This is a genomic window from Paenibacillus sp. TC-CSREp1, from assembly GCF_050171015.1.
GTDB classification, from domain to species: domain Bacteria; phylum Bacillota; class Bacilli; order Paenibacillales; family Paenibacillaceae; genus Paenibacillus; species Paenibacillus silvae.
This window is the reverse complement of record NZ_JBNOKM010000004.1, coordinates 173015-288357: the sequence shown is the minus strand read 5'-3', so window position 1 is coordinate 288357 and position 115343 is coordinate 173015. Positions and strand designations below refer to the sequence as shown.

Annotated in this window: 102 protein-coding genes and 1 pseudogene (1 of these 103 cut by a window edge); 83 read left to right on the top strand and 20 right to left on the bottom strand. The window is 47.2% G+C overall.

What is annotated here, in order from left to right; genetic code table 11:
• Positions 1-85: 85 nt before the first annotated feature.
• The 8 genes from ACQSGY_RS07870 to ACQSGY_RS07835 all read left to right on the top strand — a co-directional run bounded on the left by ACQSGY_RS07870 (position 86) and on the right by ACQSGY_RS07835 (position 11631).
• On the top strand, positions 86-1459 hold the full coding sequence (locus ACQSGY_RS07870; RefSeq protein WP_427051432.1) for an amidohydrolase family protein: 1374 nt from the start codon (positions 86-88) through the stop codon (positions 1457-1459).
• A 326-nt stretch (positions 1460-1785) separates the two neighbouring features.
• A complete protein-coding gene (licT, locus tag ACQSGY_RS07865) occupies positions 1786-2625 on the top strand; it encodes a BglG family transcription antiterminator LicT (RefSeq protein ID WP_145401911.1) in 840 nt (279 codons plus the stop codon).
• A gap of 146 nt (positions 2626-2771) precedes the next feature.
• Complete coding sequence (locus ACQSGY_RS07860; RefSeq protein WP_427051430.1) at positions 2772-4637, top strand: beta-glucoside-specific PTS transporter subunit IIABC; 1866 nt, start codon at positions 2772-2774, stop codon at positions 4635-4637.
• Between the two features lie 24 nt (positions 4638-4661).
• Entirely contained in the window at positions 4662-6116 is a 1455-nt protein-coding gene (locus ACQSGY_RS07855) for a glycoside hydrolase family 1 protein (protein WP_427051429.1), read from the top strand.
• Positions 6117-6637: 521 nt separating this feature from the next.
• On the top strand, positions 6638-8047 hold the full coding sequence (locus ACQSGY_RS07850; protein WP_427051427.1) for an amino acid permease: 1410 nt from the start codon (positions 6638-6640) through the stop codon (positions 8045-8047).
• Positions 8048-8246: 199 nt separating this feature from the next.
• Complete coding sequence (locus ACQSGY_RS07845; RefSeq protein ID WP_427051425.1) at positions 8247-9338, top strand: hypothetical protein; 1092 nt, start codon at positions 8247-8249, stop codon at positions 9336-9338.
• A gap of 34 nt (positions 9339-9372) precedes the next feature.
• Positions 9373-10299 (top strand): tyrosine-type recombinase/integrase, encoded by a 927-nt coding sequence (locus ACQSGY_RS07840; protein WP_248064813.1) that lies wholly within the window; start codon positions 9373-9375, stop codon positions 10297-10299.
• Between the two features lie 195 nt (positions 10300-10494).
• Positions 10495-11631, top strand: a complete 1137-nt coding sequence (locus ACQSGY_RS07835; RefSeq protein ID WP_427051512.1) for a chromate transporter — start codon at positions 10495-10497, stop codon at positions 11629-11631.
• A 239-nt stretch (positions 11632-11870) separates the two neighbouring features.
• On the opposite strand, the gene ACQSGY_RS07830 is transcribed toward ACQSGY_RS07835, so the two are convergent.
• Positions 11871-12800: an L-lactate dehydrogenase gene (locus ACQSGY_RS07830; protein ID WP_111273308.1), complete on the bottom strand. Its 930-nt coding sequence runs from the start codon at positions 12798-12800 to the stop codon at positions 11871-11873.
• Between the two features lie 342 nt (positions 12801-13142).
• Between ACQSGY_RS07830 and ACQSGY_RS07825 the strand changes: the two genes are divergently transcribed.
• From ACQSGY_RS07825 to ACQSGY_RS07695, 27 genes are all read left to right on the top strand, one after another.
• Positions 13143-14423, top strand: a complete 1281-nt coding sequence (locus ACQSGY_RS07825; protein WP_427051422.1) for a WD40/YVTN/BNR-like repeat-containing protein — start codon at positions 13143-13145, stop codon at positions 14421-14423.
• Between the two features lie 193 nt (positions 14424-14616).
• Entirely contained in the window at positions 14617-14826 is a 210-nt protein-coding gene (locus tag ACQSGY_RS07820) for a hypothetical protein (protein ID WP_216514441.1), read from the top strand.
• 652 nt (positions 14827-15478) lie between these two features.
• Positions 15479-16072, top strand: coding sequence for a histidine phosphatase family protein (locus tag ACQSGY_RS07815; protein WP_248064816.1), 594 nt, complete (start codon positions 15479-15481; stop codon positions 16070-16072).
• A gap of 33 nt (positions 16073-16105) precedes the next feature.
• Positions 16106-16882 (top strand): phosphotransferase family protein, encoded by a 777-nt coding sequence (locus ACQSGY_RS07810; protein WP_427051419.1) that lies wholly within the window; start codon positions 16106-16108, stop codon positions 16880-16882.
• Between the two features lie 43 nt (positions 16883-16925).
• Positions 16926-17705, top strand: a complete 780-nt coding sequence (locus tag ACQSGY_RS07805; protein WP_427051418.1) for an HAD-IIB family hydrolase — start codon at positions 16926-16928, stop codon at positions 17703-17705.
• Between the two features lie 27 nt (positions 17706-17732).
• Positions 17733-18212 carry a GNAT family N-acetyltransferase gene (locus ACQSGY_RS07800; protein WP_427051416.1) on the top strand — a complete coding sequence of 160 codons (480 nt, stop codon included), beginning with the start codon at positions 17733-17735 and terminating at the stop codon, positions 18210-18212.
• A 136-nt stretch (positions 18213-18348) separates the two neighbouring features.
• Complete coding sequence (locus ACQSGY_RS07795; RefSeq protein ID WP_427051414.1) at positions 18349-19449, top strand: CHAP domain-containing protein; 1101 nt, start codon at positions 18349-18351, stop codon at positions 19447-19449.
• A gap of 64 nt (positions 19450-19513) precedes the next feature.
• Complete coding sequence (locus tag ACQSGY_RS07790) at positions 19514-20071, top strand: GNAT family N-acetyltransferase (RefSeq protein ID WP_427051412.1); 558 nt, start codon at positions 19514-19516, stop codon at positions 20069-20071.
• 18 nt (positions 20072-20089) lie between these two features.
• Positions 20090-20752: a hypothetical protein gene (locus ACQSGY_RS07785; protein WP_427051410.1), complete on the top strand. Its 663-nt coding sequence runs from the start codon at positions 20090-20092 to the stop codon at positions 20750-20752.
• 12 nt (positions 20753-20764) lie between these two features.
• Complete coding sequence (locus tag ACQSGY_RS07780) at positions 20765-21250, top strand: AAA family ATPase (protein ID WP_427051408.1); 486 nt, start codon at positions 20765-20767, stop codon at positions 21248-21250.
• A 95-nt stretch (positions 21251-21345) separates the two neighbouring features.
• Positions 21346-21900 carry a GNAT family N-acetyltransferase gene (locus ACQSGY_RS07775; RefSeq protein WP_427051407.1) on the top strand — a complete coding sequence of 185 codons (555 nt, stop codon included), beginning with the start codon at positions 21346-21348 and terminating at the stop codon, positions 21898-21900.
• Positions 21897-22508, top strand: coding sequence for a C39 family peptidase (locus tag ACQSGY_RS07770; RefSeq protein ID WP_427051405.1), 612 nt, complete (start codon positions 21897-21899; stop codon positions 22506-22508). The genes ACQSGY_RS07775 and ACQSGY_RS07770 overlap by 4 nt, the downstream gene beginning before the upstream one ends.
• 143 nt (positions 22509-22651) lie before the next feature.
• Positions 22652-23050: a DUF2500 domain-containing protein gene (locus ACQSGY_RS07765; RefSeq protein WP_427051404.1), complete on the top strand. Its 399-nt coding sequence runs from the start codon at positions 22652-22654 to the stop codon at positions 23048-23050.
• 124 nt (positions 23051-23174) lie between these two features.
• Entirely contained in the window at positions 23175-23924 is a 750-nt protein-coding gene (locus ACQSGY_RS07760; protein WP_427051511.1) for an SDR family NAD(P)-dependent oxidoreductase, read from the top strand.
• A gap of 206 nt (positions 23925-24130) precedes the next feature.
• Positions 24131-25831: a hypothetical protein gene (locus tag ACQSGY_RS07755; RefSeq protein WP_427051402.1), complete on the top strand. Its 1701-nt coding sequence runs from the start codon at positions 24131-24133 to the stop codon at positions 25829-25831.
• A gap of 179 nt (positions 25832-26010) precedes the next feature.
• A complete protein-coding gene (locus ACQSGY_RS07750; protein ID WP_184185234.1) occupies positions 26011-26433 on the top strand; it encodes a cell wall hydrolase in 423 nt (140 codons plus the stop codon).
• A 36-nt stretch (positions 26434-26469) separates the two neighbouring features.
• Complete coding sequence (gerQ, locus tag ACQSGY_RS07745; protein WP_216514426.1) at positions 26470-26985, top strand: spore coat protein GerQ; 516 nt, start codon at positions 26470-26472, stop codon at positions 26983-26985.
• Positions 26986-27265: 280 nt separating this feature from the next.
• Positions 27266-28792 (top strand): sigma-70 family RNA polymerase sigma factor, encoded by a 1527-nt coding sequence (locus ACQSGY_RS07740; RefSeq protein WP_427051400.1) that lies wholly within the window; start codon positions 27266-27268, stop codon positions 28790-28792.
• Positions 28793-29120: 328 nt separating this feature from the next.
• Positions 29121-30437 carry a hemolysin family protein gene (locus tag ACQSGY_RS07735; protein WP_289372220.1) on the top strand — a complete coding sequence of 439 codons (1317 nt, stop codon included), beginning with the start codon at positions 29121-29123 and terminating at the stop codon, positions 30435-30437.
• A 163-nt stretch (positions 30438-30600) separates the two neighbouring features.
• On the top strand, positions 30601-31509 hold the full coding sequence (locus ACQSGY_RS07730) for an ArsR/SmtB family transcription factor (RefSeq protein WP_427051399.1): 909 nt from the start codon (positions 30601-30603) through the stop codon (positions 31507-31509).
• 316 nt (positions 31510-31825) lie between these two features.
• A complete protein-coding gene (locus tag ACQSGY_RS07725) occupies positions 31826-33550 on the top strand; it encodes an ABC transporter substrate-binding protein (protein WP_427051397.1) in 1725 nt (574 codons plus the stop codon).
• Between the two features lie 66 nt (positions 33551-33616).
• Positions 33617-34573 (top strand): ABC transporter permease, encoded by a 957-nt coding sequence (locus ACQSGY_RS07720; RefSeq protein WP_427051395.1) that lies wholly within the window; start codon positions 33617-33619, stop codon positions 34571-34573.
• Positions 34574-34585: 12 nt separating this feature from the next.
• A complete protein-coding gene (opp4C, locus tag ACQSGY_RS07715; protein WP_427051393.1) occupies positions 34586-35527 on the top strand; it encodes an oligopeptide ABC transporter permease in 942 nt (313 codons plus the stop codon).
• Between the two features lie 9 nt (positions 35528-35536).
• The gene (locus ACQSGY_RS07710; protein ID WP_427051391.1) at positions 35537-36520 is read left to right on the top strand and encodes an ABC transporter ATP-binding protein; all 984 of its coding nucleotides are present in this window, start codon (positions 35537-35539) and stop codon (positions 36518-36520) included.
• Positions 36513-37478 (top strand): ABC transporter ATP-binding protein, encoded by a 966-nt coding sequence (locus tag ACQSGY_RS07705; RefSeq protein ID WP_427051389.1) that lies wholly within the window; start codon positions 36513-36515, stop codon positions 37476-37478. Before ACQSGY_RS07710 ends, ACQSGY_RS07705 begins: the two co-directional genes overlap by 8 nt.
• A gap of 691 nt (positions 37479-38169) precedes the next feature.
• Positions 38170-39633 (top strand): Msr family ABC-F type ribosomal protection protein, encoded by a 1464-nt coding sequence (locus ACQSGY_RS07700; protein WP_427051387.1) that lies wholly within the window; start codon positions 38170-38172, stop codon positions 39631-39633.
• 191 nt (positions 39634-39824) lie between these two features.
• On the top strand, positions 39825-40355 hold the full coding sequence (locus tag ACQSGY_RS07695; protein WP_427051385.1) for a hypothetical protein: 531 nt from the start codon (positions 39825-39827) through the stop codon (positions 40353-40355).
• Between the two features lies 1 nt (position 40356).
• Here ACQSGY_RS07695 and ACQSGY_RS07690 read toward each other — a convergent pair whose 3' ends face one another.
• The 4 genes from ACQSGY_RS07690 to ACQSGY_RS07675 all read right to left on the bottom strand — a co-directional run bounded on the left by ACQSGY_RS07690 (position 40357) and on the right by ACQSGY_RS07675 (position 44676).
• A complete protein-coding gene (locus ACQSGY_RS07690; RefSeq protein WP_427051384.1) occupies positions 40357-41298 on the bottom strand; it encodes a DUF4367 domain-containing protein in 942 nt (313 codons plus the stop codon).
• Complete coding sequence (locus ACQSGY_RS07685; protein ID WP_427051383.1) at positions 41273-41863, bottom strand: RNA polymerase sigma factor; 591 nt, start codon at positions 41861-41863, stop codon at positions 41273-41275. The genes ACQSGY_RS07690 and ACQSGY_RS07685 overlap by 26 nt, the downstream gene beginning before the upstream one ends.
• Before the next feature lie 261 nt (positions 41864-42124).
• Positions 42125-43357, bottom strand: coding sequence for an aminopeptidase (locus tag ACQSGY_RS07680; RefSeq protein ID WP_427051382.1), 1233 nt, complete (start codon positions 43355-43357; stop codon positions 42125-42127).
• Between the two features lie 86 nt (positions 43358-43443).
• Complete coding sequence (locus ACQSGY_RS07675) at positions 43444-44676, bottom strand: aminopeptidase (protein WP_427051381.1); 1233 nt, start codon at positions 44674-44676, stop codon at positions 43444-43446.
• A gap of 270 nt (positions 44677-44946) precedes the next feature.
• Between ACQSGY_RS07675 and ACQSGY_RS07670 the strand changes: the two genes are divergently transcribed.
• The 24 genes from ACQSGY_RS07670 to ACQSGY_RS07555 all read left to right on the top strand — a co-directional run bounded on the left by ACQSGY_RS07670 (position 44947) and on the right by ACQSGY_RS07555 (position 76255).
• A complete protein-coding gene (locus ACQSGY_RS07670) occupies positions 44947-45213 on the top strand; it encodes a hypothetical protein (protein WP_184185273.1) in 267 nt (88 codons plus the stop codon).
• Between the two features lie 177 nt (positions 45214-45390).
• Positions 45391-46200, top strand: a complete 810-nt coding sequence (locus ACQSGY_RS07665; RefSeq protein WP_427051380.1) for an MBL fold metallo-hydrolase — start codon at positions 45391-45393, stop codon at positions 46198-46200.
• Between the two features lie 227 nt (positions 46201-46427).
• Positions 46428-47438 carry an aldose 1-epimerase gene (locus ACQSGY_RS07660; RefSeq protein ID WP_427051379.1) on the top strand — a complete coding sequence of 337 codons (1011 nt, stop codon included), beginning with the start codon at positions 46428-46430 and terminating at the stop codon, positions 47436-47438.
• Between the two features lie 177 nt (positions 47439-47615).
• Positions 47616-49004: a class II fumarate hydratase gene (fumC, locus tag ACQSGY_RS07655; protein WP_111273343.1), complete on the top strand. Its 1389-nt coding sequence runs from the start codon at positions 47616-47618 to the stop codon at positions 49002-49004.
• A 177-nt stretch (positions 49005-49181) separates the two neighbouring features.
• Positions 49182-51977, top strand: a complete 2796-nt coding sequence (locus ACQSGY_RS07650) for a CHASE3 domain-containing protein (RefSeq protein WP_427051378.1) — start codon at positions 49182-49184, stop codon at positions 51975-51977.
• A 291-nt stretch (positions 51978-52268) separates the two neighbouring features.
• Positions 52269-53882 carry a PucR family transcriptional regulator gene (locus tag ACQSGY_RS07645; RefSeq protein ID WP_427051377.1) on the top strand — a complete coding sequence of 538 codons (1614 nt, stop codon included), beginning with the start codon at positions 52269-52271 and terminating at the stop codon, positions 53880-53882.
• A 318-nt stretch (positions 53883-54200) separates the two neighbouring features.
• Positions 54201-54806, top strand: coding sequence for a 2-oxo-4-hydroxy-4-carboxy-5-ureidoimidazoline decarboxylase (uraD, locus tag ACQSGY_RS07640; protein WP_111273346.1), 606 nt, complete (start codon positions 54201-54203; stop codon positions 54804-54806).
• Entirely contained in the window at positions 54806-55183 is a 378-nt protein-coding gene (gene uraH, locus ACQSGY_RS07635) for a hydroxyisourate hydrolase (RefSeq protein WP_427051376.1), read from the top strand. The genes uraD and uraH overlap by 1 nt, the downstream gene beginning before the upstream one ends.
• 88 nt (positions 55184-55271) lie before the next feature.
• Positions 55272-56588: a Zn-dependent hydrolase gene (locus ACQSGY_RS07630; protein ID WP_427051374.1), complete on the top strand. Its 1317-nt coding sequence runs from the start codon at positions 55272-55274 to the stop codon at positions 56586-56588.
• A 6-nt stretch (positions 56589-56594) separates the two neighbouring features.
• Positions 56595-57842, top strand: a complete 1248-nt coding sequence (locus tag ACQSGY_RS07625; protein WP_427051373.1) for a pyridoxal-phosphate-dependent aminotransferase family protein — start codon at positions 56595-56597, stop codon at positions 57840-57842.
• Complete coding sequence (ggt, locus tag ACQSGY_RS07620) at positions 57836-59431, top strand: gamma-glutamyltransferase (RefSeq protein WP_427051372.1); 1596 nt, start codon at positions 57836-57838, stop codon at positions 59429-59431. The genes ACQSGY_RS07625 and ggt overlap by 7 nt, the downstream gene beginning before the upstream one ends.
• A 103-nt stretch (positions 59432-59534) precedes the next feature.
• On the top strand, positions 59535-60860 hold the full coding sequence (locus ACQSGY_RS07615) for a 5'-deoxyadenosine deaminase (protein ID WP_111273360.1): 1326 nt from the start codon (positions 59535-59537) through the stop codon (positions 60858-60860).
• Between the two features lie 93 nt (positions 60861-60953).
• On the top strand, positions 60954-62072 hold the full coding sequence (locus ACQSGY_RS07610; protein WP_427051371.1) for an XdhC family protein: 1119 nt from the start codon (positions 60954-60956) through the stop codon (positions 62070-62072).
• Entirely contained in the window at positions 62038-62688 is a 651-nt protein-coding gene (locus ACQSGY_RS07605) for a nucleotidyltransferase family protein (protein ID WP_427051370.1), read from the top strand. The genes ACQSGY_RS07610 and ACQSGY_RS07605 overlap by 35 nt, the downstream gene beginning before the upstream one ends.
• A 68-nt stretch (positions 62689-62756) precedes the next feature.
• A complete protein-coding gene (locus tag ACQSGY_RS07600; protein WP_427051369.1) occupies positions 62757-63692 on the top strand; it encodes an FAD binding domain-containing protein in 936 nt (311 codons plus the stop codon).
• A 55-nt stretch (positions 63693-63747) separates the two neighbouring features.
• Complete coding sequence (pucD, locus tag ACQSGY_RS07595) at positions 63748-66063, top strand: xanthine dehydrogenase subunit D (protein ID WP_427051368.1); 2316 nt, start codon at positions 63748-63750, stop codon at positions 66061-66063.
• Complete coding sequence (locus tag ACQSGY_RS07590) at positions 66060-66602, top strand: (2Fe-2S)-binding protein (protein WP_427051367.1); 543 nt, start codon at positions 66060-66062, stop codon at positions 66600-66602. Before pucD ends, ACQSGY_RS07590 begins: the two co-directional genes overlap by 4 nt.
• Before the next feature lie 358 nt (positions 66603-66960).
• Positions 66961-67353: a hypothetical protein gene (locus ACQSGY_RS07585; RefSeq protein WP_427051366.1), complete on the top strand. Its 393-nt coding sequence runs from the start codon at positions 66961-66963 to the stop codon at positions 67351-67353.
• Positions 67354-67616: 263 nt separating this feature from the next.
• Positions 67617-69908 (top strand): glycosyl hydrolase, encoded by a 2292-nt coding sequence (locus tag ACQSGY_RS07580; RefSeq protein WP_427051509.1) that lies wholly within the window; start codon positions 67617-67619, stop codon positions 69906-69908.
• Between the two features lie 707 nt (positions 69909-70615).
• A complete protein-coding gene (gene glpX, locus ACQSGY_RS07575; RefSeq protein ID WP_216514393.1) occupies positions 70616-71698 on the top strand; it encodes a class II fructose-bisphosphatase in 1083 nt (360 codons plus the stop codon).
• A 228-nt stretch (positions 71699-71926) separates the two neighbouring features.
• Positions 71927-72946 (top strand): LacI family DNA-binding transcriptional regulator, encoded by a 1020-nt coding sequence (locus ACQSGY_RS07570; RefSeq protein ID WP_145401989.1) that lies wholly within the window; start codon positions 71927-71929, stop codon positions 72944-72946.
• Between the two features lie 44 nt (positions 72947-72990).
• Complete coding sequence (locus tag ACQSGY_RS07565; protein ID WP_289372267.1) at positions 72991-74163, top strand: Gfo/Idh/MocA family protein; 1173 nt, start codon at positions 72991-72993, stop codon at positions 74161-74163.
• Between the two features lie 95 nt (positions 74164-74258).
• Positions 74259-74984, top strand: coding sequence for a ThuA domain-containing protein (locus ACQSGY_RS07560; protein ID WP_145403655.1), 726 nt, complete (start codon positions 74259-74261; stop codon positions 74982-74984).
• 164 nt (positions 74985-75148) lie between these two features.
• Positions 75149-76255: a Gfo/Idh/MocA family protein gene (locus ACQSGY_RS07555; protein WP_111271688.1), complete on the top strand. Its 1107-nt coding sequence runs from the start codon at positions 75149-75151 to the stop codon at positions 76253-76255.
• 180 nt (positions 76256-76435) lie between these two features.
• Here ACQSGY_RS07555 and ACQSGY_RS07550 read toward each other — a convergent pair whose 3' ends face one another.
• The gene (locus tag ACQSGY_RS07550) at positions 76436-77254 is read right to left on the bottom strand and encodes a radical SAM protein (RefSeq protein WP_427051365.1); all 819 of its coding nucleotides are present in this window, start codon (positions 77252-77254) and stop codon (positions 76436-76438) included.
• Entirely contained in the window at positions 77251-77838 is a 588-nt protein-coding gene (locus ACQSGY_RS07545; protein ID WP_427051363.1) for a bifunctional transcriptional activator/DNA repair enzyme AdaA, read from the bottom strand. The genes ACQSGY_RS07550 and ACQSGY_RS07545 overlap by 4 nt, the downstream gene beginning before the upstream one ends.
• A 333-nt stretch (positions 77839-78171) precedes the next feature.
• Between ACQSGY_RS07545 and ACQSGY_RS07540 the strand changes: the two genes are divergently transcribed.
• Genes ACQSGY_RS07540 through ACQSGY_RS07530 form a run of 3 tightly spaced genes read left to right on the top strand, consistent with a single transcriptional unit; the run spans position 78172 to position 80834 of the window.
• Positions 78172-79152: a Gfo/Idh/MocA family protein gene (locus tag ACQSGY_RS07540; RefSeq protein WP_216514388.1), complete on the top strand. Its 981-nt coding sequence runs from the start codon at positions 78172-78174 to the stop codon at positions 79150-79152.
• Positions 79153-79177: 25 nt separating this feature from the next.
• Positions 79178-79918, top strand: coding sequence for an SAM-dependent methyltransferase (locus tag ACQSGY_RS07535; protein ID WP_427051362.1), 741 nt, complete (start codon positions 79178-79180; stop codon positions 79916-79918).
• 22 nt (positions 79919-79940) lie between these two features.
• Complete coding sequence (locus tag ACQSGY_RS07530; protein WP_427051361.1) at positions 79941-80834, top strand: NAD-dependent epimerase/dehydratase family protein; 894 nt, start codon at positions 79941-79943, stop codon at positions 80832-80834.
• 95 nt (positions 80835-80929) lie between these two features.
• On the opposite strand, the gene ACQSGY_RS07525 is transcribed toward ACQSGY_RS07530, so the two are convergent.
• Positions 80930-81943 (bottom strand): LacI family DNA-binding transcriptional regulator, encoded by a 1014-nt coding sequence (locus tag ACQSGY_RS07525; RefSeq protein ID WP_427051359.1) that lies wholly within the window; start codon positions 81941-81943, stop codon positions 80930-80932.
• A gap of 395 nt (positions 81944-82338) precedes the next feature.
• On the opposite strand from ACQSGY_RS07525, the gene ACQSGY_RS07520 reads away from it, so the two are divergent.
• The 4 genes from ACQSGY_RS07520 (at position 82339) to ACQSGY_RS07505 (ending at position 86926) form a co-directional block, all read left to right on the top strand.
• Positions 82339-84129: an L-fucose isomerase gene (locus ACQSGY_RS07520; RefSeq protein ID WP_427051507.1), complete on the top strand. Its 1791-nt coding sequence runs from the start codon at positions 82339-82341 to the stop codon at positions 84127-84129.
• 24 nt (positions 84130-84153) lie between these two features.
• Positions 84154-85659: a rhamnulokinase gene (locus tag ACQSGY_RS07515; protein ID WP_427051358.1), complete on the top strand. Its 1506-nt coding sequence runs from the start codon at positions 84154-84156 to the stop codon at positions 85657-85659.
• 60 nt (positions 85660-85719) lie between these two features.
• Positions 85720-86382: a class II aldolase/adducin family protein gene (locus ACQSGY_RS07510; RefSeq protein ID WP_427051357.1), complete on the top strand. Its 663-nt coding sequence runs from the start codon at positions 85720-85722 to the stop codon at positions 86380-86382.
• Between the two features lie 187 nt (positions 86383-86569).
• Entirely contained in the window at positions 86570-86926 is a 357-nt protein-coding gene (locus ACQSGY_RS07505) for a hypothetical protein (RefSeq protein ID WP_145402000.1), read from the top strand.
• Between the two features lie 82 nt (positions 86927-87008).
• On the opposite strand, the gene ACQSGY_RS07500 is transcribed toward ACQSGY_RS07505, so the two are convergent.
• The gene (locus ACQSGY_RS07500; protein ID WP_427051356.1) at positions 87009-87635 is read right to left on the bottom strand and encodes an FMN-dependent NADH-azoreductase; all 627 of its coding nucleotides are present in this window, start codon (positions 87633-87635) and stop codon (positions 87009-87011) included.
• Between the two features lie 274 nt (positions 87636-87909).
• On the opposite strand from ACQSGY_RS07500, the gene ACQSGY_RS07495 reads away from it, so the two are divergent.
• Complete coding sequence (locus ACQSGY_RS07495) at positions 87910-88848, top strand: sugar-binding transcriptional regulator (RefSeq protein ID WP_427051506.1); 939 nt, start codon at positions 87910-87912, stop codon at positions 88846-88848.
• A gap of 104 nt (positions 88849-88952) precedes the next feature.
• On the opposite strand, the gene ACQSGY_RS07490 is transcribed toward ACQSGY_RS07495, so the two are convergent.
• Positions 88953-89111 carry a hypothetical protein gene (locus ACQSGY_RS07490; RefSeq protein ID WP_427051355.1) on the bottom strand — a complete coding sequence of 53 codons (159 nt, stop codon included), beginning with the start codon at positions 89109-89111 and terminating at the stop codon, positions 88953-88955.
• A gap of 9 nt (positions 89112-89120) precedes the next feature.
• On the bottom strand, positions 89121-90206 hold the full coding sequence (locus tag ACQSGY_RS07485; protein WP_427051505.1) for a GerAB/ArcD/ProY family transporter: 1086 nt from the start codon (positions 90204-90206) through the stop codon (positions 89121-89123).
• 118 nt (positions 90207-90324) lie between these two features.
• Here ACQSGY_RS07485 and ACQSGY_RS07480 point away from each other — a divergent pair, with 118 nt between their 5' ends.
• The 7 genes from ACQSGY_RS07480 (at position 90325) to ACQSGY_RS07450 (ending at position 99027) form a co-directional block, all read left to right on the top strand.
• Positions 90325-91803 (top strand): spore germination protein, encoded by a 1479-nt coding sequence (locus ACQSGY_RS07480; protein WP_427051354.1) that lies wholly within the window; start codon positions 90325-90327, stop codon positions 91801-91803.
• Entirely contained in the window at positions 91784-93064 is a 1281-nt protein-coding gene (locus ACQSGY_RS07475) for a Ger(x)C family spore germination protein (RefSeq protein WP_427051353.1), read from the top strand. The genes ACQSGY_RS07480 and ACQSGY_RS07475 overlap by 20 nt, the downstream gene beginning before the upstream one ends.
• Positions 93065-93226: 162 nt before the next feature.
• The gene (gene deoC, locus ACQSGY_RS07470; protein WP_427051504.1) at positions 93227-93874 is read left to right on the top strand and encodes a deoxyribose-phosphate aldolase; all 648 of its coding nucleotides are present in this window, start codon (positions 93227-93229) and stop codon (positions 93872-93874) included.
• A 258-nt stretch (positions 93875-94132) separates the two neighbouring features.
• Positions 94133-95323, top strand: a complete 1191-nt coding sequence (locus ACQSGY_RS07465; protein WP_145402002.1) for a NupC/NupG family nucleoside CNT transporter — start codon at positions 94133-94135, stop codon at positions 95321-95323.
• Between the two features lie 29 nt (positions 95324-95352).
• Positions 95353-96531, top strand: coding sequence for a phosphopentomutase (gene deoB / locus ACQSGY_RS07460; protein WP_188591839.1), 1179 nt, complete (start codon positions 95353-95355; stop codon positions 96529-96531).
• Between the two features lie 172 nt (positions 96532-96703).
• Positions 96704-97411, top strand: coding sequence for a purine-nucleoside phosphorylase (deoD, locus tag ACQSGY_RS07455; RefSeq protein WP_426332829.1), 708 nt, complete (start codon positions 96704-96706; stop codon positions 97409-97411).
• 314 nt (positions 97412-97725) lie between these two features.
• Positions 97726-99027 (top strand): pyrimidine-nucleoside phosphorylase, encoded by a 1302-nt coding sequence (locus ACQSGY_RS07450; RefSeq protein WP_145402005.1) that lies wholly within the window; start codon positions 97726-97728, stop codon positions 99025-99027.
• Positions 99028-99298: 271 nt separating this feature from the next.
• Here ACQSGY_RS07450 and ACQSGY_RS07445 read toward each other — a convergent pair whose 3' ends face one another.
• Positions 99299-99844, bottom strand: coding sequence for an RNA polymerase sigma factor (locus ACQSGY_RS07445; protein ID WP_427051352.1), 546 nt, complete (start codon positions 99842-99844; stop codon positions 99299-99301).
• A 647-nt stretch (positions 99845-100491) separates the two neighbouring features.
• On the opposite strand from ACQSGY_RS07445, the gene ACQSGY_RS07440 reads away from it, so the two are divergent.
• Both ACQSGY_RS07440 and ACQSGY_RS07435 read left to right on the top strand, forming a co-directional pair.
• Positions 100492-101046: a matrixin family metalloprotease gene (locus ACQSGY_RS07440; RefSeq protein ID WP_427051351.1), complete on the top strand. Its 555-nt coding sequence runs from the start codon at positions 100492-100494 to the stop codon at positions 101044-101046.
• Between the two features lie 37 nt (positions 101047-101083).
• Positions 101084-101644 carry a hypothetical protein gene (locus ACQSGY_RS07435; protein ID WP_427051350.1) on the top strand — a complete coding sequence of 187 codons (561 nt, stop codon included), beginning with the start codon at positions 101084-101086 and terminating at the stop codon, positions 101642-101644.
• Between the two features lie 283 nt (positions 101645-101927).
• Here ACQSGY_RS07435 and ACQSGY_RS07430 read toward each other — a convergent pair.
• The 4 genes and pseudogenes from ACQSGY_RS07430 to ACQSGY_RS07415 form a co-directional block, all read right to left on the bottom strand.
• Positions 101928-102320: pseudogene (locus ACQSGY_RS07430) on the bottom strand (transposase); the annotation flags it as partial.
• A 629-nt stretch (positions 102321-102949) separates the two neighbouring features.
• On the bottom strand, positions 102950-103204 hold the full coding sequence (locus ACQSGY_RS07425; protein ID WP_427051349.1) for a transposase: 255 nt from the start codon (positions 103202-103204) through the stop codon (positions 102950-102952).
• A 329-nt stretch (positions 103205-103533) separates the two neighbouring features.
• Complete coding sequence (locus ACQSGY_RS07420) at positions 103534-104511, bottom strand: TIGR03943 family putative permease subunit (protein WP_427051348.1); 978 nt, start codon at positions 104509-104511, stop codon at positions 103534-103536.
• Positions 104512-104733: 222 nt separating this feature from the next.
• Complete coding sequence (locus ACQSGY_RS07415) at positions 104734-105804, bottom strand: permease (protein WP_427051347.1); 1071 nt, start codon at positions 105802-105804, stop codon at positions 104734-104736.
• Between the two features lie 274 nt (positions 105805-106078).
• Between ACQSGY_RS07415 and ACQSGY_RS07410 the strand changes: the two genes are divergently transcribed.
• From ACQSGY_RS07410 to ACQSGY_RS07380, 7 genes are all read left to right on the top strand, one after another.
• The gene (locus ACQSGY_RS07410; protein ID WP_427051346.1) at positions 106079-107299 is read left to right on the top strand and encodes a GTP-binding protein; all 1221 of its coding nucleotides are present in this window, start codon (positions 106079-106081) and stop codon (positions 107297-107299) included.
• Positions 107300-107985: 686 nt separating this feature from the next.
• Positions 107986-108135 carry a 50S ribosomal protein L33 gene (gene rpmG / locus ACQSGY_RS07405; RefSeq protein ID WP_036613813.1) on the top strand — a complete coding sequence of 50 codons (150 nt, stop codon included), beginning with the start codon at positions 107986-107988 and terminating at the stop codon, positions 108133-108135.
• A gap of 91 nt (positions 108136-108226) precedes the next feature.
• The gene (locus ACQSGY_RS07400; protein ID WP_427051345.1) at positions 108227-108934 is read left to right on the top strand and encodes a metal ABC transporter ATP-binding protein; all 708 of its coding nucleotides are present in this window, start codon (positions 108227-108229) and stop codon (positions 108932-108934) included.
• Complete coding sequence (locus tag ACQSGY_RS07395) at positions 108880-109758, top strand: metal ABC transporter permease (RefSeq protein WP_427051344.1); 879 nt, start codon at positions 108880-108882, stop codon at positions 109756-109758. The genes ACQSGY_RS07400 and ACQSGY_RS07395 overlap by 55 nt, the downstream gene beginning before the upstream one ends.
• A 22-nt stretch (positions 109759-109780) precedes the next feature.
• Positions 109781-110869, top strand: a complete 1089-nt coding sequence (locus tag ACQSGY_RS07390) for a metal ABC transporter solute-binding protein, Zn/Mn family (protein WP_427051343.1) — start codon at positions 109781-109783, stop codon at positions 110867-110869.
• Positions 110870-110999: 130 nt separating this feature from the next.
• A complete protein-coding gene (locus tag ACQSGY_RS07385; protein WP_427051342.1) occupies positions 111000-111527 on the top strand; it encodes a hypothetical protein in 528 nt (175 codons plus the stop codon).
• A gap of 43 nt (positions 111528-111570) precedes the next feature.
• Positions 111571-112272 carry a M50 family metallopeptidase gene (locus ACQSGY_RS07380; protein WP_427051341.1) on the top strand — a complete coding sequence of 234 codons (702 nt, stop codon included), beginning with the start codon at positions 111571-111573 and terminating at the stop codon, positions 112270-112272.
• Between the two features lie 108 nt (positions 112273-112380).
• Here ACQSGY_RS07380 and ACQSGY_RS07375 read toward each other — a convergent pair whose 3' ends face one another.
• From ACQSGY_RS07375 to uxuA, 4 genes are all read right to left on the bottom strand, one after another.
• Positions 112381-112752, bottom strand: a complete 372-nt coding sequence (locus ACQSGY_RS07375) for a DUF4363 family protein (protein WP_188591848.1) — start codon at positions 112750-112752, stop codon at positions 112381-112383.
• Positions 112749-113510: a DUF421 domain-containing protein gene (locus ACQSGY_RS07370; protein WP_427051340.1), complete on the bottom strand. Its 762-nt coding sequence runs from the start codon at positions 113508-113510 to the stop codon at positions 112749-112751. The genes ACQSGY_RS07375 and ACQSGY_RS07370 overlap by 4 nt, the downstream gene beginning before the upstream one ends.
• A 149-nt stretch (positions 113511-113659) precedes the next feature.
• Positions 113660-114541, bottom strand: a complete 882-nt coding sequence (locus tag ACQSGY_RS07365) for an SDR family oxidoreductase (protein ID WP_427051339.1) — start codon at positions 114539-114541, stop codon at positions 113660-113662.
• Positions 114538-115343 carry the 3' portion of a mannonate dehydratase gene (gene uxuA, locus ACQSGY_RS07360; protein ID WP_145402013.1) on the bottom strand. It continues 262 nt past the right edge of the window, so 806 of the gene's 1068 nt are visible here — the last part of the coding sequence; its start codon lies beyond the right edge, outside the window — the gene reads right to left on this strand; the stop codon is at positions 114538-114540. The genes ACQSGY_RS07365 and uxuA overlap by 4 nt, the downstream gene beginning before the upstream one ends.

The following is a 115343-nucleotide window of genomic DNA, read 5'->3' as shown; positions in this document are numbered from 1 at the left end:
AGAAATGAAGCAATGCGATTCAGATCAGTTCACAAACCACTATGTCAGATCATTTTACAAACCAGTATGATGGGAGAGATGTCACATGGGGACAGGTTATCTTTTGAAAAACGGTTGTGTATTATCGATGGATGCTCGTATTGGCCAGTATAACAGGGCGGATGTACTTATTCAGGATTCTGTCATTGCAGCAATTCAGCCTGATATGGAGTTGCCAGGGCCCGAGGTTGAGGTGATCGATGCTTCAGACATGATTATTATGCCTGGGCTGGTGGATACACATCGGCATATGTGGGAATCGCTCGTCAAAACAACGGGTACTAACTGGTCGCTGCCGGTGTATTTGCAAAATTTGTATTATGGAGCTATGGGAAGCAAGCTTCGGCCGCAGGACAGCTACGTTGCCAACCTGCTCGGTTCGTTGGAAGCGCTTAACGCCGGAGTCACTACAGTACTGGATTGGAGCATGCCCTATTCGCCTGAGCATACAGATGAATTGATTCGGGGACTGCAGGATTCAGGCATTCGTGCCGTTTTTGCTCATGGTGTACCGGGAGAGACAGAATATTGGAATCGGGAGAGCAAGCTTTCGTATCCAGAGAATGTCAGAGCGGTGAAGGAACGTTATTTTTCTTCAAAAGATCAACTGCTCACATATGGTCTCGCCATTCGCGGCCCGGAATTCAGTCACTGGGATACCACGGTGCAGGATATTCGGCTTGCGGAAGAGCTGGATGCAATTTGTTCCATGCATGTCGGGTTTGGCAGCTGGGGCTCAGCAGATCGTTCGATCAGCCGAATGTATGAGGCAGGACTACTTAGTCCACGAATCAATGTGGTTCATGGCAATACAATGGGCATGGATGAATTTAAAATGCTTGCAGACAGTGGGGCCTCCTTGTCGGTTACCCCTGAAGTCGAGATGATGATGGGGCATGGTTATCCGGCTACAGGATATTTTCTCGAACATGGCGGTACACCAACCCTTGGGGTCGATGTGGTGACTTCGACAGGTGGAGATATGTTCTCGCAGATGAAGTTTGCGCTGCAAGCAGAACGTTCCAGAACGAATGAGTCACTGCTGGCGCAGGGAGAAATGCCCGGGGAATTAAGTCTGCAAGCAAGTCAGGTGCTGCGCTTTGCAACTTCGGCGGGTGCGCAGGCGTTAGGGCTGGAGCAGAAAACAGGTTCACTAACACCGGGAAAAGAAGCGGATTTGATTATGATTCGCACGACAGACCTGAACCTGTTCCCTGTGCATGATCCGATTGGTGCTGTTGTGCAATTCGCGAATCCGTCCAATGTGGATACGGTCTTTGTTGCCGGAAAACCGGTGAAGCGGGGTGGCAAGCTGCTGCATGTGGATCTGGACTCCATTCGTAGCAAAGCGATGCAGAGTAAGGAATATTTGTTGACGCAGTATCGAATGTCCGATGCGGAACGGGTTGTTTTTTCATAAAAGAACTGACATAAAATTAAGCAAAAGGGCCGTTAATTTACAAAGCGGCTCTTTCTCATCTTATCTTTCTTCTCTGATCAATTATTCGTACATGGTTTTCACCGTTTAATTGGGGTTGGATCAAGCTATGTTGACAAATATAACGCTTTCCACTAAGATAGCCATATAAGTTAATAATGAATATAATCAGGATTGTTACTGATCAGCAGGCAAGACCGATTGATAATGCAAACATGCAGAAAGAACTATGCTACATGTGTGCATAATTAATGGTCTTTTTTTTGTTGCTAAATTCTGTTAACGTTTCATTTTAAAAGGAGATTCCGATGAAGATCACACGAATTATTAACAATAACGTCGTCTGTGCGGTTAATGATAGGCGCCAGGAGATGATGCTTTTAGGCAGTGGCATTGGCTTTCAGAAGAAAAAGGGAGACGATGTGGACACCGTTAAAATTGAAAAGGAATTTTTTCTGAAGTCCAAAAACGTATCAGGCAAATTATATGCCCTGCTGGCGCAAATCCCAATGGAATATATTCGTGTGTCGGACAGCATTATTCAATACGCCAAGCAGTCCTTAAACAAGGAACTCAATGAAAATATATACCTGACGCTAACCGATCATATTAATTTTGCCGTGGCACGTTATAAGCAGGGCATGAACTTCAATAATGCTTTGTTGTCTGAAATTAAAGCGTTTTACTCCAATGAATTCCGTGTAGCTATGAAAGCTCGGGATATGATTAACGAGGAATTTAATATCACATTGCCCGAAGATGAGGCCGGATTCATTGCACTTCATATTGTTAATGCAGAGCTGGGATCTGAAATGGAAGAAACCATGAAGATTACGCAGTTTATTCATAAAGTCTTGAATATTATTCGATATCAGTTTAATATTCATTTTAATGAAAGCTCGCTTCATTATTCCAGACTTGTTACTCATTTGAAATTTTTCGCCTATCGCTTGTTTAATAATACGGTTGTGAAAAGTGGAGATAGTGATTTTCTTCATATCATTAAAGAGAAGTATTCGCAAGAATATCAATGCAGTCTCCGCATTGCACAGCTGATTCGAGTAGACTATGGAAAAGAGTTAACCGAAGATGAGTTGGTATATTTAACAGTTCATATCAAAAGGGTTATTGATGAAGAGAAGGATTGATTCATCAGCCCACTATAATGACTATACTAGGATTGTTACTGGTGAGGCAGGCAAGACCTAGAGTTCCATCGTGTATAGAGCTTATCTATATTCGATAGAATTCTAGGTCTTTTTTTATACCAAAAATATTTAAGGGGGAGCAGTACATGAAACATGAAAGCACAGCCGCCGAGATTTTAAAACTGGTCGGTGGAGAAAAAAACGTAGACAGTGTAACGCATTGTGCTACGAGACTGCGATTTAATCTGAAGGACGAGAAAGTCGCGAATGATGAAGCGTTAAAAAATGTACAAGGTGTTGTGGGTGTTGCCAGCAGCGGTGGGCAGTATCAGGTTATTATCGGTAACGAGGTAAATAATGTATATAAAGCGTTGACACAGCTGGGGAACTTCGCAAAAGATAATGATGCTCCGTCTGTGAAAAAAGGGAAACTAACTACGCTTCTGGACACCATCTCCGGAATCTTTACACCCATTCTGCCAGCCATGATTGGTTGTGCGATGATCAAAGCCGTTCTTCTAATTTTAAAAACGTTTGATCTCGTTGATCTGGACGGACAATTCAATACGATTATGACCTTTATCGGTGATGCGGCGTATTACTTCTTGCCGATGCTGCTTGCCTGGAGTGCGGCCGTTAAGCTGAAAGCTAATGTGGGCTTTGCATTAACCATTTCTGGTGTTCTGTTGCATCCCACCTTTGCAGCTTTGATGACTGCTGGTAAGCCCGTTTCGTTTTTAGGGCTGCCTGTCACTCCGGCGACGTACACTTCGTCGGTTATCCCGATTATTTTAGCGGTATGGATCTTGTCGTATGTGGAACGCTTTGCCGAGAAATATTCTCCATCGGTTATTAAATCCATTCTTAAACCATTAATCGTGATTCTTGTGATGGCTCCACTTACGCTGATTGTACTCGGACCGATCGGTGCAATTGCGGGTAACTACCTTGCGTCAGCTGTTTCATTTGTCAATACACATGCAGGATGGTTAGTGTCCGGTATTATCGGCGGCGCATTCCCATTCCTGATTATGACGGGTATGCATTATAGTTTGGGACCTGTTGTGCTCACGGCCTATGCACAGACAAAGACGGATAGCATTGTTGGTCCAGGTATGCTTGTACACAATATATCTCAAGGTGCAGCTGCTCTGGCAGTCGCTTTACGAACTAAAAATAAAGCTTTTAAACAGGTCGCCTATTCTACCAGTGTAACTGCACTGCTCGGAATTACCGAGCCCGCTTTGTTTGGTGTCAATTTACGTTTGAAAAAACCACTGATTGCTGTTGTCATTGGTGGGATTGTAGCGGGTATATATGTCGGATTGTTCGGTGTAGCTCGATCGGCTTTAGGTATTGCAGGTATAGCTACGCTGCCAGCATTTATCACGGATCATCCATGGAACCTGGTTCATGCGGCAATTGGTTGTGTGATTGCATTTGTAGTTACATTCATCATGACTCTGATCCTGGGATTTGAAGATGTACCTGAGGATGGAAAGAATCAAAATACACAAGAAAAGTCTTCTTCAACGAATCGTGTGACGGTTGCCGACGTTTCGGAACACGTTCTTACTGCACCGTTAACAGGGAAAGTTTTAGAGTTATCCACGATAAAAGATGAAGCTTTTGCATCGGGGGCGATGGGAAAAGGAGTTGCCATTAAACCCGAGGTTGGAAAACTCGTTGCTCCTGCTGATGGAATTGTATCTGCTGTATTTCCTACCTCTCACGCAATTGGAATCAGCACGAATCATGGTGCGGAGCTTCTCGTTCATATTGGCATGAATACGGTGAAGCTGAAAGGAGAGCATTTCAAGGTTCATGTCCAGGAAGGAAATACCGTGAAAGCTGGAGATTTACTCATTGAATTCGATACGGATGCGATCGCGTCGAAGGGCTTTGATCTGACTACACCGATTATTGTAACGAATTCGGATGATTTTCTAGATGTAATCAGTATGGACAAAGCTTCGATTACGATTGGTGAAAGACTGATCAAGATTATTTAAAGATTAATTAAGGAGGAATGGTTCATGAATAATATTAAGGGTTTCCCGGATTCATTTATGTGGGGTGGTGCAACAGCGGCGAATCAATATGAGGGTGCCTGGAACCTTGATGGTAAAAAGGCAAGTACAGCTGATATGATGACAGGCGGAACCCATACGGTTCCCCGTCGCATTACCATAACGACTGAAGAGGGAGTTCATTATCCTTCTCATGAAGCGGTAGATGGTTACCATCATTACAAGGAAGATATCCGTTTGTTTGCAGAGATGGGTTTCCGAAGCTTTCGGATGTCTATCGCATGGTCCAGAATTTTCCCTAACGGAGACGATGCAACCCCGAATGAAGCGGGGCTTCAATTCTACGACAATGTATTTAATGAGTTGAAAAAGTATAATATTGAACCGATTGTTACCATCTCCCATTATGAAGCACCATTTGCTTTAACGGAGAAATTCAACGCCTGGGCTTCCAGAGAGATGATCGATTGTTACGTTCGGTATTGCGAAGCTATTTTCAATCGTTATAAAGATGTAGTGAAGTATTGGATTACATTTAACGAGATCAATAGCCTGATTGTTCCAGCAGGTGCCTATCTGGCAGGAGCACTTCTGGTTGATAAAAAAGGCGGCGTCTTTAACAATACAGCAGTAGACAGCACCCAGTTAAGATTTCAAGCGCTGCACCATCAATTCGTGGCGAGTGCCAAAGCTGTCAAGCTTGCACATGAGATCAATCCGGACTTCAAGCTTGGCTGTATGATCAATTATAGTCATGGCTACGGAAGCACGTGCAGACCGGAAGATATGTTACAAGCGCTAAGAATGGATCAAATCAACAATATGATGAGCAGTGACGTACAAGTTAGAGGAGAATATCCTGACTTTGCCAAAAGGTATTTTGAAGAGAAAAATATTCACATTCAAATGGCCGATGACGATGAGGAGATTTTAAAACAAGGTTGTGTTGATTTCTATAGCTTCAGCTACTACAAATCTCATGTGGTGGGTACCCGACCAGAGGGCGATGAGACCCAAGGCAACGTTTTTGGCGGATTCAAAAATCCGTATTTGAAGGCAACGGACTGGGGCTGGCAGATTGATCCGGTTGGACTCCGGTATATTTTGAACCACGTATACGATCGGTATCGCATCCCGATGATGGTTGTAGAGAATGGTCTTGGAGCGGTAGATGTCGTTGAAGAGGATGGTACCATTAACGATACGTACCGAATTGAGTTTTTGCGCGCTCATATCGAACAAATGAGAGAAGCTGTCCGTGACGGCGTTAACTTAATCGGTTATACGGCTTGGGGCTGTATTGATATTGTAAGTGCATCTACTGGCGAGATGGCAAAGCGCTACGGATTCATTTATGTAGATAAGGATAACGAGGGTAAAGGCACACTGAAGAGAAGTAAAAAGAACAGCTTCTATTGGTATAAAAAGGTGATTGAGTCCAATGGAGAAGATCTGAGCTAGGAATAAATAATAACCGATGGAATGAAGCCGCTAATTTTAGCGGCTTTTTTTATATTCAAGCAACTGTAAATCAACCATTGCAGATAGTAAGCTGGATGGACGTGTGGTCGTCAGACGAATTTTGGCGCGAAGTGACAGCGGAAAAAGACGAAAAAGTCCTCCATTTCCGTAAGTGCAGATAACAACAGGTAAAGAAACGTTCATCCATTCGAAAGTCCCTTAAAAAACTGCGCATAATATAAATTATACGCAGTTTTCTTTTAAATCCATTTTCATAATATAGGATAGGCAACATATCATGATATTTTTCGTGAAAATAGGCCAAATTAAACCATGTTTCAAAATAAATTTAATCATTCAACGCGATAACGTGTAGAATTCGATAGGTTTTTATAGATGACCGATAAGATAGAACAAATGAGTTTTTCGTAGAACAGATGAGATGAAACCATACCATGCTCCATCGTTATTATGCGATAACACATCACACATTCCAGATTCATCATGAAAGGAACATGCTTATGGGCACAAATGAAAAATTCAGCTTATTATTCCGTAAAAAACCGATTGCCAGTGAAGGCAACGAGGGCGGTGCATTGAGGAGGGCCCTTGGACCTCTGGATTTGACAACGCTTGGAGTTGGAGCCATCATTGGCACAGGAATCTTTGTGCTGACAGGTGTGGCGGCAGCCAAGTACACCGGACCCGGGCTGGTGTTATCCTTCCTGCTGGCTGGTATCATCTGTGCGTTTGCCGCCTTGTGTTATTCTGAATTTGCTTCTACAATTCCGGCATCGGGTAGTGCATATACGTACAGCTATACTGCATTTGGTGAAGTGATTGCGTGGATTTTGGGGTGGGACCTGATTCTGGAGTATGGTTTTGCCAGTGCGGCGGTAGCAAGTGGCTGGTCGGGATATTTTCAAACGTTATTGTCCGGGTTCGGACTGGAGCTGCCTCATGCTTTAACTAGTGCATTTAATCCGGAGAAGGGCACATATTTTGACATTACTGCGGCTGTAATTACTCTGATTATTACGTTTCTGCTCACTCGCGGCGTAAAGGAAGCCGCACGTGCAAACGGGATTATGGTAGGCATTAAAATTATTGTGGTGCTGATCTTCATTGGTGTCGGTGTGTTTTACGTGCAGCCAGCGAACTGGCATCCTTTCCTGCCATTTGGCTTTTCGGGGGTGACGGCTGGTGCCGCTACCGTATTTTTTGCTTATATTGGCTTTGACGCAGTTTCCACAGCAGCGGAAGAGGTGAAACGCCCACAACGGGATCTGCCGATCGGTATTATTGCCTCGCTTGCTGTGTGCACGATCCTGTATATCGTGGTGTCTCTTATCCTCACGGGTATTGTGCCGTTTAGCATGTTAAATGTAAGTGATCCGGTAGCCTTTGCTTTTGAATTTGTGAACTTGAATGGTTTGTCCTGGATCGTATCTCTTGGTGCAATTACAGGCATTACGACTGTATTGCTCGTCATGATGTATGGTCAGACACGTTTGCTCTACTCGATGTCTCGTGATGGTCTGTTATCTCCCGTATTCTCTAAAGTTAGCGGCAAAAGCCAGACTCCGGCGGTCGGAAGCTGGCTGGCAGGTATTATCGTAGCCTTGTTTTCCGGGTTTATCTCTCTCGGACATTTGGCTGAGCTCACGAATATCGGAACGTTATTTGCTTTTGCTGTCGTGAGTCTGGGCATTATCGTGCTGCGGAGAAATAACCCGGATCTCAAACGCGGCTTCCGGGTTCCGTTCGTACCGTTCATTCCCATTCTGAGCGCGATCGGTTGTGTATATTTGATGACCCGCCTTGCAGCATTAACCTGGATTACGTTTTTTGGCTGGCTGATTATCGGATTAATGATTTATTTTGCCTATGGACGTCACCATAGTCATCTGAATCCGCTTAGAAGAAAGTAATTTCTCGATAGTCCATTATAGCTACTACTGTAGTAGGTACTACTGTAAAATGTAATCTGCCCAATCCCTGTTTACTTTCGTTGGACGAAGGTGAGCGGGGATTTTGTGTTCTGGATTGGGATTGGGGTTGCGGCTGAGCCAAATATGAAATATATTTGGTGGGTATGATCTGCCACCAGAAGAGGAGAGGGGTTACTTTATGAATATACCATTACATAACGATATAGATGAGCACTCATCCCATTTTGCATTTGCACTCTCGGATTCATCCGTTCTCACCGAGGCGAAGCTAATCATATCACATGGGGATCAAGCAGATGAAGTGTCACTGGATATCGATCCGCAGGCACATCTCGAAGATGGACGCAAGGTATCTGTCATTGCACAGCTATTTCAAAATCCGCTGCAGCGTGAGGAGGCAAGCGTTCTCTATGGACCTGAGCTGTCCTATGTACAATATTCAGTCTCTCTAACAGGCAATAGCAGCATAAGCATGGCGTCTATTCAGGGTGTAAACTACCCGATTACACTTGATCTGGGACCTTATAAAGCAGGGGATTATGAAGTTCGCATTGCGCTGCACCGAAAAACACCTCGAATCGCTGAAGGTCCGTTAGAACCCGAGCAGCTGGCGATGGTGAAATACGCACAAGTGAATACGGTACATATCATGCTCTTTCCAGCAGAAGTTTCACAATTTGCTTCTTCATCTCCCGTGATATGGACACGAAATCATCATGTGTTTGATTCCTATGGCAGAAGAGGTTTTATTCTTGCTGATCTGGAACGACTCCCTGGACGAGTAGAAGAGATCTTCGGGCCAGGCAATCATAATTTATTGGAACATTTTACAGAAGGACGGCTCGATTCATTGCTGGAAGAAGGACTTATGGCTATTGTATGGGGGATTACGCCATGGTGTTATTCGCTATACTCTCCACCAAACGAGCAGGCAGCTCAAGCGCTTGCGTGGGACAAGTTAGGAGAAGAGCCTGCAAGACAAGGGATATATTACATCGATCCCGAAGTACAGCGTTTAAGTATTATTCCAGCGAATGAACTGGCATTCTGGGCAGACTGTATTCGCAAAGAGTGGCCTGTCGTGGAGGTTTCGGGAGAAGGAGAGACACTTCATCTGGATCTGTATGTGCAGATTGCCGAATCGGTGAATGGGCTGCATGAAAATCCGATTCCAACCTTTATACTCACTCGCAGTGAAGGCAAACCGGACATGATCATGCTTATGGCGAATGTCGTGATTGTGGAAGAGATTGATTTTCCAATGGCTTAAAGGTGCAGGAAATATCGATGGAGGTGACAAGCAGATGATGAACGACGAGATTCAGGAGCAGTACGCTGACGAACTGGAGGCATTTCATATCTGGATGAAGGATGCCGGTTATACTGGCCATACGGTTAAATCATATACAGGTGATGTGGTGGAATTCCTCATTTCCATTCAAGGCAAATCGCTGGAGCAAGTGAAAAAGCTGCATGTGCTTTCGTATCTGTCCCGTGCACGGGAGCGTGGCGTGAGTGATGCTACCCGGAATCGTAAACATGCGGCAGTCAACTGCTTTTACAAGTCCCTCATCGAATTGGAAGTATTGACGAATAATCCGGCAGCGGGCATCAAAAAGTCCAAAACCGAGAAAAATCGGGCTCCCGTTTTCCTGGATGAAGGCGGATTGACTCGTTTTCTGGCTTCTGTAGAGGGCAAGTACCGTACACGTAATTTGGCAGTTTTTTTGCTAATGGGTTATATGGGGCTGCGGGTTGGCGAGGTGCATGCGCTGAACTGCAAAGACTACAATCCGGAGCGGCGTACGCTCGATGTATTTGGTAAGGGACGAAAATGGCGTTCCATCCCTGTGCCCGAAACTGTGGCAGACGTGTTAACCCAGGCTCTTCAGGAACGGCTGAAGCCGTGGCGCGGCGAGAAGGAGGAGGCTCTGTTTATTTCGCAGAAAGGAAAACGTCTGTCCATTCGCAGTATTCAGCTGATCTCCACAGAAACCTTTGAACGCTTCCAGCAGGAAGCGCCGGCTCACGAGCGACAGGGCTACTCCAGCCATAAGCTACGTCACTCGTTTGCGACGATGATGCTTCGGCGCGGGGCTGATTTGCGAACGGTACAGGAGCTGCTGGGACATGCTTCGATCCAGACAACAACGGTCTACACCCATGTCACCAGCCGGGAAAAAGAAGAGGCGATGGCTCTGCTTGAAGTACAGCTTCCGGCAGTGAAATGAAAAGAGAGCACATAAAGTCAGCGACACAACAGCAGCATATCTATCTGCCAGGAGAGATGAACGAGCATGAATGAAAGAAAGCAGGCTGCAACTGTTCAAGATCGCGATGAACTTTCAACTCAATCTGAACTTCAACCTCAAGCTCAACCTCGACATGTTCAACCAAACGGACTGCTGGCTGTGTGGGAAGTGCTGATGGTTGCAACAAAATTAGGACTGACTTCATTCGGAGGCCCTACAGCACACTTGGGTTATTTTCACAACGAATATGTACGCAAACGAAAATGGATAGACGAGCACAGCTACGCTGATCTGGTTGGACTGTGTCAATTTCTTCCCGGGCCGGCGAGCAGCCAGGTGGGCATTGGTATTGGTGTCATGCGTGCCAGGCTCCTGGGTGGATTAGCGGCCTGGATTGGCTTCACTCTTCCATCGGTGCTTGTTTTAATCGCATTTGCCTTACTGTTAAAAGGGGTTGATGTGAGCCACGCTGGCTGGATCAGCGGACTGAAAATGGTAGCTGTAGTGATTGTAGCTCACGCTATTCTGGGCATGGCCCAGAAGCTTACGCCAGATAAAGAGCGAATTACACTGGCCGTGCTTATCGCTGCCGCGGCGTTAGTGTGGACGGTGCCCTACAGCCAGGTCATGCTGATTGCGCTTGCAGGTGTAGCTGGATGGAGCATGTACCGAAAATCACCTGTTATTCCCGCTGCAACGATGAAAATTCCTATACGCCGCAGCTTTGCCGTAGGCTGCTTGGCCATGTTTGCAGGCTTGCTCGTTGTGTTACCCGTCCTTCGCCAGACCTTTAACGTAGAGTGGATCGCTCTGTTTGATTCCATGTATCGTGCAGGCTCGATGGTATTTGGCGGGGGACATGTCGTGCTTCCACTGCTGGAGCAGGAACTCGTGCCTCACGGCTTCGTGAGCAAAGATGACTTCCTTGCGGGTTATGGTGCAACGCAAGCGGTACCGGGTCCGTTATTTACCTTTTCTGCCTACCTCGGTGCTATTTCAATGGGTGGAGGAGGGGCGATCATCGCCACAATTGCGATATTTTTACCCGCATTTTTGCTGATTATCGGTGCATTGCCCTTCTGGAGTGCGCTGCGCAGTAACTCTCACATGCAGGGTGCGCTTGCTGGGGTTAATGCAGGTGTCGTAGGTATTCTGCTTGCTGCACTCTATCAGCCTTTATGGACAACCGCTGTGCTGTCATCCGTGGACTTTGCGCTGGCATGCATTTTATTTGTGCTGCTTACCTTCTGGAAATGCCCGCCTTGGGCCATTGTTTTACTGGGAATCGTTGGAGGCATGATCGTGCATTGAAAGAATAGTGAACTTTTTGAAATAAAGCAATAGAGTTTCCGTCATTATTATTATGTAAACCATTATCACAACGCTACAAAGATCAATTTTCAAGTGCAATTGATAAAAGTAATATTAAACGTCAGCCTTTTGTTAAATCATGCGATACCATTGCTGGATATTCAAAAAAGATCATGCAAAACTCTACTGCGGAGTGTTTACATGATCTTTTTTTTCAATTCGTAAGGATGAACGCAAACTTATTCCAGTCCGGCAATTTGTTCCTTCAATTTGTTTGCAGAAGCCTGGAAGGCTGTTTTCTCTGTCTCATTTAATGGAAGCGGTAAAATTTCACGTACACCATGACGATCTACGACACAAGGCACACCCAGATACACATCGGAAACACCGTTGTAATCTTCAAGCAGTGTGGATACGTTCAGAACGGAGCCTTCATTGCCCAGAATTGCAGCTACAATCCGGTCGAGAGCCAGAGCGATAGCATAGGAAGTGGCTCCTTTTGCATTAATAATCTCGTAAGCTGCGTTTTTGGTGCTGTTAAAAATCTCTTGCTGGGTTTCTTCGTCAAGTTCCAGGTCTGTTCCCGCAACATTGGCGAGACTCCAGACAGGAACTTCGGAATCGCCGTGTTCACCGATAATATGAGCATGAATGCTGCGTGGATCAATGCCTTTATTTTTTCCAATAAGATAACGGAACCGTGCGCTGTCCAGCAGTGTACCAGAGCCGATCACACGGGAAGCCGGCCAGCCGCTTTGTTTCCAGGACGTATAGGATAAGATATCGACAGGGTTGGTCGCAATCAGCAAAATTCCGTGAGAGTTGACCTCCGTGATCCGGTCGATGATATCTTTGAAAATGCTTGCATTTTTTTTCAGCAGGTCAATTCGGGTTTCACCTGGTTTCTGAGAAGCACCCGCGGTAATGATGATGATGTCGGCATCTTTGCAGTCTGAATAGTCGCCAGCCCATACCTTAACCCCTCCGGTAAACGGCAGGCCGTGGTTCATATCCAGCATTTCGCCGGTAGCTTTATCATGATTCACATCCACGAATACGAGCTCGGACGAGCGTTGTCTGAGCATCAGCGTGTATCCCGTTGTTGTTCCTACTGCACCCATACCGATAATAACGACACGGCTAGGTTTCAATGCTGCATTGGTTGTCATGTTCTTATCCTCTCCTTTTAGGGTATACTACCATCCATATTAAGGGATTCAGTCGGATAAAGCGAGTTTTGTCTATAACTTTTTTCACATGATTTGGCAGTTGGTAAAAATAAATTCAAAGATCCAGTGAAAATAACCGTGTTAAATGAAGATAAGCTAATTACTTCGAGTAGAAGACAAAAATCAGCAAGGTCATACACGAATCGGCAGGTGCTAAGTTGGTGTGAGCCTTTATGTCGAGGTTTGTGGTAGAATAGGAGCAGTGGATTCTGATGAATCGTAAATACAACGCCATCAGAGAGGCATGCGCGCCCGTCTGGTGGATAGAGAGGTGGAACCCACTTGCATTGGCAATGGAAAAAAATAGCGCAGACAGCTTTGCTGTCTATAGGAATGATCATTGTGCTGGCTGGCTGCACCAAAACGGAACAGCCGCCTGCAGCGGAACCCCCAGATCAGCTGGAAGACGGTGGCAACATCGGTCAGACCCTTACCGTTGTACCCCCCACCAACAATAATGCTGAAGCGGCGGAGATGGCCAAATATCAAATTCAGACTCGCCTGACCGACTTTCAGTTAATTAATGATAACGGCGGCTTGGCCTGGGGTGTCACGCGTAATGCGCTCAGGCTGTATTACACTCAGGATCAGGGAAAAACATGGACAAACATATCGCCGTCTGAGAATGTGCAATTTCCGGCGAATCCGAAGTATGGTGAAAGTATTTATTTTGTAGATCGTATGCATGGCTGGATTGTTCGAGAGGGGATGGGGGGCACAGATACGATTGTGCTTCGAACGAATAACGGTGGCGTAACCTGGAGTCTTTCTTCCTTGTCCAAGACGGATAAAGTAACGGCCATATCCTTTGTCTCTCCTGAGAAGGGCTGGGTGCTGACCACGGTAGATACCGGGATTGGCAAACAGGATAAAATGCTGTACTTTACTCATAACGGAGGCACAACGTGGGAACGGATGAATTCGAGCGACGAGAAGGACAAAACGACCACCGGGGAAATCTCGAGACGCGGGTATACGACCGGTATGACGTTCTCCGATGCCAAGCATGGCTTCTTGAGCGCGATTGAGTTTGGCACACCGAAGCTGTATGTTACTTCAGATGGCGGAGAGCAGTGGAGGACCGTTTCCTCCTTCTTTGATCGAAGTAAATTCAGCGGCTGTGGCAACTTCAATCTTAGCGCACCCCAGTTCTTCGGTCGTGAAGCGAAGTCGGCCTGGATGGCGATGTCCTGTGCTCGAGGGGAAAGCACGACATTCAGCGGTTTCTTCACATCTGATGGTGGAGCAAGCTGGAAGCTGTATTCTTTCAGTCTGGGCAAGCAGACAGGTATAAATCGCAATCTTCCTCCTGTATTTCTAAGTCCTACCGAAGGCTGGGCGATGCTGAAGGGCATCATGTACCACACCGTGGACACAGGAAAAACGTGGAAGGCATATCCCGAGAGCAGCGTGCTGAAGAAAATTTTCGAAGACTACCCTGAAATCGTGAAGCTGCAGATGGCCTCGCCCAAGCTGGGCTGGATTCTGGTAGAGAATACAGATGCGAAGCGCTCGCTGCTGCTACAAACGGTAGATGGGGGAGAGCATTGGAAGGTGCTGTAACCCTAAGCTGGCCAGTGGTAAAGTGGTTAAACAAGCACATGAAACGAAGAATGAGAAGCGAAGGATGGGGAGAATCTCAAAAGAGATTTTCCCTTTATTTTTAATTTATTTTTTCGCTACATTGTGAATTAAATCACAAATAAAAGATGTAGATGATGTTATATTTAACTCAATAAAAGAAGGAGTGATAACAATGAGAACCAACGAACAAACTCAACTCACACAGGCGGATGATTTAACAAGATACATGCTGCACTTATGCTACACATGCGACGATGCCAATCGCTGCACAACCGAAGAAGCGGTGAGAGCTTGCATGGCTGCACATGCAGAGACAGATCAGCCGGAGCCGGCAGAAGGTGTAGAAGTTACCCGAGGCTATATGGACATGATGTACGCGTAGTTAAGAAAATGGAGACGAGATCAAAATTACGAAGAGCTGGAGTCTCTGCACATTGCTTTAGCTCGAGAATAAGCAGCTACAATCGCAAAAAACCGCCTAACAAACTGCCGTCAGCCTTCGACCAACGGCAGTTTGTTTATTTGTGTTGTGTTCGTGTATGCGGGATGAATAAGGCAATGAAGGCAAAGTTGTAATGGTTCGGAGCTTGGGACAGGTATTTATATGGGAATGAGATAAGGCGGGCAAGGTCGCAAACTGGTGGCAAGCTTGGAGTAATCCAGGAGTAATCTCTGGAGTAATCTAAGCTACATCATGTGACGTTTCGTGCTAGTTAGCGCTAACGATTCCCACAGAGCTTATTTAGCCATATTTGTGCCATTCAGAAATGTAACGATTCCCAGAAACGCTATTTAGCCGAATTTCAGCTGAACAAGGAGGAAATGGGGCTAAAATTCACAAATAACGTTATTACGAATCGTTAGAGTTTCAGTGCATCATTTTCAGGCGAAATAAGGCTTCTCAGAATTGTTAGCCAAACATTATTGCAGTGCCCTCTACGTATCCATTGACGAACACTCCGAACCTGTGATAGCTTCAATCTAATTGGAAAATGAAGGAATGCATGAACGATATTAAGAAATGAGGAATACATATGGCGACATTAGGGCTTATCCGGCATGGTGTAACCGACTGGAATGGGCAATATCGCGCGCAAGGACACACAGACATCCCACTCAACGCAGAAGGACGGAGACAGGCAGAACTGTTGTCCGAGCGAATTCGTTCTGAGCAGTGGCATTATATTTATACAAGCGATTTGTCGAGAGCAATGGAAACGTCGGCGATTATTGGTGAAGTCAATGGAATCGAAATACGTGTGGATGAGCGGCTTAGAGAGATGGACTGCGGACAAATCGAGGGTACAACGGAGCAGGAACGAGTGAATCAATGGGGGTATGGCTGGTCGAGGCTTGATCTGGGCATTGAACCACATGAGGCTGTCGTAAAAAGGGGCAGAGAATGTTTTGCCGATCTGGCTGAACGACATTCGGATCAAAATATTTTGATTGTAAGTCATGGGGCGCTGCTCGGCCTCACATTAAAACGACTTCTCGCTCATATAGACATTCGCGAAAATCTGTCGAATACATCTCTAACGTTGCTTCACAGCGGTGAGCCTCGGTGGGATTGCTCATTATATAATTGTACCAAACATCTCACCGGTTCTCCTTCCAGCTTCATATAAGAAGGTTATCATAGAAGGAGGTTTCTTGTTACGATGCAGCTGACAGATATTCCATCCGAAATGCGGGAGCTTATCGGGAACGTCAAGCAGATCACTATACCGCGTCAGGGACATACTTCTTCTGTGGCCATTCTTCATACATCGAGTCATAGTTATGTCATCAAAAAAACAGAGCACGAATTGTATAACGAATGGCTGGCCGATGAGTATAGAGCATTGAAACATCTTGAAGAAACGGCATTGCCTGTTCCGAGAGCGCATTCATTTTATGCAGATCAGAACGCCAGATGGCTGTTGATGGATTATATGGAAGGTGTTACATTAAGGCAATTTCTGATCGATAATTCGGACCAAAAGCAAAGAGATAAAGCAATAGCCAGCTTTGGTCGCTGTCTGAAACAGCTGCATGAATGTTCATGTCCAGTGGATTGGCAGCATAAGCATACCTGGCTTGATACAATGATATCGAAAGCAGAGTATAATCTAGCGAATTTTGCAGTAGATGGAAATGCGGGATTACTCACATATTTGAAAGAGAATAGACCCGGTTGGGTCGAGCCGACTTTAATTCATGGTGACTTTACGATGGATAATGTGCTTGTACGTGACGGGCAGATTACAGGTGTGATCGACTGGGCAGGAGCAGCCTATGGTGATCCGCGATATGATGTGGCTTTGGCTATTCGGCCTAAAGCAAGTGCATTTGAGGAAGAGCGGGACAAAGATGTGTTTTATGATGCCTATGGTAAACGCAGATTAACCGATGAAGAATATCGCTATTTTGAGCAAGGAATCTATAATTTTTTTTAGAATTATTTTTATAAATGTACAGAAGTGTGATAGGAGAGCGCCTATGAAATTTCCGGTAATTGTCGTTGATTTGGATGGAACACTTTTGAAGGCTGACAAAGAGGTGTCTGAACGAAGCATAAAGGCGATTCTGGATTGTGCCAGCTACGGGATCAGATTTATATTTGCGACTGCGCGTCCACCAAGGGCGGTGAATGCTTTTTTACCAGAAGAGTTGCTCAGGCTGGGTTCATTTGTGTATTACAATGGCGCTTATATTGATTGTAGACATACCGGAATTAACATTCATACAGCGATTACACCTGAGTTAACTGCTCAGGTTCTGGACTACTGTCTGGCATGTAATCCGAATCCGGACATCAGTTTGGAAGTCAGAGATGAATGGATGTGCTTGAAGCCCTATGATGCGGAGACCGTGATGAAAGTAAAAGGGCATCCAATGGTGAAGCCGTTAGCCTTCCTCAGACAACAGGAAGCTTCCAAGATCCTTTTTACAGGCAGCATGGACAAGATTGCCTTTCAAAATAAGTTTCAAGCGGATCTAAACATATTGATTACAGATGATGGACAGCTAACGCAGATTTCATCGCTCCATGCTTCCAAGGAACTTGCTGTTTCGGTGATATGTGATGCTATGGGGGTTATGTTACAACATGTGATGGTGTTTGGGGATGATGCCAATGATATAGGGCTTTTTGATCGGTGTGGCTGGCCTGTGGCTATGGGAAATGCAATTGATGAATTAAAATACAGAGCCAGAGAAATTACGGCAACGAATGAACATGACGGGGTTGCTGTTATTTTGGAGAGACTGTGCCTGTAATGGGTAAAGGAGTAGGAGGTGCAGGAGTTGAGATATTTCGTAAGATCAGCCGTTGCAGAAGACATTTCGAAATTTTGTGCTGTTCGCAATAATGAACAATTATTCAGGTCGTACTTGAAACAGCAGGATAATAACGAAGTTATATTAGCTATTGCAGAATCAGAGGATGAGGATCGTGTCATTTTGGGTTTTGGAGTACTCAAATTGCAGGGCAAGCTGGTCCCCAAGTTAAGTGATCTGTATGTAAAGGAAAAGTATCGAGGTCAGGGTGCTGGTTCAGCGTTAATCCGTTACAGGGAAGCGTTAGCAATACAACTGGGGTTCAGCGAAATATTTGTGAGTGTTGACCCCGTCGAGAATCCCAAAATGATCAAGCTCATCTCGGAGCACGGCTACCATGCGAACTCAGAGCCGTATACCAAGCAGGCCGTATATTACAATGAAGATGGAACAAGTTACGAGAAAACGTACATACGAATCGATTTGAAAAAGCAACTGCGGGTTTAGTCTCGTTCGTCCCAAGGTAGCTGCTTCTTACCAAAAGCCGTGAAAGGCTTGAGCAAGCAATAGTGATTGTAGAAGAGCTGTATTGAGATTGATCTGGACGGGAGGATAGTTTAGCCATATGCATAGGAGACTGGACGTGAATCAATTTATAGGGACCAAACATCCAAGGCTGAACGCGGTGTACCGTGCAGTTCGTGAAATGTCTCACGAAGGATTTTCAGGCCAGGATGAAATATGGCGGCAGCTGGTAGAGGTCTCTGGTTTCGCTTCCTTGTTTGCCGCCCGGAGAGGAGGGGATCATGAGATTGCTGCGGTCACAGGACTGCTTCACGGTTATTACCTGTATCGAACAGGAATAAAGCACTTTCCGGGGCCAAACAGCGCAGATGCCGCAAGACAGCTGCTTCGAGGAGTACAGTTATGGAGTGATGATGAATTGTTCACTATACTGCAGGCTATTTTCTATCAGGGGGTTTACAGGCAGGCTCAGGGACCGTATGAAAAAATGTTGAATGATGCTGTTTTGATGCAAAACGTATTTTCTCCTGTAACAAATAGATCAGAACAGTACATAACCCACATTGAAAAAGGAAGATTGGATCAAGTCTTACAAGAGCTCGGAATGACAAATGAGATGAAGATCGAGCATGTTGGAATGAGCAAAGAAACGGGGACGGGGGCAGTACAATATCATCAGGAACGAAGACGCATGGAACTTGCAGATAACGCAGAAAGGTTAGCGAAACAAGGAATCATAGGAATCTCAGAGGATGAACACTTCAGGATAATCTGCCGATATTGGCCGGATTCTAATATCTACACCGTACTCAAAGCTAATTGGTGTGCAGCTTTTGTGTACCACTGCTGTATGCAGGTTGGTATTCAATTGCCCATTCGATATCCGAATCAGACGTATCGTTTGGCTGGAGTGGGGGCGTGGCTGGACTGGTCTAGATTACCTGAGACAGGATTTTTTCATGAAGATCGACAAGATGGCTTTCAGCCGGAGCGCGGTGATCTGGTCGTATATGAAAAGCTTCTGACCGATGATTCACATGATCATATTGGCATTATTTTGTCTTGTGAAGGCGAAGTTCTGATTGTTGCAGAAGGAAACGTTGATAACCTGAACTACTCTGGCATTGTGACCAGATCGAGAGAGCATTGTATTCTCGGGTATATTCGCATCAGCGATGATTACCAATATGATTTTCAAGGAGAGTATCATCTGATCTAACATTTGAAAATATCATAACCGCACTGTAACCCATATTAAGGAGCCAGGGATAGGAGAGATGAGCATGTTTAAACACAATCTAGATGATACAGGTAATGCATATCTTTCTTTATTTGCATCAAGTGACGCAGCTGCGTTATATCAATTAATAGATCGAAACAGGGAGCACCTTGGAGCCTGGCTCAGAATTCCCGAAATGACTTTAACGGAAGAGGATTCAAGAGGTTTTATTGAACGGACACGTCTTCGCTATGCGCGAGAGGAGGGGTATTGGTTAGGAATCTGGCTGCGCGGCGAGTTAGCTGGTTCGATTGGATATTGTGACATTGATTATATGAACAGAAAGGCAGAGATTGGTTATTGGCTGGGCAAGGAATATGAGGGGAACGGGCTAATTACGACAGCGGTCAATGTTTTTATTCAACATGCCTTTGAGGGGCTTTCCTTAAACAAAGTCGAGATAGGTGCTGCTGCAGATAATTGGAGGAGCCGGGCAATACCTGAGAAGCTGGGCTTTCAACGGGAGGGTGAGCTGAGAGATTATGAGTTTTTAAACGGGAGGTTCCTACATAGAGTAATGTATGGTTTACGGCGTGAGGAATGGACGGAATCCATAAAATAACGAAGGTTGGGGGCCCATATGCTCGATTGGCTGTGTCGCATCTTCTTGCATCCTGCTCCAGCGATCAAGTTTTCCACGGAGGAGATGCAAGCGTATGAGCAATTAGCTTTAAATGTAACGGAAGACGGGTTGATTGAATATGACCTGCCTTATGCTAAATTTCGATATTTGACTTATGTTTCTTTAAAAGGACTTTATGTATTTCACGGGTCAAATCACACTGGCATACGTATCTTTGAACCGAGAGAACAGACTTTATATAACGGCCAATGGACCAAGGCTGTTTTTGCTGCTTCTGATCCACACTGGCCGATGTTCTATGCTATTTTCAACCGCAGCAGACTGAAGGGGAGCTTTCGTAACGGATGTATTCGGGGACGGAAGCAAAACTATCATTTCTATTCCCTGAATCAATCTACGATATCAAATGATCCATGGACAGAAGGAATGGTCTATTTCCTGCCACGAGAATCATTCACTGCACCAAAAACAAGGGGGATCTCTTTTGACGAATGGCTCTGCCATGAGCCTGTTGCTCCTATCGCCAAGCTAAAGGTTTGCCCAGAGGACTGCTATTACCTCAACAAAATCGCAGCACATAATGACGGAGAGTCGTTGATAAAAACATGGCTCTTATATAAAGCAAGAACAAGAACAACACCAACCCAAGGAGAACACTAGGGGGAAATTCAGATGAGTAAACAACCTTTATTTGTCATCACAGGAGCAAGCGGTACGGGAAAAACAACGGTGTCATCGCATGTTCGCAAGCTGTTGCCTGAATTTGATGTATTTGATATGGATATCATCGACAACGTGGATTGGCAGATCGCCAAAGAGAACTGGCTACGTGTGGCGTACAGCATATCGCTGAGTGGAAGAGGGACCGTTCTATGTGGAACGATGGTGCCTGAAAATATCGCTTCCTCTAGTTATATCGATCGGTTTGATCGCATTCTCTACATCAATTTGCACTGTGATGACACCACACGCCGGGCGCGGTTAGCAGCACGGGGATGGAACGAGGAGATGATCGAGGACCATCGCAATTTTGCGAATTGGCTGCTTCAGAACGCTGACATAGCTTTTGACCCGGCCATGCCAACGGTAGATACAACGGACCTGTCTTCCGAGGAAGCTGCGAAACAGATTGAACAGTGGGTGAGAGCGAACGGGTAGAAGTTTTAATGTGACTGATGTCTTTACAGTCAAAGAATGATGATAGGCATGCCCGGCTTGAACCGATGAATTTCGATGATGAATGGAGGTTGTGAATGTTACCTTTTCAAGTAAATGATGTGATTCAGTTAAAGCTAATACAACCTCAAGATCGTGATGAGCTGTACTCCTTAATTGATCTGAACAGAGTGTTTCTGAGAGAATGGCTGCTATGGGTGGACAAACGACAATCTCCTGACGATCTGGATGCTGTAATTGAAGTATGGAGACGTAATTACGAGGAGAACAATGGTTTCGATGCAGGAGTGTGGTTTAACCAGGAATTGGTTGGCATGATAGGTCTGCATTACATAGATTGGAGAAACAAAGCAACGAGCATCGGATATTTCCTGTCGGAATCCTCTCAAGGCAAGGGCATTATCTCAACAGCCATCGAAAAATTGATTACGTATTTGTTTAATGACCTGAAGCTGAACCGGGTTATTATTCAATGTGCAGAGAGCAATATCAGAAGCAGAGCGATTCCTGAGAAGCTCGGATTTGTCAATGAAGGCACTTCCAGACAGGCTCAGTGGCTGTATGATCATTATGAGAACATTGTGACGTACAGTTTATTGTCGAGTGAATGGCAGGAGTGTGTGTCTAAATGATATCCAATATTGTGCCATGGCTGGTTATCCTCTGGTTCATTTTTCGATATTACAGTATTCCAAAGAAAGACCGCATGTACAGTACAATCGTGCCAGCTTCCTATTTGATTTCTTCACCGAACAGGACGGAGATACAAAAGAACGTTGAATGCGCTGCTTTTTCCAGTGCGTTTGTGCTGAGACATTTCGGCATGGAGTCGGAAGGGGATCAGCTGTACTCGAGGTATCCTCGCAAGTTACTGGATGGGACCGTGTATCCGAAAGCGATCACTGTTTTTTTCAAAAGATTAGGGTATTCATGCACATATTTGCACGGTAATATCAACACGTTAAGACAGCAGATCAGCCGCGGTGTTCCGGTCATTCTGTTTATACGAGTGCATGCAGACCGGCGTTTTTTGCACTTTGTGCCTGTTGTTGGATACGATGAAACGCATTTTTATCTGGCAGAGTCACTTGATTTCAAGCGTAACTGCGAGGAGCCGCTGTATAACCGCAAGATTAGCGTCAGTGAACTGGAATCACTGTGGAATACATGGCTGCCTTTCAGCCGCCGCTCCTATATCGTGATTGAACCAAAGCTTGATTCCTTGGATAAATCGGCATAATCATTCCATAATAGAGCCCAAGCTCCATACTTACCCCGCAAATATTTCATCAGGTTAACAAGTTCTGTGTTCGTCCGCATATACATTACTGAAGACGGGTCAAGACTCCGGCTGTCCGAAGTGTATGAACGGAGGGGAGAGACATGGGCATTGAATCATCCTGGATGTTTGATTTGTTTGGAACCGTCTTTCCGGTGGCATTTGTCCTGATTCTGGCGATTGTGATGTTATCGATGGGCAAAGAAGTATGGAGGTGGGGGCGCAACAATGCGGAACCGCTGCTGACCGTACACTCCCGCATTACCAGCAGACGGGTGAAGATGAGCCAGTCGCCGTCCGATGCTGCCAGCACGACTCCAGCGCGAACGCTGTACTATGTCACGTTTGAAGTGGAGAGCGGAGATCGTCTGGAATTCAAAGTGAATGGTGAAGAGTACGGCATGTGCGCAGAAGGAGATGAAGGGCGGCTGTCCTTCAAAGGAACCCGGTATATCGGATTTGAGCGGACGAATCGCCTGTATACCGAACGTTTGCGAGGTTAAACATGAAGCAGCTTACGCCCGAGTGGCGTGAGCTTTTTTTGGCGAACTGCAGGACAAGCGTTTCTTAATGCAGAAGCATGTTTGTATATTAGTATATAGAGAATGCAATAGAGGAGGATTTATGATGTCATTTACAGATCAGGTTGTTGTTGTCACGGGAGCTGCGCAGGGGATCGGGAGAAGTGTGGCAGAAGCCTACGCGCTCGCTGGGGCCAAAGTGGTACTGGCGGATGTTCAGGAAGCGGAGGGGGCAGCTGCAGCGGCTTCCATTCGCCAGGAGGGCGGTGAAGCGATCTTTGTGCATTGCGATGTTCGCAAGGAGCAGGATATTCAGCAGCTGTTTGAGACCACAGTGAAGGAATTCAAGCAGATTGATGTACTCGTGAACAACGCGGGTGTCTCCAGATGGAAGTCTCCCTATGAGCTGACGGTGGACGAATGGGACGATGTGCTTAATATCAATGTCAGGAGCTGCTTTCTGGCAAGTCGGGAGGCGGCCCGGTATATGAAAAAAAATGAACATGGTGGGGCCATCGTCAATATGGCCTCTACTCGTGCAATGATGTCGGAGCCAGATAGCGAAGCATATGCCGCATCTAAAGGGGCGATTACAGCATTAACTCATGCGATGGCAGTCTCACTCGGGAAAGACCAAATTCGGGTCAATTGTATCAGTCCCGGCTGGATCGAGACCGGAGATGTGTCGAAGCTTACAGATGCGGACCATGCACAGCATCCATCTGGCCGGGTGGGCGTGCCTTCGGATATATCAAGGGCTTGTTTGTATTTGTCCGATCCGGCTAATACCTTTGTCACTGGGACTAATCTCGTAATTGACGGGGGCATGACTCGAAAAATGATATATGAGGACTAGAACCGGGACTCTCCCCCGTAACGGTCTACTCCAGATTCCTCCGAAGTGAAATAAGCCCAAGTTAAGCACTTGGGCTTATTTGTTTTTGATAAGTCGGTTGCTATAATGAATGTGATTTTACAACAGAACAGGAATGGAGGGAGTGTATGTTCGGGAAAACATCCCGGAAAGTATTTTGGCTTTTAATACTGATCGGAGGAATGATAATGATCGGGATCAAGGCACCTGCAGAGGCGGATGACGTAGATATACGGGCTGCCTGGGTATGGCAGGCACAGTCTGTGAAGAATGCAGGAGATGAACTTCTGGCCAATGCGGCTAAACATAAGATTAATCGGCTGTATGTGAATGTGGACATGAATATATCGAAAGAGGTATATCAAACGTTTATCGCCAAAGCGAGTCGTGAAGGCATTGCTATTGAAGCACTTGGCGGTGATCCCACTTGGGGTGTGGAAGGCCGCGAAGGCCCTATGCTTCGCCTGGCTTCATGGGTTCATGATTATAATCAGGCAGTGGAGCCGGGCGAACGTTTTGATGCGCTGCATCTGGATGTGAAGCCCTATGTGCTGCCAGCGTGGAAGGAAGATGCCGAACCTCTGGTACAATCCTGGATCAACAACATGAAGCGGGTGCTGGAGCAGGCGAAGCAGGATGGTGGAATCGCTGTGCATGTCGATCTGCCCTTTTGGCTGGATTCCTACACGGTGAAGGGCAGTCGAACTGCTGAAGATGCAGATAACGAAGCACTGTCACACTGGTTTATTCAGAATGTAGATCAGGTTACTTTACTCGCTTACCGTGATAATGCACAAGGGAGTAACGGAATTATTCGTCTGATCGAGCAGGAGATGGAATGGGCGGACGCCAGCGGCACTCTTGTTACGGTAGGTGTAAATACCAAACCGATGCCTGGTGAAGAGTTTACGAGCTTTGCGGGTAAAGGGTCTTCCCAACTGGAAGGTGCTCTGCAGGAGGTCGCTGCGGCCTTCCGTGAGCATCAATCCTACGCCGGCTCAGCCGTTCATGATTTGACCTATTGGGGAGAACTGGAGCCGGAGGAGCAGCCATTACCCGAGAAACCTGTAAATCCTCCTGTGAGTGCGCCCGAGATTCGCGGCACCTACATCTGGGAAGCCTCACAAGTCACGGATGATGGCGGCGAGCATATTCTGGCGTTTGCCAAACAGCAGAAGATCAATTGGTTATATGTGCGGCTTGATCTGGATCAGCCATACTCCAGTTATCGCAGTTTTGTGAAAAGAGCGAAAGCACAGGGCATAGAAGTTCATGCTATGGGGGGCCACCCGATCTGGGGCAAAAAAGAAAATCGTCCACGGATCAAACGGTTGATTGATTATGTGAAAAACTACAATGCAGAAGTCGAACCGGACGAGCGGTTCGTAGGTATACATCTGGATATCGAGCCGTACACGCTGCCTGAATGGGCGGAGAATCGGGATACATTGCTGACCGAATGGGCGTCGAACATTGCTTATTTCCAGGAAGAAACGAAGAAGGACAGCAGCCTGGAAACCAGTGCGGATCTCGCGGTATGGCTGGATACCTTCCCGCTCCCGGGTAAAGATGTAACGGTAACCGAATTTATGATTGATACACTTGATCATGTATCTCTGATGGCTTTTCGCAACACGGCAGAAGGATCGAACGGGATCGCTGCGGTTGTAAGCCAGGAGATGGAGATTGCTGATCGTCTGGGGAAATCACTGCTCATTTCCGTTGAAATGAAGCAGAATCATGAGGGTGAGCATATCTCGTTTTACGATCACGGGGCCAAGGAGATGGAAAATGAGCTGGACAAGCTGCCGGAGCTCCTGTCTGGATATAAGGCGTACAAAGGCAATCTGGTACATGCCTATGATTACTGGGTTGATGCGAAGCCTTAACAAGCACTGAAGCGGTTAAAAGCGCTTTAGTTCAAGAAAGGAAAATACCCTGGAACTTCACACTTGAGTGAGGTTCCGGGTTTTTTTTATGGAAAAAAGCTGGAATCGTGTCACCGAATGGGCTCCTGCACAATACGATGTACGGTGATGAACAGCTGCTACAAGGGAGGGATCAGGCAATGGCTGTAATTAAGGCCAATACGGAAGACGTCAGGCTGCTAGCCAGATTGATGAGAGCTGAAGCCGAGGGAGACGGTGATCAAGGCATGCTGCTGGTCGGCAATGTAGGCGTGAACCGTGTACTGGCAGACTGTCTGGATTTTGGCGACATCCGCGATATTAATCGCATGGTCTTTCAGAATCCGGGAGGCTTTGAGTCTACGCAGAAGGGATACTTCTATCAGCGGGCGAGACAATCCGAGATTCGGCTCGCGCAACGTGTCATTAACGGGGAACGATTCTGGCCGGCGAGCAACTCGTTATGGTTTTTCAGACCCGTTGGGGAGTGTCCGGAAACATGGTATAACCAGCCTAATACGGGACGTTTCAAAGCACATTGTTTCTTTAGTCCAACAGGTGAAGATTGTCCAAGTGTGTATTAATCCTTTTATATTTTCATAATTCGGGGAGGAATTAAAATGATTAATCAGCCTTATCAACCAACTCAAACGATGGGTCAACAAGCTAATGCCGTGTTGGGTGCACAAGCAAATTCTCAGGTTCAAGGAACTTCCTACAAGGTTGGCAACAACATGCCGTCGATGACGCCTACACCAGGCATGGTATCTCCAAGCTCTACAAGTGTGCCGCCGCTTGTGTCCAGCGGAAGCCCAATGACGCCTACAGGTACAGTTGTTCCTACAACAGCTCCGCAGTTCGAGCAGTCATACATCGAAAACATCCTGCGTTTGAATCTCGGTAAATTCGGTACATTCTACATGACATACGAAGGCAACAAAGAATGGAATGCCCGCATTTTCCAAGGAATTATTGAAGCCGCCGGACGTGACCACATCATTATCAGTGATCCGAAAACCGGCAGAAGAATTATGCTGCTGATGGTTAACTTTGACTATGCTACGTTTGATGAGCCACTGCTGTATCAATATCCGGGCGTTGTTGGCAACTACCCGCAGGCACCAAGCAGATTTTAATTCGTTAAAATGTAATATACGTTATCTGATATAATGGGCCTGACGGCCAACACATACGGTAATCCGGGCCGTTCTGAGTGCAGTGCAATCTGCATCAGGACGGCTTTTGCCATATTTATCGCATGTAAACCAGCATCTAAACCAGACAATATAAATAAATGTAACCTGAACGAGAAGGAATGGCACTTACATATGAAACATAGGCAAGGGCGAGAGAAGCATAACGGGCCAGGCCGTAGTCAGGCAGCTGCGGAATTAGAGATGAAGGGAGTCTACGGTGTTGAAGCTATGGATTGATGGAGCATTGAAGGGAGAGCCGGAAGCCTGTGAGCAGCTGGTTGCACAATACCGCGGAATGGCATTTGCTGTTGCTTATCAGCAGCTGCAGGATATGCATGGAGCAGAAGATGTGGTGCAGGAGGCATTTACCGAGGCGTTTGCCAATCTGTTCAAATTGGAAAAGCCTGAAGCTTTCCCTGGCTGGTTCAAAGTTATCGTAGAAAGGCAATGTTACCGCTGGATGAGACGCAAGAGACACCCGGTTGTTCCCATGCAGGAATTAGACGATGTATGTGGCGGGGAGGATCAGGAGCATGATCCGGAGGCCAGGGCACTGCAGAAGGAGCTGCAGCGGACGCTGCGTAGCTCCATAGCCAGGCTGCCATCCACGATGCAGATTGTGGTTGACCTGTTTTATTTTCAAGGATACACGCTTCAAGAAATATCGGAGTTTCTGGGAGTGAACATATCCGCGTTGAAGAAAAGGCTGTTTGATGCACGAGCGAAGTTGAAACGCTCCATACCCGTAAGAAATCTTGCGATTACATTTAATGAGCTTTATGAAGGGGGAAAAGGCATGCTGCATATTATGAATGGAGATCACGCTGCCAACCGGCTGCGAGAAAGCGGCATTCAGGGAGATATTGTTGTATGGCGCGAGCTGTACACGTATGGCCCAATATCTACTGATATGGCCGATCGAAAAGCACGGCAGCATCGCGCAGTTGTACTGGAAGACGAGCTAGGCATACCGCAGAAAGAGTATTTACAGATTGATAAGCTGGAACACAAGCTGCTTTCACTGAAGACGGAACAAGAGATTGTATTGTGGTTTGAACACGATTTGTATGATCAGACGATGCTGTCGTATTTGCTGCACTTTTTGAGTCATAAAAAATTCATGGAATTCAAAATCAACCTGCTATGTATTGATTCGTTTCCGCAGATCGAGCATTTCCGAGGTCTGGGACAGCTCACATCTGCTCAAATGCAGACGCTCTCCGGTACATGGCATGTCATTCAGGAGGAAGAGATGAAGGCGGGCCGAGCGTTCTGGGAGGCGTATTCCTCTCCTGACATTCGTGATCACGAGCAATACATGCAGCAGGGTTCACAGGCTCTGCCTTTTGCCAGCGCTGCGTTCAAGGCTCACCTGTCCCGCTTGCCATCCGAAACAAACGGTCTGGGCATCATTGAGCAGACCACACTTGAAACGATAATGACAGGCATTCAGCGTCCCTCTACTGTATTTCGTGAAATGGGAGACAAGCTGCCTGTTCTCGGTATGGGTGATCTGGAATATTGGGCACATCTGAAGAGGATGTCGGAGGGACCTTATGCGCTCATTCGAATGACTGGTGCGGCACGTTTTCCAAAATATAATCAGCATGAACCGGCTTTTCATGATGCTGTGCTGTCTGTAACGGAGCTTGGCATTCAGGTATTGCATGGTGAAGTGGACTGGCGCACTTTGCGAGAGGATGAGTATTGGGTTGGCGGCATACATGTTGAAAAAGGAATATTCTAAAGCTTGAACGGAGCAGCAGGGGAAAACGGGGGTAGAAATTCCGTTCTCCTGTTTTTTGTTTAGCAAATGATAAAAAAACAGCGTAATCGCTGCTTTTGTAAACGAAATGTGCTGATTTGGCCTTTTAAGTGTCATAGGACACGGATTGACTGTGTAGTGTAGAATTATATAATAAAAGAAGCATATCCATGTTATTTGGGCACAAACGGCAGGAGGTGGAAGCATTGGGAAGTTGAAATTGCATATGAGCGGCAGAATGGCTAATATCCTACATTTTCGAAGGAGGTGGACCTATTTGCCGAAGAATAACGGCGAATAGGAAGAACATTTGAGTGACCCCTTACCGAGTATATTAAATTTGGTTTTAATTGGTTTACTGGTATTAATGAACGGTTTCTTTGTTTCGGCAGAATTTGCGATGGTGAAAGTGCGGGGCAGCCGGATTGAAGCATTGGTGGAAGCTGGCAACAAAAATGCGGTCTATGCTTCCAATATTGTACGTAATCTGGATGCTTATCTGTCTGCATGTCAGCTTGGCATTACTTTAGCTTCACTTGGACTCGGGTGGCTGGGAGAACCGGCAATCGCACACCTGTTAGAACCTTTATTTACGGCATTTGGACTGGGTCCGGTATATGTGCATGGCATTTCCATTGCGATCGCCTTTGTTATTATTACGATTCTGCATATTGTATTGGGTGAGCTTGCTCCCAAAACGATGGCAATTCGCAAGTCGGAGACGATTACACTGTGGTCCGCAGCACTGCTAACGTTCTTTTACAAACTAATGTTTCCCTTCATCTGGGCATTGAACGGCATGGCGAACGGATTGCTCAGACTGTTTCGGATGGCACCTGCTTCCGAACTGGACGATGCACATAGTGAAGATGAAATACGTATTCTTATGAAAGAAAGCAATAAGAGCGGTTTAATTGATAACACTGAATTAGCACTTGTTGATAATATATTTGATTTTACGGATACAACCGCACGTGAAATCATGATTCCGCGAACGGAAATGATCTGTCTCAATGCCAATCAGTCCATGTTGGAAAATATGGAGATTGCGAGTGAAAGCATGCGTACCCGTTATCCGGTGTATAACGGCGACAAGGATCATATTATCGGCTTTATTCATATTAAAGATCTGATGCGCTCGCAGCTCACCGATACGATCTCCGTGATTCGTCCGATTCTGGCTGTGCCAGATACAACATTAATCAGTGATCTGCTCAAGCGTATGCAGCGCAGCAAGACACAGATTGCAGTGCTGATCGATGAGTACGGAGGAACCTCCGGCATGGTTACGCTTGAAGATATCATGGAAGAGATTGTTGGTGAAATTCAGGATGAATTTGACCAGGAGCGTCCAGCGATTGAGCAAGTGAATGAAATGGAATATTCCATTGATGGATTAATGCTCATTGAAGAAGTCAGTGAACGATTCGGCATCGAAATGGACCGGGCTGACTACGATACCATTGGCGGCTGGTTGTACTCCAGAGTGGATGCTATTCCGCCTGAGATTGGTCAATCGGTTGAATATGGCGGGTATCTGTTTGTGATCCAGGAGACAGAGCAGAAGCGGATTTCGCGTGTGAATGTAGTGAAGATGGAAATGTTGGTTGAAGAGGAGGGGGCGTAACCCAAGATAACACTTGGGACATATTTATTTCGTTCCTTAGAAAAGCCGTACAGTGGAATCAGTTCACTGGGCGGCTTTTTTCCTTAACAAGCCTGTAATCGTAGCATGTACGGCTGCAAACAAGGTATAATGGAACGACTTTGCAAGATAGGAGAGGTTGAGAATGAGCTATCGTATTGAAGTTAGGTTTACGCCTGTATTTGAATTCATGGCCAGCTTGCATACATATATTTGTCGAAAATCACATAAAAAGATTGATTTATCCCTATCCTGGGCTAGGGAAATAGAAGGACAGCTGACCCCCGATCTTGCTGCTGTCCTGCACAACATGAACGTGGATGATGACTGGAAATGGATGTATCTGCTTGTCTGTTTGCGAGTGGAAGCCGAGGAGCCAGAGGATTTTATTGAATGGTTTAGCAAACGAACAGTGCTTGAGCTCAGCGAAATTTTTGCCCGGTACAGTTTCCCGTATACGGATGATATCGCTGCTTTTCAGAGCAGGATGACCTATGTCTTTACAGGGTGGAATGAGCAATATTTTCGTTTGCTCGATTCCGCAGTTATACAACATCTTTGCCAAGAAGTTCGGAATCGCAAGCAACAGTTAAGTCAATTTCCCCAGAAAGAGGTACTGGATGATGCGACAAATGGGTTGATGTTTCGTGATATAAATGGTCTGGAGAGACTGCTGCTTGTGCCACAATTCCATTTTCAGCCGCTAAATGTCATCCTGCATTTTGGTGATACTCTGCTGTGTCATTATTCCTCCAGATTGTATATGGGAGACAAGGACCTTATTCCGACCCATCATCTGCGAGTGATCCGCAGCTTGGGAGAGAAGAATAGACTGAAAATTTTACGTTTCCTGCATCAGGCACCGCGTTCGTTTATAGAAATTGTTCGTCACTTGAAACTATCCAAAGGCATTACTCATGACCATCTTTCCAAGCTCCGCGGAGCAGGTTTGGTCTATGCACATTTTGAGGGAGAGAACCTGGTTGAGTATTCACTTCGTCTTCATGCACTGGAGCATATTTTACCGAATGTCATGAATTATTTGGAGCAATAACGTTTATCAAAATGTGGTTTTTAGAAAAAATATTTCTTCGATAGAGCCGTATGTTTGTTGGAGCCGAACTGAAATTTATTCAGGAAATCCGCACAAAACATACGGCTATTTTATCGCTTTAAAGTGGATATTAATGGATTTAATATAAATATTTTTTTGTGGTTCTCTATTTACAGAACTAAATACGGTTCTTATAATAGGGCTTATCGAACTTATACCTTACTAATTTCATTGGAATTATACAATTTATAGTTTTGGAAATTAGGAATGGCTGAGCGAGAAATAAAAGAACGAAGTATGGATCGGGGAGGATTTTATGAGATTTAAAAGTTTATCCGTGGGATCGTTAATCATCAGCAGTGTGATTGTGTTATCTGCATGTGCTGGAGGTGGAGGAGCAGAGACGACCACTGCTGGAACTGGGACAACAAAATCGGGCACTCAAGCAACTCCGGTTTCAGCAGCACTGGATGCCCCTTTTCAGGCAACGGACCTGAATCAATTACCTGAGACGGCAAAAAAACGGACGGATACGATTATTGTGGGACTTACGGATCCCAGCGGGGCTTTCACACCATACTTCCATCAGAGCGGGTATGATGGCAACGTTGCTTCCTTGCTATTTGCTTCACTTGTTACCGTGGATGAGAAAGGTTTGCCTGTTCCTGATCTCGCTGAAAGCTGGGATGTGTCCGACGATCAGCGTACATACACGTTTCATCTGAGAAAAGATTCCAAGTTCAGTGACGGCTCCGCACTCACCGCAGATGATGTTGCTTTTACATGGACGATTCTGCATGACAAATCATATGACGGTGGATTCGATATTTTCTCGACCAAGGTGAAAGGTGGCAAAGCGTATACCGAAGGGAAGGCAGATCACATTGAGGGCATCAAGGTCATTGATCCATTAACAATCTCGGTCACATTGGAACAACCAAACGCAACTGCTCTGCTTACATTGGGCTCAGAGGTGTTATCCAAAGCTTACTACGGCAAGGACTATCAATTCGGAAAGCTCGAATACATTAAAAATCTTCATGCCAAACCTGTAGGCAATGGCCCTTACAAGCTTGAAAAGTTCATTCCGGGTCAGGAGGTTCGATTCGTTGCCAACGAGTTCTACTATAAGGGCAAACCGAAAACCGAGCATTTCATATATAAAACATCGGAAGGAGACACCTGGCAGTTCATTGAAACGGGGGAGATCGACTTCACTTCGTTCACAGCTACCCAGGAGAACATCGATAAGCTGAAAAATATCCCATACCTCAACCTTCTGCCTTACACACCAAGTACATACGGATATTTACAGCTCAATCTGGAGCATGAACAGCTTCAGGAAAAAGAAGTACGGCAAGCCATAACGTATGGCCTGGATCGTCAGTCCATTTATGTGGACGCCAACCAAGGGGCAGGCGCTGTTGCCAACATCCCGACTTCACCTATTTCCTGGTCTTATACGGAAGAAGGCATTAATCCATACACCTATGATCCGGACAAAGCAAATCAGTTGCTGGACAATGCAGGCTGGGTGCGTGGAGCGGATGGCATACGTGAGAAAAACGGGAAGAAGTTGTCCCTGCATTTCCTCGGCACGAAAAGTCCGGCCACAGATATCTTCATTGCTGTAGCCAAAGAAAACTTTGAGGCGATCGGTGTGCAGTTCCAGCCTGAAGTCTTCGCTGATTTCAACTCATTAGTCTCCAAAGTGGAGGGCGGCGATTACGACGTGGCTTCCTTCTCCACCCCGATGTTAACCGATCCATCGGACGGTGTGCAGCAGTTTGTGGATGGTGAGCTTAAAGGGTACAACAATCCCAAAGTGAAGGAGCTTTATAACAAAGGTCTGGCTACAACAGACATTGAGGAACGCAAGGCCGTATACAAAGAGCTGTACCAGCTGCTCAACGATGAGCTGCCTGTTATTTTCACCAGTTATAGAAAAACAGTCTACGCCTATAACGGTCGGATCGACGGGTTATCTGTCAGCCCATACCGCGGGATTGCAACCAGCTTGCCGGGATGGTCTTTGAAATAATAAACATAACGTCCCTTGTGTTTGCGATGTCGCAGATACAGGGGATGCATTGATAAGGAGCCTGATATGAGCACTTACATTGTAAAACGGATGACATATATGGTTCTTATTTTGCTGGCCGCTTCCGTCCTGATATTCAGTCTGTATGCCCTTACCCCTGGCGATTACATCTCCAGCAACATTAAGCTGAGTCCCGAGCGCAAGGCCGAGCTGCGAGAACTGTATGGACTAGACAAGCCGGTTATCGAACGGTATCTTATCTGGATGAAAAATGCAGTACACGGGGACTTCGGATATTCTTTGGCACAACAAAAGCCCGTGCTCTCGCTGTTTAACGAATATATCTGGAATTCATTCCTGCTCGCTGCGGTGACTACGTTCCTGACCTGGTTCATCGCGGTTATTACTGGTGTGATTGCAGCCTACAAGCAGTATTCGTGGTTTGATACCCTGGTCATGATCGGCATATTTGCAGCGATGTCCGTGCCATCCTTCTTTATTGGCTTGTATTTGATCAAGCTGCTGGCGGTTGACTTGAAGTGGCTGCCTCCAGGCGGCATGATGACCACAGGAAGTAATGCCACTGGTCTTGCCTATGTCAAAGAGGTGATTCAACACATGACCTTGCCTGTAATTGTCATGACCTTGCTTGGAGTAGGCTCACTTACCCGTTACTTCCGTAGCAACATGATTGATGTGATCAAGCAGGATTATATTCGGACAGCACGAGCCAAAGGTTTAACAGAAAGCAAGGTGTTATACACCCATGCCTTGCGAAATGCTCTGTTGCCTGCGATAACACTGATTGGCTTTGAGCTGCCGTCCTTATTTGGCGGTTCATTGATCATCGAGAAAATATTCAGCTGGCCCGGTATAGGTCAGTTATATATGCAGTCCTTTTCACTGCGGGATTATCCGCTGTTGATGGGCTTTACCATGTTCATCGCCATCCTGACTGTCATTGGAACGCTGCTGTCTGATGTGCTCTATCACATCGCAGATCCGCGTGTCCGTTTGCAATAAGGGGGCTATAACATGACAATCTCTTCATCGTCTGTAACGAGAAATGCAGCAGAAGCTGCCTCACCTTTAACGGTTCCAGCCAAGTCTTCTTTATGGAAATTGTCGTTCCGAAGGCTGCTTAAAAATAAACTTGCAGTTGGCGGATTCGTCGTGGTTTTGTTGATGTTTGTGGCTTGTTTCATTGGACCGTTGTTCTCACCTTATACCGATAACAAGATCAATATGGCAGCGATGAAACAAGGTCCGAGTGTTCGTCACTGGCTTGGTACGGATGCGCTCGGAAGGGATGTGCTTACCCGTGTGCTGATGGCTGGTCGAATCTCGCTCACCGTTGGTCTGGCCTCCATGATTCTATCTGTATTTATCGGCTCTTTGCTTGGAGCCATCGCCGGATATTATCGTGGTATTGTTGATCAGGTCATTATGCGGATTGCTGACTTGCTGCTTACCATTCCCGGACTGCCGTTGCTTTTCATTTTCGGCGCATTGTTATCGGATTGGAAAGTTCCGCCGGATTCCAGAATGTATATCGTCATGCTGATGCTTAGCTTTGTCAACTGGCCCGGTATGGCTCGAATGGTACGGGGACAGATGTTAAGCTTGCGGGAACGTGAATTCATGCAGGCTGCTGTTGTTCTTGGCTTGCGTGACCGTCGCAAACTGTTTCACCATCTTCTGCCCAATATTGTCCCATTGCTCATCGTTATGGCTACGCTGAATATCGGAGGGTCCATTCTAAGCGAGTCGGTACTCAGCTTTTTTGGACTGGGTGTTATGCCGCCAACGCCTACGTGGGGCAATATGATCGATGCGGCCAACAACATGATTGATTTTCAACAGCATCCGTGGTTATGGATTCCGCCAGGGCTGTCCATTTTCGTGACCGTTATTGCGATTAACATTTTTGGTGATGGTCTTCGAGACGTATTAGATCCCAAACAGAAGAGAAGGTGAGTACTCCTCATGCAAAATATGATTGAAATCGAACAACTTGAAACTCATTTTTACTCTGAAGAAGGCAGTGTCAAAGCCGTAGACGGCGTTAGTCTGAATGTACGTGAAGGGGAGACGGTGTGCATCGTTGGCGAATCGGGCTGTGGAAAAAGTGTAACCGCCATGTCGATCATGGGATTGATCGAAGAACCGGCAGGCAAGGTGGTAGGCGGTGCAATTCGTTTTGATGGACGGGATTTGCTCCGTGAAAGTAAATCTTCGCTGCGTGCCATTCGTGGCAATGACATCTCTATGATTTTCCAGGAACCGATGTCCTCCTTGAACCCTGTGCTGAAGATCGGTGAGCAATTGATGGAGCCGCTGATAGTGCACTTGAAAATGAGTAAAAAACAGGCTCGCGCACGAGCGGTTGAACTTATCGCCGAAGTTGGCATTTCACGCCCGGAACAGATTGCGAACAGTTATCCGCACGAGCTGAGTGGAGGCATGTTACAGCGCATTATGATTGCTATTGCGATTTCATGTAACCCGAGACTGTTAATTGCGGATGAACCAACCACTGCTCTGGATGTGACGATTCAAGCGCAGATTCTGGATATGCTCCAGCAGATCAAGTCTCAGTCAGGAACCTCTATTCTTATGATTACGCATGACCTGGGGGTTGTTGCCGAAATGGCGGATTATGTCGTTGTCATGTATGCAGGCAAAGTGGTGGAAGAGGGAGAAGTTGTGCAATTGTTTGAGTCTCCCAAACATCCATATACTCAGGGATTGCTTCGCTCCAAGCCGATTATCAATCAACGGCAGGACGAATTGTATTCAATTCCCGGACATGTACCTGATCCGTTATCTTTGAAAGAATCCTGTCATTTTGCTGATCGTTGTGAGCACTGTATGTCGATATGCACCACACAAATGCCGACACTGAAGCAGCTTGAACACGGGCAGAAGGCTGCATGCTGGCTGTATGAGGAGGCGTTGAGTGATGTCTGAACCTTTATTGGAAATCGAAAATCTTAAAACCTATTTTCCTGTTCGCAAAGGTCTATTGAATCGTACAGTAGCCCATGTGAAAGCGGTCGATGATATCAGCATGACAATCCATGAAGGCGAGACATTTGGATTAGTGGGGGAATCCGGAAGTGGCAAGAGCACGGTTGGAAGAAGCATAGTTCGCTTGACGGAGAAAACGGAGGGACAGATTCGTTTTCAGGGTGTAGACGTTCATCAATTATCTATGCAGGAAGTACGAAAGATCCGTCCACAGCTTCAACTTATTTTCCAGGACCCCTACAGTTCGCTGAATCCGCGAATTCGCATTGGTGATGCAATTGGAGAGGCCGTATTGGATCATGGATTGGCGACCGCAAGCGAAGTGCGCGATCTCGTCAAGGAGGTACTCGGAGCCTGCGGCTTGTCATCTTATCATATTGATCGTTTTCCCCATGAGTTTTCTGGTGGACAGCGGCAACGGATCGGGATTGCGCGAGCTTTGATCTTAAATCCAAAACTGATCATCGCAGATGAACCGGTATCTGCACTGGACGTGTCCATTCAGGCGCAGATTATCAACCTGTTCAGGCGGTTACAGCAAGAGCGCGGCCTTGCTTACTTGTTTATTTCGCATGATCTGAGTGTGGTGGAGCATCTGTGTGACCGCATCGGAGTAATGTATCTGGGCTCCATGGTCGAGACGGCTTCCAGAGATCAATTGTTCGGAAACCCGCTGCATCCGTATACGAAAGCCTTGCTATCAGCTGTGCCTGTGCCGATTCCCAAATTGAAAAGGGAACGAATTGTGCTTAAAGGAGATATCCCCAGTCCGGTGAATCCGCCAACTGGATGTAAGTTCCATACGCGTTGTCCATGGGCAGAGGAGATCTGCAAGCAGCAAATCCCGGTGTATCGGAATGTTGGAGAGGATCATTTCGTAGCCTGTCATTTGGTTTGAGGCATGAATTCACCCAAAGATGTATCAAAGCAAAAAAGACGCTACCGACATGTGAATCGGAGCGTCTTCTATTCGGTGTCAAAAGAAAACCAAACGTTATGCGTATGGTTCGGGAAATTGAAACATGATATTGGGAAAATACGATGAAGAAGAAGAAATAGAGGCCCCTTTAGGGGTAGCGCCGAATAAGTAGTGCAGTTCGCGAACGCTTCAGTGCCCTTTTAGGGCTGGCAAGTAACAAAGGCTTTGATTGCCTCCGATGAGTTCTCATTCCGGGTTGACGCCCTGAAGATTCTCATGGTATTATTCAACTCAACAAAAGAGGAGGAGGCTCGTTTCTATGACTCATTCCATGCGTCTTCGATAAGCAGTCAAAAAAGCTGATTTTTTCCACAATCGTGGGCTTTTTTGATTTGCTTATTTTACGTTATGGAGAGACATAGATCGCGATATGGGTAAGCTTATTTAGCTGTATTTATATTGACGTGTCCTTCTATACGTGAGTGATGCAGATTCAAGCCTGATGTGGGCCTGGATCTGCATTTTTTGTTTGTTGCCAACATGTAAAATCCAGAAAGGAGCTAAGACTTATGAGGTATATGCACTGGTATTTCTTTATATAATCCCCCTTCTTTAATCGCAGGTGATCCTGCGAGCGTGAAAACTGCGATTTTAAAGGGAGGTAACTTGAATGAATGCATTGATTAAAGCAAATGAGATATTTGTGGAGTACTCGGGCCGTGACATATTAGATATAGAACATCTGGAGCTTTATGAATATGACCGGATCGGCCTGGTTGGAGCCAATGGGGCGGGCAAAAGCACATTGTTAAAAGTACTGCTGGGTGAAATGTCTGAATCCTGCGGGAGCATTGAAAGAAACGGCAGTTTTGCCTATATTCCGCAGCTGGAGCAGGGCGGGACTGAGGAAGAAGTGAATTATGCGTTAGCTGGCAAGCTTGGCGTAGACAAGGGCAGAGGAGAGCAGATGAGTGGCGGAGAGGAAACACGACTGAAAATTGCTCAGGCTTTGTCGAGGTCAGTACATGGCATTTTCGCAGATGAACCGACCAGTCATCTTGATTCAGAGGGGATCCATTTTCTGATCCATCAGCTCTCTTTTTATACAGGAGCGCTACTGGTCATCAGTCATGATCGGTATTTCCTGGATCAGGTGGTCGATAAAATCTGGGAGCTGAAGGATGGAAAAATTACCGAGTATTGGGGCGGATACTCTGATTATATGGCCCAGAAAAATGAAATTCAGAAAAAGCAGGAAGTTCAGTATCAGCAATATATGACTGAACGAGAGCGGCTGGAAAAAGCAATTGCGGATAAAAAGAATCAGGCCCGGAAAATGGATCAGAAAGAGAAAGGTGCTTCAAGGAAAAACAGCTCCGATCAAGGCGGGCGGCTTGCCCATCAGAAGTCGATTGGAAGTAAACAGAAAAAGCTCCATCAAGCCGCCAGAAATATGGAACAGCGCATCGAAGCGCTGGGAACTATGCAAGCACCAGAGGCGATTCGCACGATTCACTTTCGGCAGAGTCAAGCATTAGAGCTGCACAATCCGTTTCCGATCATCGGAAAAGAGATAAACAAAACATACGGTGATAAAGTCATATTGGAGAATGCCTCTTTCCAAATTCCACTTGGCCGGAAGATTGCCCTGACAGGCCCAAACGGTGCAGGGAAAACCACCCTTTTCAACATGATTTTGAACCGAGAAGACGGCATTACACTATCGCCCAAAGCAGAGATTGGTTATTTTGCACAACATGCATATACGTTTGATCACCATCATGCAGTCATGGAATTTATGCAGGAAAACTGTGACTATCAGGTGCCTGAAATTCGAGCTGTACTGGCATCTCTGGGATTTTCCCAGCATGATGTGCGCAAGTCTTTGGCGGCATTAAGCGGTGGAGAGATCATGAAATTGCAGCTGGCAAAAATACTGCTGGGGCGATACAATATTTTGCTTATGGATGAACCAGGTAATTTTCTTGATCTGCCAGCAATGGCAGCACTGGAGCATTTGATGAGAAGCTACGAGGGTACGATTATTTTTATCTCGCATGATGCCCGGTTAGTCGAAAATGTTGCTGATCAGGTATATGCTATAGAGCATAAAAAAATCGTTCAAATCAGGTAACGAAGAATACCTTACTTGGTTCTTCATACGGTTTGGAAACATTTAGGTTTCAGGGAAATTGTATTCCGGAAATATTAACAGGACGGCTGCCGATCTAGAATCGGTGCGTCCTTTTTTTTTGAAACCAGTTCTTTGGTTAGTTCGTTTAATAGATTACATCAAAATAAAAAGAAGCATGCAGAGGAGGAAAAATGATGAATACTAACCGTGTACGGAGTAAAGAAAGAAACCGATTACCTATTCTGAAAATAGCCATCGTGCTCGCATTAACAACCCCGACCGTTCTGGTCTTGCCCGAAGTCCATTCGGCTACAGCGAGTCCCGTGAATAACGCGATGTCCGGTGCAAAAACGGCTCCGCCGCCGCTCGATTCTCAGGATCATTCCATTCAATCCAGAGCTGCCAACTCCGTACATATCTATCAAGCAGAGAGTACCTTAACCCGTGGAGAGGGGCTTCAGGCTATCATAAAAACAACAACAATGACATACAGGAACATGAAGACTCTTTCCGCCCAATATCGCTTAGAGCGCTGGACAGGAACAGCTTGGGTAACGTACAAAGCAAGCTCTTCCTCTCAGACCCAAACGAGTGTACTATATGCAGGTTCAGATTGGGATGTCCTTGCCGGCTATTATTATCGCGTGGTTAGTACTCATACGGCTTATGATGGAAAGGTGACAGATCAGGTTACACGTACTTCAAACAGTATTTTATTTTAATTTAATTAACTTTGGTGGGAGAGCTTTGCTCCAGAAAATCATTCGCAATCGCAATCATCTCTTCCCGGGTTATCGTTCCAAACAGACTCATACTGAGTGATCCTGTCATCCACTGTATGGAATTGAAGGGTTCTCCGACATATACTAGTGCTTCACTACCATCGATGAGCTTCACAATTTCACTTTCACGCAGCGACGTTTTCTCAATAGACTGCCCGGGCATTACATATTCATAATCGAACATCATCAGTTCTTCGTCTTCCGTTTTGCCTGTGACAGTATAGCGGATTCTCATCCGGTCAGATTCGTAGTAATCGTCTTCATTCACCGGGTTCTCTGTATCCAGCATTAGCATATATTTTATTTTGTCAAAGCGGGCAGGAATGGCCTTGGATACAATAAATTCTCCCATAAATCCGCCCCGGGCAACCTGTTCTGTCACCACAACAGGACGAAACACATGTTTATCCAGCTCAAAGGCAGGAAACTGTGCCTCTTCCTCATGAATCGCACTTAATTCCCTGTCGGGCGGTGGAGGTGTTTTGGCAGTAGAGGGGTCTGGAGCAAGCTGTACCGACTGATCTTCAACGATGATCGATTTCATGCCATTGCTCCAATTTTTAATAGATTGCACAATGGGGGATACGGCTTGTGTCCCGGAGGGCAGACTGAAGATAACAGCTCCAACCATCACGGAGGCAGCAACAATAGTTGACAATTTCAAGGTACGCATTCTCCGTTTCCGAGCGCCCAGTCTTTCGATCTCCTGCTGTACCTTTTGCCAGGATTGGTGCATGGATTCGTTACGCGAGACAGAAGGGGCGGAAACAGCCTGCTGGAAAGCTTCATCAAAAGCCTGCTCAAATGCCGCATCAAAATATTCGTCCTCCAGGCCTGAATCCCATTGTTCTTCGTGCTTATTTTGCCTGCCTCTGGTCAACATTTCCACCCCATTCCTTATGTAATTTCTTCTTGATACTACCTCGGGCCCGGAATAAACGCTGCTTTACAATGTCTTCCGTAGTATTCAGCAATTCTGCAATCTCCCGATAAGAGAAACCTTCCTTCCAGCGAAGCTCCACCAGCACGCGGTATTCCGGCTTTAATTGTGAGAGATACATCTCGATGGATTCCTTCATCATCTGTGTCTCAACCATGCTTTCAACCGAAGCAGCGGTTTGATTCATCGTTTCTATATCTATAAAAACACTATCCGTGTCCAGTTGGTTACGGTTATTTTTATTTTTTCTTAAATAATTAATTGCGGTATTCCGGGTAACGACCTTGAGCCAGGCTTTAAGTTTGACCTCATCCTCAAAGAGGGGTTTGTTTTTAATGATTTTGATAAAAGCTTCCTGAATAACATCCTCTGCTGCTGCTCGTTCCTTGATGATATATACGATCAGTCCATATACCATATTATAATATTCATAATACACTTCTTCCTGAAGTACAGGTCCTAATTGATGAAAATCTGAAGCAAGTAAAAGCTGGAGCCGATTGGCCATGATGTTCTCCTTTCTGGTCAACAGTCCACAAACATTGGTATCATTACATTTTACAACAGATTATGGAAACGTTACAATGTCCGTTAGACCTGATTAACGTCCTGAAAACAAGGAATTCTGGCCCTGCCTGAGGTTTGCTGAAAAATAAAAAACAGACGTTCCTGCAAACCACTAACTGAGGTTAAAGAACCTCTGTTCATTAAGTGGCTGCAAAATCGTCTGTTGAAGAGTGAATGCCAGGCGGCTTGTTCAAATCTGGAATCAGAAAGCCCAATCGCCATTCAGGAAGATGGCCTCACGCTCACCATTCGCTGTGATGCCGTAGATGTCTGCCTCGGGAGAGCCCATCATGAAATCGACATGTGTAATGCTGGCGTTCATGCCGCGGGCTGCAAGCTGCTCGGGAGACATCGTTTTGCCTCCTTCAATATTGGAAGCGTAAGAGCTGCCGATCGCCAGATGACAGGATGCGTTCTCATCATACAGCGTGGTGTAGTACAGAATGCCGCTCTCGGAGATGGGGGAGTGGAATGGCACCAGAGCAACCTCGCCCAGATAATGGGAGCCTTCATCCATGGAAATCAGACGCTCCAGCGTTTCCAGACCTTCCTCTGCATGAAAATCAACAATCCGTCCCTTCTCGAACGTAAGAGTAAAGCGATCAATGATGCTGCCGCCATAACTCAGCGGTTTGGTGCTGGTCACTTTGCCATTTACACCGAATTTCGCCGGAGCCGTGTATACTTCCTCGGTTGGAATATTGGCTACAAACGGAGTACCCTTCTCGTTTACACTTCCTGCTTGAGCCCAAATATGTCCGTCTGGAAGCTCCACGGTCAGATCGGTTCCGGGAGAGAGGTAATGTAGTGCTTTATATTTTTTGTTATTGAGCGCGACAGCACGGGATTCCAGGTGCTCGATATGCTGGTCCCACGCAGCAATGGGATCATCAACGTCAGCGCGCACAGCCGCAAATATCGCGTCCCATAGCTTCTTCATTTGCTCCGCAGCAGGCAGATCCGGGAACACTTTGGCGGCCCAATCCGGTGAAGGGCAAGCGATGCCGGTCCAGCTCATTTTATCTGCCTGCAGGTACTGCCGATATGTACTCATCGCCTTACCAAAGGCACGCTGATGCGCCGATATTCTGGCAGGATCAATTCCCTTCAACAGGTCCGGGCTGGAGGATAGAATGGTCAGAAAAACGGCGTTGTTCGCCGCAAGCTCCTCCATCTCGGCAGCGTGCCATTTGGGCGGCTCATTGAAGGATTCCTCAGGAGCGAGCTCGAACCTAAGGCGGTTAACGGTTTCATCGGAATACTTCACAATGACTTGCTTTGCTCCAGCTTCGTACCCTTTGCGCACGAGTAGCTGCACGAGCGGGGCCGCGTCTATCATGGCATTAATGACAAATATCTGGTCTGGCTGCACGTTTGCCCCAACTTTGACCGCCAGTTCGGCATAATTCTCCAGCTTCTGTTCAAAAGTTAACATGGAAACCCCTCCATCATTTTCAAGGTAGATTATCTAGACACAGGAAAAGAGAGGAGATTTCTCCTCTCTCTGTAGACTAAGGCTGATTAGAAGGCCCAGTTTCCATTCACGAAGATAGGTTCTTCTGCACCTTCAGCGGTTACACCGTTGATGTTCATCTCGCCCGAACCAATCATGAAGTCGACATGTGTCAGACTGGAGTTCATACCGCGTTCAAGCAGCTCTTCCTTGGACATCGTTTTGCCGCCCTCCAGACAGAAGGCATAGGCGTTACCAATGGCCAGATGATTGGATGCATTTTCATCAAACAAGGTATTGTAGAACAAAATGTTGGTGTCCGAAATCGGGGATTTATGCGGAACCAGAGCAACCTCGCCCAGGTAGTGTGCGCCTTCATCCATTTCAATCAGGTTTTTCAGCGCGTCCAGACCTTTCTCGGCCGTGTAATCGACAATGCGTCCATCCTTGAAGGTAAGGGAGAAGCCATCAATCAGATTGCCACCGTAGCTAAGCGGCTTTGTGCTGCGAACCGTACCGTTTACACCCGTTTTCAGCGGTGCCGTAAAGACTTCCTCTGTCGGCATGTTAGCAATGAACACATGACCTTGCTCGTTCACACTGCCGCCAGATACCCAGATATGGCCTTCCGGAAGTTCAATGGTCAAGTCTGTACCCGGAGCGGTGTAGTGAAGCTTTTTATATTTTTTGCTGTTCAGCAGATCGGCGCGGGAATCGAGGTTATGCAGGTGAGTTTTCCATTCTGCGACAGCATCCTGTTCACCAATGCGTACGGTTTTGAAAATAACGTCCCACAGACGGTCCACTTGCTGCGCTTCAGGCAGATCCGGAAAAACTTTTGCAGCCCATTCAGGGGATGGAACAGCCACAATGGACCAGCTGAACTTGTCAGCCATCTGATAAGCGCGATATTTCTCCAGCGCTTTGCCGCGCACTTTCTGACTGGTTACGATGCGCTCTTGAGCAACACCGTTGAGCAGGTCAGGATTTTCGGCAATGACGTGCAGAATGGCTGCACCTTCTTCAACGAGCTCTGTCATTTCGCCCGCAAACCATTTGGGTTCAATAGAGAATGCTTCGTCCGGAGCCAGATCATAATGAAGACGTGTAACGGTCTCATCGCTCCAGTTGACTTTGACAAGCTTGGCGCCCGTGTTATAAGCGGCTTTAACAATAAGGCGTACAAAATGTGCTGCTGTAATCGGCGCGTTCACCACAAGGGTCTGTCCAGGGTGAACATTGACCCCGACCTTGACAGCCAGCTCAGCATATTGCTGCAATTTCGATTCAAAATTGTTCATGCTATTTTTTCCTCCAATGTGATATGAATAACGTAGCTGGCGGGCTTTTCAAAGTCCTCATTACCATAGTGTAAGGAGTCATTAAGGTCCTTCATTGAATAATGTATACGTTGCTACGATATATATTGTACAATTAACCAATAATAATTACCAAACAGCTTTGCCAGAAAGTTGGAGAAAAGTTGTAAATCCAAAGATTTCACCGAATGCTTTACATGAGTGACGGTAGGAGAATCGCTTCAAACGAGAGAGTAAAAGGAGAGTATGAGAGTGAGTATTGAAATTATTCGTGCTGAAATGCGCCGTGAGGACGAAAAAAGCTTTGTAGGGAGTACTGTGTTCAAAACAGAGGGTGACAAGTCCGTATATGAAATTACGTTTATGAGCAAGAACGGCAAGGATTGGGACTACAGCCTGCATTTTACGGAGCAATCCGGTGATGAGGAAGAGCTACTGAAAATGGACGAGCTGCTTGAAAACGACGATGATCTGTACAATCAATTGCTGGATGCAGCTCTGGATGCATACCCGGCTTAATAGGCCAGGCATGTTCTTGTTCTATTGTCCGATCTGTATGACTATACTAGACGGTGTATGCCTTAACAGGGCGTGCGCCGTCTATTTTATTCTGATTACGAATAGATGAACCAGAAAAGGGAAATCTACGAGATGAACATAAGCAGAGACAATTCGCCTGATGGGGGGTAACCGTGAATGGCATTTGACAATCTGATGACATCTGGAATGACCGGATTTGAGGAAGTGGCTTCTGATATTCTGAGTTTACGTACCCTTTTTGTGAATGTCGTGTTCATTGGGGAGCCGGGAAGCAGGAGTTGGGTGCTTGTGGACACAGGCATGCCCAATTTCACGGAACACATTGTTCATGTGGCATCCGAGCGTTTCCATGGACCGCCATCGGCTATTATTTTAACGCATGGTCACTTTGATCATGTGGGGACTGTGGTTGAGCTGGAGCAGTTCTGGGGAGTTCCTGTATATGCGCACCCCTTGGAAATTCCGTATCTTACAGGTTTGAAAGATTACCCCCCGGCAGATCCCTCCGTTGGAGGAGGATTGATGGCAAGGTTATCTTTCACGTATCCGAACGAAGCGATTAATCTGGATGATCGAGTGTTTAGTTTGCCTTCGGATCATTCTGTACCTGGCCTGAGTGGCTGGCGCTGGGTGCATACGCCTGGTCACACTCCCGGGCATGTGTCTTTATTTCGCGAATCGGATCGCATGCTGATTGCTGGCGATGCCATCGTTACAGTGAAGCAGGAATCTCTCTGGAGTGTTCTGCTTCAGGACAAACAGCTTCACGGCCCGCCTGCTTATTTTACAACCGATTGGAATGCGGCGCATCAATCTGTTCACCATATCAGGCAGCTGGAGCCAAGTGTAGCCGTGACCGGTCATGGGCATAAGTTAAGCGGGGAGATGTTGTACACATCGCTCCGGCAGCTGGATGACAATTTTGAAGAGGATACGGTGCCGAAGCATGGCAAGTATGTGGATTAATATGTCATTGCCCGACTTAGGCGGTAGAGCGGGCAGCAGGCCAAGACAGCGCGGAATGAGCAGCTGTCTTTTTTGTTTTGCAAGCGGTTGAGATGAATTGATATCCATTTTATCCATTGTTCAGGAATGTTTAATTTGTTCTCGATCTCAGATTGTTATTTTAGGTGCAGTCATGATATAGTCGAGCCGTATCATATAACCTTAGTATGCAGGAGGTACATATAACGATGACACAACAGAATACAGCATTTGAAGAACAATTCGGAGGCATTCCGGCGGTGTGGCTGCGATTTGGTGCATTTGAAGCGGCGGTCATTCCTAGTATTGGGGCCAACCTGGTTGCGTTCCGGGATACAGAAAAGGGATATCGCTATCTGCGCGAGCCGAATCAGGACGATATGAAGGAGTTTTTGGCGGCTCCTGCCGTGTATGGTATTCCGATTCTATCCCCGCCAAACCGGTACGAAGACGGTCGCTTCCCGTGGAATGGCAATGTCTATCAGCTGCCGATTAACGAGCCTGCTACTGGCAACCATCTGCACGGATTTCTGCATGATGTGGCTTGGACGGTTGAGGGATATGGCTCCAATGATCAGGAGAGTTATGTCACGCTAAGCCAAAGCATTGGGGAAGGACATACATTTTACAAATATTTGCCGTTCACCTTCACTGTAACGCTTCGTTATTCCTTGAGCAGTCAGGGTCTGCAGCAGCAGTTGATTGTGAACAATACGGGTGTCGAGTACATGCCGAATCTGTTTGCATTTCATACTGCGATTAAAGTGCCTTTTGCCCCGGACAGTCAGTCTTCGGATTATACGGCCAAAGTGACGATCGGTCAGCGCCGTGAATTAAATGAACGCTCTCTGCCGACAGGACAATTTCAACCGCTTACACCAGAAGAAGAGCAGATGAAGGCGAACGGAGTAAGTCCGTTTTTTGCAGCAATGGACAATCACTACACAGCGGAGCCGCAAAATGGCCGTAACTACATGGAGCTAACAGATCACCGCACGGGGGACAAGCTGGTTTACGATGTGGGCACATCCTATAAACACTGGATGATCTGGAACAATAACGCTTGTAATGAGTTTTTCTGCCCTGAGCCGCAGATGAATCTGGTTAATGCACCAAACGTAGAAGGTGTTTCTGCGGAAGAGATCGGTCTTGTTGGCCTGCAGCCGGGGGAACTGTTTGAGCAGACAAGCCGTTTGTATCCGATAGCTGCTCGGAAATAGTTTTCATTGTTCTTCAATCGTTTCACAGGCTAAGCGGGCTGAAGGTTCAATTCGTTTTGCGCTACGCTTACAATTTTGTCGAAAAGGTGAAAACCTGCTCGTAAATCATGTATAATATGACGAGATACACAAGCTTTGTAGAGACCCAGACCAACTTTTTTGGAGGAGGACAAGCAAGTGGAATACCGCATTGAGAGAGATACGTTAGGCGAAATGAAAGTACCAGCCGACAGGCTGTGGGGCGCTCAAACGCAGCGCAGTAAGGAGAATTTCCCGATCGGGCGCGAGCATATGCCAATGGAAGTCGTGCGCGCTCTTGCTATTTTGAAAAAAAGTGCTGCGGCCAGCAACCATAAATTAGGCAAGTTATCAGCGGCAAAGGCAGACGCGATTGCTTATGCGGCAGACGAGATTATTGCAGGACGCATCGACGATCATTTCCCGCTCGTTGTATGGCAGACGGGCAGTGGAACGCAGTCTAACATGAATGTGAACGAGGTCATTGCAAACCTTGGTAATCAGTTACTGGAACAGAAGGGAAGCGACGAGCGTCTGCACCCGAACGATGATGTAAATATGTCGCAGAGCTCTAACGATACGTTCCCGACAGCGCTCCACGTAGCGGGTGTTCTGGCTGTGGAGGATCAGCTTCTCCCGGCGATTGCAGTATTGAAAGCAACCTTTGCGGAAAAAGTGGAAGCGTTTAAGGATATCATCAAAATTGGACGTACGCACCTTCAGGATGCGACACCGATTACGCTGGGTCAGGAGATCAGCGGCTGGGAAGCGATGCTGGGCAAGAGTGAGCGCATGATTCGTGAAAGCGTTCAATATATGAAGGAACTGGCGATTGGCGGAACTGCTGTCGGAACCGGAATTAATGCACATCCCGAATTCGGTGATCTTACAGCCAAAGAGATTGGTAAACATACTGGCAAAGATTTCGTATCCGCGCCGAACAAATTCCATGCGCTGACAAGCCATGATGAAGTGGTGTACGCTCATGGTGCAGTCAAAGCACTTGCAGCCGATATGATGAAGATTGCCAACGACGTGCGCTGGCTCGCAAGTGGACCACGCAGTGGTCTTGGCGAGATTCGTATTCCAGAGAATGAGCCAGGCAGCTCCATTATGCCGGGTAAAGTGAATCCTACACAGAGCGAAGCGATTACAATGGTAGTGACTCAGGTAATGGGTAACGATGCAGCAATCGGATTTGCGGCAAGCCAGGGTAATTTTGAACTGAACGTGTTCAAGCCAGTTATCATTTATAATTTCCTGCAATCCGTACAGCTGCTTGCTGATTCGATCGTTGCGTTTAATGACAAATGCGCGGTAGGTATTGAGCCAAACCTGGATCAGATCAAGCATAACCTGGATAACTCACTCATGCTCGTTACGGCTCTGAATCCGTACATCGGTTACGAGAATGCAGCCAAAATCGCCAAGCTGGCGCATAAGGAAGGGTTATCTCTGAAGGCAGCTGCGTTACAAACTGGATTGCTTACAGAAGAGCAATTTGATCAATATGTAGACCCAGCCAAAATGATTGCGCCAAAAGCTTGATTTTTTCATAAGGATCCACCAACATATCATTCCAAAGTACGACCTGCGAAAGTAGGTCGTTTTTCTTATGCCATCGTAATATTTATGCTTGTCAGATGGTATCCACGCATATAAAATACTTATGCAACTGAATTCATGAGCAGATACAGCGCTCGTCTAAATTTGGAGGGTTACGCGTTGTTTAAAACGAGAAGATTTACGATACGCTCCAAAATTGTATTGGGCTATCTTGTAGTTGTGCTTTTATTTGGTGTGGTACTTCTGGTGCTTTCGGCCCAAATTAATGTGCTGCAAAAGGAAAATGATTTTATCAGTCACCATGATCTGGATGTACATAATCTGACAAATGCGATTGAAAAAAATGTGCTCGATATGGAAACCGGGCAGCGCGGATTTATGCTTACCGGGAATGCAACCTATCTCGATCCGTATACCCAGGGGCTGTCTGAATGGGACTCGAATTATAATCAGCTCATTGCACTTATCAGCGATAATCCGGCACAGCAGCAAAGTCTGCAAAATATTAAATCTCATATTAATCGCTGGATCGAGGTTGCCGGTGAACCATCGGTACAGCTCAAAAAAGAAGGAGATCAGGACAAGGTCATCGCTTTTTTCGGCTCCGATCCGGGTAAAATTGAAATCGATCTGCTTCGCTCCCAGCTTGCGGCCTTTCGCAATACCGAGACTATGCTGACGGAAGCGAGGGTGACCGATCTGGCGAACCGCAGTTCCACTTTGTTGACGGTCATGTACACGCTGTGGGGCCTGATTGCAGCAATGTCTATTGCCGCAGCTTTCATCGTCTCCGGTAATATTGTGAAAACGCTGCTGGAAGTGAAACAGACCATAAGTGATATTTCCAAAGGCGGAAATCTGAAGCAGCGTATACGTGTGCGGACAAGGGATGAGGTTGCTGATCTCGGTTATGAAACCAATAAACTGCTGGATGAAGTACAGGAGCAGAACCGTGTAAAGGATCAGATTACAGGCATTGCTACGCTTTTGCAAAATCCAACGACACTCGAAGGGTTATCGCGCTTGTTTCTGAGTGAGCTTGCCGCATTGCTGGAGGTCCCGTATGGTGTGTTGTATTACTGGAAAGGAAATCGTTTATTGCGTGTAGCTGCTTATGCAGGAGATGGTGAGAAGGAACGTTCACTTGGACAAATATCGCTTGCACCGGGTCAAGGCATGGTGGGGCAATGTGCTGTGGAGAAGCGTGTACTGAGAATGAACGATCTGCCCCAGAATTACATTCGGATTTCTTCTGGCCTTGGCTTTGCATCGGCAAGTTCGCTAACGGTTGTGCCTGTATTGTTTGAGGGCAAGACGATTGCTGTTCTTGAGCTTGCTTCCATGAAACCATTACAGGAGCAGGCGATGAAATTAATCGATGAATTAGCAGTTATATTCGGTGTCTCCCTGCATTCTACGGCTACACGAATGGAACTGCAGCACCTTTACGATGAATCTCAGGTTCTGAATGAAGAGTTACAGGCGCAATCCGAGAAGCTGCAGCTTCAAACGGAGGAAATGCAATCCCAGACCGAAGAACTGCAAATGCAGACGGAAGAGCTGTATATGTTAAATGAACGTTTGGAGGCTCAGAAGGGTGCTGCCGAGAGTTCAGCCAAAGAACTTGCGAATGTAGCGGAGCAGTTGCGCACAAGCTCTGGCTACAAATCCGAATTTCTCGCAAACATGTCACATGAGCTTCGTACACCGTTGAACAGTATGCTGATTTTGTCTGAAATTTTGGCTGAGAACAAATATCAGCACTTGAGTCATGAAGAACAGAATTATGCTTCCGTCATTCACAGATCAGGCAAAGACCTGCTGCATCTCATCAATGATATTCTGGATCTCTCCAAGGTGGAGGCAGGCCAGATGGAGGTGGAGTTTAATGAAGTATATCTGGATACCTTGCCCGAAGTAATGAACCAGTATTTCCTGAAGACCGCCGAGCAGAAAAATCTGGATTTCCGCATTCAGCTGCAAAGTCCGCTCCCGGAATCCATCGAAACGGATGAGATGCGGCTGCATCAAATCCTTCGGAATCTGCTCTCTAATGCGTTCAAATTCACAAGTGAGGGTGAGGTGGCACTGACCATCTCTCAAATGACTCTGGATCATGCCGGTCGGGCTGGTCAAGCGACAGAAGTCATCGCTTTTAGTGTGAGTGATACCGGCATTGGAATAGAGGATAGCAAGCTGCTCCAGGTGTTTGAAGCCTTTAAACAGGCCGACGGGGCAACAGCGCGTAAATATGGGGGCACGGGGCTAGGGTTGTCTATTTCGCAATCGCTCGCATCACTGCTGGGTGGTTCCATCTCGGCAGTAAGCCGTCCGGGGCAGGGTAGTGTGTTTACACTGTTCCTCCCGTTGTACAGAGAGGGCTCGGATATACCGCATGGGCCTAATGCCAGATTGTTTGTGAGCGAAGCGGCAGGTAGTACAAGTGCTGCATCAGAAGATCAGACCTTGTCTTCACTGGCTTCCGCCTCCTCGACGACATCATTGTTCCAGACACCGGAGGAAAGCCCTGAAATTTGGCTCACACCGCTTGAGGAAGCGATGATAAGCGGGCGTAAAATTCTTGTCGTGGATGATGACATCCGCAACGTTTATGCGCTTGCCAATGCGCTGGAGCATTACGGTATGCATGTGATCTCCGCGCAGAATGGTACCGAATGTCTGGAGCTACTGGAGTATGGTGGACTGAAGCCTGATGTTATTTTGATGGACATTATGATGCCGGAGATGGATGGATATGAAACAACTCGCCAGATTCGGGAGCGGCTGGGCTTGACCGAGATTCCGATTATTGTGCTCACGGCCAAAGCGATGAAGGAAGATCGGGAAAAAAGCATCGCTGCTGGAGCGACGGACTATCTGAGCAAACCGCTCAATGTTAAAGATGTATTGTCCCGAATGAAATTATGGATGACTCACGAAAAAATGGAGATCTAGAGTAATCGGATGTATTTATCCATCTATTCTGTGGAGCGGCTTATTTCAAAAATGAGCATGCTTCAATCGACTTATTGAACCTATGCCATGGATCGCATGATGATGCGGTCTGTAGGCCATAGGTTTTATTTTTTTTCATGTCAGCTTCTTTTCGGAAAATGATGTTATAATACTTAACAACAAATTCAGTTTCGTTGTCTGATGCAAGAGTTGATTGAATACGATAATGAAAAGAGTTGATTTATATTTAGATATTTACATTATATGTTAAGTATGTGGGAGGTGTTGTCCATGCAGCTTACCGTTAAAGAGGCTTTACAGGTATACCCGCTGTCTGAGGCCAAACTGGTGGCGGGCGGAGAAGGGACTTCGCGCATGATGAAATCCGTGAACGTCATGGACGCTCCTGATATTGCGGACTGGATCAAGTCTGGAGAGATGCTGTTTACAACCGCTTTTATTATGAAGGATAGCGAGACGGATGCACTGCATCTGATGCGGCGCCTGAATGATCGTGGGTGTGCGGGACTGGGCATTAAACTCGGGCGTTTCTGGCAGTCCATTCCCGACGGAATTATAGAAGAGGCGGATCGGCTTCGCCTGCCACTGCTGGAGCTTCCGTTCCAGTTCACTTTCTCTGATCAGATGAATGCTTTATTTAAGGTCGAGCATGAACGGAGTCACCGGTTGCTGCACGAAGTGGTGCAGAAACAGAAAAAGCTCATGCAGTTTGCACTGCAGCAGCAGCACCACCGCAACGTGTTTGCGGAAATGTCGAGCATCCTGAATTATCCGATTGCAGTCATCGGCTCGCGCGGGCATGTGCTCTATGGCAATGAGGGAATGGGGGAGCAGGCGGTCACACAGGGCTGGCCCTGGAAATCGGTTATGCATCGCGTGAAATGGAATCAGGGCAGCTGTCATCGGGTACCGATCAGGCAAAGTGATGAGGAGTTTGGTTTTCTGCTGGTATATACGGACTCGGCCTTGTCTTTGCGAGCGGAGGAGGAGCTGTTTCAGCAGGCGGCTGATGTACTTGCCTTTTACATGGATATGACCTATCGCGAGCATATAAATCCGACGGTTCAGGATGAGATGCGCACGCTGCTTACACAATATGTGGATCAGAAATTGACCATTCAGGAACTGATCACTTTAAGCGAAAATAAAGGCATGCATTTGTTCCAGGGCACGTATCAATGTGTGCTGACCACGCTGGAGCCGAACGTTTTTGCTGAGGGTAAACTGCTCAAGCAGATTCACCGGGAACTGCAGTACAATCCGCTGATGCAATTTACGGCGTCCCAGCATTTTCAGATGAATGAAGGCATTCTGTCCATCTATACCTGTCCAACAGGACGGGATTATGGGGATGAGTTATCTGCGTTTCTCCTGAACCGATTCGGGGATGTGCTCACAGCACAGGAGGCAAAAGGAGCGCCGGGGCCCCGTTTCTGGATCAGTAAAATGAAACATGAACCCGTGTCGCTGCGTGAAGCGTATCATGAATGTCTGGATACACGTCAGCTTGCTCACCGGTTTGGAATGAAGGATCGCGCGCTGCAATTTGAAATGCTGGAGTTTGCATATGTATTTCAGCATGTACCGGAGCAGATTATGGAGAACTACTGCAATAAGGTGCTGGAGCCTTTACTAGCCAAAGACGGTGATCCCAATCAGGTGCTTATGAACACGCTGGAATCCTTTATCGAGAACGATGGACTGATTAATGAGGCAGCCAAACAGCTGTTTGTGCACCGCAACACCGTTACCTACCGTATGGAAAAGATCGGCAGCCTGCTGCAAATGGATTTCAAAAAAACGAATGATCTGCTCAAACTGAAGCTGGTGTTCACCTTCCGTAAATTTGTGCGTGATAAAGCATCGGTCAGACCCCGTATCTAACAAATGAACGATTCATAAATGATGGATTGAAAATAATGATGTGAGATAGAAACCAAAATCAGGATTAAAGTTTTTCACCCATCAGACCTTATGAAGAATAACAATGTATCAGCCACAGAATAAACCGCACCTTGTAATTTGAGGTGCGGTTTATTGACGTTAAAAGAGGGAAAATACACGCTAACCCGTGCATGAATAACAATCCGCATGTTTTATGTTATGTTATATAACAAATTTGCGTAAATAATGTTGCCGCGTAACAAGATGGTGCTTAAAATAAGGAAAAATCATCGCTATAAAAAGACCGGGGGGGTTAACATGCACAATCTTCTTCATCTCGTTAACAGCTGGTCAGAATCACAATTTGTACAGACCTTTGGTTCTTTATTTGAAGAATCAGCCTGGATTGCAGAACGCTCTGCCCCGCTGAGACCCTTCGATTCCTTCGAAGAGATGATGCAGACCATGATACAGCAAGTTCTAGGCTCGGAGTATAAGGAACAGCTGGAGCTGCTTCGCAAGCACCCCGACTTGGGGGCAAGAATCAGCATGAGCAGCAGTTCGGTACGGGAGCAGGCCGGTGCGGGTCTTGATTCGCTCACGCCGGAGCAATTTAGGGAGATGCAGCAGTTAAACAGCATATATACAAGCCAATATGGCTTTCCATTTATAGTGGCAGTGAAGGGCCATACAACCGAATCGATTCTTGATTTGATGAGACAGCGACAAGGGCGAGCCGCGCAGCAGGAGTTTGAGACGGCATTGAAGGAAGTGTTCAAGATAGCCGGGATACGTCTGCAGCAATGGCTTGAAGAACATGGGCAGGAAACTGAATCCGGGCAGAGTTCTTCTAAGCCGTTTTCTTCAATGAACGTATCGTATACAAACCGTGCGGAGAAAATCCCGGAAGAAGGTGATGTCTGATGGAGCAGCATAACGGTCGCATTACGACTCATGTGCTGGATACGTCCAAAGGTGTGCCTGCTGCGGGGATCAGGATTGAATTGTATTTTATAGAACGCACAGGAGCCGAAGCAGGCAGCATCAAGGTGACAGAAATGCTGACCAATGCAGATGGACGACTGGATCAGCCTATGCTTGCGGATGGAAAACTTCAAACGGGAGAATATGAGCTGCTGTTTCACGTGCATCCATACTTCGCACAAAGTAACAGAAATGATCCGCCAAGTTGCTTGTGGACTGCGGTGCCGATCCGTTTTGCTGTAACCGATGCGACAAGTCACTACCATATTCCGCTCTTGATTGCTCCGGGAGGATACAGCACATATCGGGGGAGCTGATTAAGAAATCACGGAATAACAGGAAATCTGAAATGAAGCAATAACAACTATGAGAAGGTTATGTGTAAAGGGATGGAGGTAAGACGCTATGAATGAGTCCGGGCGATATGCCTCTCTCAATACAAACGATTTCCTCGCAAAAGTCATAAGCCTTCCGGATGTAGAGAAGGTAGAACTGCAAGCCATGTTAGATTGGCTGGCTGGTTATGGAGCGGATGAACAGGGCGGTGTAACGAGGTTGTTATATGACAGGGCCTGGTGTGATGCACAGCAGGCTCTCGCTGTCAAAATGCAGGAAAAGGGGCTTACGGCCGAGTTCGACCAGTCCGGCAATCTGTTTGGCACACTGCAGGCTGATCCTGATTCTTCGGCTGCGAGTGCACACGATCTGCCCATCGTAACTGGCTCACATATTGATTCCGTAGTACACGGCGGCAAATATGACGGGGCCTACGGCGTAGTGGCCGGAATACTGGCTCTGGAATATTTGAAGCAGCAGTTCGGAGCCCCTCGGCGTACGCTCCAGGTTGTTTCGCTTTGCGAGGAGGAGGGCAGCAGATTCCCCTTTGCCTATTGGGGCTCGCGCAGTATAACGGGCGCAGCTCATCTGCAGGATGTGCGTGAGCTTCAGGATGCTGGCGGGATGAGGTTTGAAGACGCGATGACTCAGGCGGGTTTTGGACCTGGTAGCCATTATCGGGCAGCCGAGCGCAAGATTGGAGCGTTTATCGAGCTTCATATCGAGCAAGGACAGGTGCTGGAACGTCTGGGGCATTCCATCGGTATCGTATCAGCTATTGTAGGCCAGAAGAGGTTCAGTGTGACGGTTAGTGGAGAAGCCAACCATGCAGGCACAACACCGATGATCTGGCGGAGGGATGCACTTGCCGGGGCTGCCGACATGATCAGTGCAGTCAGACGAATTGCGCTGCAGGCAGGGCAGCCGCTTGTGGCAACGGTAGGACAGATTATCCCCGATCCGGGTGTAGGCAATGTAGTGGCAGGGCGAGCCGTGTTTTCGCTCGACATTCGGCATATCCAGCAGGAGAGCATAGAGCAATGCTGGAAGCAGATGCTGGAGGCTTTTACCACGATTGCAGAGGAGCATCAGCTTGAGCTGGATTGGGAAGAGCATCTGTCAGTTGCTCCTATAGCTATGAATGCCGGGATTATTCAGGACATTCAGGAAATCTGTATCCAGGAGCAGTTGTCCAGTCACACGATGGCAAGCGGTGCCGGTCATGATTCGCAGATTTTCCAGCCTGCATGTCCGACGGCGATGGTGTTTGTACCGAGCTCCAGCGGAATCAGTCATAATCCGCTTGAATTCACAACTGAGGAAGATTTGATGCGGGGCTTTCGGGTACTGGTCAGACTGCTCTACAAATACGGTTACGGGAGCTGAATGAACATGGCTGTCTATAAAGAGTTATCGCCGTCCTTGCGGACCATTATGACCCCGGGACCTGTTGAAGTTGACCCACGTGTATTACGAGCGATGTCCTTCCCTGTTCTCGGGCAGTTCGATCCCGAATTCACTTCACTTATGAATAACACGATGGCTATGCTTCGTGAGTTATATATGACGAGCAACGTATGGAGTTACCCGGTGGATGGTACGTCCCGCTCCGGCATTGAAGCCGTGCTGGTCAGTCTGATTCAGCCGGGAGACAAGGTGCTTGTGCCAGTCTACGGCAGATTCGGCCATTTGCTCGTGGAAATCTCCGAGCGATGTGGCGCTGAGGTTGTTTTTGTTGAAACAGAGTGGGGGAGGGTCTTCGATCCCGAAGAAATCATCAATGCCATTCATCTGCACAAGCCAAAGCTCGTTGCTGTGGTGCACGGTGAAACCTCAACGGGTCAGATGCAGTCTCTGGCTGACGTTGGCAAGGTGTGCCGGGAACTGGACATCCTGCTGGTGGTGGATGCCGTTGCAACCATTGGCGGTACGCCTGTAGAGACAGATGCATGGTATCTCGACGCCGTGATTGGTGGAACACAGAAATGTTTGTCCGTGCCGTCCGGCATGGCGCCGATCACCTACAACAATCGTGTAGAGCAGCAGCTGATGAGCCGCAAAACGATCGAACGTGGACTTCGGGATGCAGATGGTGCTCCAGCTGGAGAGCGAACGATTGCAAGCAATTATCTGGATCTGAGTCAACTGCAGGATTATTGGGGGCCAGCAAGGCTGAACCATCATACGGAAGCTACATCCATGCTTTATGGTCTATATGAAGGGCTGCGCATTGTGCTTCAGGAAGGACTGGAGGCGCGTTATCAGAGACATCGAATCAATGAACAGGCACTAATGGCAGGCATTAAGGGAATGGGACTGTCATTGTATGGTGATCTGTCCAGCAAGCTGCCGGTGGTGACCTGTATTCACATTCCTCAAGGCATCGACGGGGAAAGCGTCAGAAATATGCTGCTGTATGATTTTGGTATCGAAATTGCAAGTTCATTCGGTCCGTTAAAAGGGAAAATCTGGCGCATTGGCACGATGGGGTTCAGCTGTCAGCGTAAAAATGTGCTTCATGTGCTGGGTGCTCTGGAAGCGGTGCTGCGGCGCCACGGTTGTAGTATATCCTCGGGCGAAGCGGTGCAGGCGGCTTTGGACGTCTATGCAGGGAAAGGGAAGGAGGGAGTATTATGCTGAATCAGATGCCAATGGCAACAAGCTCCATGGTGACGACACCACATTATCTGGCAAGTGCTGTTGGAAGCTCTATACTGCAGCAGGGTGGCAATGCCTATGATGCTGCAATAGCGGTAAGTGCAGCACTTGGTGTGGTCTATCCGCATATGACCGGAATAGGCGGCGATGCATTTTTTCTGATTCATGATGGAGCGAGTGGCGAGATTACGGCGTACAACGGAAGCGGCCGCTCGGCGTCCTGCCTTCATGCAGATACATTCAAAAAGATGGGCATGAACGTCATTCCTCGGCGCGGGGTGCTTAGTGCAATTACCGTACCTGGGATGGTGGATGCATGGTGGGCGGTCTGGTCCCGTTACGGCAGACTGGCGTGGGAGCAGTTGCTTGAACCGGCCGTGCAGTACGCAGACCAAGGCTGCCCGGTATCGCGCGATCTGTCGTTATGGCTGGAGCAGGATGCGGAGCTGATTATGGGACATACGCCGCTGCGAACCGTATTTGCCCCGGAGGGTACTCTTTTGCAGGAAGGAGACCTGCTCATTCAGAAACAACTGGCAGCTTCCTTGCGACAGCTTCAATCGGGTGGACGGGAGGCGTTCTACACGGGGGAGCTGTGCAAACAGATAACTATGGCGATTCAGGAGGATGGAGGTATGCTCGCGGCAGCGGATTTTGCGGAACATCAGGGCGAGTGGGTAAAGCCAATCAGCACGAATTATCGTGGTTATGAGGTTCATCAATTGCCGCCCAACACACAGGGCTTCTCCATGCTGATGATGTTAAATATGCTGGAGCATGTAGATATGGCTGCCGTAGCACGTACGTCCCCTGAATTTTATCATCTGATGGCGGAAGTGGTGAAAAAGGCATTTCGAGACCGGGATCGGTACCTGACCGATCCTGATTTCAGAGAAATTCCTCTGGATCGTCTGTTATGCAAAAGCTATGCAGATGAATTATGGAGCGAAATCCAGTCTCATCCGACAACAGCTCAACCGTTTTTGTCCCAAGCCATGGGTCAGGATACGGCGTATGCAGCGGTGGTGGATGCCGAAGGCAATGCGGTTTCCTTTATTCAAAGCCTGTATTTTGATTTTGGCGCAGCTTATGTACCGGGAAATACAGGAGTTTTGATGCAGAACCGAGGTTCGTTTTTTTCACTGGACTCGAGGGAAGCCAACGTACTGGAGCCGGGTAAACGTACTTTTCATACGCTTATGCCCGCTTTGGTCACACGTGACGGAAAGCCTTATATGCTCTTTGGCACGCAAGGCGGGGAAGGGCAGCCGCAGACGCAGTTATCTGTTCTCACAGGTGTGGTGGACTATGGCATGAGTATACAGGAGGCGATCAATCTGCCGCGCTGGCTGTATGGACGTACCTGGGGAGAACAAAGTGATACGCTGCGTGTAGAGAATCGATATCACGACGACGTGTGTGCTGCTCTCGCGAGCTGGGGACATAAAGTGGAAGCCAGAGCGCCGTGGGATGGAGTTATGGGGCATGCACAGGGCATCGTTATTCGAGCGGACGGCATGATCAGCGGTGCGGCTGACCCCAGGGGAGACGGCATGGCTATTGGTTTGTAGGTTTGTAGCTTTGTAGTCATTAGATGAAGGCGGGTCTTCCGACATCCCGTAGAGAGTGGACATAACCAAGTAGAGAAGACAGAACCGGATGGGGGAGATTGGCATGGGCACGATTTTGCTCAAGGGCGCACAGCTGGTCACGATGAATGCAGAGGAAGACGTATTTACGGGAGATCTGCTGATAGAAGATAACAAAATCAAGGAAATTGCAGTGAACATTGAAGAAAGTCAGGCGGATCAGGTGATAGATGCGAGGGGCAAGGTGCTGTTGCCCGGCTTTATCCAAACACATATTCATCTGTGTCAGACACTGTTTCGCGGACGTGCAGATGATATGGAGCTGATGGATTGGCTGCGCAAGCGTATCTGGCCGCTGGAAGCCGCACATGATGAGGAGTCTGTGTATTACTCGGCGTTGCTTGGACTTGGTGAATTGATCTCCAGCGGCACGACAACGATTCTGGACATGGAAACGGTGCATCATACGGAATCTGCTTTTCAGGCCATGGCACAGAGCGGTATTCGGGTCATCTCCGGCAAGGTAATGATGGATCATGGAGATGAGGTGCCTGAACCTCTGCGTGAAAATACAGCGGAGTCGCTGCAGCAAAGCGTGGATCTGCTGGAGAAATGGAACGGATTCGGCGGCGGCCGCATTCAATATGCGTTCTGTCCGCGGTTTGTCGTTTCCTGCACGGAGGAATTGCTGGTGGAAGTGCGCGACCTCTCCAATAAATATCACGTCAAGGTCCACACCCATGCTTCAGAGAACAGGGGCGAGATTGAACTCGTTGAACATGAACGCGGCATGCGCAACATCGTTTATCTCGATCACATCGGGCTGGCTACACCCCGATTGGTGCTTGCGCATTGTGTGTGGCTGAGTGAGGAAGAGAAGGAAATTATCCGCAAGCGTGGAGTCAAGGTCACTCACTGTCCAGGTTCAAACATGAAGCTCTCCTCCGGGATTGCAGAGATTCCCGATCTGCTGAATCGGCAGATTGCCGTAGGTATTGGTGCAGACGGGGCTCCATGCAACAACAATCTGGATATGTTTCAAGAGATGCGAATGACGGCGCTGATTCAGAAGGTGCCGCATGGACCGACGGTGATGGATGCCAGAACGGTACTGCGCATGGCAACGATGGGTGGTGCAGAGGTGCTGGGCATGTCCAAAGAGATCGGCAGTCTTGAAGCAGGCAAAAAGGCGGATATGATTCTGCTGGATCTCGATGATTTTCACACTTACCCTTCCTATGAAACAGATATCTATTCCCGTGTCGTTTATTCGGCAACCCGAAGCTGTGTGGACACAGTCATTATTGATGGCAGCGTTGTGCTGAGCAACCGCAAAATACAAACGATTGACCGCAGTATTGTGCTGCGGGAGTCGGATAAAAGCATTGCACGTCTGATGAAGCGGATGTAACGACCGCACAAGATCTGTTTGATATTTGTCTGTTTGAGATGTTGGTTTGTTGGCTCGATCTTAAAAAGATGGCATGGAAAGGCGGCGGCTCAGATGGAGATGCATGATCTGTGTGCAATTGCGATGCGGGAAGCACGAAGTGTGCTCGCCACAGCCATCAAGGTTGAGGGTCATGCTTACCGCAAGCAGGGAGTTTCGATGCTGCTTACCGAGGACGGCTGCATATATGGCAGTATCAGTCCGGGCTGTCTGGAAAGTGATCTTCAGGAGCGAGTAAGTGGTGTACTGGAGACGGGACAGCTGGAGCTGGTTGCCTACGATATGCGGCCAGAGGACGATCTCTCCTGGGGAGAAACGATTGGCTGCGGTGGCCTCGTGATTGTGCTGCTGGAGCCGGTCCGTGGAGAACTGCGAACGATGATGCAGCAGATGCGGTTATGTTTGGATACAGGCGCATCGGTTTCATTGATCAGGTCTTTCGATGAAGACTGGCGGGGAGTTAAGTATGCATGCGCCAGGCTGGATTCCGGCCAAGGACCGCTCGTTCCGATAAAAAGGAATAAAAAGGATCAAAACGATAGAAAGGATGGAAAGGAACTCTCAAGTAAGCCTCAGATGACTCTACATTATCCAAAGGCTGTAATTGATGAGTGGAACCTTCCTCGAAAGTTAACATCGGTGTATGTACCTAAGCCACGTTTGATCATTATAGGAGCGGGAAATGATGTTATGCCTGTTGTTAAGCTCTCCCGATCAGCCGGGTTCCGGGTGCTTGTAACAGATTGGCGGGAGTCTTTATGTACAACTGAACGATTTCCTGAAGCAGAGCTGATGTTAGGTTTTCCCCAGGAGGTCTGTAGTCAATTAAACATTCATGAGCAGGATTATATTCTTCTGATGAGTCATCAATTTCCACGGGAGCGTGAATGGCTGGCTCTTCTGGCGAATCGTTCTTATACCTATCTTGGCATTATGGGTTCACGTACCCGAACAGCGCGTTTGCTGGATGGCATGCCGCCTCTGAAGCATGTGCATAGCCCGGTTGGCTTGTCGATCGGAGCTGATGGGCCGGAAGAGATTGCGATAAGTATTGCTGCTGAGCTGATTGCGTGTCGACGTAAAATGCAGAAAGATGCCGGGATTGCCACGGCAATGATTGAAAAAGGGAGCGATGCTTATGCAAACGACAGGTATCGTTCTGGCAGCTGGTAACAGCAGCAGACTCGGACGGAATAAACTCTCGGTGACGATGCCGGATGGAATCGCGCTTGCGGCCTGGACACTGAAGGCCGCCCTGAGCTCAACTTTGGACCAGATTATCTGTGTTGTTAAACCTGGAGATCACCTCGAATGGCTGCCTGAAGAATGCCTGCGAACAGCCACTGGCAGGTATACTGCTGCATCTGGACTGCGTATAGCAGTCTGCAATGATCATGCTGGCGGTATGGCTAATTCAATACGCTGCGGTATTTGGACAGCCATGGAGTACAGGCCACAGGGGGTGCTGATGCTGATGGCAGATCAACCCCTAATTACGGCACGGCATATTAATGGTGTTCTGGACGCACTGGCTTCCCATCCAGATGCTGATTATGCGGCTGCGGCTGACGATGCGGATGCGAAGCCGCCGGTTGCTTTTCGTTCCCGCATGTTCGGCCCGCTGTTATCTCTCCAGGGTGACGAAGGGGCTCGCAAAATACTTCGTAACTCCATATACAGAGGCGTGAAGGTCCCCTTATCGAGGGAAAGCTTCTGGGATGCAGATACTGAGCCGCAGTTGAAGCAAATTCTGGATTATGCAGAAGGACAGCTGTGGAGAGAGGCTTGATGATGGATTTTAGCCAACGTTAACGTTGATTGCATATTAACGGCCCATATAGAAAGGAGGGGGAAGCCATGGCAGCACCAGCATACGGATCAGGAGCGCAGCCTTTTGTATGGCAGCCGCATAGTTTGCAGGAACTGCAATCTATCAGAGAACAGCTTGAAGGGGCGTGGTGTTATACCGCTGGAGCCACGTTGCTACGCACCCAATGGGAGGCAGAATTGAAAGCTCTGCCTCAACATCTGGTTAGTCTGAGCTGCATTCCCGAGATGAGCGAAATTACTGTACAAGGGGATTACATTGTAATTGGAGCTATGACCCGATTAAAAGCATGTGCAGCATCCCCCTTGGTACAGCAGCTTCCGATTTTGCACGAAGCCGTTCTGGCTATTGCCGCTCCTTCTGTACGAAATCTGGCAACCATTGGGGGTAATATCGCATCAGGAATCGGGGATACACTGCCTGCATTGCTCGTATATGACGCGGAGCTGCGATGGATGACCTGCCGTGGCATGGAGATGCAGCCTGTCAACGCATGGCTTCTTGACGGCGGTATTCGCGGACGAAGCGAAGAAGATGTACTAGTATCGGTTCATATTCCAAAGCATCAAGATCGAGAAGGCGGCTCGTTTCCTTCTCAAGCACACAGCAGCCCTGTGCCAGCTCGAAAGCGTGAGGTCGCCTTTTACCGCAAACTGGGTCGCAGGGAGGTATTCACGGCCTCGCTTGTGACGGTCGCTTTATTCGGAGAGATTAATCTGGAAAATGGACGCTGGGAACGAATTGCAATAGCGGTTGGCGGCGGCTCTGGCCTGGCGATGAGACTGACAGAATCGGAGCAGCTGCTTCGATCCGGCCCGGCGGAGGCGGCTCAGGCCCCCATGCTTGCTGCTCAGGTCATGGCTGAATTTACAACCTACACCGATGCTTTTGCAACAGAAGACTACAGGAAGCAGGCGGCAGGCAATATGCTTGGAGCTGAGCTGCGGCAGGCATTCCAACCATAGGATTTTTCAATGGAATACCCTAATAACTATCGAGCAATGAAGGGAGAGATAGAGCATGCTGCTTAACCGAGAACAGAGTGGAAAACGTTGGCACCTGCGGCCGGATGGCCCTCCGAAGGTTACGGGGCAGCTGCAGTATCTGACCGATATGAGCTCACCTGATATGATTTATGGCAAAGTGCTGCGGAGTGCTTATCCGCATGCAAGGCTGCTGTCCATCGATACATCGGAAGCCGAAGCAATGGAAGGTGTGCACGCCGTCTTAACAGCCAAGGATGTGCCCGGGCTTAACCGTTTTGGCATCGCCACACCGGATCAGCCGGTGTTCTGTGAGGATCTCGTTCGGTATGTCGGTGATGCCATTGCCGCTGTTGCTGCCGATTCTCCCGAACGGGCCATGCTGGCTCTGGCTGCCATTCGGGTGCAATATGAAGAGCTTGAGCCGCTGGACAGCACGGATGCAGCACTTGCTCCCGGTGCGCCTGAGCTGCATCCGCACGGCCCGGGCAACGTTCTGCACCGCACGGAGGTTAAACGGGGAGATGCCGAGCAAGCTTTTGCCTCTTGTGCTTATGTTGTAACGGAGACCTATTATACGCCAAGGCAGATGCATGCATATATGGAGACAGAGGGCGGTCTTTTTGTACCAGATGAAGCGGGGCGTTTGAATGTCTATGCGGCTACGCAGCATGGATATAAAGACCGCATGCAGTTGGCCCGGATTATTGGCTGTCCCGAGGAGCATATTCGGGTAGTATCTTCCCCAATTGGCGGTTCATTTGGAGGTAAGGATGAACTGAATGTGCAGCCTTACGGGGCGCTGCTTGCCTTGAGATGTGGTCGTCCTGTCAAGATGCATAACTCCCGTAAGGAATCGGTAAGAGCGGGCTTGAAACGCCATCCGATGAAGATCGAGATGCAGACGGGCATAAGCCGGGAAGGCATTTTGCAGGCGCATCGTGTTCGGATTACAGCAGATACGGGAGCCTATGCTACCCTTGGAGCCCCTGTGCTGAATTTCTGTACCGAACACTGCATGGGGCCATATGTGATTCCGCACGTTGATGTAGAGGGAGTATCTGTATATACCAATAACGGGTTATCAGGCGAATTTCGCGGTTTTGGCGGCAATCAGGCGATCTTTGCAATGGAAGGACAGATGGATCGGCTGGCACAGATGATAAATATGGACCCATGGGAATTTCGCAGACGTAATTTGCGGCAAAAGCATGATCCGGGGCCGTTGAATCAGCAGATTCTGCCTACGGATGGACTTTCTCAAGTGTGGGAGGCGCTAGATCGTTCCGATCTATGGCAAAAGCATCTTCATCCCGAAGAGGAAACGTCACGTCCACCCTGGATAAAACGCGGGGTCGGGGCAGCCATCGCAATGCATGGTGCAGGGCTGGGGTATGGTATTCCAGACCCGGCAGGGGGACGTCTTTCCTTGAACGCCGAGGGGAAGATCGAAGTAGCGTTCAGCTATGAGGAATTCGGGCAGGGGCTCGTTGCTACGCTGGAGATCATGCTCTGTGACCTGTTTCAGTGCCACACGTCTGATCTGAGCATCGTCATCGGAGATACGGATCGTGTACCTCATAGCGGCTCCAGCACGGCCTCCCGTTCGACGACGATGGCCTGGATGGCTTTGCAGCGGCTGCAGCATGGCTTCCGTTCGAAGCTGCTCGCTGTGGCCTCCGAGATTTCAGGTATTCCTTCCGATAATCTGATGACTGGACCCGGGGGGATATGGACGAAAGGGCAGGATTCCTCCTCCTTGTCTTCTTCCCGCTTGGTGGCTGCTTATGTGGAGCTTGTACAGCGTGGTGAAACGAAGGATTGGATATTTGATACGACCTTTCACTATCCGACCACACCCGATCATGTTGTAGGCGGTCACTACCTCTATACGTATGCCGCAGTAGCCGCGGAGGTGGAGGTGAATATGCTGACGGGAGAAACCAGACTTCTGGATACGCGGCATATTGTGGCTGCCGGCCCGGTCATTAACCCGATGGGATACGTAGGACAGATTGAAGGCGGCAGTGTGATGGCTCTCGGATTTACGCTGACCGAGGATGCTGTTATGCAGAATAGTTGCTATGTGACGTCCAATCTGGACACGTATTTGATCCCAACCATCAAGGACATACACACACATCTGGAAGTAGAAGCCATTGAGGATTTGCCTGAAGGTGATGCATTCGGGCCGAGAGGCATTGGCGAGATTGGTTCTGTAGCGCTGGCTCCTGCGATTACTGGAGCAATCCATCAGGCTACAGGGGTGTGGGTTAGCCGCCTTCCTGTGCCGAGGGAAGAGTTGACCAGAGCCTTTAATGTTTTTTTGCCGGAAGGAGTGAAGCCATCATGAAAAACCTGCCTCTTGAACAGGAATGGAGCGCTGTAGTGAATGGACATTCCAGACAGCTGTTTGTAGCTCCCGGAACCCGGCTTGTCGATATGTTGCGAAATGAATTACAGCTGACAGGCACTAAAGTGTCCTGTGAGGTTGGACGTTGCGGTGCATGTATGATCCTGCTGAATGGTGAGCCTGTGAATGCCTGTCTTGTTATGGCTTATCAGTGCGAGGGCGGTGAAATTACAACGATCGAAGGGCTGGGCGACGAGCAGGAGGGACAGTTACATCCTATTCAGCAAGCCTTTGTAGAAGAGGGGGGATTCCAGTGTGGTTACTGCACACCTGGCATGATTATCTCAACCAAAGCACTGCTGGATGAGTGCCCGAACCCTACTCAGGAGCAGATCGAAAACGGATTATGCGGCAACCTTTGCCGCTGCACAGGCTATGGTGGAATTCTAAGAGCGGTGAACAAAGCAAGCGAGCGATATGGTGGAAAAGAGAAAAGCGGCACAACGGCAACAGAAACGGCAATAGAGTCTGCAAATTAATCAAAAAATCAGAAAACAACGCAGTCCAGGCGATCCCGCTTTCTGCTTGCTGATTTCATAAAAATGTAAAATAACGGAATATTTCATGCCAGTAATTATAGTAATATGATGAATAATAGAGAATATTCTGCGAATGGAGTGATCAAGCAAGCTCAGAACGCAGAAATTCTTTATTATTTTTTAGGGCGTGTCTGAAAACTCTGAAGCAAGCAGATTTTGCCGAATTTTCGTTCCAAGCAAGGAAGTTCCCGCAGGCGTGCCCGGGCACGTCAAGGGAAAGTGACGTAGCAGGGGGCAAAAAGGCGGTAAAAGATGCACTTCAGTAGGTTTCAAGACACGCCCTAGCTGGAGGCATAGTATGAGAAAAAAACGGATGATCATTGCTATAGCCGCAGGTCTGATCGTAATCTTGCTGCTTGTCTATGATCTGGAGAATGCAGAGGCTGTCGTAAATAGCAGTCAGGTGTCAGTAAATTATGGGGGAGCACACGGCATATATGAGGCGAACGTCTCCTTTGATATGGCTCGTGTGAAAAAAGCGAGAAACGTGAAAGTGTTGGTGATATACCCAAATAATACCGTGGAGCGTTACGATGTGTCCTCATCGGATGGTCATTACACTTTGAATGTAACGAAAAACATCGAAGATATTATGTTACACAAAGGGGAATGGACGTCGCCAGAGTTTCTGATTACCTGGGAGACGGGAGTTCACAAAAGAGTGGAGTATGTTTATTCAGGCGTCAGATGAATTACAGAAATAGATGCAGGCAGGTAGTTGTACATAACTTTAGAAGTATTAAGAGCTGCGAGGGCTAAAAATGAATCGTTTTCGAAATCGGAATAACCATATATTTACAACTTTTCTCACTCGTGGTATGTTTACTTTGAAAGCGTCATCATGATCAGGTTTATGCACATTTCGCTCTCACATTTCAAAGGGAAAGGGAGATGGAAATGAAGATCGGAATGAATACGGGATGGAGGAAAAGGCTTCAGAGAACAGTTGCCGTGATGCTGACAGGTGCTATGCTGCTGGGTACTCTCTTGTTAGGTTTGCTTGCACTAACTGTGACTGACACAGCTCATGCGGATGCGCCGCTGCTGACCATCGAAGGCGAGGATGCAGAGTTAAGCCCCGAACTACAAGTGGTTACAGAGATTTATGGACAGCCCAAGCCCGGATATTCAGGAAGCGGGTTCGTCTGGATGCAGGGCTCGGGAACAATTACTTTAAACGTGACTGTGCCGGAAACAGGCATGTACAGCATCTCCACACGTTATATGCAGGAGCTCAGCATGGATGGAAGGCTGCAATATTTGGCGATTAACGGAATGACCAAAGGCTCCTATATGCTTCCTTACACGACGACATGGTCGGATTATGATTTTGGTTTTCACAAATTGAACAAGGGCAACAACTCGATTCAGCTGAAGGCTGGCTGGGGCTACGCTTATTTTGATACGTTCACGGTGGATTATGCCGATCTTGATCCGCTGAATGTGCAGCCTGTACTGACCGACCCTCAGGCTACACCGGAAACGCAAATATTAATGAACTACTTGACGGAGGTATACGGACACAACATTATTTCGGGACAACAGGAGATTTATGGAGGAGGGAATGACGGAAATGCTGAGCTGGAGTTCGAATGGATATATGATCTGACGGGCAAATATCCCGCAATCCGTGGATTCGACTTCCTGAATTATAATCCGCTCTACGGCTGGGAGGACGGAACCACCAATCGGATGATTGACTGGGTTAACAACCGTGGTGGTATTGCAACGGCTTCCTGGCATATTACTGTACCACGCAACTTTACTACGTATCAGCTGGGCGATTTCGTAGATTGGAAGGAGGCAACCTATAAACCGACCGAGACGAATTTTGATACAGCCAAGGCGGTTGTTCCCGGTACAAAGGAATATCAATATGTCATGATGACGATTGCGGATCTCGCGGAGCAGCTGCAGATTTTACAGGATAACGATGTGCCCGTCATCTTCCGTCCGTATCATGAAGCAGAAGGGAACGGAGGCTTGAACGGCGAAGGCGCATGGTTCTGGTGGGCCTCTGCTGGAGCGGATGTTTATAAAAAGTTATGGGATATGCTCTACATGGAGCTGACTGAAACCTATGACCTGCACAATCTGATCTGGACGTACAACAGCTACGTATACAGCACTTCGCCAGCATGGTACCCGGGAGATGATCAGGTCGATCTGGTCGGTTATGACAAATACAATACGATCTACAATCGGTATGACGGTTTATCCGGTGTACCGAATGAGGATGCGATATCTTCCATTTTCTATCAGCTGGTGAAGCTGACTAATGGCAAGAAGATGGTGGCCATGACAGAAAATGATACGGTTCCAAGTGTGAAGAATCTTACGGAGGAAAAAGCGGGCTGGCTCTATTTCTGTCCGTGGTACGGCGAACATCTGATGAGCGATGCGTTCAATTATCCGGCTACACTGAAGACGCTCTATCAGAGCGACTATGTGATTACCCTGGATGAGCTGCCAGATCTCAAGGTGAATCAGCCGAATCCGAGCGCAGTCATCTCACCCGAGAGTGCAAGCTTTGATAAAGCAGCAGGGGCTGGTCAGGATATTACGATTACACTTACGTTGAACGGACATCAGCTCACGAACATTTCAAAGGGCGGTGTGCATCTTGTATCCGGCCAGGATTATACAGCATCGGGCTCAACGGTAGTTTTTAACTCGTCTTACCTGTCCACTTTGCCTGTGGGCCAGTCAAGTCTGACTTTTCATTTTGATGGTGGGAAAGCTGCTGTTCTTAAATTGAATGTAACGGATAGCTCGGTGGTTGAACCAACGGACGCACAATTAACGATTCAGGCGTATAATGGCAATACAAGTGCCTCTACCAATGGTATTGCTCCCAAATTCAAGCTGATTAATTCCGGCGATACGGACATTCAGCTTAGCGATGTGAAGGTACGGTACTACTATACGATTGATGGTGAGGAAGCGCAGACCTTATGGACGGATTGGTCGAGTATTGGAAGTGCCAATGTCACCAGTACATTTGTGAAGATGACACCACCGGCCGACGGAGCTGACTATTATGTGGAGCTGGGCTTCACCAGCAGTGCCGGAGTGTTGAACCCTGGCGGTAGCGCAGAGATACAGGCACGTTTCTCCAAAAATAACTGGTCCAATTACAATCAGGCAGACGACTATTCCTTTATGGCCGCAGGGAATCAGTACACGAACCATAATAAGGTTACCGGATATGTAAACGATCAGTTAGTGTGGGGCATTGAACCTTAATGAACATGGAATAGAGGTAAGACCAAGTCAGTGAAGCAGCTGATTTGGTCTTTTTTTAGCTGGATGAGATCGATGCGTGAGATGTATTTTGAAATTTGTAGAAGATTATGGTTTAATTATTTGAAAAAATATAACGTAATTAATATTATGTAAACTCATATTTTTCGATATCCAATATAGACTGTATCTATGACATTAGCAAAGGCTAAAGTCCTGATTAATACTAAAAAATAATTCTCTTTGCAGTCACTTTTGTAAGGCTGAAATATCCTCATAAGTGACTCGATACTTCCATTTTATTAGTACATACTGAAGCAGATGAGGATTCTCGAAAATCGTTTTCGATTTTGTCAGAATACGGGCAGGCCCAGCTCTGATTATGAATGCAAAATGTGATGTTTCTTAGGTTAGAGGAAGTTCGTGCTTCACTGAAGAGAGGAGTGTTGCCATCCGAACAAAAGGCATAAAAATGGCCAGTATAATTGGAAAAAATATTAATGTTTGAAGAGGAGGAAAGGAACAAAATCAAGCTGCAAACATATGCTCTGAAACCGAAAAAAAAGTTAAATTAATAAATGTTAAAATAAGTAAAATGAAGCGAAAAAGCTGTCGCTGCGCTGATTATAGATTGATTTCATATGATTTTGCGATAGATTTCGGCCGCCCTTCACGTTATGCTGTGAAAAACCAGAAGGGAAGTGGCAGGCATGGAACGCGAACTGGCGTTGGAAATTGTACGAGTAACAGAATTGGCAGCATTAGCTTCAGCCCCGTGGATGGGAAGAGGCGACAAGAACAGTGCGGATGAGGCAGCTACTTTGGCCATGCGGGCCATGTTCGATTCCGTGTCTATTCGCGGAACCGTTGTCATTGGGGAAGGCGAGATGGATGAAGCCCCGATGCTGTACATTGGTGAGGAAGTAGGCAATGCGGAAGGGCCGGAGGTTGACGTGGCCGTTGATCCTCTGGAGGGAACAGAGATTGTAGCCAAAGGTCTGAATAACGCGTTGTCAGTCATTGCTGTGGCGGGAAAAGGCAATCTGCTGCATGCTCCGGATATGTATATGGAGAAGCTGGCGGTTGGCCCTGCACTTGTCGGCAAGGTCAGCATTGAAGACCCGGTTGAGGTGACGCTGCAAAAGGCGGCTGCCGCTCTGAACAAAAATATTTCCGATCTGACAGTCATGATACTTGACCGTGTACGGCATGAGAGCACGATCAAGACACTGCGGAAAGTGGGTGTGCGGATCAAGTTTCTTAGTGATGGCGACGTTGCGGGAGCAATGGCTCCTGCTTTCCCCGAAGCGGGCATCGATCTGTATGTCGGATCAGGCGGAGCACCTGAAGGGGTGCTCGCAGCAGCAGCTTTATCCTGCCTGGGAGGCGAGATTCAAGGTCGTTTGATGCCTGCCAATGCAGATGAGTTCCAGCGCTGCCTGCAGATGGGGATCGACAATCCATACAAGGTGTTAACGATGGAGGACATGATCGGTACAGAGGATGTTATTTTTGCCGCTACGGGTGTAACACCGGGTGAGATCCTTGGTGGAGTGCGCTATCTTGCAGATGACCGGGCAGAGACGGATTCCATCGTTATGCGTGCCAAAACCAAAACCATTCGTTTTATTCGGTCCCAGCACTTTTTACCTAACAAGGAGGTCCTGCATAAAGTTCGCAAGCTTCAAGCTTCGGCCGAACCGTCGGATCGTGTGCGCAAGCTTAGCAAGGATAAGGAGCAGGCCGAATTTAATCAGTCCGCCAAGGAACCTAGCGCTGCAGCAAAGGCATAAAACTTTATCTTCATCTGTACAATAAAGTTTCATTTATAATAGAAGTCATTATGAACTGGGTCATAGACAAATCAAGAATGAGGAAAAAGGTTAATCCTGAATTCCTCATTCTTTTTTTGTTGTTTTTGCATTGACAACGGTTACATGCCATGAGAAAATGTACGCGCGTACATAAATTAAAATACTGCTGATTGTAACTGCGCAATTCATCTGAAGGGGGTGAAGGACATGGCTTCTCGCAGAGAAGTGGCTGAGCTTGCAGGGGTATCCGAGGCAACGGTATCCAGGGTTCTTAACGGCGTTGGACCGATCAGGGAGGAGACTCGCCGCAGGGTGCTTGAAGCTTCCGAGCGTTTAGGTTATGTGCCCAGTGCACTTGCCCGCAGCTTTGCCAGAAGCAAAAGCGGTAATCTGGGTGTTGTGCTGCCCTATGTTCCTAAGGCACATCTGTTTTCGGCCTATTTTTTCTCGGAAATGTTAAGCGGCATTGGAAGCAAAGCGCGAGACAACGGTCTCGATCTGCTGGTCATGTTTCGAACACCGGGTGAAGTTATGAATTATACCGATCTGTTCCGAAGACAGAAGATTGATGCTTGTATCATTCTGGGTGCAAGGCACGATCATGATGAGCTGGCTGCGATCCAGCAGCTGGACCGGGAAGGACATCCGTTCTGCGTGATGAACCAGCATTTTGCAGGGGAGTCATTCTCTGAAGTGGATGCTGATCATATCGAGGGCAGCCGTCTTGCTGTACGTCATCTCACCGATCAGGGTTATCGCAGCATTGCTTTTCTGAACGGACCAGACAGCTACTCGAACAGTCAGGAACGGATGGAAGGTGTACGACTGGGTCTGCAGCAGGCTGGCATGGAGCTTGATCCGAGTCTGCTGCTTGAAGGCAATTACAGCAGACGGAGCGGGATAGAGGCAGCAGCAATCATTGCTGAACGTTTGCATGAGATTGATGCGGTCTTTGCAGCGAATGACCGGATGGCGATCGGAGTGATGCATGGCTTGCGAGAACGGGGGGTACGGGTCGAGGATTTCCCCGCCTTCGTTGGTTATGATGATTCCGATGCAGCCGAGATGGCCGTTCCGGCACTAAGCAGTGTACGAGTTCCCTTTTTCGAGATGGGCGAGATTGCTGTCTCCAAATTGATGCATCCTGCTGGAGCATTGCAGTCTCCAAGGACACTTCTGCCAACTGAATTGATTGTTCGAGCCTCATCCAGTCGAAACGTGATGTAGATATGAGATTGATTTTATACATTTTATTTGAGGAGGAAATGTTCATGTCAAAACGTCTTCGTGTAGGAATGGTTGGATACAAGTTTATGGGCAAGGCCCATAGCAATGCATACCGCAGTTTACCGATGTTTTTCCCCTCTGCTCCACTGCAGCCCGAAATGTCTGTCATCTGCGGGCGCAATGAGCAGGGCGTGCAGGCGGCGGCAAGTCAGTTTGGATGGTCCGAGAGTGTTACGGATTGGCGTGAACTGGTGAAACGGGATGATATTGACCTGATTGATATTAATGCTCCAAGTGATGCTCATAAAGAGATTGCGCTTGAGGCTGCTCGTCAAGGCAAGCATCTGTTCTGTGAGAAGCCGCTTGCGCTCTCGCTGGCTGACTCCCGTGAGATGCTTCAGGCCGCCGAAGAAGCGGGCATCACTCATATGGTCGGCTTCAACTATCGTTTCTCTCCAGCCGTGCAGCTGGCAAAGGAGCTGATCGAGAGCGGACGTTTGGGCAAAATCTATCATTTCCGTGCGTTTTTCCTTCAGGACTGGATTCTGGACCCGAACTTCCCGCTCGTATGGCGTCTGCAAAAAGAAGTCGCCGGCTCTGGCTCACATGGTGATCTTGGAGCACATCTGATCGATCTGGCCCGTTTCCTCGTTGGTGAGTTTCAGGAGGTCATCGGCATGAGTGAAACGTTCATTAAAGAACGCCCGCTTGCGTCCGAGATGACAGGTCTTAGCGCGAAAGGCAGTTCAAGTGCAGATGCACCGAAAGGTGAAGTAACGGTGGATGATGCCACACTATTCCTCGCAAGATTTGCGGGCGGAGCGCTCGGCAGCTTCGAAGCGACACGATTTGCGGCGGGTCATCGCAGCACGAATTCTTTCGAGATTAACGGCAGCCTGGGCAGTGTGCGTTTTGATTTTGAACGGATGAACGAACTGGAAGTGTATTTCACAACGGACGATGAGGATGTACAGGGCTTCCGCCGCGTACTGGCTACTGATCCTGCGCATAAATATGCCGAAGCCTGGTGGCCTGCTGGTCACACGATTGGTTTTGAGCACACCTTTACACATGAGATGCTGGAGCTTGTTACGGCAATTTCCGAGGGCCGTCAGCCGTCGCCAAGCTTCCATGATGGGGTTGCATGTCAGGCTGTACTGGAAGCGGTAGAACGCTCGGTCGCTGAGCGTCGCTGGGTAACGCTTGAAGAGATGTAATGGATAAAGGGCAAAGGATAAGTTAGAAATGTTGCAAGATATACAGCTCCAATGAACGACCCAAATTGAATGAAACGAAAGCGAGTGATCAAGCGATGAAGAAAGCATTGATTGTATGGGGCGGCTGGGATGGACATGAGCCGGAGCAGGTAGCGGCCATTTTTGAACGTATCCTGAAGGAAGAGCAGTTTGAGGTTGAGGTTTCCAACACACTGGAGTCCTATGCGGATGCAGAGAAGCTTCGCGGTCTGGATCTCATTGTACCTCTATGGACGATGGGACAGATTGAGCAAGAGCTCGTCAATAACGTTTCGGCGGCTGTACAGAGCGGTGTAGGTCTTGCCGGGCTGCATGGCGGCATGTGTGATGCGTTTCGTACGAACGTAGACTGGCAGTTTATGACGGGTGGACAGTGGGTGGCTCATCCAGGGAATGACGGTGTGGAATACATGGTCAATATCAAACGCGGCTCCAGCCCGCTCTTTGATCATATCGAGGATTTCCAGGTGAAAAGTGAGCAGTATTACTTGCATGTTGATCCCGCTGTGGAGGTACTGGCAACCACTCGCTTTCCGATCGTATCAGGTCCTCACGCAGCAAACGGGCCAGTCGATATGCCTGTAGCCTGGACGAAGCGCTGGGGTGCAGGGCGTGTATTCTATAACTCGCTTGGACATCATGCGGATATCGTAGATATGAAGCCGGTAACCGAGATGATGCGCAGTGGTTTCCTCTGGACAGCAGCTGGCAAAGAGCTGGCGAAAAGCAGATCAACAGGTGCAGCCGAGGCTTACACAGGCATGGCCGACAACCAAACCTAGGCTGACATTCTACCTGTAATCAGACCGTGGCAGGTTTGACGTTTGGAACATTTGTAATCATATCTAGTTGAGGTTGTACGATGTGCCAGAATCTGCCGACTTGAAAGACGTTTATGCAGGATTTTACTACCCTATATTTGATCCACGGCGAAGGGAGCAAGAGTATGAAAACAATGAAAGTTGGTATTATCGGCTGTGGTAAAATCAGCGGCATCTACATGGAGAACTGTCACCGTTTCGAGGTGCTTGAGCTTGTGGCTGTAGCCGATCTGGACCGGAAGCGCGCAGAGGAGCAGGCCGCAGCCTATAACGTGCCCAACGTTTATACTGTAGACGAAATGTTCGCTGACCCCGAGATTGAGCTGATTATCAACCTGACGATCCCTGCTGTTCATGCAGAGGTATGCATCCGTGCATTGGAATCGGGCAAGCACGTTTATGTAGAAAAGCCGCTCGCAGTGACTCGTGAGGAAGGGCAGGCGGTGCTGGAGACAGCCAAACGTAAAGGTCTTCTGGTGGGCTGTGCCCCTGAAACGTTCTTTGGTTCAGGTATTCAGACGGCGCTTCAGCTCGTAGAGGACGGGATTATTGGCAAGCCGGTAGCGGCAACAGCCTTTATGATGAGCCGGGGACATGAATTCTGGCATCCAGATCCCGAGTTTTATTACGCCAGTGGTGGCGGGCCTATGTTTGACATGGGGCCATATTATCTGACTGCACTTGTGCAGCTGCTGGGACCGATCAAGTCTATTGCCGGAATGACCGGGAAAGCGATGAATGAACGTATGATTACCAGTGAGAAAAAAAGGGGCCAGATCATTCCCGTTGACATTCCAACGCATGTCACCGGTCTGCTGCAATTTGAGCAAGGAGCCATCGGCACGCTCATTACAAGCTTTGATGTGTTTGGTGGAAGTGCACTGCCTCCGATTGAGATTTACGGTACACATGGCACACTGCAGGTGCCTGATCCGAACACCTTTGGCGGCCCGGTACGATACCGCTTGATGGGCGAGCACGAATGGACAGAAGCTCCCCTGCTCCCGGGATATCAGCAAAATACACGTGGCATCGGCGTCGCGGATATGGCTTATGCGGTGCAGAGCGGACGTGCACACCGTGCCAGCGGTGAACTGGCCTATCATGTGCTGGAAGCGATGTGGGCGTTCCATGATTCTTCAGATGAGCAGACCTTCTACGCGATGAAGAGTACATGCGAGCGACCAGCGGCATTGCCTGTGAATCTTCCACTGTATACATTGGATAAATAAGTTAAGCACATTTAAGACAAGAGAAATGTAAAGTGAAGTATAAAGTATATAGCTTGTTTTACCAACGAAGAAACAGCCTCTTTCCCGATGAACGGAAAGAGGCTGTTTTTTTGCTATTCCTGGTATGATCAAGAGTGGAAAGAGCTCTATGTTGATCTGTATGCAGAGTGCGCATCAATCTCATGGCTCAAATCCGGCCTGGCTAATATAAATTTCATGCTCGGCAAACTGCGTCCTCATCTGTTCTACAACGCGTTTATACGCCCCGGGCTGAATCCATTGCTCCAGTCCAATCTCCTGGTAAAGCTGCTCCATTCCAAGTCTCCGCGTGCGCTTGCCTTCACTGCCATCTCCCATAAAATAATCATCAATGCAGACACGGACAACGAGCGGTCTTAACTTAACAGCAAACTGATCACTGCTTGGCAGAACAGGTGCAATGGCTACCTGCGTTTGAATGCCAGCATCCCGCAATTGCTTGAGTGCATGCAATCGACCGGCAATGGGCGGTGCGGCGGGTGTAAAGTGCCTGCGAATGTGATCTTGATCTGTCTCCACTGTCATGCTTACACGCACCCGATCTCCTAGTTGCTGGAGGAGGTCGATATCACGGGTGACAAGTGGACTTCGAGTCTGTACCAGCACAAAATCGGGCGGGTGCAGCAGCATCGTTTCGAGCAAGGAGCGTGTAATTCGTTCGCGAGCTTCGGCGGGTTGATACGGGTCGGTGCTGGACGACATGAAAATGGTCACTTTACCTTTCTTACGGGCACGCTGCAGTTCTTTGGCGAGAATGCCGGAGGCTTCTTTTTTCACATCCACCCAGCTTCCCCAGTCTTCCTTGCGAAACAAGGAGACAGGCATCTGTCTGACATAGCAGTAAGAACATGCAAATGAACAGCCTGTGTACGGATTCAAGGTGTGTGTGTAGCCGCTCAGGAAGCCGCTACCTTTGTTTAATAATGTTTTGGGTACTTTATAGTTCAATAGAACGGTCATAAGCTGCTGCCTTGCCTTTCCCTGTAATGTGCAGGGGTGTAACCGATATGCTTGCGAAAAACGGAAACGAAATAAGCCGCGTTGGATATGCCTACCTGGCGTCCGATTTCGCTAACGGTCAAATGGGTTTGTTTCAGCAGTTCCTGAGCCTTTGTTACTCGTTTGGCTTGTATATATTGAACCGGGGTTTGTCCTGTAATGCGTTTGAACACCCGATGCAGGTGATATGGACTCCCGTGACTAACAGCAGCCAGTATATCCAGCGTTAACGCTTCGGTATAATGCTTGTCAATATAATCGGTAACTCCATAGATCCATTCCTGGTCAGGCACTCGTGCTCCAGTAGGCTTGCAGCGTTTGCACGGTCTGAACTGATGAGCCAACGCTTGCTCTGCATGGGGAAAGATGAGCACGTTGTCGTATTTGGGTGGTCTCGACTTGCACGAGGGACGGCAGAAAATACCGGTCGTTTGCACCGCGTAAAAAAACGTACCATCGTACGTAGAATCGTTCTCGATTATTGCCTTCCAATACTCCTCAGGAATCGTTTGGTGCAGGAAATGAAGCTGCTCTGTACGTTTCATGGAATCACCTCAGCTATAATTATACCCATGGCGATCAGAAAATCACGAGATTTCGAATCAAATCGCAAGATTTCAACATTGACCATCTCTTTCTGAATTATCACAATGAACATATCTTTCTGGATTATTACAATTATCACTTTTTCAAAATCATAATTAGCTCTTTTTTAAAATCACATTAATTTCTTTTTCATTAACGCAACGAGCTCTTTCTTCATTCCAATGGAATTTTACGTTACAATAGAGAGACATGTTGTGTAATAAGAATTACTCCAATGTTTAACACATTCAATATCTGACAAATCTCAGTCATAAGGAAAGAGGTAGATCGGTATGGTTCGATTCGGGGTCGTAGGTACAAATATGATTACGGAAAAGCTGCTGGAGGCAGCAGCACTGGTTCAAGGTTTCCAGCTTACAGCGGTATACTCGCGAACAGAGGAGAAAGCGAATGCGTTTGCAGATCGGTATGATGCGGCCTATCGCTTCACGGATCTGGAGGAAATGGCGGCCAGCGATACCCTGGATGCAGTATATATTGCAACGCCAAATACACTGCATGCACAGCAGGCCGAATTGTTCCTGAGAAACGGCAAGCATGTATTGTGTGAGAAGCCGCTCGCGGCTAATGGTGCTGAAGTGAGCCGTATGATCGAGACAGCGCGGAAGCATGACGTCCTTTTGATGGAGGCCATGAAGTCAACGCTTGTTCCGGTGTTTAAAAGTGTGCAGCAGCATTTGCACAAAATCGGCCCTGTTCGCAAATACATAGCGGGTTACTCGCAGTATTCCTCGCGTTATGACAAGTACAAGGAGGGCATTGTTCTTAATGCCTTCAAGCCTGAGCTGGCGAATGGAGCTTTAATGGACCTGGGTGTATATTGTTTGTACCCGCTCATTACGTTGTTTGGTGCGCCAAAGCAAGTTCAATCACAAGCCACCATGCTGGAATCCGGTGTGGACGGGCAGGGCAGCGTGCTGCTGAATTATGACGGAATGGAAGCGGTGGTAACATACTCCAAAATCGCTAATTCGCATGCCCCAAGCGAGATCATCGGAGAACGAGGCAGTATCCTGATTGACAAGATCGGTGCGCCTGAACACGCAGAGATTCGTTATAATGACGGAACGGTCGAGCCATTGGCCGTAGAGCAGCAGCATCCTGTGATGTATTATGAGATGGAGGAGTTCGTTAATCTGGTACAGCAAGGAAAGAAAGAATCTGCCATGAACACCTATGAGCGCTCTTACCAAACGATGCAGGTGATGGATCAGATCAGGCAGCAGATAGGCCTCGTTTTCCCTAACGATTAATTGACAGTGAGAGGATGTCAGAGAGATGAGTAGAGATGAGCAGAGAAGTGTAAACGATCAGCAGAGCAGAGAAGAGAGCAGCCTCGAACTGGCACAGATTGTATTTATCGGAAGAACGTACGAAGAGTATATGAGCATGTTTCAATTGACAGAGCAGGAGCTTGCAGGCAAGCACATTCTCGATTGTCCCGGGGGTGCATGTTCCTTTAGCAGTCAGGCTCGGAAGCGCGGCGCACGTCCAGTGGCAGCCGATATCGTGTATCAGTTCAATACGAATGAGCTGAACGCCAAAGGGCTGCAGGACATTGAACATACGATGAAGCAGATGCAGGCTGCACAGGGGGCATATGTCTGGGATCGGTTCGGATCGATTCAGGGCTTGAAGGAAGAACGGCTGCGTGCCATTACAGATTGTGTTGCGGACATGAGACAATATCCGGGCGGGTATACAGCAGCTGTATTGCCTGAACTTCCGTTTGCTGATGAACAGTTTGATTTAACCTTATCTGCGCATTTCCTGTTTACCTATGCGGATCGGCTGAATGTTGATTTTCATGTGCAGACACTGCTGGAAATGCTGCGTGTAACCCGACATGAGGTGCGTGTTTTTCCGACCGTAGACTTGTCAGGCAAGCGTTATGAATATATGGATGAATTGAAGTTGCTTTTGGAAAAAAGAGGATATATAGTATCCGAAGTCAAGACGTCATACGAATTTCAGCGGAATGCACATACCATGCTTCGTATTCAGAAGATGTCACAATAGATTAGCATTGGAGGGAAACCGGATGAAAAAGGTGCTTGTCCTTGGTGGTACGCGTTTTTTTGGTAAAAGATTGGTGGATCATCTGTTATGGGAAGGGAAATCGGAGATCACGGTCGCGACACGCGGACAGACAGAAGTGGATTTTGGCGAGGAAGTGAAGCGAATTCGCATGGACCGGGAAGACCCCCAATCCGTCGCAGAGGCCGCGCAGTCGGATCAATGGGATGTTGTTTATGATAATATCTGTTATTCCCCGAATGAAGCGAAGGCTGCTTGTGAAGCATTTGCCGGACGTACGCAGCGATATGTGCTGACATCTACGCTGTCTGTATACGGGGAACCCAGACCGGGATTTGTGGAAACGGATTTTGATCCGTACACTTACCCGCTGCAATATGGCAGCAAGTCGGATTTCAGTTATGGTGAGGGCAAACGGCTCGCCGAGGCTGTGTTCTTCCAAACGGCATCCTTCCCGGTAGCGGCGATGCGAATTCCAATTGTACTTGGAATCGACGATTACACAAGAAGACTTCATTTTCATATTCAACATGTGCAAAAAGGCAAACCGATCGGTATGCCAAATCCCGAAGCCGAGATTGGCTTCATTCACTCCACGGAAGCAGCACGCTTTCTGGCCTGGCTTGGTCAGGTGTCGCTGACAGGTCCAGTAAATGCAGCATCCAAGGGCTCCATTACTCTCACAGCTATGATGCATATTATCGAAACAGTGACAGGTATGCAGTCGCAGATTTTGAAGCAGACGGTGGACGAGGACATGTCGCCCTTTGGAGTAGAGCAGTCCTGGACAATGGATACTTCCAAAGCGGAGCAGGCCGGGTATACGTTTGAAGAGCTCATGAACTGGTTCCCGGGTCTTGTGCGAGAGGTTGCGCTGGCTCTACAGTCCGAGAAATAAAGCACGGAAGCAAGATGCAGGATGAACCAGAGAATTGCTCTCAGGGACATCCTGTTTTTCTTATGTATGCAGCGGGAAGATGGTTGCGGTAAACATCAGTCAGGGGCGGGAGCCGCAGCAGAAGCGCGTATTCGCATCTCCGAAGGTAAAATGATCGTCTGAGGTTCTGGAGGTAATTTTCCTTCGATACGATCAATCAGCATCTGCATCCCCTGATAACCGAATTCGTATGCAGGCTGTGCAATGACCGTTAAGAAGGGATCAAAGGCCGACGCCAGATCAAGATCATCAAAGCATACGACGGAAATATCCTCCGGCACTCGAAGTCCACGCTTGCGTAGCATACGGATAACGCCAATCGCAAGCATGTTATTTGCTGCAAAAACAGCAGTAGGCTGCTGCGGGCGGGATAGCAGACGTTGCAACCCCTCATCATCACTGAAATCCCGATAGCTGGTACGAAGCACGAGCGAAGGATCGGGAGCAATTCCGGCTTCACGAAGCCCCTCCACATATCCCTCTTCACGTAATCTGGCTGTGGACACCTCTGACGAACCGTTTACCAGTGCAATGTGCTGGTGTCCAAGCTTGATCAAATAACGCATAAGCTCCAGAGCGCCTTGACGGCTGTCTCCGGCAATGACATCGGAATGAATATCAGGTACTGTCCGATCCAGAAACACAAATGGAATATTTCGCGCCTGCAGCTGCTGCAAATGGGTAATAGAGCGATCACCTGCTGGAGCAAAGAGCACACCATCTACCCGTGTCGATAGAATAGCTTCCACATACTCCTTCTCTTTGTGATAGTCCTCGTCACTGTTGCCAAACAAAACGCGGTATCCACGCAGATGTGCCGCATCTTCCGCTCCGCGTGCGAGCGTGGTATAGAAAGGGTTGGTAATGTCCGTAATCAGTAAAGAAAGCATCTGTGTTCGCTGAAGCACAAGACTCCGCGCATTGGAGTTAGGGATATACCCAAGCTCATCGATCACCTGCTGCACTCGCTCCCGCGTAGCTGTACTAATACGCCCGGTGCGATTAATCACTTTGGAGACGGTCATCGCGGAGACGTTGGCTTTTTTGGCAATATCATAAATAGTAATCACATGAAATCTGACCTTTCCGCAGTGTAGTCTTTTCATTTTATAGGATAATGTGGATTGACAGCAAGATATGCGCATGCTATGTTAGGGTTACCGATAACCCTAAACGGAATAAATGAATTAGACAGAAGAACCGCTCTCGTTCGTTTTCATGTATGTTCCCTTGTGCGCCTAAGGTACAGTGAATGACATTAAATGATGAATTCATGAGAGTGGTTTATTTTTTAACATAATGTAAACGCATTCAAAAAACGGAAGGTTATCGGCAGCCGCATTTTTCCGGTATGAAACAAGCAATTTTCCTCAAATCCGACCTCGACCTCGTATTCAGTCAGAATATTCTCAAATCCATATGCATTTATTGAAATGCACTAAAAGGAGGACGTTCTCGCATGACCATGACTCAACAGGATTACCGTTACAAACAGGATTTTCCCAAAATTGGTATTCGTCCCACGATAGATGGCAGACGCAAAGGGGTGCGCGAGTCACTGGAAGAACAAACGATGCGCATGGCTACGTCGGTAGCTGAGCTGATCTCAACAGAGCTTCGTTATCCAGATGGTTCTCCAGTACAATGTATCGTTGCCGAGAGCTGTATCGGAGGCGTTGCGGAAGCAGCGCAAGCAGCAGCCTTGTTCAGTCGTTCCAATGTAGGTGTAACGATTACGGTAACGCCATGCTGGTGTTATGGTACGGAAACGATGGATATGTCACCTTCAGTGCCTACGGCGATTTGGGGGTTTAACGGCACGGAACGTCCAGGAGCTGTATATTTGGCCGCAGTGCTCTCTGCACACGCTCAGAAAGGTATTCCTGCGTTCGGCATCTATGGTGAAGAGGTGCAGGATGGCGGCGATTCTACGATTCCAGACGATGTGCGTGAGAAGCTGCTTCGTTTCAGTCGTGCCGGTCTTGCGGCGGCTATGATGAAGGGGCAAGCGTATCTATCTATAGGTTCGGTGTCGATGGGGATTGCAGGCTCCATCGTGAATGATTCTTTTTTCCAGGAATATCTGGGCATGCGGAATGAATACGTGGATATGAGCGAATTGACGCGGCGGATGGAAGAGGGAATCTATGATCCTGAGGAATACAAGCTTGCACTCTCCTGGGTAAAGGAAAATTGCAGTGAGGGCCCGGATAACAACCCGGAGCATCTTCAAAGTGATCGGAAGCGCAAAGATGCCGAGTGGGAAACGGTTGTTAAAATGACTCAGATTGTGCGTGATCTGATGGCAGGTAATCCGAAGCTCGCTGCACTCGGGTTTGAAGAGGAAGCCATGGGACATCATGCAATTGTATCCGGGTTTCAGGGGCAGCGGCAATGGACGGATCATGCACCCAATGGGGATTTTCTGGAATCCATGCTGAACTCCTCCTTTGACTGGAACGGTAAACGTGCGCCATATCTGGTAGCTACGGAGAATGACAGTCTGAACGGTGTCTCTATGCTGTTTGGTTCTTTACTGACACATACCGCGCAGATCTTCGCCGATGTACGTACGTATTGGAGCCCTGAATCCGTGAAACGTGTGACAGGACATCAGCTGGAGGGGCAGGCCGCGGCAGGTATTTTGCATCTGATTAACTCAGGCTCTGCTGCGCTCGACGGTACGGGAGAGCAAACACGGGATGGCAAGCCTGTGCTCAAGCCTTTTTGGGAAATTACGGACGAGGAAGTGCAGAATTGTCTGAAAGCGACTTCATGGAGACCTGCTTCCGTTGAGTATTTTCGGGGCGGGGGCTATTCGGCGGACTTTCTCACCAAAGGCGGAATGCCGGTAACGATGACCCGTTTGAATCTGGTGAAAGGGTTAGGCCCAGTGCTGCAGCTGGCTCAAGGCTACACAGTGGACTTGCCTGAGCATGTGCATGACACATTGGATCAGCGGACTGATCCCACATGGCCATCCACCTGGTTTGCTCCAATACTGACGGGCTCAGGAGCCTTTACTTCAGTATACGAGGTGATGAACCAATGGGGGGCGAATCACGGGTCGATCTCGTATGGACACATCGGTGCGGACCTGATTACTCTCGCCTCCATATTACGTATTCCGGTCAATATGCACAATGTGCCTGAAGAAGACATTTTCCGTCCGCGTGCTTGGGGCATGTTTGGCACAAGTGAGCCGGAAAGTGCGGATTATCGCGCTTGTCATGTATTTGGCCCGCTGTATCGTTAAGACGCTGACCGAAGGGAGCATTCTATGGGAACTCAGGCTAACGCTGCGTATGTGCTTGCTGCCGATTTCGGCGCCGGAAGCGGACGGGTGGTTCGGGGAGCACTGGAGGGACGCAAGCTGACACTGCAGGAAGTTCATCGCTTTCCTAATGATCCTGTACAGCTTCGAACGGAATTATATTGGGACTTCCCGAATTTATTTCATGAGCTGAAGCAGGGCATGATGAAAGGCACTGCCGGTTTATCCTCTGCCATACATTCTATTGCAGTTGATACGTGGGGCGTAGATTACGGACTGATCGATGGCAACGGCAGATTACTTGCTAATCCGCGTCATTACCGGGATGCACGCCATGGGGAATGGATGAAAGATGTGCTTTCTGTAGTGAGTGAGCAGGAACTGTATTCCATGTCCGGGGTACTGCCTCAACAGATTAATACGATATTTCAGCTCTTTGGTGATTTTCGGGAACGGACAGCGGATGTCGATCCTGGCACGCGTTTGTTATTCATGCCGGACTTGTTCCACTACTATCTATCAGGTGAACAGGCTTGTGAGTATACGATTGCAAGCACAAGCGGTTTGCTTCATACCGGGGAAGCAAGATGGAATGAAGCATTGATGAGCCGTCTGGGTCTGCCGCATAGCTTGTTCCCGAAGCTTGTTCAGCCAGGCACCGTGCTTGGTGCATTAAACAACGATTTGATTCGAGAGCTGCGCAGTGGCCCGATGCACGTTGTTTCCGCAGGATCACATGATACAGCTTCAGCACTTGCAGCCATCCCTGCATCTGCATCTGAATATGCTTTTATCAGCTGCGGCACATGGTCTCTGATGGGCATTGAACGGGATGGCCCGGTGTTGAGTGATCTGAGCCGCAAGCTTGGATTTACTAATGAGGGAACGGTAAGCGGCAAGGTGAGGACGCTCAAAAATCGTTCAGGTCTGTGGCTGCTGCAGGAATGTAAACGCCAGTGGCAGCGGGAAAATCGGGTCTATTCCCATGAAGAGCTTATTCAGCTTGCTTCCCTGGCGCGTCCGCTTCAATCATTTGTACCGCCAGGAGACGAGGTATTCATGAGTCCTGGTGATATGCCGCAGCGAATTCGCCAGCACTGCCAAAGTAGCAGCCAGAAGGTGCCTGATAGTGTCGGAGAGATCGTGCGCTGTATATTGGAAAGTCTCGCACTGGAGTTCAGGCAGACACTGGATGAACTTGAGCAGATTACAGGCAATAAACCTCCGGTCATTCATATGGTTGGAGGTGGGGTGCAGAATCGTTTGTTATGCCAGTTTACAGCGAATGCGGCTGGAGTCCCGGTAATCGCCGGACCCGTTGAAGCATCTGCAGCAGGTAACTGCCTGATGCAGTATGTTGCACTTGGTGAACTAGACAGCTTGTCCGATGCACATGAAATTGCAGGGGGTTCTTTTGAACCTGACATCTACACGCCTGAGCAGCAGGATGGCTGGCCAGAGGCGTATGGAACATATCAGCAATTAAATGGGTTGAAACAGGAGCAACCTTAATGCCATGAAACTGTAAGACAGAAGGAGTAAAAGAAACAGATAAAGGAGTGGTAGAGAAGCATGTCTGAACAACAGGTGAGAGAGGAATTGACCAAATACGCCCGTAAGGCGGTAGCTCAAGGACTGGTTGTTGGTCCAGGCGGGAACATTAGCGCGCGCTCAGATGGCACCATGCTCTTGTCACCGAGCGGCTTCGCCCTGGAGGAGCTGGAGCCGGATGAATGGATTGCTATTGATATAGAGACGGGAGAGACCCGTGAAGGGGCCACACGTCCCTCATCTGAAGTGCTGATGCATCTGTTCAGCTATCGAGTGAATCCCGATATTCAGGCCATTGTGCACACGCATCCCGCATATACGATTGCACTAAGTCTTGTTTATGACAGCTTGCCGCATCTGTTCCCTGACCAGTCAGCACTGGTGGGAGATATCGGATTTGTACCTTACGTATTGCCTACAACCAAACTCCTGGCGGATGCCGTTGCTGCCAAAGTAACGGAGCATTCAGCCCTTATTCTTGTCAATCACGGTCTGGTGACGACAGGCAAAAATCTGCGAGAAGCATATTACCGCACACAAGTGGTTGAAGAAAGTGCCAAGGTATATATGATTGCAAAGGCTGCGGGGGAACCCAAGGTTCTGACTGACGAGCAATATCAAGAGATTCAGTCTCTTGAAAGTGAAGCCTACCGCGTGCAATTATTACAGCAGCTCAAGTCCTGATCAGTTCATTTCACCGTTCATATTGAGACATACTGAATGCGTACAAGCGATTGCAGTAGGAAATCCAGTTCGTCAGAATGTGACATGATCAAGTCAGGTTTTAACCTTTTTCTCGACAACTATTGCATAACCTGAAATACCGAGTATAATACTGGGTAAATAGAACGAAAAGGGGATGCAATAAACGATGAAAACATATGCTGAATTGAACTCACTTCTTGTTGACGATTATCTGGATCTCCTGAATATTGCAAAGCAGTTAGGTGATGAGGAGTGGAAGGACTCCATCCTGCAAGCCTTGAAGGAAGAAGTCGATTCCAACCATCACGTAGATTCCACCGAGGTGCGTCAGGATCTCTGGAATCAATTCGAGGATATTAACGAGCAGATGCACGATTTGTTGATGCAGCTGAAACATACAGATTCTCCCGAGGACAAGGAACAGATCATCGAACTGATCTGGGGTCTGAAAATTGATCGGCATGCGATCACTCGCAAGCTCGAAACGATGAGCCGTGCCAGCGCTGGAACGCCAAAACGATAACGTTTGTCTAAGCTAAACAACCCGCACCCGCCTTGAGTTATACTCGAGGAAGTGGTGCGGGTTTTATTTGTTTTTTAGCGGATTAGAACTCCTTGGCAAAACGCTGTGCTTCTTCAATTCCTTTTTGCTTGATCTCCTCCGCACGATCCTTGTACTGGTTATGACCTTCCACAAAAATGCCATCCAGCTTCGGCACGCCCAGAAATGACATAATAATGCTTAGATAACGATGCCCGGATTCCATCTCGGCCGCAGGACCCTCCGAGTAAACGCCACCCCGTGCCTGAATGTGCAGTGCCTTTTTGTCTGTAAGCAAACCGATCGGGCCCTGCTCTGTGTAACGAAACGTTTTGCCTGCTACACAGATGGAATCAATGTAGGCTTTCAATACAGGCGGGAATGAGAAATTCCACAGGGGTGTAACAAAAACGTACTTGTCGGCACTCGCAAACTGGTCGGACAGCTCGTTCAGACGCTGAACTTTGGCCTGCTCCTCAGAGGTCAGGTCGCCGCCAGCCTGCAGCTTGCCCCACCCGCTGAATACATCTGCATCAATATGTGGAATGTTGGAACGGTACAGATCAAGATGAATGATTTCATCAGATGCATGGCTTTGCTTGTAAGCCTCAATGAAAGCTTTCCCGGCAGCCATACTGAAAGAGGTTTGATGATCATGCGGATGGGCAGTAATGTACAAGAGAGTTGACATCCATATTTCCTCGCTTTCCGAATATAAGTTCAGTGACTGGAGTAGTATGCTATGAGTAGCCTTATTTTATTCACTATAGTTAGGGGATTACCCGCAGCATGAGATGTATTTTGTCAAAATATAGTGATGCGATACTTAATATATGTATAATATATAGGACGAGTATTTTGGTGGAGCAAGCCCTGTAAAACAAGTGTAATCAGGCTGGATCCGAGATGTTCCACGTTTTCAATTTTCAACGATAATAAGATGAGTGAGATGAATGCACATGGGAATGGACCTGGAGAAACAGCGTTTAAGCATTGAAGCGGCGAAATTGTATTACCAGTCCGATTACAGTCAGCAGGATATAGCCTCAAGACTCGGGGTATCACGTCCGACCGTATCCAGACTGCTTCAATATGCCAAAGACCGGGGATATGTACGCATCGAGATTATGGACCCGCTGGAGGATATTGATATTATTGCGGGAGAGCTCAAGGCCAAATATCATCTGGAGACAGCACTTGTTTGTTTCGCACCACTCAAGAGCGATGAGGAGATTCAGAAGCATATCAGCAAGAGAGCTGCGGACTATTTGCAGGACACTGTTCAGGATGCAGACATCATCGGTGTGACTTGGGGAACAACGATGCATGCCGTGGCACGACAGCTCCGTCCCAAACAGGTCAAGGGTGTTGAAGTGGTGCAGCTCAAGGGGGGCGTAAGCCACTCCCATGTGAATACATATGCGGCGGAGATTGTGCATCTGTTTGCAGAAGCTTTTCACACGGTTCCAAGGTACTTGCCGCTTCCTGTTATCTTCGATAACCTTGAAGTGAAGAAAATGGTTGAGGCCGATCGGCACATTGGACGGATTGTAGAGCTGGGAAGACAGGCGAACATTGCCATCTTTACGGTGGGAACGGTGAAGGAGGATGCACTTCTGTTCAAGCTTGGATATTTTAATGAGCAAGAGCAGCAGCTCCTGATGAAGTCGGGTGCCGGGGACATCTGTTCACGTTTTTTTGATGCGGAGGGGCATTTGATCAGCGAGGAGATTAACAGCAGAACGGTTGGAATTGATCTCGCGGAGTTACGGAATAAGGAGAAATCTATTCTTGTCGCTGGTGGTATTCGCAAAATAGAAGCGATCCATGCCGCCCTGAAGGGTCAGTACGCCAACATTCTTGTTACAGATCAGTACACCGCACAGGCTTTGCTTCGTTTATAGCTTAAGAATTACATTTAAAACGTAAAAACATCCTCCAATATATTTTTGGTGGATGTTTTTTTACATAAAGTCATTTTTATGAATATGGGTTTGAACGCTCTAACTCATTTTTCCTTGGTAGCACCCCTTCTTTTTTGTTTTTTCTGCAAAATAAATGTAAAAACGGACATCGTTACAGCGACAGTAACAATAAAGGAAACATAACCCCATGGGTTCTCTATGACTGCACTCGACTGCCAAGGCCATACATAGGTGTTAATCATGGTTTCTCCTCAAATTTTAGTCAATAAACGAGTTTTGATAAAGGCTGCAACCAGAAGTAAAAAAGGCAGCACGATGTAAAAGGGCACACCTGTATACGCAACCAGATTACTAAACACAGCAAAATGCTCTGAAGAGCTCTTTGACAGGGTGAGAGAAACAATAAGCGCAACAAGCGATATGGGAATGACAAGTGAACGATAACTATTCAGATATAACAGCTGCTGAACGCTTCGCACCAAGGCATACATCTGTATTGACGTTTTGAAGAAGGCTGTACATACAAAATAAAGAATACCTATAGCATCCAGATTTTCAAAGAAATCGGCAATACTGATCGTTTTAGTTAGTGTATACAGTGGATATACCATCGTCATAAATCCCATCTCTCCGAAAACCGCGATAGCAATAGCATCAAACACAGCAATGATCATACCCGAAAGGAAAGTTGCAATCAGAACCTGATTGAGCATCTTTTCAGGTCTATCAGCCATAGGCCATATCATTGTTAAGGCGATGGATTCAGCAAAGGATTGTGAGATGCCGTTAGGCATAACAACATGAAAGATTCTTCCCCAGCCTTCTCCCGCTATAGGGGCTAAACGATGAAAATCCACCACCTCTGAGCTTAAAATCAGTATGATCTCGATTAGGAAAAAGAGGATCAGTACGGGAAGGATCATCTCTGTCAATCTGCCTATCGTTTGTACCCCGCTCATCAAAATATAGATCATGACTGAGATAAACAAGGCTAATATAGCCCATTCCGGTGTTCCGGGCAATATCGTTGTAATGAGCATATCCTTAATATCGCCTAATGAATGTGCCGCTCCGAAAAAGAACATGACTGGATAAATCCAGGCCAAGGGTACGCCGAGCCAATTGCCAAATGTTTTGGGGAACCATTCAACTATAGTCATACCAGGATACAGTCGCATAAGCATAAGAAACATAAGAATCGGGAGGGAGCCGATGACCGTGGATAAAAGAGTTGTAATCCAGGCGTCTCTTCCCGAAGCCGATGCAAATCCGAAGATTACGGAGGTACCCACTTGAAATATAACTGTCATCATGAATAATTGTCTGGTCGTTAACATTTTCACAATGCTTCCTCCTAATTGGAATTATTATGTACAAATATATATTTCATATTCACGGATTTTCTAAGGAGATTCAGGAAAAGTTATAGTAGCAATCGAGGTAGGAGGAGTTATTATGACGAGTACATCTTCGAAAACTCAAGATATGCTTTCCGGCAGATTTGCTGACGATTTGTCATGTTTTGAGTTGCAGTTCCAACGTTCATCTGACATCATTATTCGGCGTTTCAAGATCACTGACGTGCAGCAAGGAGCAATGATTCTTCTGGATGGTCTTTCCGACATCGAGGCGATCAATCAAAGTGTGTTGAAGCCGTTCTTTGAATATCAGAATCATGCGCTGATTACCTCTTCCGGCTTATCCCTTCCCGAAATAATGACCATTCTTCACGACAGACTTATCAGCAATATTCAGTTAACCATAAGTAAAGAGCGCGGCTACTTAATGGAACAAATTTTGTCAGGAGATACCGTTATACTTATAGAGGGCGTGAATCAAGCTCTTCTGTTAGGCTCCAGAAAGTGGAATATGAGACCCGTGGAAGAGCCGGCTACAGAGGCAGTCATCCGGGGACCGCGAGAAGGCTTCACTGAAGATCTGAGAACGAACACAAGTTTGATTCGTAGAAGGCTGAAAACGCTGGATTTGAAAATGGAAGCCATGAAAGCAGGAACGGAGTCGAGTACGGCGGTAGTTATAACTTATCTGGAGAATAAGGTGAGGGTGGGACTTCTTGAGGAAATAAAAGCACGTATTCAAGCAGTGGACAGCAAGGTTATTTTGGACAGCGGTATTATTGAAAATCTCATTGCAGACAATCCCGTCTCTGTATTTCCTCAAATGATTAGTACGGAGAGGCCTGATAAGGTTGTTGCAGGTTTATCTGAGGGCAAGGCTGCTATTCTTGTGGACAACTCGCCTTTTGCTCTATTGCTGCCCGTAACTTTTAATGAAATGTTAAAAGCCAGTGAAGATAACTATGAACATAAAATTTTCGCCAAGATTGTTCAAACGCTTCGTTTTTTTATGATGATCAGTACGTTATTTTTACCTTCGCTCTATATCGCAATTACAACCTTTCATCAAGAGATGATTCCCATAACACTGCTGTTAAGTGTTGCATCTTCACGAGAGGCCATCCCGTTCCCATCCTTTGTCGAGGCGCTAATCATGGAAGTGTCGTTCGAAGCATTACGTGAAGCCGGAGTTAGACTCCCCAGACCAGTTGGACAAGCGGTGAGCATTGTCGGTGCACTGATTATCGGGCAAGCCGCTGTAAATGCTGGTATTGTCTCGGCAACCATGATTATTATCGTTTCGATTACAGGTATTTCTTCATTTATATTTCCAACATTCAGTCAGGGCATAGCCATTCGTTTACTTCGTTTTCCCATGATGCTTTTTGCAGCTACGTTTGGTTTGTATGGCATTTTGATGGGGTGTTTGTGTTTGTTGATTCATATGTGCAATCTAAGTTCATTCGGGTCGCCTTATCTGAAGCCGATTATTTCAATAAAATCAGGAAAGCTGCTCCAAAATAGCCGTTCGATATGGCTCCAGTTTCGCAAGCTGATTGCAGACAACCGTCATTGACAGGCAAGAAATCGTAAGAAGATCTATTACACTTCGATTTGAAAATGGTGAGAAAATGAACAGAAGGATCAAAGTAATCGTGCCTCTTTTCGTTGCTATGATCTTGGTCATGACAGGATGCTGGAGTCGGATAGAGGTTAATGATATCTCTATTGTAACTGCAATGGCCATCGATAAGCAGAAAGATGGGAATATACAGATTGCGTTGCAAATACCCATACCTTCAAGGTTAAGTTCGTCAGGATCAGCAGGAAACGGAGGAGGTGGGACTGAGAATTCTCCATCTGCTTTGCTGGTATCTGAAAAAGGTTCTACCATTATGGATGCGTACAGGCGACTCGAAGAAAAGCTCTCACGACGTGTGTTTTTTTCTCAACTGAGATTTGTAATTATCGGGGAGCAAGCGGCACGTGATGGAATTAAGCCGTTGCTTGATTTTTTTGTTCGAGGAAATACCTCACGCCCAAGGTCTTACATTTTGTTCTCGGAGGGGCAAGGGGTTGACATGTTAAAGCTCTCGTCAGCTCTGGAGCGTTACAGTACAGAGGTGATTCGCGAGGAGGAAAAATTGGGAACCGGGGTGCAGGTAATGCAGTCTGAATTTGTAGATATGCTCTCGAGTAAAGGCATGGCTGCGGTCGCGGCAAAGGTTATGAAGAGGAAGCCCGATCCTTCAGACCACAGGGGACCAGATTCCAATCCCAATAACAAAGATACGCCAGCCATTGCCGGTACAGCAGTCATCCGCGAAGGAAAGCTTGTAGGGTGGTTAAACGAGGAGGAAACAAGAGGATTACTGTGGATGAAAGATAAATTAAAAAAAGCCGTTATCACTGCTGATGTCCCAAATGAAAGAGGGGGAGGGAAAATAAGTGTTCAGATCATCAAGGGGAGAACAAAATTGAAGGCGCTGCTGCAGGACTACAATGTCAAATTTGTTGCAACCGTTCGGACAAAGTGCGAGCTGTTGGAAAATTCAAGCAAGCTGGATGCAAGCAAACCTCAAGATTTACGTTATATGGGCACACTGCTGGAGAAAGACCTGGAAAAAAGAATTCAGGATACTGTAGATCAGGCACAGAAGTTGAAAGCTGATATTTTTGGTTTTGGCAACATGTTGTATCAGTCTCACCCGTCAGTATGGAATGGTCATTTCAAGGACGAGTGGGCTTCAAGATTTTCACAATTGGAGATCTTGACTGATACGCAGGTAACCATTGTTAGAACCGGGCTTACCAATAAAAGTATCCATATTGAATAAGACATTCAACCCATGTTCATCTCTTGTACCTAACACTTCCATTAAGTTTGAACAAAAGTTCAAATTGATTTTTACATATGTTCATGGTAATGTAATCATATAAGTTCACAGTTCACTTCAGATAAGGGAGAGATTGAATTGACTACATCACAATTGGCTAAAATGATCGACCACACGCTGCTTCGTGCAGATGCAACCCGTAACGAGATTACCAAGCTGACAGAAGAAGCGAAGCAGTACCAGTTCGCATCTGTGTGTGTTAACCCGGGCTGGGTGTCTTATGCGGCAGAACAGCTTCAAGGCACAGGCGTTGATATTTGCACCGTTATCGGATTCCCGCTGGGAGCGTCCACAACCGAAACTAAAGCGTTCGAGACTAAGGATGCCATTGCCAAAGGCGCAACGGAAGTCGATATGGTGATCAACATCAGCGCATTGAAAGACGGAAACGATAATTACGTGGAGCAGGATATTCGTGCTGTTGTTGAAGCTGCAGCAGGTACGCTTGTGAAAGTAATTATTGAGACATCTCTGTTGACAGACGATGAGAAAGTACGTGCTTGTCAAGCAGCTGTTAGAGCCGGAGCAGATTTTGTCAAAACATCGACAGGTTTCTCCACAGGAGGAGCAACACCGGAAGATGTCGCTTTGATGCGTCGCACCGTTGGACCAGACGTGGGGGTAAAAGCATCGGGCGGCGTGCGCAGCCTTGAAGATATGCAGAAAATGATTGAAGCCGGCGCTACCCGAATCGGGGCAAGCTCTGGTGTGAAGATCATGCAGGGCGGCGAGTCTACTTCGTCTTACTAAAACTTGATTGTTTCCTGGACCTTGTCGTTATGAAAACAGGGTTCAGGAAGTTTGTAAGCTGGATGAATGGAGTACGCAAGGGAGCTTTAATCCAAATCAAAGAAGTTATGAAAATTGATTTATCGGCAAATGTTGTAAGCGCTTTAATTCGTTTTCTGAAAAACTGAAATAGTGATATCCGATTTTCATATTTGAGGTTCAGTACCCTTTGAGCTGTTTATACAACACTTGCTTAACGATCTTCAAAGGAGAGATGACATGAAATATCTTATAGCCATACTTGGATTACTCGTTGTGTTTGGACTGGCTTATATCGCGAGTAACGGCAAGAAACAGATTCGATACCGACCGCTGGCGGTTATGGTTGTTTTACAAATTATATTGGCCTATGCTTTGCTGAACACCGAAGTGGGAACATGGCTCATTGGCGGGTTTTCCACGGTATTTAAGAACCTGCTGGAATATGCAAACGAAGGGATTACCTTTGTCTTCGGCGGTTTAGTAAACGTTGGAGCAGAAGGCGGGAGTGGACCGTTTTTCCTGACTGTGCTCATGCCGATTGTGGTCATCTCTGCCTTGATTGGTATATTGCAGTATATCCGAATCCTGCCTTTTGTTATAAAATATATTGGTCTGGTATTAAGCAAAGTCAACGGAATGGGCAAACTGGAATCATATAACGCAGTTGCTTCGGCCATTTTGGGGCAATCTGAAGTGTTCATATCCGTGAAAAAACAAATCGGGTTACTGCCGAAACATCGGCTTTACACCCTCTGTGCCTCAGCCATGTCCACGGTATCGATGTCCATTGTCGGTGCCTATATGTCGATGATTGATCCGAAATATGTGGTGACGGCGCTTGTGCTCAACCTTTTTGGCGGTTTTATCATTGCTTCTATTGTGAACCCGTACCGGGTAACCGAGGAAGAAGATATATTGGAAGTGCAGGAAGAAGAAAAACAATCGTTTTTTGAAATGCTGGGTGAATATATTCTGGATGGCTTCAAGGTGGCGATTGTCGTTGCAGCGATGCTGATCGGTTTTGTCGCTCTGATTGCCTTGATTAACGGAATATTCAGCGCTGTGATCGGCATTTCGTTCCAGGAACTGCTTGGGTATGTATTTGCACCTTTTGCCTTTGTTATGGGTGTCCCTTGGAAAGAAGCGATTCAGGCAGGAAGCATTATGGCCACCAAAATGGTGTCTAACGAATTCGTAGCCATGCTTGATCTGAGCAAGCAGACAGCATTGTCTGCCAGAACAACAGGCATCGTATCCGTCTTCCTTGTATCCTTCGCCAACTTCTCCTCCATCGGTATTATTGCCGGGGCGGTGAAGGGACTCCATGAGAAACAGGGTAATGTGGTGGCCCGCTTCGGACTGAAGCTGCTTTATGGTGCATCGCTTGTCAGCGTGCTGTCTGCGATCATCACTGGACTGTTTTTGTAAGCCGGATTATTGGAAGGAGTGCTTAGATTATGTCAACATTCAAAAGAGTACATCTGATTGTCATGGATTCAGTAGGAATCGGTGAAGCGCCGGATGCGGCCGAGTTCGATGATTTTGACGTCGATACGTTTGGTCACATTGCACGTGAACGCGGAGGTCTGAACATGCCTAACATGGCAAGTCTTGGACTGTCTAACATTAAAGAAATTCAAGGTATTCCCGTTGCAGATAAACCTAAAGCGTATTACACCAAAATGCAGGAGGCTTCCCGTGGCAAAGATACGATGACAGGCCATTGGGAGATTATGGGTTTATACATTGATACACCTTTCCGTGTATTTGAGAATGGCTTCCCGGATGAGCTGATTCAGCGCATCGAAGAGAAGACAGGCCGCAAGGTCATTGGCAACAAACCAGCCAGCGGCACGGAAATTCTGGATGAGCTGGGTGCGGAGCATGTCGAAACAGGCGCTCTGATCGTTTATACGTCAGCTGACTCCGTACTGCAAATTGCAGCTCATGAGGACGTTGTTCCTTTGAAAGAACTGTATGAAATCTGTGAGTTTTGCCGTGAAATCACACTTGAAGATCCGTACATGCTCGGCCGTATTATTGCACGTCCTTTCGTTGGAGAAGCCGGGAACTGGAAGCGCACTGCGAACCGTCATGACTATGCACTCAAGCCGTTTGGGCGCACAGTTATGAATGAGCTGAAGGATGGCGGCTTTGACGTTATTGCTTTAGGTAAAATCTCCGATATTTATGACGGCGAGGGTGTGACCAAAGCGGTTCGCACCGTCTCGAATATGGATGGCATGGACAAGCTGTCTGAAACGATGGACGAAGAGTTCACGGGTCTGAGCTTCCTGAATCTCGTTGATTTTGATGCGCTCTACGGCCACCGCCGTGACCCGCAAGGTTATGCCCAGGCACTTGAAGATTATGACGCACGTCTGCCCGAGATTTTTGCGAAAATGACCAACGATGATCTGCTGCTCATTACGGCCGACCATGGTAACGACCCAACCTACCGCGGCACAGATCATACACGTGAATATGTTCCGCTGCTTGCTTACTCCCCGCGTTTCAGCGAGGGTAAACAGCTGGAGCTGCGCAGCACCTTTGCAGACCTTGGTGCAACTGTGGCAGATAACTTTGGTGTAAAGCTGCCTGAATACGGCAAAAGCTTCTTAAATGATCTAAAATAACAATGAATGTCTGAACTGAATCGTGAGTGACTGAAAAGTATGAATTGTTCAAACTGATGCGGGCGTTCATCATGGTGCTGGACTGCGGGAGTGATGTAAGAGGAAGTCTCTCCCGAGCCAGGCCGCCTATCGCAAATAACCATAGATAATTATATATATTGGAGGAAATGACATGAGTACACATATTGGAGCAAAACCGGGAGATATCGCAGAAACGATCCTTTTGCCAGGAGACCCTTTGCGTGCAAAATACATCGCAGATACGTATCTTGAGGATGTCGTTTGTTACAACGAGGTTCGTGGAATGCTTGGCTTCACAGGTACATATCAAGGTCACCGGATTTCGGTGCAAGGTTCGGGTATGGGGATTCCATCCTTTGCGATCTACGCAAACGAATTGATCAGTGAGTATGGTGTGAAAAACCTTATTCGTGTTGGTACTTGCGGCGGTATGCAGGAGCATGTACGTGTACGTGACGTCGTGCTAGCACAAGCAGCGTGCACGGATTCCAGCATGAACAAACATGTTTTCGGTGGATATGATTTCTCGCCAATCGCAACGTTCTCGCTGCTGAAGGAAGCTTACGACCGTGCAACAGCTAAAGGCATGAACATTCATGTCGGCAACGTGTTCAGCTCCGATTCCTTCTATCGGGATGACCGTTCCGTCACAGAAAAATTGATGAAGCACGGCGTGCTTGGTGTGGAGATGGAAACAACAGCGCTGTACACCATTGCTGCCAAATTCGGCGTGAACGCCTTGACCATCCTGACAGTAAGTGATCACCTGCTGACGGGTGAAGAAACTTCCGCAGAAGAGCGCCAAAAAACGTTCAACGACATGATGGTTGTGGCGTTGGAGACTGCAATTACACTGTAATGCTGTAACGATTCGGGCCGGTTGGGAGACAACAGCGATCGTAGGAACGACCGTAACCGGAACGGCTGCTGCACAGCGTTTTTATGATGAAGCTTTCTACTTATCAAGCTTCAATAGCAAAGGTTACAAAAGAAAAAAATTACACGTTAAACGGAGAGGACAGAAAAAATCCGAAGAAGCGAAGCGTCCGCCTTTATAACCGGAATATAACCATTGAAAATATAATCGAGTATTACGGGGATAACAGCGGTCGGAGGGTTGTTCTGTCATCGGAGTGTGCATCGTGTAAATTTTATTCCAAAGGAGAGATCATCATGAGAATGGTAGACATTATTGCCAAAAAACGTGACGGCAAAGAACTGACAACAGAAGAGATCGACTTTGTTGTTCAAGGATATACGCAAGGAGAGATTCCGGATTATCAAGTCAGCGCCTGGGCGATGGCTGTATTTTTCAAAGACATGACAGATAAAGAACGTGCAGATTTGACTATGTCTATGGTTAACTCGGGCGAAACGATTGACCTTTCTGCCATTGAAGGCATCAAGGTGGATAAACACTCCACCGGAGGCGTGGGTGATACAACTACACTGGTGCTTGCACCACTTGTCGCTGCGCTGGATGTGCCTGTGGCGAAAATGTCCGGGCGTGGCCTTGGTCACACTGGTGGTACAACGGACAAGCTGGAATCCGTAGCTGGCTTCCATGTGGAGCTTGAAAAGGAAGAGTTTATCCGTCTCGTCAACGAGCATAAAGTAGCGGTAATCGGCCAAAGCGGCAACCTTACGCCAGCGGACAAAAAGCTGTACGCACTGCGTGATGTAACGGCAACGGTTAACTCGATCCCCCTGATCGCAAGCTCAATTATGAGCAAAAAAATTGCGGCAGGTGCAGATGCCATTGTGCTCGACGTGAAAACAGGCGCTGGTGCGTTCATGAAAACAACAGAAGACGCGAAAGAACTGGCACATGCGATGGTGAGCATTGGTAACAATGTCGGCCGTAAAACGATGGCGGTTATCTCGGACATGTCCCAGCCGCTCGGTCTCGCGATCGGTAACGCGCTTGAAGTGAAGGAAGCAATCCTTACCCTGCAAGGCAAAGGTCCTAAGGATCTGGAAGAGTTGTGTCTGGCACTTGGACGTCAGATGGTGTTCCTTGCGGGCAAAGCGGATTCATTGGAGCAGGCTGAAGAAAAGCTGAAAGAAGTCATCCACAACGGAAAAGCGCTGGAGAAATTCAAACACTTCCTGGCAAACCAGGGCGGCGATGCTTCGGTCGTGGATCATCCAGACCGCCTGCCACAAGCCAAATATTTGATCGAGGTTCCAGCAGATCGCGACGGTTATGTTGCAGGCATTGTTGCGGATGAGATTGGAACAGCGGCGATGCTGCTTGGCGCAGGTCGTGCAACCAAAGAATCCGAGATTGACCTGGCTGTTGGTTTGATGCTGAATAAAAAAGTAGGCGATGCAGTGAAAGCCGGCGAGTCTCTGGTCACTATTCATGCCAACCGTGAAGATGTAGAGGCCGTTATCGCAAAAATTAAAGAGAACATTACCATTGCTGACCATGCGGATGCACCGGTATTGGTACATGACATCGTAACCGAGTAAGAGGATAGCCGGGTAACTTTATAGTAAAAGGCATTGCATTGCCTCAACACCAATTGTGGGGATGCAGGTAATATATCGAGACTAAAGAGACGAAGCAGATTAATTCTGCCCGTCTTTTTTTGTTTTTTAAGGTGGCGTGGGCGAGGTGAAAGCTAAGGGGTTCAGACCACCGATGTCCGTAGGGCACTGATGCACACTCTAGCCAAAAAAACTGATTGGTTCCATTCTGAACATTTTATTCAGGCTTCAGTTGTGCATTGCTGATGTAGTGCTAAAATTTAATAAGTTTTCGAAGTTGTTTTCTGGCTCTTTCCAATCTCTTTGAGGTGGCAGCTTCCGATAATCTCACAATTGCGCCAATTTCCTTGCAACTTTTCCTATCTAAATAGAACATTTCAACCATTCGACGCTGGTCATTATGCAATTCTCCGATGGCATCATACAATTCCTCGTGTACCCATTTTTTTTCTAATATCGTTTCCACTGAGAAGCTATTAGGAGTTTCATAGAGAGGAGCGAGAGCATGCAAAGCTTTGGTTTCTTTATTTACCTTTCTAATATAATCAATTGCGGTAGTACAGGCAACACGTCTGACCCATGCAGGAATATTTCGCACGGATTGGAGATGCGGTGCTCTTGATATTATTTTTAAAAAGCTCTCATGAATCAGATCTTCAGTAAGTGCATGGTCATAAAGTAGGGTATATAGATCTGAATAAACAAATATTCGATATTTTTTATAGATGATCTCTTGTTGGTCTTTTTCCAATTCATCATATGGTATGCACAATAAATAAAACCATTTTTTCTCTATCATTGGCGCAACCTCCCCATTTAGTCTTTAAAGGTTTCATCTCATTTAAGGTTCAGTGAGCAGGATAATTGATCTGAACAAATTTAGTGTAGCAGAAATAAAAATAAAAAAAATGATATAATATGTCAGGATTTTCTATTTTCTATCGTTATATATGTAGGGCCACTTTAGGAGGTCTCATTAATTCAAGTACAGATCGAAATGAATTTTTCTAAAGGAGGTTGGGTGGTGCTGTTTCTAGGGTTAGGAAACATTTCTAAAGGATGGGTCGTTTAAAGAAATAAGAAGCGATTCACTCCAATGCTGACAGGTAATATACTCAAAAGGAGGATAGAACGAACGAGAAGCAATTACATTTAAGATCTTTGATAATCGCTGGATTTCTTGAATCGATTGCATTAGTTGGTAGGCTGTCTTCTGGCTCAACTGAACTGAATCAGGAAAATACAAACCGATACATTTGTTAATTAATTTTGTTCATAGAAAACAGCTAGAATGTGTAGGTTACTTTCTCAAAAATTGAACACTTCATATTCAGAGGAATGGTATGAATTACTGATAGCTTCTTTGAAAAGAAAGGTTAATGTCAAGTTTCTAAAATTTTATGTTAAATCAAGTGTTCTTCTTTATTAAACGGGAGGTGTATTTTTGTGAAACGTAGGTTGTATATTTTTACTCTCTTATGTGCTTCTTTCTTCTTAATCTTTTCTGCTTCAGCTAGCGCTTATGTAACAATGGGTGGAAAATGGTCAAATGCAAGCAATTTGAGATATTGGAAAGACTCCACAGTCTCGCAATATGGATATTCGAGTCATATAGATCATGGTGCCAGTCAATGGAATGGAGTTACAACAAAAGTAGCATTAAGCAATGTTACTAGTGGATATGTTGACATTAAAGTTTTTGCAGGAGATACAAATACCACTGACGTAGGGGATGCATTAAACTATAGAGTTGATTGGTTAGGTAATCTTACAGCTTGTTGGGATTGTACGTATGCTACATCTGTAATAAGAATAAACAATCCTGTTGCAAAGAATTTAACACCTACAAGAGTCAACAAAACGGCTGCTCATGAATTTGGTCACAGTCTTGGGCTGGATCATTCAGGGGCTTCGCAAGCTATTATGAGGCAAGGTGATTTAGGATATGACACATTAAAACAAGATGATAAGGATGGAATAATTTATATTTATGGTAATTAACAATTTTAAACTTCGTTAAGGAGAGGGGATCAGTTATATGTCAATAAAAAAACTAGGATTACTGTCTGGTATATGCGTAGTAGTAATTTCTATAAGTGTGTACTTTTATCTTGATCGAACTCTGGTCAATACCGTTTATTCTAATCCTGATTGGGACCCATACACAAACGCTGAAGAGCTTGAATCCGCATCAGATCTGATTGCTATTGTGAAACCCACAGGCGAAAAAAAGCATATTATGGAAAAAGACAATGGTGGAATACCTATCTGGTACTGGACTGAAAGCACAGTTCTTATTCAAGAAATTGTTTATAGTAGAGATGGCTTGGTTAAGCCAGGTGAAAACATTATTGTAATCGAGCCTTATTCTATCGGTGAAAACACGACAGTTGGAAAATTAGAAATATTGCAAGAGGATTATACGAAGCTAATAGAAAATAATGAATATGTTATTCATTTGAAAAAGAAAGAAAAAGAGGACGTGTATTTGCCAGTTGCAAAAGATCAAGGCAAGATTAACATATCGCAGTTGGAGAACTCGAAATTTTCAGGCATTCATAAGGAAGTTTTGGATAAGTATGAATTAAGTATTCAATAAGTTTCAAACAAGGGATCTATCGCAGTAGCTTAAGGCTGTCGAGAAAGTTTCGACAGCTTTGATAATTCTCATTAGGTTATTAATATCAAAGTTTACTTTTGAATATGATGATCAGGCGCTGGAAGACGGAAACTTTTGACTACCAATTCAAATTGTTCATTAAGTCGCAAGGAAATCCCAAAATCGAAAACAAGCGCTAACATCAAAGCAGCAACTACCGTATGCCGAACGGTACGTCAGACTGTCTAACAATGATTACTGAGCATGCTTTAAAATGTGGGTCCTATGCAATTTTACTCAAATAAACATCATACATATTAGATTTTGAAAGAGCTTGGTCTCTAAAAAGACGTATAAGGTCCTTCATGCCCTTAATTTTAATTATTCTCTTGAAATTTATGGCAAGACAAATCAAATTGGTCACAGTGCCTACTGAAGCCAACCCTCGTGTTAAAAGTATGTATATCCTAAATGACGTTTCATCATACCCGAAAGGGTGCTGAACGTTTGCCGATCTTTGCTTATAAATAGTACTTTGAATACGCGTATTTTCGGCAATCTTTTCGAGCACTTCTTCGTCTTTAAGCCTGATTACTGCCATTCCGCTTTTGGCAGATGTGCAGGCCTCTTTTTGCTCGCAAATATGGAAGGCTTTACAATTGTAACACTTATACTCTTGCTCATCTTGTTTCCCATTCTATTTGAAAGGTGATTCATAACCCAACGGGCAAATTATCTATCGATTGAAGCATCATATTCAAAGTTCTCTTTTCAAATCCGCTTGCCACTCTGTTGTGCGTTCCCTTTTGAAGCTTAATTAAGAGTTCGATGCTTTCGTCGATCACGTTGGTGACTTCAAGGTAATTTAATAGCCTGTATCGGCCAGAATTGTGGTTGATCATGGAAAACTTGCTTTGTTTTCTTCGCGATAGGCTGTCCTTGATCGTTAACATCATTGACCGTATCGCAATCCACGATCAGTTTTTATACTTGTAGTTTGAACATTGAAACAACTTCATGCTTTCCGTTGTTCTTCATTGATTTGGCATCCGGATAGGTAAAACAATGCTGTGTTTCACCTGTTTCCTGGAGCTTTTATCTAATTACCTGCTTTGGTGATTGTCCTCAGTAAAAAAAGTCCTACAAATAGGCATCATTTTTTTCATCGATTTACTCTAGTTTCTTACTGACAATATTAGCATTAAAATGCTGTTTTTAGAGCAACTCGCCTTTAATTTTTGTCCCGTCAATCGAAACAAGTTGGCCATCGACCAACACGAAACCTTTCAACAGCAAAGTGAACTCTTAAAACAGATTTATAGCCGTTTGCTTATTCCTCATGAAAGCAGATAAAGTGCCGTGGTTCAGCTTGAACTTGCCAGTTAATAGCATCAGTTCAGTATTTCTTTTCGTTTCGGTTTCCATCTTGCGAGAGGAACGGATGCCGTTCATATAACAGTAAAGATAGAGCTTGAGAAGATATTCCCTGCAGTAAGATTGTTTGGCGATAGATGTATCTGATGTATATCTCACGCTTCGATATAAGGCATACACACTCATCTCCTTTGATATAGTAATTCGACAAGAGCCATCTATTTTCATGTCAAAACGAATATTTTTTTATAAATTGTTAGAAAGTCTGACGTACGGTAGTATGATAGATCGGCTGTTCAACAAATGGGCTATCACCATTCGATTTTAGTTTCGATTATAAGAGTCTGCGATCAATCTACTAAACCCACTTAAAAAGTGAGGCCGCTAACAGGTGGTACGCAAATTGGAAATATTAGTCTCGTAATAAAAGTGATTCCATCAACTCATTGCCAACATCTGCTTCATCACGAACATATTCCGCAAACTCATGAGTCAATATTAGTCTCATTAGGATCTCATTTCTGCTCGCTCAGAATTTTATCGTATGTTTTCACGGAATCTGCACTGGTGTAGATGTATGGACTGGCTGGCTGATCGATTGGTGTCACGTTTGTTGCTCGAATCTCCATCGTATCCTTTCCATCCACTTGGGCGGAACCAATCGTACCGCGGACTTGAACCCAGCTGTCCTTGGTCAGCCTGCTCGCTTCCGGCACATGAATCATCACACCAAACGGAGCTGCATCTGCCGGACAGCACATGACGAGGAAACGCCCCAGCGCAAAATGAGAATCATGCTCCATGCTGTCATCCCGATATACGAAGCCGGTAAGCATAATCTCCTTGCCTGCGAATTGACGCTGGAACATATCAATCGCGCCAAGTGTTTCTGAAAATATTTGCGGGTATACCTGAATGACAGGCTGTGCATATAACCTTTTTGCCAACTCAGCGAACTCATCGCTGTATTCATCGGGAGGTACAAACTGTACACTCGCAGGGGCAGCTGGCAGACCTGCTGACGCTTGCGGAACAGGCACCTTCACGTCCTGCACGTTCAAGCGAGGCGAGGCAGCAGGCAGCGGCTCTTTACGCCGAATTTCGGGCGCTGCATATGTCAGGGACATGCCTTTCTGACTGGCCATTGAACTGCCCAGAGCCTGATCTGGCAGCAGAAAACCGAGCAGTATCGGGAGTGCAATCAAACCATACACTAGCGAACTGCGCATAATCCCGGAAGGTGGAGGGTGCTCACACCCGCATTGCATTTCATTTCTGCCAAAAAGAGCATGCCAGGCCATAATGACCGCAATAAAAATCAGCGGAATGACACAAGCGAGCAGCAGCTTTTGCAGAGTTGGAGCCAGATAATAATGCAGGCCATTGCTTGAATGGAGGTGTATGATATACACAGCCAGGCTGCCAATCCAACCTGCACGTATGAGAGCATGCCACTGAATCACATTTGTTTTTGAGAAAAAGCTCCTGTTCATCGCCTGATTTCCGTAGCCCACAAATTTCACCCTCTCTCTATCAGCATCTTTTCAAAAACGGTGTAACGATAACCTGAAGATAAATATTTAATAGCATTAATCATTAACGCCATTAAATATTTTTAATATTGCAAATATTCTATATTCCGTTTTCAATTATCAACGTTCCGTATTTCTTACCGCTATTCTTAATTCCTTACAACTCAATCTCAAATCCCCGCTTCACCCAAAGAAATTCACCAGCCACGACCCAGCAAAGACCAGTATAACAATCGCTACACTTAATCCAATGACAAACCGTGTGCGGAAGGTAGAGAGCAGCATCAGTGTGCTTTTAAAATCCAGCATAGGCCCGAGCACAAGGAAGGAAATCAGCGGCCCTAATGCAAACGTATGGGAGAAAGCCGAAGCCACGAAAGCATCTGAGGTTGAGCACAGGGACAGCACATAAGCAAACCCCATCATAAATACATACGACGCAACCGGGCCGTTCCCCAGCGCAATCAGATCACTGCGACTCACAAACGTCTGAATACACGCTGTAATCAGCGCACCAATCACCAAATATTTGCTCATATCGACGAACTCGTCGCCTGCATGAATAAAAAAGCTGCGCCAGTCCTTTGGATGTGTATGATGATGATCATGGAAGCCTCCGTCTCCGTGCGAATGAGCATGAGAATGAGAGTGTGAGGGAGGAACGGCCATTTTGAAGCCAGGATGTGTCTTCACTTCGGTTGTCACACCTTTGGGTAAGCGAAGCGGACTGCGTTTAACAAACATATAGACAAGCCCTCCGACGGAAGCAGCTACAGTAAAAGCCAGCCCCATTCGAGCAAACGTAATTTCTGGATGATTGGGAAATGCGAGCAGGGTGGCCGTAAACACAATCGGATTGACCACAGGCCCGCTGAGGATAAACGTAACCGCAATATACGCAGGCATACCTTTACGCATAAGTCGGCGCACAACAGGAATCATACCGCATTCGCAGATTGGAAAAATAATACCGAGCAGCCCGGCAACTAATACGCCGCCAACGGGATGTTTAGGTGTAAGTCTGCGCACCATTTCTTCCGATACAAACCACTGCATAAGAGAGGACAAGAAAACACCCATCAGCAAAAAGGGGGCCGCCTCGAGAAAAATACTCACAAACACCGTTTTTATATTTTGCAAAGCTTCGCTATTCCAGACCCTACTCAGATCAGGAGCAAATGTGATGATGACCGGGACCACAAATGCACATGGAACCAGGAAGGTTAGAAGCTTCAAGCTGGCTGCCATTCTCATGAAAAGACCTCCGTCACTAGAACTTTGCTAGAATATATGCTTGTACGTGCTGTAACATACATCGATCTGACCTGTAAATCAACAATTTTACGATTAAACCAGTTTTCGTTCGTCACGCATCGGTTGACAAGCAAAAGCGGAGTGAGGTATAGTTTCTTGTGTATTAATCGTAATAATTACGATTAATAGCTTATCAGATTTGTTTTTGAAACAGAAGCAGTACCCGAAAAACATGATGAATTACACGTACCTTTAAAGAGTGGAGGAAGCTAATATGTCATCGTCATCGTCAGTGTCAGATCAACAGCAAGTTCAGAACCGAATTCCCGTTACCGTGCTTAGCGGCTATCTCGGAGCAGGCAAAACCACATTGTTAAACCATGTGCTTCATAATCGGGAGGGCATGCGAGTTGCCGTCATCGTAAACGATCTCAGTGAAGTAAATATTGATGCAGGATTGATTCGTGACGGAGGCGGGTTATCGCGAATTGATGAGAAGCTTGTAGAGATGTCCAATGGCTGTATCTGCTGCACACTCCGAGAGGATTTGCTGAAAGAGGTCGAGCGGCTTGGGCTCGATGGTTCGTTTGACTACATCCTGATTGAATCAACAGGGATTGGTGAGCCGGTCCCGGTAGCGCAGACATTTACGTATATAGATGAGGAGCTTGGCATTGATTTGACCCAATTCACCCGCCTGGACACGATGGTGACAGTGGTGGATGCCGCTCAGTTCTGGCGTGACTTTTATTCAAAAGAGACATTAAAGGATCGAGGACAGGAAGCTGGGGAAGACGATGTGCGTGGCATTGTGCATTTGTTGACGGATCAGGTGGAATTCTGTGACGTTCTGGTGCTGAACAAGTGTGATCTGGTGTCCGAGGAGGAGCTGGCCAAGCTGGAAAAAGCACTACACGCGATGCAGCCTGAGGCCAAGCTGGTTCGTACAACGCATGGACAGATTGATCCGAGAGAGATTCTGAATACAGGACGCTTTGATTTTGAAAAAGCAAGCCAGTCCGCGGGCTGGATCCGCGAATTAATGAAGGAAGAACATACGCCTGAAACCGAGGAATACGGTATTCATTCGTTTGTATATCTTCGCAAACGCCCGTTTCATCCGGAGCGCCTGCTGCGCTGGATTGCCAAATGGCCGGACAGCATTGTACGCTCCAAAGGATTGATGTGGATGGCAACACGCAACCATATGGCGATATCGTTCAGCCACGCAGGAACCTCCAAACAGCTTGCACCTGCTGGGATATGGGTTGGTGCAATGAGCGAAGAAGAGCGGCATCTGCACTTTGGCGACACCCTGCCTGCTATTCCAGATTGGGATGATGAGTGGGGCGACCGGGTGACAAAACTTGTGTTTATCGGCATTGACATGGATCGCGTGGCTATAGAGCGGACACTGGATGAAACGCTGCTTACCGATGAAGAGATGCAGATGAACTGGCGTGAACTGAAAGACCCTTTTCCACAGTGGAGCTGATTCGTTAACAAAGTGCGTTCAGATAATGATAAATTCATTGCAGGTAAAGTTAAGGCGGGAGAAGAGCTGTCAGGAGTATAAGTGAATTCAGTAATTCTCGACAATATTAGGCGCATGGAGTGTTAATATGGAACGCTATCCTGTATATGAGCAGGGGGAGTATGTGCGCTTTTTGCAGCTGGTAAAATCCTAACGATCTCAGGAAGCCTTATTTCCCGCTTTTTGAGCTTTTGTGAAATCTAACGAATCCAGGAGACGTTATTTCGCGCAATGAAGCCAATTTTGTGCCACTGAGGACTGTTCTGTCGAGATAGCGTTTCTGGGAATCGTTAGAGTTGAAACTCGCTAAAAATGCGCCTAATAAGGCTTCTCCTGATCGTTAGCGCCGAAGAAGGCAGGGCTGTCCCCAGCCATTCATGATTTATGGGCCAGCCCCTTTAAATCTGCTGCTGCGCGAAAAAGATTAACTAAACAGCGGATTTGCGAGATAGAAATCGCCATTCCATTTTTTTGTGGACTAAAGCTGAAAGAGAGATTTACTGCAGATGAACCTGTCCATCTTTCAGAAGAATATGATGTGTGCACACAACAATTTTGCTAGGTGATTGCAAGGTTGACAAAAGAAAAGGCATAAGCTACTATCATTAAATAGTAACGATTACGAATTAAAAAGAGGAGGCAGTACCATGAGAGTCATTGTAACATTAGCCTGCACAGAGTGCGGAGATCGCAACTATACAACAACGAAGAACAAACGTAACCACCCGGAGCGTCTGGAAATGAAAAAGTATTCTCCACGTTTGAAGAAAATGACGATTCATCGGGAAACACGCTAAAATCGGGCAACACGATAATACCGAAACATAAGCTAAAAAATTTTGAGTTCTCTAAATCGTAAAATTTACGAAAATGAAAAGAGGGTACACCATGATTTTATCTTCCATGCGTGAAGTTGTATTTGGATATGGCAAAGAGCCAGTCATTGATCAACTATCGCTGGATATTCATGTAGGTGAATTCGTTGGCATCACAGGCCCGAATGGTTCTGCGAAAACAACGATGCTGAAATTGCTGCTGGGGCTGTTAAAGCCCTGGAGCGGTTCGGTACATATGAACACACAGCAGCTTCGAGGGGGCAAACTGGAAATAGGATATGTGCCGCAACAGGTGGCCTCGTTTAACAGCGGTTTTCCCAGCACGGTCATCGAACTGGTTCGCTCCGGCTGTTACCACAAGCTGGGACTTTTTCGCAGGTTCACTGCGGACAAAGAAGCGATTGTTGAACGCAGCCTGCGTGAAGTGGGCATGTGGGAATATCGCAACACGCGGGTTGGCGAGCTGTCGGGCGGACAGAAGCAGCGTATCTGTATTGCACGGGCATTGGCTGCACAGCCTCATGTGCTAGTGCTGGATGAACCCACAACAGGCATGGACCGGCGTAGCAGAGAAGGCTTCTATGATTTGATGCGTCATTATGCAGATGTGCACGGGCTGACCATTATTATGGTTACACATGGTCTGGAGGAGATCGGCAATCGGCTGGACCGGACGATCACGCTGGAGCGACAGGAAAGCGAGGAATGGCAGTGTTTGAGTACGAATTCATGCAACGTGCTTTCTGGGCTGGAGGGCTAATCGGGATGATTGCACCCATTCTGGGTGTATATCTGATGCTCAGACGGCAGGTACTGATGGCGGATACCCTTTCTCACGTTTCGCTTGCCGGGGTTGCGCTTGGTTCTGTCATGAACCTGAATCCGGTGCTGTGCGGCTTTGCGGTAGCCATGATCGGTGCTTTGCTGGTTGAACAGCTGCGGCGAAGCTATCGTACCTACAGCGAGGTGCCCGTGGCCATAATTATGACGTCGGGTCTGGCCTTAGCTGTCGTATTAATGAGTTTGAAGACAAATCTCTCCAAAACGTTCAGTTCATATCTGTTCGGTTCAATCGTAGCCGTAAGCAACACACAGCTGTGGATGATGGCGGCTGTATGCTTGATTGGATTAATCTTTTTTATTTGTCTGCGCAGACAGCTCTACAATCTGACTTTTGATGAAGAGACCGCCTCGATCGGGGGAGTTCGGGTCAAAGGATTGTCGTTTGCTTTTGCCATACTTACGGGAATGACCGTAGCCTCGGCCATGCCGATTGTCGGCGTACTGCTGGTCTCTGCACTGATTGTATTGCCGGCAGCGTTAGCCTTGAGAATATCACGCAGCTTTGCAACAGCAATCGTCATTGCTGTCATTACGGGGCTGGCAGGTATTTTTAGTGGACTGACCGCTTCTTACCAATGGAACACACCCCCAGGTGGAACGATTGCACTTATCCTGTTATTTTTCCTGTTGACCGGGATATCGGCTCAGAAGCTGATTTCATTATATAACCGTAAACGTCACCGCGCGGCACAGCAAAATCAGACAGCAACACTATATATACATTCCAAAGGGAACACATAATATGAAATGGGGAACTTATGATATGAAATTTGCTAAAAATTCCGCGCTTGCACTAGTTTTCAGCATGGCACTCGTTGTAACGGGCTGCGGGCAGAAGGCCCCGGCTGCTGAACCGGATGCATCCACAGCTACAGCCGCATCCACTCCGGCGGAGACGGAGCAAAAATTGAACGTGCAGGTGAGCTTCTATCCAATGTATGAATTCACGAAAAATGTAGCGGGTGATCTGGCAGATGTGCATACGCTTGTACCCGCTGGAATGGAGCCGCATGACTGGGAGCCAACTCCTCAGGATATGGCTAGCATCGAAAAGGCAGATGTGCTCGTTTACAACGGAGCAGGTATGGAATCCTGGATTGATCAGGTCAAGGACAGTCTGAGCAGCAGCAAGCTGATTCAAGTCGAGGCGAGTCAAGGCATTAGCATTCGTGAGGGTGGCGAAGAAGAGGAGCATGACCACGACCATGACCATGCAGACGAAGCCGCTTCAGGGGAGCATGATCACGCGGATGATGCTGCTGTGAAGGATGGTCACGACCATGCAGAAGCCAGCAGTGAAGAGCATGACCATGACCATGACCATGGCGGACTTGATCCTCATGTATGGTTATCTCCGGCACTGGCCATAAAAGAGGTTCGCAACATTGAAGCTGGACTGGCGAAGGCTGCACCTCAGCATGCAGATCAGTTCAAACAGAATGCTGATGCATATGTTGCCAAGCTCGAAGCACTGGATCAGGATTTCAAGGCGGCTGTAAAGGACAGCAAACGTAAAGACTTCATCACACAGCACGCGGCTTTTGCTTATTTGGCACAGGAGTATGGTCTTCAGCAGGTACCGATTGCCGGTTTGTCTCCTGAACAGGAGCCATCCGCGGCACAGATGGCGTCAGTGATTGATTTTGCCAAAGAACACAAGGTCAAAACAATCTTCTTCGAAACCCTGGTATCCTCCAAAGTGTCCGATACGATTGCACAGGAGGTTGGGGCCAAAACGGCTGTATTAAATCCGATTGAAGGTTTGACCGAGGACGAAGTCAAAGCAGGCAAGGACTACATCAGTGTCATGAGAGAGAACCTGGAGGCGCTGAAGCTGGCGCTGAACGAATAAGCAGGAATCCCGATTCAATTTGATGCACAGCACCGAAAAAGGTACAATATAACAACATGCTAAGGAATGAATGAGATCGATTCCTTTGCCTTTTGCGAAGCAGAGAGCACAGCGATGTGCTCTCTTTCGCTTGAGACGACCGGATGAAGCAGAAGAGGAGGATACGATGGACCCGCATGAACAAAATGAAGAGCAGGAAGTGCTGTTAAGTGAGCAGCCCGCCCATCTGTGGAGAAGACGAAAGCAGGAATTGATGTACTGGACCGAGCGGGATAAACAGGTCATTATTCCCAAACAGACAGCGATCTGGAACGGGATTGAGGTTGATACAGAGTTAGTCTCTTCGCTAAGCCTGCTGCATGAAGCAGGTGTGCAGACGGAGTTTTCATGTGCAGGCGTCAGTCCGCTGGATGAACCTGTTGATCACTCCCTGTATGCTTATGTAACGCTGATTCATAGCCCGGCATCCGAGCAGTTCGTGAATTATGCGCTGCAGCGAATGAAAAACCGATTATTAGTGACATATGAGCCCGGGCGCGGCCGATATGATCTTTCTTCTTTTTTCATTGGACATAATCGCAGCTTCTGTTGGTGGATGGAACGATGTGCACTGGACTTCAAAAGACGAAACGAAGCAGGGGAAGAGCACGTAGTATAATGGGATAGGCTCGCTTACATGAAGGCAAGGAGGTCTGAACAGAGTGAACAAGTGGCTCAAAACGATTCTTTTTCTGATGGCCTCTGTATTTCTGACCCGGATGATCCCGTTCTCGTCCTTATTTCGTAATCTGGATACGATGATTCATGAATTCGCGCATGCGCTAATGACACTGGTGTTGTCCGGCAAGGTGCTGCGGATTGAATTGTATGCGGACCACAGTGGTGTAACGTATTCATCCATGCTGACACCAGGGAGATCGATATTTGTTTCGCTGGCAGGATACATCGGGGCATCGCTGTTTGCATGGTTATTGTTCTATCTGTATCGCAAAGGTCGGCACATGTGGGGACTTGGATTAATGACGGCTGTGGCTCTTGTCTCATTGCTGTTATATGTCAGAGGGGAATTCGGCATGCTGTGGTTGACCGGGTTTATTGCTCTGAATGTGGTTATCATGATCTTCGGGGCGAAAATTGCCAAGTATTATTATCTGCTGCTCGCCTTTATTACGCTGGAGGAGTCGGTGGTCAGTGCGATGTACATCGGCTGGACTTCATGGACACGTCCTTCTCAGGCTGGAGATGCAGCGAATCTGGCACAGCAGACATTTCTGCCTGCGTTGTTCTGGGGTACGCTGTTTGCTTTGTTTGCTCTATGGTGTGCAAGGGGAGCGCTCACACTCTTCTTCCGCAAAGAAGGCAAGGCAAATGCGCCCAGGTCTCGCAGGTTCAACAGAGCATAATCGACCGGGTATCACGGGAACAGGCTGCCATGCCTGAACGAAAAGCACTTCCTTTTCACAGAGAGAGGGGGTGTTTTTTTGCTTTTTTCATGTCATGGTCAGTAACAGTTAATCCCCAAGGTTATCCCACAATGCATAAAAATAATAAATTTCCTCCATAATCGCTTGGTCATCCTTCGCCGCAATACCACCCTGCATTCGTGCGAGTGCACCCAGAATATCATAGATGGTCTCGCGTTCCACACTGAACTGGATCCGATTGACGATGCGATCCCAGGCTTGCATGGCATAGTCGACCTGTGCTTTGGCTTTGGTCCACTGCTTGTCCTGAACGTGCTTCTCCAGCAGCTGTATAGATTCGAATAACCGATCCTGCGTACCAAAAGGTTTTTTCAGCCAAGTCCCGCTAACCATAATAGCGATAAACAGTAACAGCATGACAATGGGGATTGCATAGAGCAGCCATGATTGTTTTTTCATTTTCTGCCCTCCTTGTTGTCCTCTTCAGGTTCTGACTTTTCAGGTAGCTGATCCTTGTACAGATCAATATACAGCTTGTCATTGGGTAAAATGGCGGCAAAGGCAATGTCCTGAATGGTCAGATTTTGTTTTTTCAATTGCTCGGTTAACCATTGACTACTTTTGTTTCGCTGCGCCAGATTTGGCTTGATCAGAATGCCATCAACGATCAGCTCAGTCATGAGCTTTTGGGGTGGTGGATGCATGTGCATGTCACTGGCAGTGACGGGCTGCAGCTCCGGTTTCAGTGCAATGGAGAGGGTGCCGTCCGGCTCCAGAATGCCATAATTGACGGTGGTCAGGTCAAATACATCCTTTTGTCGCAGCATCATGGTAAGTTCATCGAACTTTACGCGCATTTTACTCAGATTCTGCTCCAGAATTTTGCCGTTTTGAATGACGAGTGTGGGATCAGAGTCCATGATGTTAGAGAAGGTACGACTCTTGAGTGTAATGTATTGAAAGAGAATGGTAATTAGCGTAAATATGGTCAGGGCCACAAAATGAATCCATGCCTTGGACGACAAATCGGTCGCAAACGTGCCTGCAATGGAACCGATCGTAATGCCGTTAATATAGTCAAAATAGGTCAGGTTGCCCATCTGCTGTTTTCCCAGTACCCTCGTATAGATAATTAAGGTGAGAAAAGCGATAATAGCTCGCACGGCAACAACCGTTGTTTCCTCCATCATGTGCAGTTCACCGTCCTTTACATCCACAATCCTTGCCCACAAGCAGGCAACTTATTCCTTCTGCTTCAGACTGCAAACATGAAAAAACCGAAGCCCATGATGAAATCACGAGCTTCGGTTCGAGTTACAGATATATAGATAATCAGTTCAAGAGGTTAAGTATGTGAAAAAAGAGTTTATACGCCTGAATAAGCCATAAATCCGCCGTCTACAGGTACAACAATGCCCGTCACAAAGCCGGATTGCTGCTCATCTGCGAGCCACATTAATGTTCCCAGCAAATCCTCCGGCTTGCCGAAGCGGCGCATCGGTGTATGTGCGATGATTTTGCTGGAGCGCTCGGTTGGCGAACCGTCAGGCTGCAGGAGCAGATTGCGATTCTGCTCGGTCAGGAAGAAGCCGGGGGCAATAGCGTTGACCCGAATGCCGGACTCCGCCAGATGCACGGCAAGCCACTGCGTGAAATTGTTAATGGCTGCTTTGGCAGCGCTGTACGCCGGAACTTTGGTCATAGGCGAAGGGGCGCTCATTGACGATATATTGATAACTGTAGCCGGTACATCACGTTCAATCATCTGCTTGGCAAAAATCTGAGTAGGGATAAGGGAGCCGACAAAGTTCAGATCCATCACCTGACGAAAACCATCAACACTAACATCAAAGAAGGTGGTTACATCCGGGTTGCCCAGATCCTCGGGTTTAAAAATTTCATTCGTCGTATTGGCGCTTGCATGATTGCCACCTGCACCGTTAATCAAAATGTCACAAGGACCGAGCTGCTCGCGAACGATATCTGCCGCCGCCTGCACACTGTCAGCCTGTGTTACATCACATGCAACGGCAATGGCACGACCACCTGCCTGCTCAATAGAAGCAGCCACTTCCTGGCCCTTCGATACGGTGCGGTTCAGAATGGCGATCTGTGCACCATGTCTGGCAAGCTCTTCAGCCATGGCACGGCATAAGACACCTGCACCACCGGTAATAACAGCCGTTTTGCCCTTCAGCCGTGGTGTTTGTTCAGAATGTGAGATGGAGCTGTGCTCGTTTGTACTCATGCGTTTGACCTCCTTTGCAGTGAATCCCAGACACCCCAGAGATACATAATACCGAGTGCACGGTCATACAGCCCGTAGCCCGGTCGGCATTGTTCTCCCCACAGATGTCGTCCATGGTCGGGTCTGGCATATCCTTCAAAGCCAATATCGTGGTAGGCCTCCACAACGCCTGCAATATCTACACTGCCGTCCTGACTGCGGTGAGACGTTTCAATAAAGTCACCATTGTCATAGACCTTCACATTACGAATGTGGGCAAACGGGATACGATCTTTGAACTCATGAATCATCGCAATGATATCATTGTCAGGATTGGCTCCGAGAGAACCGCTGCACAAGGTTACACTGTTAGCAGGGCTGTCATACAGCTTCAGGTATCTGCGAACATTATCCTGATTAATGATGATTTTAGGAAGACCAAAGATTGGCCATGGCGGATCATCCGGGTGGATTGCCATTCGAATGCCAAGGCGTTCGGCAGTCGGGATGATCTCCTGCAGGAAATAACGGGCGTTCTCCCACATATCTTCTTCGGTTACATCCTTGTAGGCTTCAAACAAACTGGTCAGATACTGAAGACGTTCCGGCTCCCAGCCTGGCATGGTCAGCGCGGAGTTTTCAGTGATTTTGCGAACAAGCTCCAGCGGTTCGATGTTATGCAATCTGCTGCTTTCATAGAAAAGGGCAGTTGAACCGTCTTCCATCTCTTTGTGCATATCGGTACGAAGCCAATCAAAGATCGGCATGAAGTTGTAACAGATGACTTTGACACCTACCTGGGCAAGTTTCTCCATCGTTTTAA

What these genes read in the sequence shown, in the direction of transcription:
- ACQSGY_RS07870 (WP_427051432.1), top strand. Translation starts at nt 86, where the DNA reads ATGGGGACAGGTTATCTTTTGAAAAACGGTTGTGTATTATCGATGGAT.
- licT (WP_145401911.1), top strand. Translation starts at nt 1,786, where the DNA reads ATGAAGATCACACGAATTATTAACAATAACGTCGTCTGTGCGGTTAAT.
- ACQSGY_RS07860 (WP_427051430.1), top strand. Translation starts at nt 2,772, where the DNA reads ATGAAACATGAAAGCACAGCCGCCGAGATTTTAAAACTGGTCGGTGGA.
- ACQSGY_RS07855 (WP_427051429.1), top strand. Translation starts at nt 4,662, where the DNA reads ATGAATAATATTAAGGGTTTCCCGGATTCATTTATGTGGGGTGGTGCA.
- ACQSGY_RS07850 (WP_427051427.1), top strand. Translation starts at nt 6,638, where the DNA reads ATGGGCACAAATGAAAAATTCAGCTTATTATTCCGTAAAAAACCGATT.
- ACQSGY_RS07845 (WP_427051425.1), top strand. Translation starts at nt 8,247, where the DNA reads ATGAATATACCATTACATAACGATATAGATGAGCACTCATCCCATTTT.
- ACQSGY_RS07840 (WP_248064813.1), top strand. Translation starts at nt 9,373, where the DNA reads ATGATGAACGACGAGATTCAGGAGCAGTACGCTGACGAACTGGAGGCA.
- ACQSGY_RS07835 (WP_427051512.1), top strand. Translation starts at nt 10,495, where the DNA reads ATGGTTGCAACAAAATTAGGACTGACTTCATTCGGAGGCCCTACAGCA.
- ACQSGY_RS07830 (WP_111273308.1), bottom strand. Translation starts at nt 12,800, where the DNA reads ATGACAACCAATGCAGCATTGAAACCTAGCCGTGTCGTTATTATCGGT.
- ACQSGY_RS07820 (WP_216514441.1), top strand. Translation starts at nt 14,617, where the DNA reads ATGAGAACCAACGAACAAACTCAACTCACACAGGCGGATGATTTAACA.
- ACQSGY_RS07815 (WP_248064816.1), top strand. Translation starts at nt 15,479, where the DNA reads ATGGCGACATTAGGGCTTATCCGGCATGGTGTAACCGACTGGAATGGG.
- ACQSGY_RS07810 (WP_427051419.1), top strand. Translation starts at nt 16,106, where the DNA reads ATGCAGCTGACAGATATTCCATCCGAAATGCGGGAGCTTATCGGGAAC.
- ACQSGY_RS07805 (WP_427051418.1), top strand. Translation starts at nt 16,926, where the DNA reads ATGAAATTTCCGGTAATTGTCGTTGATTTGGATGGAACACTTTTGAAG.
- ACQSGY_RS07790 (WP_427051412.1), top strand. Translation starts at nt 19,514, where the DNA reads ATGTTTAAACACAATCTAGATGATACAGGTAATGCATATCTTTCTTTA.
- ACQSGY_RS07785 (WP_427051410.1), top strand. Translation starts at nt 20,090, where the DNA reads ATGCTCGATTGGCTGTGTCGCATCTTCTTGCATCCTGCTCCAGCGATC.
- ACQSGY_RS07780 (WP_427051408.1), top strand. Translation starts at nt 20,765, where the DNA reads ATGAGTAAACAACCTTTATTTGTCATCACAGGAGCAAGCGGTACGGGA.
- ACQSGY_RS07775 (WP_427051407.1), top strand. Translation starts at nt 21,346, where the DNA reads ATGTTACCTTTTCAAGTAAATGATGTGATTCAGTTAAAGCTAATACAA.
- ACQSGY_RS07770 (WP_427051405.1), top strand. Translation starts at nt 21,897, where the DNA reads ATGATATCCAATATTGTGCCATGGCTGGTTATCCTCTGGTTCATTTTT.
- ACQSGY_RS07765 (WP_427051404.1), top strand. Translation starts at nt 22,652, where the DNA reads ATGGGCATTGAATCATCCTGGATGTTTGATTTGTTTGGAACCGTCTTT.
- ACQSGY_RS07760 (WP_427051511.1), top strand. Translation starts at nt 23,175, where the DNA reads ATGTCATTTACAGATCAGGTTGTTGTTGTCACGGGAGCTGCGCAGGGG.
- ACQSGY_RS07755 (WP_427051402.1), top strand. Translation starts at nt 24,131, where the DNA reads ATGATCGGGATCAAGGCACCTGCAGAGGCGGATGACGTAGATATACGG.
- ACQSGY_RS07750 (WP_184185234.1), top strand. Translation starts at nt 26,011, where the DNA reads ATGGCTGTAATTAAGGCCAATACGGAAGACGTCAGGCTGCTAGCCAGA.
- gerQ (WP_216514426.1), top strand. Translation starts at nt 26,470, where the DNA reads ATGATTAATCAGCCTTATCAACCAACTCAAACGATGGGTCAACAAGCT.
- ACQSGY_RS07730 (WP_427051399.1), top strand. Translation starts at nt 30,601, where the DNA reads ATGAGCTATCGTATTGAAGTTAGGTTTACGCCTGTATTTGAATTCATG.
- ACQSGY_RS07725 (WP_427051397.1), top strand. Translation starts at nt 31,826, where the DNA reads ATGAGATTTAAAAGTTTATCCGTGGGATCGTTAATCATCAGCAGTGTG.
- ACQSGY_RS07720 (WP_427051395.1), top strand. Translation starts at nt 33,617, where the DNA reads ATGAGCACTTACATTGTAAAACGGATGACATATATGGTTCTTATTTTG.
- opp4C (WP_427051393.1), top strand. Translation starts at nt 34,586, where the DNA reads ATGACAATCTCTTCATCGTCTGTAACGAGAAATGCAGCAGAAGCTGCC.
- ACQSGY_RS07710 (WP_427051391.1), top strand. Translation starts at nt 35,537, where the DNA reads ATGCAAAATATGATTGAAATCGAACAACTTGAAACTCATTTTTACTCT.
- ACQSGY_RS07705 (WP_427051389.1), top strand. Translation starts at nt 36,513, where the DNA reads ATGTCTGAACCTTTATTGGAAATCGAAAATCTTAAAACCTATTTTCCT.
- ACQSGY_RS07700 (WP_427051387.1), top strand. Translation starts at nt 38,170, where the DNA reads ATGAATGCATTGATTAAAGCAAATGAGATATTTGTGGAGTACTCGGGC.
- ACQSGY_RS07695 (WP_427051385.1), top strand. Translation starts at nt 39,825, where the DNA reads ATGATGAATACTAACCGTGTACGGAGTAAAGAAAGAAACCGATTACCT.
- ACQSGY_RS07690 (WP_427051384.1), bottom strand. Translation starts at nt 41,298, where the DNA reads ATGTTGACCAGAGGCAGGCAAAATAAGCACGAAGAACAATGGGATTCA.
- ACQSGY_RS07685 (WP_427051383.1), bottom strand. Translation starts at nt 41,863, where the DNA reads ATGGCCAATCGGCTCCAGCTTTTACTTGCTTCAGATTTTCATCAATTA.
- ACQSGY_RS07680 (WP_427051382.1), bottom strand. Translation starts at nt 43,357, where the DNA reads ATGTTAACTTTTGAACAGAAGCTGGAGAATTATGCCGAACTGGCGGTC.
- ACQSGY_RS07675 (WP_427051381.1), bottom strand. Translation starts at nt 44,676, where the DNA reads ATGAACAATTTTGAATCGAAATTGCAGCAATATGCTGAGCTGGCTGTC.
- ACQSGY_RS07665 (WP_427051380.1), top strand. Translation starts at nt 45,391, where the DNA reads ATGGCATTTGACAATCTGATGACATCTGGAATGACCGGATTTGAGGAA.
- ACQSGY_RS07660 (WP_427051379.1), top strand. Translation starts at nt 46,428, where the DNA reads ATGACACAACAGAATACAGCATTTGAAGAACAATTCGGAGGCATTCCG.
- ACQSGY_RS07645 (WP_427051377.1), top strand. Translation starts at nt 52,269, where the DNA reads ATGCAGCTTACCGTTAAAGAGGCTTTACAGGTATACCCGCTGTCTGAG.
- uraD (WP_111273346.1), top strand. Translation starts at nt 54,201, where the DNA reads ATGCACAATCTTCTTCATCTCGTTAACAGCTGGTCAGAATCACAATTT.
- uraH (WP_427051376.1), top strand. Translation starts at nt 54,806, where the DNA reads ATGGAGCAGCATAACGGTCGCATTACGACTCATGTGCTGGATACGTCC.
- ACQSGY_RS07630 (WP_427051374.1), top strand. Translation starts at nt 55,272, where the DNA reads ATGAATGAGTCCGGGCGATATGCCTCTCTCAATACAAACGATTTCCTC.
- ACQSGY_RS07625 (WP_427051373.1), top strand. Translation starts at nt 56,595, where the DNA reads ATGGCTGTCTATAAAGAGTTATCGCCGTCCTTGCGGACCATTATGACC.
- ggt (WP_427051372.1), top strand. Translation starts at nt 57,836, where the DNA reads ATGCTGAATCAGATGCCAATGGCAACAAGCTCCATGGTGACGACACCA.
- ACQSGY_RS07615 (WP_111273360.1), top strand. Translation starts at nt 59,535, where the DNA reads ATGGGCACGATTTTGCTCAAGGGCGCACAGCTGGTCACGATGAATGCA.
- ACQSGY_RS07610 (WP_427051371.1), top strand. Translation starts at nt 60,954, where the DNA reads ATGGAGATGCATGATCTGTGTGCAATTGCGATGCGGGAAGCACGAAGT.
- ACQSGY_RS07605 (WP_427051370.1), top strand. Translation starts at nt 62,038, where the DNA reads ATGCAAACGACAGGTATCGTTCTGGCAGCTGGTAACAGCAGCAGACTC.
- ACQSGY_RS07600 (WP_427051369.1), top strand. Translation starts at nt 62,757, where the DNA reads ATGGCAGCACCAGCATACGGATCAGGAGCGCAGCCTTTTGTATGGCAG.
- pucD (WP_427051368.1), top strand. Translation starts at nt 63,748, where the DNA reads ATGCTGCTTAACCGAGAACAGAGTGGAAAACGTTGGCACCTGCGGCCG.
- ACQSGY_RS07590 (WP_427051367.1), top strand. Translation starts at nt 66,060, where the DNA reads ATGAAAAACCTGCCTCTTGAACAGGAATGGAGCGCTGTAGTGAATGGA.
- ACQSGY_RS07585 (WP_427051366.1), top strand. Translation starts at nt 66,961, where the DNA reads ATGAGAAAAAAACGGATGATCATTGCTATAGCCGCAGGTCTGATCGTA.
- ACQSGY_RS07580 (WP_427051509.1), top strand. Translation starts at nt 67,617, where the DNA reads ATGCTGACAGGTGCTATGCTGCTGGGTACTCTCTTGTTAGGTTTGCTT.
- glpX (WP_216514393.1), top strand. Translation starts at nt 70,616, where the DNA reads ATGGAACGCGAACTGGCGTTGGAAATTGTACGAGTAACAGAATTGGCA.
- ACQSGY_RS07570 (WP_145401989.1), top strand. Translation starts at nt 71,927, where the DNA reads ATGGCTTCTCGCAGAGAAGTGGCTGAGCTTGCAGGGGTATCCGAGGCA.
- ACQSGY_RS07565 (WP_289372267.1), top strand. Translation starts at nt 72,991, where the DNA reads ATGTCAAAACGTCTTCGTGTAGGAATGGTTGGATACAAGTTTATGGGC.
- ACQSGY_RS07560 (WP_145403655.1), top strand. Translation starts at nt 74,259, where the DNA reads ATGAAGAAAGCATTGATTGTATGGGGCGGCTGGGATGGACATGAGCCG.
- ACQSGY_RS07555 (WP_111271688.1), top strand. Translation starts at nt 75,149, where the DNA reads ATGAAAACAATGAAAGTTGGTATTATCGGCTGTGGTAAAATCAGCGGC.
- ACQSGY_RS07550 (WP_427051365.1), bottom strand. Translation starts at nt 77,254, where the DNA reads ATGACCGTTCTATTGAACTATAAAGTACCCAAAACATTATTAAACAAA.
- ACQSGY_RS07545 (WP_427051363.1), bottom strand. Translation starts at nt 77,838, where the DNA reads ATGAAACGTACAGAGCAGCTTCATTTCCTGCACCAAACGATTCCTGAG.
- ACQSGY_RS07540 (WP_216514388.1), top strand. Translation starts at nt 78,172, where the DNA reads ATGGTTCGATTCGGGGTCGTAGGTACAAATATGATTACGGAAAAGCTG.
- ACQSGY_RS07535 (WP_427051362.1), top strand. Translation starts at nt 79,178, where the DNA reads ATGAGTAGAGATGAGCAGAGAAGTGTAAACGATCAGCAGAGCAGAGAA.
- ACQSGY_RS07530 (WP_427051361.1), top strand. Translation starts at nt 79,941, where the DNA reads ATGAAAAAGGTGCTTGTCCTTGGTGGTACGCGTTTTTTTGGTAAAAGA.
- ACQSGY_RS07520 (WP_427051507.1), top strand. Translation starts at nt 82,339, where the DNA reads ATGACTCAACAGGATTACCGTTACAAACAGGATTTTCCCAAAATTGGT.
- ACQSGY_RS07515 (WP_427051358.1), top strand. Translation starts at nt 84,154, where the DNA reads ATGGGAACTCAGGCTAACGCTGCGTATGTGCTTGCTGCCGATTTCGGC.
- ACQSGY_RS07510 (WP_427051357.1), top strand. Translation starts at nt 85,720, where the DNA reads ATGTCTGAACAACAGGTGAGAGAGGAATTGACCAAATACGCCCGTAAG.
- ACQSGY_RS07505 (WP_145402000.1), top strand. Translation starts at nt 86,570, where the DNA reads ATGAAAACATATGCTGAATTGAACTCACTTCTTGTTGACGATTATCTG.
- ACQSGY_RS07500 (WP_427051356.1), bottom strand. Translation starts at nt 87,635, where the DNA reads ATGTCAACTCTCTTGTACATTACTGCCCATCCGCATGATCATCAAACC.
- ACQSGY_RS07495 (WP_427051506.1), top strand. Translation starts at nt 87,910, where the DNA reads ATGGACCTGGAGAAACAGCGTTTAAGCATTGAAGCGGCGAAATTGTAT.
- ACQSGY_RS07490 (WP_427051355.1), bottom strand. Translation starts at nt 89,111, where the DNA reads ATGATTAACACCTATGTATGGCCTTGGCAGTCGAGTGCAGTCATAGAG.
- ACQSGY_RS07485 (WP_427051505.1), bottom strand. Translation starts at nt 90,206, where the DNA reads ATGTTAACGACCAGACAATTATTCATGATGACAGTTATATTTCAAGTG.
- ACQSGY_RS07480 (WP_427051354.1), top strand. Translation starts at nt 90,325, where the DNA reads ATGACGAGTACATCTTCGAAAACTCAAGATATGCTTTCCGGCAGATTT.
- deoC (WP_427051504.1), top strand. Translation starts at nt 93,227, where the DNA reads ATGATCGACCACACGCTGCTTCGTGCAGATGCAACCCGTAACGAGATT.
- ACQSGY_RS07465 (WP_145402002.1), top strand. Translation starts at nt 94,133, where the DNA reads ATGAAATATCTTATAGCCATACTTGGATTACTCGTTGTGTTTGGACTG.
- deoB (WP_188591839.1), top strand. Translation starts at nt 95,353, where the DNA reads ATGTCAACATTCAAAAGAGTACATCTGATTGTCATGGATTCAGTAGGA.
- deoD (WP_426332829.1), top strand. Translation starts at nt 96,704, where the DNA reads ATGAGTACACATATTGGAGCAAAACCGGGAGATATCGCAGAAACGATC.
- ACQSGY_RS07450 (WP_145402005.1), top strand. Translation starts at nt 97,726, where the DNA reads ATGAGAATGGTAGACATTATTGCCAAAAAACGTGACGGCAAAGAACTG.
- ACQSGY_RS07445 (WP_427051352.1), bottom strand. Translation starts at nt 99,844, where the DNA reads ATGATAGAGAAAAAATGGTTTTATTTATTGTGCATACCATATGATGAA.
- ACQSGY_RS07435 (WP_427051350.1), top strand. Translation starts at nt 101,084, where the DNA reads ATGTCAATAAAAAAACTAGGATTACTGTCTGGTATATGCGTAGTAGTA.
- ACQSGY_RS07425 (WP_427051349.1), bottom strand. Translation starts at nt 103,204, where the DNA reads ATGAGTGTGTATGCCTTATATCGAAGCGTGAGATATACATCAGATACA.
- ACQSGY_RS07420 (WP_427051348.1), bottom strand. Translation starts at nt 104,511, where the DNA reads ATGAACAGGAGCTTTTTCTCAAAAACAAATGTGATTCAGTGGCATGCT.
- ACQSGY_RS07415 (WP_427051347.1), bottom strand. Translation starts at nt 105,804, where the DNA reads ATGAGAATGGCAGCCAGCTTGAAGCTTCTAACCTTCCTGGTTCCATGT.
- ACQSGY_RS07410 (WP_427051346.1), top strand. Translation starts at nt 106,079, where the DNA reads ATGTCATCGTCATCGTCAGTGTCAGATCAACAGCAAGTTCAGAACCGA.
- rpmG (WP_036613813.1), top strand. Translation starts at nt 107,986, where the DNA reads ATGAGAGTCATTGTAACATTAGCCTGCACAGAGTGCGGAGATCGCAAC.
- ACQSGY_RS07400 (WP_427051345.1), top strand. Translation starts at nt 108,227, where the DNA reads ATGATTTTATCTTCCATGCGTGAAGTTGTATTTGGATATGGCAAAGAG.
- ACQSGY_RS07395 (WP_427051344.1), top strand. Translation starts at nt 108,880, where the DNA reads ATGGCAGTGTTTGAGTACGAATTCATGCAACGTGCTTTCTGGGCTGGA.
- ACQSGY_RS07390 (WP_427051343.1), top strand. Translation starts at nt 109,781, where the DNA reads ATGAAATTTGCTAAAAATTCCGCGCTTGCACTAGTTTTCAGCATGGCA.
- ACQSGY_RS07375 (WP_188591848.1), bottom strand. Translation starts at nt 112,752, where the DNA reads ATGAAAAAACAATCATGGCTGCTCTATGCAATCCCCATTGTCATGCTG.
- ACQSGY_RS07365 (WP_427051339.1), bottom strand. Translation starts at nt 114,541, where the DNA reads ATGAGTACAAACGAGCACAGCTCCATCTCACATTCTGAACAAACACCA.